At 73.4% G+C, this 114,907-nt stretch carries 95 protein-coding genes and 3 pseudogenes (1 of these 98 cut by a window edge); 36 read left to right on the top strand and 62 right to left on the bottom strand.

Going from position 1 to position 114,907, the window contains the following annotated elements; genetic code table 11:
• The 3 genes from AC069X_RS28270 to AC069X_RS28260 all read right to left on the bottom strand — a co-directional run.
• Nucleotides 1-311, bottom strand: the start of a protein-coding gene (locus AC069X_RS28270; protein ID WP_478732757.1) for an NDP-hexose 2,3-dehydratase family protein. Its footprint begins 1,042 nt before the window's first position; 311 of the gene's 1,353 nt are visible here — the first part of the coding sequence; it begins with the start codon at nt 309-311; its stop codon lies beyond the left edge, outside the window.
• Nucleotides 312-316: 5 nt separating this feature from the next.
• Nucleotides 317-1,429 carry a DegT/DnrJ/EryC1/StrS family aminotransferase gene (locus tag AC069X_RS28265; RefSeq protein ID WP_478732755.1) on the bottom strand — a complete coding sequence of 371 codons (1,113 nt, stop codon included), beginning with the start codon at nt 1,427-1,429 and terminating at the stop codon, nt 317-319.
• Between the two features lie 79 nt (nt 1,430-1,508).
• Entirely contained in the window at nt 1,509-2,042 is a 534-nt protein-coding gene (locus AC069X_RS28260; RefSeq protein WP_478732754.1) for a GNAT family N-acetyltransferase, read from the bottom strand.
• 424 nt (nt 2,043-2,466) lie between these two features.
• Between AC069X_RS28260 and AC069X_RS28255 the strand changes: the two genes are divergently transcribed.
• The 5 genes from AC069X_RS28255 (at nt 2,467) to AC069X_RS28235 (ending at nt 15,901) form a co-directional block, all read left to right on the top strand.
• Entirely contained in the window at nt 2,467-2,802 is a 336-nt protein-coding gene (locus AC069X_RS28255) for a hypothetical protein (protein WP_478732752.1), read from the top strand.
• On the top strand, nt 2,802-3,017 hold the full coding sequence (locus AC069X_RS28250) for an MbtH family protein (protein ID WP_478732750.1): 216 nt from the start codon (nt 2,802-2,804) through the stop codon (nt 3,015-3,017). The genes AC069X_RS28255 and AC069X_RS28250 overlap by 1 nt, the downstream gene beginning before the upstream one ends.
• Nucleotides 3,018-3,087: 70 nt before the next feature.
• The gene (locus tag AC069X_RS28245) at nt 3,088-8,238 is read left to right on the top strand and encodes an amino acid adenylation domain-containing protein (RefSeq protein WP_478732748.1); all 5,151 of its coding nucleotides are present in this window, start codon (nt 3,088-3,090) and stop codon (nt 8,236-8,238) included.
• Nucleotides 8,238-14,933 (top strand): amino acid adenylation domain-containing protein, encoded by a 6,696-nt coding sequence (locus AC069X_RS28240; protein WP_478732746.1) that lies wholly within the window; start codon nt 8,238-8,240, stop codon nt 14,931-14,933. The genes AC069X_RS28245 and AC069X_RS28240 overlap by 1 nt, the downstream gene beginning before the upstream one ends.
• A gap of 5 nt (nt 14,934-14,938) precedes the next feature.
• On the top strand, nt 14,939-15,901 hold the full coding sequence (locus AC069X_RS28235) for an ornithine carbamoyltransferase (RefSeq protein ID WP_478732744.1): 963 nt from the start codon (nt 14,939-14,941) through the stop codon (nt 15,899-15,901).
• A gap of 125 nt (nt 15,902-16,026) precedes the next feature.
• On the opposite strand, the gene AC069X_RS28230 is transcribed toward AC069X_RS28235, so the two are convergent.
• Complete coding sequence (locus AC069X_RS28230) at nt 16,027-17,013, bottom strand: TauD/TfdA family dioxygenase (RefSeq protein WP_478732743.1); 987 nt, start codon at nt 17,011-17,013, stop codon at nt 16,027-16,029.
• Between the two features lie 392 nt (nt 17,014-17,405).
• On the opposite strand from AC069X_RS28230, the gene AC069X_RS28225 reads away from it, so the two are divergent.
• The 11 genes and pseudogenes from AC069X_RS28225 to AC069X_RS28175 all read left to right on the top strand — a co-directional run bounded on the left by AC069X_RS28225 (nt 17,406) and on the right by AC069X_RS28175 (nt 29,315).
• Nucleotides 17,406-18,629 (top strand): methyltransferase domain-containing protein, encoded by a 1,224-nt coding sequence (locus AC069X_RS28225; protein WP_478732741.1) that lies wholly within the window; start codon nt 17,406-17,408, stop codon nt 18,627-18,629.
• 43 nt (nt 18,630-18,672) lie between these two features.
• Nucleotides 18,673-19,545 carry a glucose-1-phosphate thymidylyltransferase RfbA gene (gene rfbA, locus AC069X_RS28220; RefSeq protein WP_478732739.1) on the top strand — a complete coding sequence of 291 codons (873 nt, stop codon included), beginning with the start codon at nt 18,673-18,675 and terminating at the stop codon, nt 19,543-19,545.
• A 76-nt stretch (nt 19,546-19,621) separates the two neighbouring features.
• Nucleotides 19,622-20,761 (top strand): AMP-binding protein, encoded by a 1,140-nt coding sequence (locus AC069X_RS28215; protein WP_478732737.1) that lies wholly within the window; start codon nt 19,622-19,624, stop codon nt 20,759-20,761.
• Entirely contained in the window at nt 20,758-22,278 is a 1,521-nt protein-coding gene (locus tag AC069X_RS28210; protein WP_478732735.1) for an HAL/PAL/TAL family ammonia-lyase, read from the top strand. The genes AC069X_RS28215 and AC069X_RS28210 overlap by 4 nt, the downstream gene beginning before the upstream one ends.
• A gap of 293 nt (nt 22,279-22,571) precedes the next feature.
• Nucleotides 22,572-23,531, top strand: coding sequence for an LLM class F420-dependent oxidoreductase (locus tag AC069X_RS28205; protein WP_478732733.1), 960 nt, complete (start codon nt 22,572-22,574; stop codon nt 23,529-23,531).
• Nucleotides 23,532-23,534: 3 nt separating this feature from the next.
• Entirely contained in the window at nt 23,535-24,308 is a 774-nt protein-coding gene (locus AC069X_RS28200) for a 4'-phosphopantetheinyl transferase family protein (protein WP_478732731.1), read from the top strand.
• Nucleotides 24,305-25,291, top strand: a complete 987-nt coding sequence (gene rfbB, locus AC069X_RS28195; RefSeq protein ID WP_478732729.1) for a dTDP-glucose 4,6-dehydratase — start codon at nt 24,305-24,307, stop codon at nt 25,289-25,291. The genes AC069X_RS28200 and rfbB overlap by 4 nt, the downstream gene beginning before the upstream one ends.
• Nucleotides 25,288-26,259 carry a dTDP-4-dehydrorhamnose reductase gene (gene rfbD, locus AC069X_RS28190; protein ID WP_478732727.1) on the top strand — a complete coding sequence of 324 codons (972 nt, stop codon included), beginning with the start codon at nt 25,288-25,290 and terminating at the stop codon, nt 26,257-26,259. Before rfbB ends, rfbD begins: the two co-directional genes overlap by 4 nt.
• Nucleotides 26,241-26,708, top strand: a pseudogene (locus AC069X_RS28185) (dTDP-4-dehydrorhamnose 3,5-epimerase family protein); the annotation flags it as partial. The gene rfbD and the pseudogene AC069X_RS28185, both read left to right, overlap by 19 nt.
• A gap of 321 nt (nt 26,709-27,029) precedes the next feature.
• The gene (locus tag AC069X_RS28180) at nt 27,030-28,154 is read left to right on the top strand and encodes a macrolide family glycosyltransferase (protein WP_478732824.1); all 1,125 of its coding nucleotides are present in this window, start codon (nt 27,030-27,032) and stop codon (nt 28,152-28,154) included.
• A gap of 405 nt (nt 28,155-28,559) precedes the next feature.
• Nucleotides 28,560-29,315, top strand: a complete 756-nt coding sequence (locus AC069X_RS28175) for an AfsR/SARP family transcriptional regulator (protein ID WP_478732725.1) — start codon at nt 28,560-28,562, stop codon at nt 29,313-29,315.
• A gap of 51 nt (nt 29,316-29,366) precedes the next feature.
• Here the strand turns inward: AC069X_RS28175 and AC069X_RS28170 are convergent, their stop codons facing one another.
• A complete protein-coding gene (locus AC069X_RS28170; RefSeq protein WP_478732723.1) occupies nt 29,367-31,241 on the bottom strand; it encodes a phosphatidylglycerol lysyltransferase domain-containing protein in 1,875 nt (624 codons plus the stop codon).
• Nucleotides 31,242-31,581: 340 nt separating this feature from the next.
• On the opposite strand from AC069X_RS28170, the gene AC069X_RS28165 reads away from it, so the two are divergent.
• The 4 genes from AC069X_RS28165 to AC069X_RS28150 all read left to right on the top strand — a co-directional run bounded on the left by AC069X_RS28165 (nt 31,582) and on the right by AC069X_RS28150 (nt 38,399).
• Nucleotides 31,582-35,457 carry an amino acid adenylation domain-containing protein gene (locus tag AC069X_RS28165; RefSeq protein WP_478732721.1) on the top strand — a complete coding sequence of 1,292 codons (3,876 nt, stop codon included), beginning with the start codon at nt 31,582-31,584 and terminating at the stop codon, nt 35,455-35,457.
• 103 nt (nt 35,458-35,560) lie between these two features.
• A complete protein-coding gene (locus tag AC069X_RS28160) occupies nt 35,561-36,367 on the top strand; it encodes an SDR family NAD(P)-dependent oxidoreductase (RefSeq protein WP_478732719.1) in 807 nt (268 codons plus the stop codon).
• Between the two features lie 92 nt (nt 36,368-36,459).
• Nucleotides 36,460-37,272 carry a phytanoyl-CoA dioxygenase family protein gene (locus AC069X_RS28155; RefSeq protein ID WP_478732717.1) on the top strand — a complete coding sequence of 271 codons (813 nt, stop codon included), beginning with the start codon at nt 36,460-36,462 and terminating at the stop codon, nt 37,270-37,272.
• A complete protein-coding gene (locus AC069X_RS28150) occupies nt 37,269-38,399 on the top strand; it encodes a zinc-binding dehydrogenase (protein ID WP_478732715.1) in 1,131 nt (376 codons plus the stop codon). Before AC069X_RS28155 ends, AC069X_RS28150 begins: the two co-directional genes overlap by 4 nt.
• Here AC069X_RS28150 and AC069X_RS28145 read toward each other — a convergent pair.
• From AC069X_RS28145 to AC069X_RS28110, 8 genes are all read right to left on the bottom strand, one after another.
• Entirely contained in the window at nt 38,392-40,020 is a 1,629-nt protein-coding gene (locus AC069X_RS28145) for a class I adenylate-forming enzyme family protein (RefSeq protein ID WP_478732713.1), read from the bottom strand. The genes AC069X_RS28150 and AC069X_RS28145 overlap by 8 nt on opposite strands.
• Nucleotides 40,021-40,150: 130 nt before the next feature.
• The gene (locus tag AC069X_RS28140; RefSeq protein WP_478732711.1) at nt 40,151-41,938 is read right to left on the bottom strand and encodes a condensation domain-containing protein; all 1,788 of its coding nucleotides are present in this window, start codon (nt 41,936-41,938) and stop codon (nt 40,151-40,153) included.
• Complete coding sequence (locus tag AC069X_RS28135; RefSeq protein ID WP_478732709.1) at nt 41,935-42,903, bottom strand: aromatase/cyclase; 969 nt, start codon at nt 42,901-42,903, stop codon at nt 41,935-41,937. The genes AC069X_RS28140 and AC069X_RS28135 overlap by 4 nt, the downstream gene beginning before the upstream one ends.
• Before the next feature lie 121 nt (nt 42,904-43,024).
• A complete protein-coding gene (locus AC069X_RS28130; protein WP_478732707.1) occupies nt 43,025-44,650 on the bottom strand; it encodes a class I adenylate-forming enzyme family protein in 1,626 nt (541 codons plus the stop codon).
• Nucleotides 44,651-45,015: 365 nt separating this feature from the next.
• A complete protein-coding gene (locus AC069X_RS28125) occupies nt 45,016-45,918 on the bottom strand; it encodes an MBL fold metallo-hydrolase (RefSeq protein WP_478732822.1) in 903 nt (300 codons plus the stop codon).
• A gap of 31 nt (nt 45,919-45,949) precedes the next feature.
• Nucleotides 45,950-47,218 (bottom strand): ketosynthase chain-length factor, encoded by a 1,269-nt coding sequence (locus AC069X_RS28120; protein WP_478732705.1) that lies wholly within the window; start codon nt 47,216-47,218, stop codon nt 45,950-45,952.
• Nucleotides 47,215-48,486 carry a beta-ketoacyl-[acyl-carrier-protein] synthase family protein gene (locus AC069X_RS28115; RefSeq protein ID WP_478732703.1) on the bottom strand — a complete coding sequence of 424 codons (1,272 nt, stop codon included), beginning with the start codon at nt 48,484-48,486 and terminating at the stop codon, nt 47,215-47,217. The genes AC069X_RS28120 and AC069X_RS28115 overlap by 4 nt, the downstream gene beginning before the upstream one ends.
• Nucleotides 48,483-49,676, bottom strand: coding sequence for a DegT/DnrJ/EryC1/StrS family aminotransferase (locus tag AC069X_RS28110; protein ID WP_478732702.1), 1,194 nt, complete (start codon nt 49,674-49,676; stop codon nt 48,483-48,485). Before AC069X_RS28110 ends, AC069X_RS28115 begins: the two co-directional genes overlap by 4 nt.
• A 212-nt stretch (nt 49,677-49,888) precedes the next feature.
• Between AC069X_RS28110 and AC069X_RS28105 the strand changes: the two genes are divergently transcribed.
• The 3 genes from AC069X_RS28105 to AC069X_RS28095 are packed head-to-tail and all read left to right on the top strand — an operon-like array spanning nt 49,889 to nt 52,551.
• Nucleotides 49,889-50,686, top strand: coding sequence for an SDR family NAD(P)-dependent oxidoreductase (locus AC069X_RS28105; protein ID WP_478732700.1), 798 nt, complete (start codon nt 49,889-49,891; stop codon nt 50,684-50,686).
• A 45-nt stretch (nt 50,687-50,731) separates the two neighbouring features.
• Nucleotides 50,732-51,685 carry an aromatase/cyclase gene (locus tag AC069X_RS28100; protein WP_478732698.1) on the top strand — a complete coding sequence of 318 codons (954 nt, stop codon included), beginning with the start codon at nt 50,732-50,734 and terminating at the stop codon, nt 51,683-51,685.
• Entirely contained in the window at nt 51,682-52,551 is an 870-nt protein-coding gene (locus tag AC069X_RS28095) for an oxidoreductase (RefSeq protein WP_478732696.1), read from the top strand. The genes AC069X_RS28100 and AC069X_RS28095 overlap by 4 nt, the downstream gene beginning before the upstream one ends.
• A 61-nt stretch (nt 52,552-52,612) precedes the next feature.
• On the opposite strand, the gene metK is transcribed toward AC069X_RS28095, so the two are convergent.
• The 28 genes from metK to AC069X_RS27955 all read right to left on the bottom strand — a co-directional run bounded on the left by metK (nt 52,613) and on the right by AC069X_RS27955 (nt 82,443).
• Nucleotides 52,613-53,821 carry a methionine adenosyltransferase gene (metK, locus tag AC069X_RS28090; RefSeq protein ID WP_478732694.1) on the bottom strand — a complete coding sequence of 403 codons (1,209 nt, stop codon included), beginning with the start codon at nt 53,819-53,821 and terminating at the stop codon, nt 52,613-52,615.
• A 98-nt stretch (nt 53,822-53,919) separates the two neighbouring features.
• Nucleotides 53,920-54,711, bottom strand: coding sequence for an AfsR/SARP family transcriptional regulator (locus AC069X_RS28085; RefSeq protein ID WP_478732692.1), 792 nt, complete (start codon nt 54,709-54,711; stop codon nt 53,920-53,922).
• 261 nt (nt 54,712-54,972) lie between these two features.
• Nucleotides 54,973-58,824: an amino acid adenylation domain-containing protein gene (locus tag AC069X_RS28080; protein ID WP_478732690.1), complete on the bottom strand. Its 3,852-nt coding sequence runs from the start codon at nt 58,822-58,824 to the stop codon at nt 54,973-54,975.
• 315 nt (nt 58,825-59,139) lie between these two features.
• Nucleotides 59,140-60,081 (bottom strand): ribose-phosphate diphosphokinase, encoded by a 942-nt coding sequence (locus AC069X_RS28075; RefSeq protein ID WP_478732820.1) that lies wholly within the window; start codon nt 60,079-60,081, stop codon nt 59,140-59,142.
• Between the two features lie 14 nt (nt 60,082-60,095).
• A complete protein-coding gene (locus AC069X_RS28070) occupies nt 60,096-61,178 on the bottom strand; it encodes an alkene reductase (RefSeq protein WP_478732688.1) in 1,083 nt (360 codons plus the stop codon).
• A gap of 54 nt (nt 61,179-61,232) precedes the next feature.
• The gene (locus tag AC069X_RS28065) at nt 61,233-62,177 is read right to left on the bottom strand and encodes a pseudouridine-5'-phosphate glycosidase (protein WP_478732686.1); all 945 of its coding nucleotides are present in this window, start codon (nt 62,175-62,177) and stop codon (nt 61,233-61,235) included.
• Between the two features lie 11 nt (nt 62,178-62,188).
• A complete protein-coding gene (locus AC069X_RS28060) occupies nt 62,189-62,422 on the bottom strand; it encodes a tautomerase family protein (protein ID WP_478732684.1) in 234 nt (77 codons plus the stop codon).
• Nucleotides 62,423-62,561: 139 nt separating this feature from the next.
• Nucleotides 62,562-63,482 (bottom strand): EamA family transporter, encoded by a 921-nt coding sequence (locus AC069X_RS28055; RefSeq protein ID WP_478732682.1) that lies wholly within the window; start codon nt 63,480-63,482, stop codon nt 62,562-62,564.
• Nucleotides 63,482-64,147 carry a uracil phosphoribosyltransferase gene (gene upp / locus AC069X_RS28050; protein WP_478732680.1) on the bottom strand — a complete coding sequence of 222 codons (666 nt, stop codon included), beginning with the start codon at nt 64,145-64,147 and terminating at the stop codon, nt 63,482-63,484. The genes AC069X_RS28055 and upp overlap by 1 nt, the downstream gene beginning before the upstream one ends.
• Before the next feature lie 97 nt (nt 64,148-64,244).
• Nucleotides 64,245-64,934 (bottom strand): phosphoribosylanthranilate isomerase, encoded by a 690-nt coding sequence (locus AC069X_RS28045; protein ID WP_478732679.1) that lies wholly within the window; start codon nt 64,932-64,934, stop codon nt 64,245-64,247.
• 144 nt (nt 64,935-65,078) lie between these two features.
• The gene (locus AC069X_RS28040) at nt 65,079-66,017 is read right to left on the bottom strand and encodes an alpha/beta hydrolase (RefSeq protein WP_478732677.1); all 939 of its coding nucleotides are present in this window, start codon (nt 66,015-66,017) and stop codon (nt 65,079-65,081) included.
• 42 nt (nt 66,018-66,059) lie between these two features.
• The gene (locus AC069X_RS28035; RefSeq protein ID WP_478732675.1) at nt 66,060-66,278 is read right to left on the bottom strand and encodes a hypothetical protein; all 219 of its coding nucleotides are present in this window, start codon (nt 66,276-66,278) and stop codon (nt 66,060-66,062) included.
• A gap of 7 nt (nt 66,279-66,285) precedes the next feature.
• Nucleotides 66,286-66,783: a nuclear transport factor 2 family protein gene (locus AC069X_RS28030; RefSeq protein ID WP_478732673.1), complete on the bottom strand. Its 498-nt coding sequence runs from the start codon at nt 66,781-66,783 to the stop codon at nt 66,286-66,288.
• 115 nt (nt 66,784-66,898) lie between these two features.
• A complete protein-coding gene (locus AC069X_RS28025; protein WP_478732671.1) occupies nt 66,899-67,126 on the bottom strand; it encodes an acyl-CoA carboxylase subunit epsilon in 228 nt (75 codons plus the stop codon).
• Nucleotides 67,127-67,161: 35 nt separating this feature from the next.
• Nucleotides 67,162-68,724 (bottom strand): acyl-CoA carboxylase subunit beta, encoded by a 1,563-nt coding sequence (locus tag AC069X_RS28020; protein ID WP_478732669.1) that lies wholly within the window; start codon nt 68,722-68,724, stop codon nt 67,162-67,164.
• A 30-nt stretch (nt 68,725-68,754) separates the two neighbouring features.
• Nucleotides 68,755-69,702, bottom strand: coding sequence for an ACP S-malonyltransferase (locus AC069X_RS28015; protein ID WP_478732667.1), 948 nt, complete (start codon nt 69,700-69,702; stop codon nt 68,755-68,757).
• Nucleotides 69,703-69,725: 23 nt separating this feature from the next.
• Nucleotides 69,726-70,553 carry a 4'-phosphopantetheinyl transferase family protein gene (locus AC069X_RS28010; protein WP_478732665.1) on the bottom strand — a complete coding sequence of 276 codons (828 nt, stop codon included), beginning with the start codon at nt 70,551-70,553 and terminating at the stop codon, nt 69,726-69,728.
• Nucleotides 70,550-70,912 carry an acyl carrier protein gene (locus AC069X_RS28005; RefSeq protein WP_395511222.1) on the bottom strand — a complete coding sequence of 121 codons (363 nt, stop codon included), beginning with the start codon at nt 70,910-70,912 and terminating at the stop codon, nt 70,550-70,552. The genes AC069X_RS28010 and AC069X_RS28005 overlap by 4 nt, the downstream gene beginning before the upstream one ends.
• Before the next feature lie 11 nt (nt 70,913-70,923).
• Nucleotides 70,924-72,378 (bottom strand): MFS transporter, encoded by a 1,455-nt coding sequence (locus AC069X_RS28000; protein ID WP_478732663.1) that lies wholly within the window; start codon nt 72,376-72,378, stop codon nt 70,924-70,926.
• 153 nt (nt 72,379-72,531) lie between these two features.
• Nucleotides 72,532-74,922, bottom strand: coding sequence for an SDR family oxidoreductase (locus AC069X_RS27995; RefSeq protein ID WP_478732661.1), 2,391 nt, complete (start codon nt 74,920-74,922; stop codon nt 72,532-72,534).
• A 61-nt stretch (nt 74,923-74,983) separates the two neighbouring features.
• Nucleotides 74,984-75,253: an acyl carrier protein gene (locus AC069X_RS27990; RefSeq protein WP_478732659.1), complete on the bottom strand. Its 270-nt coding sequence runs from the start codon at nt 75,251-75,253 to the stop codon at nt 74,984-74,986.
• A 106-nt stretch (nt 75,254-75,359) separates the two neighbouring features.
• Entirely contained in the window at nt 75,360-76,577 is a 1,218-nt protein-coding gene (locus AC069X_RS27985; protein WP_478732657.1) for a ketosynthase chain-length factor, read from the bottom strand.
• Nucleotides 76,574-77,842, bottom strand: coding sequence for a beta-ketoacyl-[acyl-carrier-protein] synthase family protein (locus tag AC069X_RS27980; protein WP_478732655.1), 1,269 nt, complete (start codon nt 77,840-77,842; stop codon nt 76,574-76,576). Before AC069X_RS27980 ends, AC069X_RS27985 begins: the two co-directional genes overlap by 4 nt.
• Nucleotides 77,843-77,879: 37 nt before the next feature.
• The gene (locus AC069X_RS27975; RefSeq protein WP_478732653.1) at nt 77,880-78,212 is read right to left on the bottom strand and encodes a TcmI family type II polyketide cyclase; all 333 of its coding nucleotides are present in this window, start codon (nt 78,210-78,212) and stop codon (nt 77,880-77,882) included.
• A 37-nt stretch (nt 78,213-78,249) separates the two neighbouring features.
• The gene (locus tag AC069X_RS27970; protein WP_478732651.1) at nt 78,250-78,918 is read right to left on the bottom strand and encodes a TetR/AcrR family transcriptional regulator C-terminal domain-containing protein; all 669 of its coding nucleotides are present in this window, start codon (nt 78,916-78,918) and stop codon (nt 78,250-78,252) included.
• Between the two features lie 103 nt (nt 78,919-79,021).
• Entirely contained in the window at nt 79,022-80,497 is a 1,476-nt protein-coding gene (locus tag AC069X_RS27965; protein WP_478732649.1) for an FAD-dependent monooxygenase, read from the bottom strand.
• A gap of 256 nt (nt 80,498-80,753) precedes the next feature.
• Entirely contained in the window at nt 80,754-81,602 is an 849-nt protein-coding gene (locus tag AC069X_RS27960) for a hypothetical protein (RefSeq protein WP_478732646.1), read from the bottom strand.
• 67 nt (nt 81,603-81,669) lie between these two features.
• Nucleotides 81,670-82,443 (bottom strand): response regulator transcription factor, encoded by a 774-nt coding sequence (locus AC069X_RS27955; protein ID WP_478732644.1) that lies wholly within the window; start codon nt 82,441-82,443, stop codon nt 81,670-81,672.
• 231 nt (nt 82,444-82,674) lie between these two features.
• Here AC069X_RS27955 and AC069X_RS27950 point away from each other — a divergent pair, with 231 nt between their 5' ends.
• The gene (locus AC069X_RS27950; RefSeq protein ID WP_478732642.1) at nt 82,675-83,289 is read left to right on the top strand and encodes a ScbR family autoregulator-binding transcription factor; all 615 of its coding nucleotides are present in this window, start codon (nt 82,675-82,677) and stop codon (nt 83,287-83,289) included.
• 215 nt (nt 83,290-83,504) lie between these two features.
• Here the strand turns inward: AC069X_RS27950 and AC069X_RS27945 are convergent, their stop codons facing one another.
• The 4 genes from AC069X_RS27945 to AC069X_RS27930 form a co-directional block, all read right to left on the bottom strand.
• Nucleotides 83,505-84,470 carry an SRPBCC family protein gene (locus AC069X_RS27945; protein WP_478732640.1) on the bottom strand — a complete coding sequence of 322 codons (966 nt, stop codon included), beginning with the start codon at nt 84,468-84,470 and terminating at the stop codon, nt 83,505-83,507.
• A 95-nt stretch (nt 84,471-84,565) separates the two neighbouring features.
• On the bottom strand, nt 84,566-84,838 hold the full coding sequence (locus tag AC069X_RS27940; RefSeq protein WP_478732638.1) for a phosphopantetheine-binding protein: 273 nt from the start codon (nt 84,836-84,838) through the stop codon (nt 84,566-84,568).
• Nucleotides 84,839-84,989: 151 nt separating this feature from the next.
• Nucleotides 84,990-85,811: an AfsR/SARP family transcriptional regulator gene (locus tag AC069X_RS27935; RefSeq protein ID WP_361599270.1), complete on the bottom strand. Its 822-nt coding sequence runs from the start codon at nt 85,809-85,811 to the stop codon at nt 84,990-84,992.
• A 314-nt stretch (nt 85,812-86,125) separates the two neighbouring features.
• Nucleotides 86,126-86,950, bottom strand: coding sequence for an AfsR/SARP family transcriptional regulator (locus AC069X_RS27930; protein WP_478732818.1), 825 nt, complete (start codon nt 86,948-86,950; stop codon nt 86,126-86,128).
• A gap of 1,174 nt (nt 86,951-88,124) precedes the next feature.
• On the opposite strand from AC069X_RS27930, the gene AC069X_RS27925 reads away from it, so the two are divergent.
• Nucleotides 88,125-89,123 carry a ScbA/BarX family gamma-butyrolactone biosynthesis protein gene (locus tag AC069X_RS27925; protein ID WP_478732635.1) on the top strand — a complete coding sequence of 333 codons (999 nt, stop codon included), beginning with the start codon at nt 88,125-88,127 and terminating at the stop codon, nt 89,121-89,123.
• A gap of 13 nt (nt 89,124-89,136) precedes the next feature.
• Here the strand turns inward: AC069X_RS27925 and AC069X_RS27920 are convergent, their stop codons facing one another.
• Nucleotides 89,137-89,982, bottom strand: a complete 846-nt coding sequence (locus AC069X_RS27920) for an SDR family oxidoreductase (RefSeq protein ID WP_478732633.1) — start codon at nt 89,980-89,982, stop codon at nt 89,137-89,139.
• 141 nt (nt 89,983-90,123) lie between these two features.
• On the opposite strand from AC069X_RS27920, the gene AC069X_RS27915 reads away from it, so the two are divergent.
• Nucleotides 90,124-90,783: a ScbR family autoregulator-binding transcription factor gene (locus tag AC069X_RS27915; RefSeq protein ID WP_478732631.1), complete on the top strand. Its 660-nt coding sequence runs from the start codon at nt 90,124-90,126 to the stop codon at nt 90,781-90,783.
• Between the two features lie 269 nt (nt 90,784-91,052).
• Here AC069X_RS27915 and AC069X_RS27910 read toward each other — a convergent pair whose 3' ends face one another.
• The 4 genes from AC069X_RS27910 to AC069X_RS27895 all read right to left on the bottom strand — a co-directional run bounded on the left by AC069X_RS27910 (nt 91,053) and on the right by AC069X_RS27895 (nt 93,862).
• Nucleotides 91,053-92,045 (bottom strand): AraC family transcriptional regulator, encoded by a 993-nt coding sequence (locus tag AC069X_RS27910; RefSeq protein WP_478732629.1) that lies wholly within the window; start codon nt 92,043-92,045, stop codon nt 91,053-91,055.
• Nucleotides 92,046-92,049: 4 nt separating this feature from the next.
• The gene (locus AC069X_RS27905; protein WP_478732627.1) at nt 92,050-92,889 is read right to left on the bottom strand and encodes a Rossmann-fold NAD(P)-binding domain-containing protein; all 840 of its coding nucleotides are present in this window, start codon (nt 92,887-92,889) and stop codon (nt 92,050-92,052) included.
• A gap of 68 nt (nt 92,890-92,957) precedes the next feature.
• Nucleotides 92,958-93,164 carry a DUF4287 domain-containing protein gene (locus AC069X_RS27900; protein ID WP_478732625.1) on the bottom strand — a complete coding sequence of 69 codons (207 nt, stop codon included), beginning with the start codon at nt 93,162-93,164 and terminating at the stop codon, nt 92,958-92,960.
• 113 nt (nt 93,165-93,277) lie between these two features.
• Nucleotides 93,278-93,862, bottom strand: coding sequence for a dihydrofolate reductase family protein (locus AC069X_RS27895; protein WP_478732623.1), 585 nt, complete (start codon nt 93,860-93,862; stop codon nt 93,278-93,280).
• Nucleotides 93,863-94,103: 241 nt separating this feature from the next.
• Between AC069X_RS27895 and AC069X_RS27890 the strand changes: the two genes are divergently transcribed.
• Entirely contained in the window at nt 94,104-94,616 is a 513-nt protein-coding gene (locus tag AC069X_RS27890) for an FBP domain-containing protein (protein WP_478732620.1), read from the top strand.
• A 58-nt stretch (nt 94,617-94,674) separates the two neighbouring features.
• On the top strand, nt 94,675-95,220 hold the full coding sequence (locus tag AC069X_RS27885) for a flavoprotein (RefSeq protein WP_478732616.1): 546 nt from the start codon (nt 94,675-94,677) through the stop codon (nt 95,218-95,220).
• A gap of 24 nt (nt 95,221-95,244) precedes the next feature.
• On the opposite strand, the gene AC069X_RS27880 is transcribed toward AC069X_RS27885, so the two are convergent.
• The 9 genes from AC069X_RS27880 to AC069X_RS27840 all read right to left on the bottom strand — a co-directional run bounded on the left by AC069X_RS27880 (nt 95,245) and on the right by AC069X_RS27840 (nt 103,784).
• Entirely contained in the window at nt 95,245-95,751 is a 507-nt protein-coding gene (locus tag AC069X_RS27880) for a DinB family protein (protein ID WP_478732614.1), read from the bottom strand.
• A gap of 131 nt (nt 95,752-95,882) precedes the next feature.
• On the bottom strand, nt 95,883-97,079 hold the full coding sequence (locus AC069X_RS27875) for an epoxide hydrolase family protein (protein WP_478732612.1): 1,197 nt from the start codon (nt 97,077-97,079) through the stop codon (nt 95,883-95,885).
• A 12-nt stretch (nt 97,080-97,091) separates the two neighbouring features.
• Nucleotides 97,092-97,493: an SgcJ/EcaC family oxidoreductase gene (locus tag AC069X_RS27870; protein WP_478732610.1), complete on the bottom strand. Its 402-nt coding sequence runs from the start codon at nt 97,491-97,493 to the stop codon at nt 97,092-97,094.
• A 34-nt stretch (nt 97,494-97,527) separates the two neighbouring features.
• Nucleotides 97,528-98,349 (bottom strand): AfsR/SARP family transcriptional regulator, encoded by an 822-nt coding sequence (locus AC069X_RS27865; protein WP_478732608.1) that lies wholly within the window; start codon nt 98,347-98,349, stop codon nt 97,528-97,530.
• A gap of 327 nt (nt 98,350-98,676) precedes the next feature.
• On the bottom strand, nt 98,677-99,540 hold the full coding sequence (locus AC069X_RS27860) for a ScbR family autoregulator-binding transcription factor (protein ID WP_478732606.1): 864 nt from the start codon (nt 99,538-99,540) through the stop codon (nt 98,677-98,679).
• Nucleotides 99,541-99,618: 78 nt separating this feature from the next.
• Nucleotides 99,619-100,473: an AfsR/SARP family transcriptional regulator gene (locus AC069X_RS27855; RefSeq protein WP_478732604.1), complete on the bottom strand. Its 855-nt coding sequence runs from the start codon at nt 100,471-100,473 to the stop codon at nt 99,619-99,621.
• 237 nt (nt 100,474-100,710) lie between these two features.
• Nucleotides 100,711-101,325: a ScbR family autoregulator-binding transcription factor gene (locus AC069X_RS27850; protein ID WP_478732602.1), complete on the bottom strand. Its 615-nt coding sequence runs from the start codon at nt 101,323-101,325 to the stop codon at nt 100,711-100,713.
• 420 nt (nt 101,326-101,745) lie between these two features.
• Nucleotides 101,746-102,996, bottom strand: coding sequence for a cation:proton antiporter domain-containing protein (locus AC069X_RS27845; protein WP_478732600.1), 1,251 nt, complete (start codon nt 102,994-102,996; stop codon nt 101,746-101,748).
• A 50-nt stretch (nt 102,997-103,046) separates the two neighbouring features.
• Nucleotides 103,047-103,784, bottom strand: coding sequence for a TetR/AcrR family transcriptional regulator C-terminal domain-containing protein (locus tag AC069X_RS27840; RefSeq protein WP_478732598.1), 738 nt, complete (start codon nt 103,782-103,784; stop codon nt 103,047-103,049).
• A gap of 93 nt (nt 103,785-103,877) precedes the next feature.
• Between AC069X_RS27840 and AC069X_RS27835 the strand changes: the two genes are divergently transcribed.
• The 4 genes and pseudogenes from AC069X_RS27835 to AC069X_RS27820 form a co-directional block, all read left to right on the top strand.
• Nucleotides 103,878-104,915, top strand: a complete 1,038-nt coding sequence (locus AC069X_RS27835) for an FAD-dependent monooxygenase (RefSeq protein WP_478732596.1) — start codon at nt 103,878-103,880, stop codon at nt 104,913-104,915.
• Between the two features lie 204 nt (nt 104,916-105,119).
• Nucleotides 105,120-105,782: a ScbR family autoregulator-binding transcription factor gene (locus AC069X_RS27830; RefSeq protein WP_478732594.1), complete on the top strand. Its 663-nt coding sequence runs from the start codon at nt 105,120-105,122 to the stop codon at nt 105,780-105,782.
• A 169-nt stretch (nt 105,783-105,951) separates the two neighbouring features.
• Nucleotides 105,952-107,205, top strand: coding sequence for a ParA family protein (locus AC069X_RS27825; protein ID WP_478732592.1), 1,254 nt, complete (start codon nt 105,952-105,954; stop codon nt 107,203-107,205).
• A pseudogene (locus AC069X_RS27820) lies at nt 107,202-107,888 on the top strand (ParB/RepB/Spo0J family partition protein); the annotation flags it as partial. The gene AC069X_RS27825 and the pseudogene AC069X_RS27820, both read left to right, overlap by 4 nt.
• 119 nt (nt 107,889-108,007) lie before the next feature.
• Here the strand turns inward: AC069X_RS27820 and AC069X_RS27815 are convergent.
• Nucleotides 108,008-108,106 (bottom strand): annotated as a pseudogene (locus AC069X_RS27815) (hypothetical protein); the annotation flags it as partial.
• A 129-nt stretch (nt 108,107-108,235) separates the two neighbouring features.
• Between AC069X_RS27815 and tap the strand changes: the two are divergent.
• The 4 genes from tap to AC069X_RS27795 all read left to right on the top strand — a co-directional run bounded on the left by tap (nt 108,236) and on the right by AC069X_RS27795 (nt 112,077).
• Entirely contained in the window at nt 108,236-110,500 is a 2,265-nt protein-coding gene (tap, locus tag AC069X_RS27810) for a telomere-associated protein Tap (RefSeq protein WP_478732590.1), read from the top strand.
• Between the two features lie 3 nt (nt 110,501-110,503).
• Nucleotides 110,504-111,058: a telomere-protecting terminal protein Tpg gene (tpg, locus tag AC069X_RS27805; RefSeq protein WP_478732588.1), complete on the top strand. Its 555-nt coding sequence runs from the start codon at nt 110,504-110,506 to the stop codon at nt 111,056-111,058.
• A gap of 84 nt (nt 111,059-111,142) precedes the next feature.
• Complete coding sequence (locus AC069X_RS27800; protein WP_478732586.1) at nt 111,143-111,640, top strand: MarR family winged helix-turn-helix transcriptional regulator; 498 nt, start codon at nt 111,143-111,145, stop codon at nt 111,638-111,640.
• On the top strand, nt 111,637-112,077 hold the full coding sequence (locus tag AC069X_RS27795) for a MarR family winged helix-turn-helix transcriptional regulator (protein WP_478732584.1): 441 nt from the start codon (nt 111,637-111,639) through the stop codon (nt 112,075-112,077). The genes AC069X_RS27800 and AC069X_RS27795 overlap by 4 nt, the downstream gene beginning before the upstream one ends.
• A gap of 134 nt (nt 112,078-112,211) precedes the next feature.
• On the opposite strand, the gene AC069X_RS27790 is transcribed toward AC069X_RS27795, so the two are convergent.
• Nucleotides 112,212-112,685, bottom strand: a complete 474-nt coding sequence (locus AC069X_RS27790; protein ID WP_123996001.1) for a helix-turn-helix domain-containing protein — start codon at nt 112,683-112,685, stop codon at nt 112,212-112,214.
• Nucleotides 112,682-113,398, bottom strand: coding sequence for a hypothetical protein (locus AC069X_RS27785; protein ID WP_042811490.1), 717 nt, complete (start codon nt 113,396-113,398; stop codon nt 112,682-112,684). Before AC069X_RS27785 ends, AC069X_RS27790 begins: the two co-directional genes overlap by 4 nt.
• Nucleotides 113,399-114,907: the final 1,509 nt, after the last annotated feature.

Below are 114,907 nucleotides of genomic sequence, written 5' to 3'. Positions count from 1 at the left end.
GAGTTGCCCGGCTCCATCTTGGCCTGCATGAGGCAGTGCAGGACCCCGTCGAACTCCTTGACGAGGATGCCGAGGATGCCGATCTCGGGCTGGTGGATGACCGGCTGCGACCAGATCTCCTCGCCGCCCTGGCGGACCTGGAGTCCCTCGACGGTGAAGAACCGGCCGCTGGCGTGGCCGAGGTTGCCGGTCAGCGGGTCGAACCCCCAGGAGTCCAGGGCCTCGAAGGGGATGCGGCGGACCGAGAACTCACCGGCCTGGTGGCGTTCGGCCCACCAGGCGTGGAACTCGGCGGTGGACTTGAGGATCACCGGGCTCAGAGCCTTCCCAGGACGTCGAGCATGGCGTCGATGACCCGCTCCTGCTCCTCGTCGGAGAGGGAGGGGTACATGGGCAGGGAGAAGATCTCGTTGGCCACGCGGCTGGTGACCGGCAGCGCGTCCGGGGCGTAGCCGAGGTGGGCGAAGCCGGCCTGGGTGTGCACCGGCCAGGGGTAGCTGATGTTCAGCGCGATGTCGTGCGCCGTCCTGAGCTCCTCCATGATCTTGTCCCGGAGCGGGTGGCGGACCACGTAGACGTAGTAGACGTGCTCGTTGCCCGGCGCGGTCTTCGGGGTGATCAGGCCGGTGCCCTTGAAGGCCTCCTCGTACCGGTCCGCGATGGCCCTGCGGCGGGCCGTGTAGGCGTCGAGGCGGGTGAGCTTGCGGCGCAGGATCTCGGCCTGGACCTCGTCGAGGCGGCTGTTGTGGCCGGGGGTCTCGACGACGTAGTAGCGGTCCTCCATGCCGTAGAAGCGCAGCCGGCGCAGGCGGGCGTCCACCTCTGGGTCGTTGGTCGCGGTGGCGCCGGCGTCCCCGTAGGCCCCGAGGACCTTGGTCGGATAGAAGGAGAACGCGGCGGCGTCGCCCATCGTTCCCGCGAGCTCCCCGTGGTGCCGGGCGCCGTGCGCCTGCGCGCAGTCCTCCAGGACGAGCAGGCCGTGTTCCCGGGCCAGCTCCCGCAGGGGCGCCATGTCCACGCACTGGCCGTACAGGTGGACGGGGAGCAGGCAGCGGGTGCGCTCGGTGATGGCGCCGGCCACCTGGTCCACGTCCATCAGGTACGTGTCGGGGTCGATGTCGACGAAGACCGGCGTGGCGCCGACGGCGTCGATCGCGATGACGGTCGGGGCGGCGGTGTTCGACACCGTGATCACCTCGTCGCCGGGGCCGATGCCCAGGGCGCGCAGGCCGAGCACGATCGCGTTGGTTCCGTTGTCGACGCCGACGCAGTGGGCGAGGCCGTGGTAATCGGCGAACTCGCGCTCGAAGGCGCTGACGCTCTTCCCCAGCACCAGCTGCCCGGAGCGGAACACGGTGTCCACCGCGTCAAGGATGTCAGCGCGTTCTTCGTCGTACTCGGGCAAGTAACCCCACACATGCTGGGTCATCGCGGCACGTCACCTCCAACAGGGTTGTCGTCAGGATTGCAAGAGCCGGCCGTGGGAAACACCCCGGCCTCCGGTGTTTTCAGACGAGCTTCTCCAGAAGAGCCACGCCGTGCGTATTCCAATCGTCACGGTGAATGGCGAGGACGTGAACGTCCCACAGCCTTCCGTGGAAATACGTGTGCTCGGGCAGGATCGCCTCGGTTCGCACGATGGGATCGTGGTCGCCGCCGAATCCGATGGCGCTGGTGTCCGGCGACGTCCGGTGAATGTACACCTTGCGGGTGCGCCACATGGAGAACGCGAAGTTCGCGGTCAGCGCGTGGACGTCGCCGCTGATTTCCCCGGCCTTTTCGCCGGCGAGGTGGACCTCGATCCTCAGGTGTCCCGCCGGGTTGACCGCGGAGACGGTGCTGAGCCCGACGACCTCGTCGGTCTCCTTGTCCCGGACGAGGAAGCAGGCCGCGAGGCCCTCCCCGAAGGTCCGGGCGAAGACGTCCAGCACGGGCAGCGCGGTGGTCCCCAGCCGGAGCAGGACCTCGTACGCCGCGACGGCGTCCTCGGCGCCCGCGGGGCGGAGCACGACCCGCCGGGTCTCGGTGTGCGGAAAGAACATGGGGGCACTCGTCTCTTCTGCCGTGGTCACCGGCGGCCGGTGTCCGGCCGCGCGTCCCTCGATGTGGAGTACCGCCGGGGAATACGGCCGGCAATGCGGGCCCGAGGCGTCTCATCGGGCCGGGCGAGGGGAATCACCGGACCGTAGGCAGGCGCGGGGACGGCGGTCAAGACCTCTCCCGGTGACCCCGTCCGGAATCCGCCGCGGCGGACCCGGCCGGCGCGGCCCGGACACCGGGACGACCTGCGGTGTCTCGCCGGCGGGACGCCCGTGCGGGGAATCGGGGATGCGCGCATTGACCCTGTGACGGGCCCCGAACTACGGTCGGATCCGGTCAGCGGCAGCACTCGAATTCCGTCCGGAATATGCCCGACCGATCCCCGGACAGTTCATCCGCGTACACCATTGAGGAGCGTAAGCCAACATGATCCTGGGCAATGAGAGCGTCGCGGAGGAAACCCCGACCTTCATCGAGGAATTCACGGAACTGATTCGCCGGACGGCCTCCGTGATCTGTGCCGAACAGCCCGACGTCCCGGAGCCGGAGGAGCTCCGCGACCTCGACTCCTTCTCGATGGTCCAGGTCCTGCTCGACCTGGAGAACGAGCTCGACCTGAAGGTGCTGGAGGGGCTGGAGGGCTTCGACGGCCGGACCTTCCAGGAGATCGCGGAGCACATCGCCGGGATCGCCCATCAGGCGGGCACCTACCCCGAGTTCGAGGCGAACGTACGGCGCATCGTCAACGCGGACTCCGACTGATGGAGGACCGCGCCGACGACCACGCCTACCTCGTCGTCCACAACGACGAGCAGCAGTTCTCGATCTGGTGGGCCGACCGGCCGCTCCCGGCCGGCTGGTACGCCGAGGGGACGGAGGGCAGCCGGGAGGAGTGCCTGAGCCGCATCGAGGCGGTGTGGACGGACATGCGCCCGCTGAGCCTGCGCCGCCGGATGGAGCGGTCCGCCGCCGGCTGAACAGTCCGGCGGCCTTCCACCTGCCCGCCCCCGCCGGGGCGGTGACCTCGCCGAAGCCGAAGGAGCATCTGTGAACGACGGGACGTCGTCGGCCCCCGCGCACCGGTCGCCCGTGCGACCCGAGACGACGGGCGCGCCGCAACCGCTCCCGCTGCTCGCCGAGCTGGTCGTGGCCCGGGCCGCGGCCGCCCCCGACGCGCTCGCGGTCGACGGCACCGCCGCCGGCACGGGTTCCCTGACCTACCGGGAGCTGGGCCGGCGCTCCGCCCGGCTGGCGGGGCGGCTGTCCTCCCTCGGCATCGGCCCGGGAAGCCTGGTCGGGGTGTCCCTGCGCCGCGGCCCCGACCTGGTGGTGGCCCTGCTGGCGGTGTGGCGGGCGGGTGCGGGCTACGTGCCCATGGATCCGGACCATCCGGCCGAGCGCCTCGCCTGGACCCTCGCGGACACCGGGACCGCGCTCGTGCTGACCGAGCGCGCCGTCGCCGGGACCTTCCCCCGCCGCGAGGGGACCCGCCTGCTGGTGCTCGACGAGCCCGGTGAGGTGCCCGGCACGCTCGCGGACCCCGCGCCGGCGCTGCGCGCGCCCGCGGCCGGCGACCCGGCCTACGTGCTCCACACCTCGGGCTCCACCGGCCGCCCCAAGGGGGTCGTGGTGCCGCACGGGGGGATCGCGAACCGGGTGCGCCACCTGGTCTCCCGGCACGGTCTGGGCCCCTCGGACCGGATGCTGCTGAAGACCACGATCGGCTTCGACGCCGCGGGCCTGGAGCTGTTCGCCCCGCTCGTCGGCGGCGGCACCGTCGTCCTCGCGCCGCAGGGCGTCGAGCGCGACCCGGCCGCCATGCTCGGCGCGGTGGCCGCGGGCCGCGTCACGGTCCTCCAGGCCGTGCCGTCGGTGTGGAACGCCCTGGCCAACTCCCCTGGCTGGGAGGGCTGCCGCTCCCTCAGGCTGCTGTTCAGCGCCGGTGAGCCGCTCCACGCGGAGCTGTGCCACCGGCTGCTGGCGCGCGTGCCGGGGGCGGAGATCTGGAACACCTACGGGCCCACCGAGTGCTCGGTGGACATCACCGAGCACCGCTTCGACCCCGCCCGGACCGACGGCCCCGTGCCCATCGGGCGCCCCATCGAGGGGCTGCGCGCGCTGGTGCTGGACCCGGACGGCCGTCCCGTCGGGCCGGGCGGCACCGGGGAGCTGTACGCCGGCGGGGCAGGCGTCGCCACGGGCTACCTCGGGCGGCCCGCGCTGACCGCGGAGCGCTTCGTCCCGGACCCCTTCGGCCCGCCCGGGGCCCGGCTGTACCGCACCGGCGACCTCGTGCGCGGCTCGGCCGCGGGCGAGCTGGAGTACCTCGGCCGGCTGGACCGGCAGATCAAGGTCAACGGCGTGCGGATCGAGCCCGGCGAGGTCGAGGCCGCTCTCCTCGCCCACCCCGGCGTGGACGCGGCCGTGGTCGACGCGGTGGCGGACCGCGACGGCGGTCACCGGCTGGTGGCCTGGATCCAGCCGGGCGGCACCGCGCCCGAACCGGGCGAGCTGCGGGAGTTCGCCCGCCGCGAGCTTCCGGAACAGCTCGTTCCGCGCGCGTTCGTCACCGTGCCCGTCTTCCCCCGCACCGCCAGCGGCAAGACCGACCGGGCCGCCCTGCCCTCCCCCGACGCGGCCGGCGCCGCGCGGCCCCACGTACCGCCGCGCACCCCCGCCGAGCACACCGTCGCCAGGGTCTGGGCACAGACGCTGGACCGGCCCGCCGAGACGATCGGCGCCCACGACGACTTCTTCGGGATCGGCGGCTCCTCCCTGCTGCTGGGCCGGCTCGCGGGCCGGCTGACGCTCGCCTCCGGCCGGCGGATCGAGCTGCGCGCCCTCTTCTCCGCCGTCACCGTGGCGGAGCAGGCCGCCCTCCTCGACCGGGCCGCGGCATCCCCCGGCCCCGGCCCGGACGGCACCCCCGGCCAGGGGCCCGCCCCGGTGGAGCGGGACGCCGTACTGCCCGTCCCGCGCGACGGGGCGCTGCCCCTGTCGAGCGGTCAGCAGGGCCTGTGGCTGCTGGAGCGCATGCGGCCGGGCAGCCCCGAATGGGCCGACCTGGTGTGGATCCGGCTGCCCGGAGCGTGGACGGCGGGGACCGTCGCGACCGCCCTCGCCCGGCTGGCGGACCGGCACGAGATCCTGCGCACCCGCTACGCGCTGCGCGACGGGCACCCCGTACAGCTGGTGGACGGGCCCGGCCGGCCCGTGGAGCTGCGCACCGCCGAAGCGCCCGGCGCCGACGCCCTGCGCGGGCTCGCGGCCGCCGAACTGGAACGGGGCTTCGACCTGGAGCACGGGCCCGTGTGGCGGGCGCTGCTGGTGCGCACCGCCGACGGCGGGCAGGTGCTGCTGCTGGCCGTTCACCACATCGCCTGCGACGGCTGGTCCTCGGTGCTGCTGGAGCGCGACCTGCGCGCCCTGGGCGAAGCCGTGCACACCGGCCGGCGGCCCGGACTGCCCGAGGTCGCCGCGCAGTACGCGGACCACGCCGCCTGGCAGCGCCGCCGCCTCGCCGCGGCCGAGGCCTCCCCCGCCGACCCCGACCTCGCGTACTGGACGGCCGCCCTGGCCGGCGCGACGCCGTCGGAGCTGTCGGCGGACCGCCCGCGCCCCGCCGAGCGCGACGGGCGCGGGGCCCTGCGGACCTTCACGGTGCCGGCCGCCCTGACGGCGCGGCTCGCCGCCCTCGGCCGGGATGCGGGCGCCACCCTCCACCAGACGCTGCTGACCGGCTTCGCCGCCTTGCTGGCCCGGCTCACCGGCCGCGCGGAGGTCACCCTCGGCATGCCCGTCGCCGGGCGGGACCGGCCCGAAGTCTCCGACACCGTCGGCTACTTCCTCAACACCCTCGTACTGGCCTGCCGCATGGACGGCGGCCTGCCGGTGCGTGACGCGATCGCCTCGGTGCGCGAGACCGTACTCGACGCCCTCGCCCACCAGGGCCTGCCCTTCGAGCGGCTCGTGCGCGAGCTGCGGCCGCCGCGCGATCCGTCCCGTACTCCGCTGTACCAGGTGATGTTCGACTTCCACGAGGAGGGCCGCACAGGCACCGCCCTGAGCGGAGACGACCTGGACGCGTTCGCCTCCGCCTGGTGCTCCGCCCGCACCGACCTCACCTTCGTGGTGCAGCGGCAGGCGGACGGCACCCTGCTGGGCATGGTGGAGTACGCCACCTCCCTGTTCGACGCGGCCACCGTCGACCGCCTGGCGGCCTGCTGGGTCCGGCTCCTGGAGTCCCTCGCGGACTCCCCGTCGGCCCCCCTGGACGCCGCCGAGCTGCTGCCCGACGCCGAGCGCACCCGGCTGCTCGCGCTCGGGGCGGCCGATCCGGCGGCCGCCGCCGAACCCGACGGCTGCGTGTACGCCGCGTTCGCCGACCGGGCGCGCCGGTCCCCGGAGGCCACCGCCGTCGTGTGCGGCGACGAGCGGTGGTCCTACGCCCGGCTGCGGGAGCGGGCCGACTGGTTCGCCTCGCGGCTGCGCGCCCTGGGGGCCGGCCCGGAGAAGGCGGTGGCCGTGATGCTGCCGCGCACCCCCGACCTGATCGCCGCCCTGCTCGGGGTCTGGCGTACCGGGGCGGCGTACGTACCGCTGGACCGGACCGCTCCGGACGAGCGGCTGGCGTACGTGCTGGGCGACTCCGGGGCCGTCGCTCTGGTGTCGGACGAGGCCGGCCGGGCCCGCCTGGCCTCCCGGTACACGGGGGCGGTGCTCAGCGTGGACGGGCCCGGGGCCGCGGCCCTGCCCGGGGACGCAGGCGGTCCCGGTGAGGCCGGTGATGCCGGTGATGCCGGTGATCCGGCGCGCCTCGCCTACCTCGTCTACACCTCCGGCTCCACCGGCCGCCCCAAGGGCGTGGCCGTCGAACACCGGGCGCTGCTGCGGCTGCTGCGCGCCTCCGCCGCCCACCTGGACTTCGGCCGCGGTCCGGCCGACGCCTGGCTCGCGCTCGCCCCGGCCACCTTCGACATCTCCTTCACCGAGCTGGTGATGCCGCTGGTGGCGGGCGGCCGGGTGGTACTGGCCCGGGACGAGGAGGCCGACGACCACGCCGGACTGCCCGCGCTCATCGACCGCACCGGCGCCACCCACCTCCAGGCCGTGGCCCCGCAGTGGCGGATGCTCCTGGACGCCGGACTCGGCCACCGGCCGCTCGTCGGCCAGACCGGCGGCGAACCGTGCCCGCCGGAGCTCGCCCGGGAACTGTCCCGCCGGCTCAAGCGGTTCGTGAACGAGTACGGGCCGACCGAGACCACCATCGCGGCGACCCGCTGGGACATCCCCGAGGACGTGACGACCGTCGCCATCGGGCGGCCGTACCCGCACGCCGCCGCCCGCGTCCTGGACCCGCTGCTGCGCCCCGTGCCCCCGGGCACGACCGGCGAGCTGTGCGTCGGCGGCCTGTCCCTGGCCCGGGGGTACGCGGGCCGGCCGGGCCTCACCGCCGGGTGTTTCGTGCCCGATCCGTACGGCCCGCCGGGATCCCGGCTCTACCGCACCGGCGACCTGGCCCGCACGCTCGCCGACGGCACGATCGTCTTCGTCGGCCGCGCCGACGGCCAGGTCAGGATCCGGGGCCGCCGCGTGGAGACCGGCGAGGTCGGCTCGGTGCTCGCCGAACACCCCGCCGTGGCCCAGGCGGTGGTCGTCGCCCACGGCACCGGTGACGCGGCCCGGCTGGTCGCGTACTGCGTCCCCGCCGGCACGGCCCTGCCGGCCCGGGGCGAACTGCTGGAGCACTGCGCGCGCCACCTGCCCGCGTACATGCTGCCCACGCTCGTCGTGCCGCTCACGGCCCTGCCCCTGACCCGGCACCACAAGGTCGACCTCGCGGCGCTGCCCGCGCCCGACCTGAGCACGGCGGCCGGTGACGAGCCGTACACCGCCCCCGAGGGGCCGCTGGAGGAGGGCATCGCCGCGATCTGGCGCGCGGTGCTGGCCGGACCGGACGGGCGCGCGCCCCGGATCGGGACCCGGCACGGGTTCTTCGCGCTGGGCGGCGACTCCGTCCGCGCCGCCCGGGTCATGGCCCGGATCCAGGAGGAGTACGCGGTGACGCTGCCGCTGCGCACCCTCTTCGACCGGCCCACCGTCACCGGGCTGGCCGAGGCCGTCGAGGACGCCGTACGGCGCGAGATCGCGGAACTGAGCGATGCCGAGCTGGACGCCGCACACAGGGAGTACCACTGATGACCGAAGCCACCCCGCCCGCCGAGGCCGCCACGGACGCCGTGTCCGCGGCGGCCCTGCGCGAGGAGCTGCTGCGCCGCCGGCTGTCCGGTTCCGCTCCGCGCGTCCGCCCGGCCATCCCTCGGCTGCCCCGCGAGGAGCCGCTCGCCCTGTCCGCCGGCCAGCGGCAGATGTGGTTCCTGCACCAGCTCGACCCCACCGGGCCCGAGTACCTGCTCCCCCTGGCGTACCGGCTGCGCGGCCCGCTCCGCGCGGACGTGCTGCGCGAGGCCTTCGACCTGCTGTGCGAGCGCCACGAGATCCTGCGCACCCACTACGTCCTCGTCGGGTCGGAGCCCCGCCAGGTGGTCCGGGACCCCGGCCCGGCCGACTTCACCGAGGCCGCGCGCGGCGGGCTGTCCGGGGACGCACGCGACGCGGCGGTCCGGGAGATCGTGGAGGAGGAGTCGCTGCGGCCGTTCGACCTCGCCGCGCAGGCACCGCTGCGCGCGCGCCTGGTCCGCTTCGCCGAGGACGACCACCTGCTGGTCGTCGTCCTGCACCACATCGCCTGTGACGCCGCCACCCGCCCCCTGCTGCTCACGGAACTGTCCGAGCTGTACCGGGCGCGGGCCGGGGGGCGTGCCCCCGCCCTGGCACCGGAGCCCGTGCAGTACGCCGACTACGCCGGCTGGCTGGGCGCGCAGGAGGACGGCCCGGAGACCGGCCGCGCGCTCGACTGGTGGCGGGCCCAGCTCGCCGGACTGTCCCCCCTCGGCCTGCCCACCGACCGGCCGCGCCCGGCCGTGCGGTCCTGGGCGGGCGCGGTGGAGCCGTTCACGGTGCCCGCGCCGGTCGCCGGGCGGCTGGCCGCCCTGGCCGGCGACAGCGGCGCCTCCTCGTTCATGGTGCTGCTCACCGCCTTCCAGGTGCTGCTGTCCCGGTACACGGGGACGCGTGACGTCGCCGTCGGCACCTCGGTGTCCGCGCGGATCCGCCCCGAGCTCGCCTCGATGGCCGGCTACGCCTCCAACAGCCTGGTGATGCGGGCCCGTTGGGGGCGGGGCGAGCCCTTCCAGCGGGTGCTGGAGCGCAACCGGGACACCGTGCTGGCCGCCTTCGACCACCGCTCGGCCCCCTTCGACCGGCTGGCCGACGCCCTGGAGCCGGAGCGCGACCTGTCCGCCACCCCCGTCTTCCAGGTGATGTTCGACCTGACCCGGGCCGACGCCGCCGAACCCCTCGGCCTCCCCGGGGTGACGGCCCGGCCGGTGGAGGTGCCCGGCCGCATCTCCCGCTTCGACCTCACCGTCCACCTGGAGGAGCGGGCCGACGGCTCCCTCGCGGGCTCGCTGGAGTACGCCACCGCGCTCTTCGACCCGGCCACGGCCCGGCGGATCACCGGCCACTACGCGCGCCTGCTGGCCGCCGTCGCCGCGTCCCCGAGCACCCCGGTCGCGGAGCTGGACTTCTTCGACGCGGCCGAGCGCGCCCTGCTGCTGGACGGCCCTGCCGAACCCCTCGCCACGCGTACGCCGCCGGACCCCGCGACGCTGCGGCCGGTGCACGAGGCCATCGCCCGCCGGGCGGCGGCCGACCCCGGGGCGACCGCCGTCGTGCACGGCGGGCGCCGGGTGACCTACGGCGAGCTCGACGCGCTGGCCAACCGCATGGCCCGGCGGCTGCGCGGGCTCGGCGCCGGGCCGGAGAGCACCGTCGGGGTGCTCCTCGACCGCGGCCCCGAGCTGGTGGCCGCCCTGCTGGCCGTCTGGCGCACGGGCGCGGCGTACGTCCCCCTCGACCCCGGGTACCCGGACGAGCGGCTGGAGTTCATGCTCGCCGACACCGGCGCCCGGCTCGCCGTCACCGAGGACCGGTACGCGGCGCGGCTGGCGGGCACGGCCGCCCGGCTCGTGGTGCTCGACGCGGCCGCCGAGCGGGAGGCCGTCGACGGGCTCCCGGCCACCCCCGTGGAGCCGCCGGCCGGCGGGTACGACGTCGACCACCTCGCCTACGTGATCTACACCTCGGGCTCCACCGGCCGTCCCAAGGGCGTGCTGGTCACCCACCGGGGGCTCGCGAACTACCTGGGCTGGACCGTCGACGCGTACGCGAGCGCCGGCACGGGCGGGGCCGCGCTGTTCTCTTCCGTGGCCTTCGACCTGGGCATGCCCGACCTGTTCACCCCCCTGATGACCGGGCAGCCGGTCCACCTGATCGACCAGGACTTCGACGTCACCGAGCTGGGCCGGCTGCTGCTCGCGGAGGCCCCGTACGCGTTCGTCAAGCTCACCCCGGGCCATCTGGACCTGCTCGCACGGCAGTTGTCCCCGGAGGAGCGCCGGGACCTGGCCGGCCTGGTGATCGCCGCGGGTGACTCCTTCACCGGGCGGCTGGCCAACCGCTGGCTGGGCCCGGAGGGAACCGGCGGGCGGCGGCTGGCCGCCGAGTACGGGCCGACCGAGATCACGGTCGGCAACTCCGCGTACTTCATCGACGGCGGCGTGGACTCCGAGCTCGTCTCCATCGGCCGGGCCATCCCCAACACCACCATGCGGGTCCTGGACGCGGACCTGCGGCCGGTGCCGATTGGCAGCGTCGGGGAGGTGTGCGTCGGCGGCGTCGGCCTCGCCCGGGGCTACGCGAACCGGCCCGGCCTGACCGCCGAGCGCTTCCTGCCCGACCCGTACGGTCCGCCCGGGTCCCGGCTGTACCGCACCGGCGACCTCGCGCGCGTCATGCCGGACGGCGACCTCGACTTCGTCTCGCGCGCGGACCACCAGGTCAAGCTGCGCGGCTACCGGATCGAGCCGGGCGAGATCGAGACCGTGCTGACCTCGGACCCCGAGGTGGCCGAGGCCGTCGCCCTGGTCCGGGAGGACGCGCCGGGCGACAGGCGCCTGGTCGCCTATCTGGTGCCCGCGCCCGGCGCGGACCCCGCCGCGCTCGCCCCGGCCCGGCTGCGCGGGCTGCTGGGCAGCCGCCTGCCCGAGTACATGGTGCCGTCCGCGTTCGTCACGCTCGGCGCCCTGCCGCTGACCGCCAACGGCAAGCTCGACCGTACGGCCCTGCCCGCACCCGGGCGCGCCGCGACCGCCGTCGGCGAGCACGTCGCCCCGCGCGACGAGGACGAGCGGGTCATGGCCGGCGTGTGGTCCGGGGTGCTGGGCCTGGAGCGGATCGGCGTCCACGACAACTTCTTCGACCTGGGCGGCGACTCGCTGCGGGCCGTCGCCCTGGTGGGGGCGCTGCGCGAGTCGGGGCTGCGGGTGGCGGTCCGCGACGTCTTCGAGCACCGCACGGTGGCCCGGCTCTGCCGGGCGCTGCGGGAGGAGGCCGCGGCGGGCGCGCCGGCCGGGGAGGGGGCCTTCGAGCCGGTGGCCCCGTTCGCGCTGCTGTCGGCGGACGAGCGGGCCGCGCTGCCCGCCGACGCGGTCGACGCCTATCCGGTGTCGCTCACCCAGGCCGGGATGTTCGTCGAGCTGTTCAAGGACCCCGGGGTCAACCGGTACCACAACGTCACCTCGTTCCGGATCCGTGACGAGCGGCCCTTCGACCCCGCGGCCTTCCGTGCGGCGGCCGATCTGGTCGTCGCCCGGCACGAGGTGATGCGGACGTCCTTCGTGCTGGACGGCCCCGAGCGGCCGCTGCAGATCGTGCACGCGCGCGGGGAGATGCCGTATGTCCACGACGACCTGCGGCGGCTGCCGCGGGACGAGCGGTGGGCGGCGCTGACGGAGTACGCCCGCGCCGACCGCGCGCTGCTCTTCGACGTCACGCGCGCCCCGCTGATGCGGATGGCCACCCACCTGCTGGACGACGGGGGCTGGTGGCTGTCGATCACCGAGTGCCACCCGGTCATCGAGGGGTGGAGCTACCACTCGCAGCTGATGGAGATGCTGGACGCCTACCGGCGGCTGCGCGACGGGCTGGAGCCCGGCCCGGCGCCGGCGGCTCCGGCCGTCCGCTACGCCGACTTCATCGCCGCCGAACTGCGCTCCCTCGCCGGTGAGGAGGACCGGGTCTACTGGCACCGGCTCCTCGACGCGTACGAGAAGTTCGAGGTCCCGCCGGGCTGGGCGGGCGGCCGGGACGAGCCGGCCGAGCGGTACCGCCTGGACCTGCCGCTGCACGGCCTGCTGCCGGGGCTGCGGGCGCTCGCCTCGGAGACCGGCGTGCCGTACAAGAGCGTGCTGCACGCGGCGCACGCGAAGGTGCTGGGCCTGCTGACCCGGCAGGAGTCCTTCCGCGGGGGCATGGTGGCGGACGCCCGGCCCGAGGTCAGCGGGGCGGACCGGGTGTCCGGGATGTACCTCAACTCGGTGCCCTTCCCCTACGAGCGCGGCGCCCGGACCTGGGGCGAGCTGGCCCGGCGGACCTTCGCCGCCGAGATCTCGCTCTGGCCGCACCGCCGGTTCCCGATGCCCGCGATGCGCCGCCCCGGCGGCGACCCCCACCTGGTCGACGTGCTCTTCCACTACCTGGACTTCCACCAGGTGGACACCGATCTCGTCGACACGTCCGCCACGGTCGACGACAGCCCGAACGAGTTCCCGGTGGTGGTCGGCACCCCGCTGCGCGACCACCTCACCATCGCCTCGGACACCCGGACCCTGCGGCGCGACCGCGCCGAGCGGCTGGCCCGGCTCTACCTCGCGGTCCTCGCCGACATGGCGGCCGGCGGCGCCGACGGCGACGCCCGGCTGGGGTACCCGGAGGCTTCGGAACTCGAACCGGGCCGGCCGCTCCCCGGGCCGCCCGCCACGACGGAGCCCGCGGGTACGCACCTCCCCGCCGTCACGGAGCCCGCCGTCACGGAGCCCGCCGTCACCGAGCCCGCCGTCACGGAGCCGGCCATCACCGAGCCCGCCGGCCCGGGGTTCGAGCACACGCTCACCGCCTTCGAGGCGCAGGCCGCCCGCACCCCGGGGGCGACGGCCGTCGTCACCACCGGTGCCCGGCTGACCTACGCCGAGCTCGACGCGCGGGCCGAACGGCTGGCCCGCCGGCTGCGCGGGCTGGGCGTCGGCCCGGAGGACCGGGTGGGCGTGCTCCTCGACCGGGGCGCGGACCTCGTGGTGACGCTGCTGGCCGTCTGGAAGGCCGGGGCGGCCTACGTGCCGTTCGACCCCTGCACCCCGGACGCCCGCCTGCGGTCCCTGTTGACCGGGGCCGGCTGCCGGCTGGTCGTGACGGAGCCCGCCCACGCCCCGCGCACCGCCCCGTGCACCCCGGTGCTCGCGGCCGGGGCGGCCGGAGCCGGCGGAGCCGGCGGTGACGGCGGTGACGGCGGTGACGGCGGTGACGGCGGTGACGGTCCCCGTACGCCGGAGACGCCGCGTCCCGTCCCGGACCCGGGCGCCCTGGCCTACGTCCTGCACACCTCCGGCTCCACCGGCGCCCCCAAGGGCGTCGCGGTCGGCCACGGGGCCCTGGCGCACTACCTGCGCTGGGCGGCCGGCGCGTACGCGGGAACCGGGACGGGCGGCGCGCCCTTCTTCACCTCGGTCGGCGCGGACCTCGGCGTCCCCGCCCTGTTCGTCCCTCTGCTGACCGGCCGGACGGTGTACGTGCTGCCGCAGCGGTTCGAGCCGGACGAGTTCGCGAAGCTGCTGACGGCCTGGGCCCCGTACGCCTTCACCGGCATGACGCCCGGTCACCTCGCGCTGCTGGAGGCCGGGCTGGACGACGGGCAGCTCGGCTCGCTGGCCGGGCTGCTGGTCTGCGCGGGCGACGCCTACCCGGCCCGGCAGGCCGAGCGGGTCGCGGACCGGATCGCGGCGGCCGGCGGGACCATGCGCCTGGCGGCGGAGTACGGCCCGACCGAGGCGACCGTGGCCGCGTCCGCGTACCGCCTGACGGGGCCCGTCGGCCGGGCCCTGGTGCCGCTGGGCTCCGCCCTGCCGGGGACCACGCTGCGGCTGCTGGACGGGGACCTGCTCGCGGTGCCGGAGGGCGTCGTCGGCGAGGTGCACCTCGGCGGCCCGGGCCTGGCCCGGGGGTACGCGGACCGGCCCGGCCTGACCGCCGCGCGCTTCGTGCCCGACCCGTACGGTCCGCCGGGCGCCCGGCTGTACCGCACCGGCGACCTGGCCCGCGTACTGCCGGACGGGCGGCTGGAGTTCGCCGGCCGCGCCGACCGGCAGCTCAAGATCGGCGGCCACCGGGTCGAGCCCGCCGAGGTGGAGGCCGTGCTCGGCGCCGACCCCCGGGTGCGCGAGGTCCTCGTCGACGCCGTCCCCCTGCCCCCGGGCGGCCGGCGGCTCACCGCCTGGGTGGTCCCGGCCTTCGGGGCCGACCCGGCGCCGGCGGAGCTGCGCGCCCGGGCGGAGGCCGCCCTGCCGGCCCCCTTCGTCCCGGCCTCGTACCGGATCGTGGACGCCCTGCCCCTGACGGCGAACGGCAAGTACGACCGCGCCGCCGCCGCGGCGGCCGCGGCGCGGCGCGAGACCACGGTCGCCGGAGCCCCATACGCGGCGCCGCGCACCGCCACCGAGCGGCTGCTGGCCGGGGCGTGGCGGCGGGTCCTCGGGCTCGACCGGGTCGGCGTCCACGACCACTTCCGCGACCTCGGCGGTGACTCGCTCACCCTGCTGCGGATGCTGTCCGCGGCGCGGGCGGGCGGGCTCGTCGTCGATCCGGGCACCGCACTGCGCCATCCGACCATCGCCGAGCTGGCCCGTGCCCTCGGCCCCACCACGGAAGAAGAGGACTGATGTCCATGGACCGGCGACCCGTCCGCCACCTGATCTCCCTCGACGACCTCACCGACGCCGAACTGCGCCACCTCGTCGAGCGGGGTGCCGAGTTCTCCGCCGGCGGGGCGGCGGCCTCCGCCGCCCGCCCGATGGACGGGCTGGTCACGGGGATCTACTTCGCGAAGACGTCCACCCGTACCCGCACGGCGTTCTCGGCGGGGGCGCTGCGGCTCGGCTCCTCCCTCGTCACCTACGGTCCGGGCGACCTGCAGACCAACACCGGGGAGACGAGCGAGGACACGGGCCGGGTGCTCTCCCGGATGCTGGACGTGCTGGTGGCCCGGACGGCCGGGGACCCGGCGGAGATGCGGGCCTGGGCCTCCCAGCAGCGGATGTCCGTGGTCAACGCCATGAGCGCCGAGGAGCACCCCACCCAGGCGCTGACCGACCTGACCACGATGACGCGGCACTTCGGGCGCGTCGAGGGCCTGCGCGTCCTGTACCTCGGCGAGGGCAACAACACGGCGGCGGCGCTGGCCCTGGCGCTGACCCGCTACCCGGGGGTGGAGTTCGAGCTGCGCACTCCGCCGGGGTACGGGCTGGCCGGCCCGATCGCGCGGAAGGCGGCCCGGCAGGCGGAGGCGGCGGGCGCGGTCTTCCGCGAGCTGCACACCATGGAGGACCTGCCGGCGGACCTGGACGTCGTGTACACCGCGCGCTGGCAGACGACCGGCACGACGAAGGCGGACCCGGACTGGCGCGAGGTGTTCGCGCCCTTCCAGGTCCGTGAGGAGCTGTGGGAGAGCAGCCCGAAGGCGGTGTTCATGCACGACCTGCCGGCCCACCGGGGGGACGAGGTGACGGCGGAGGTCCTGGACGGGCCGATGAGCATCGCGTTCGACCAGGCCGAGAACAAGATGCACAGCGCGATGGCCGTCCTGGAGTGGTGCCGGGGGACGGGGCCGGCGCGCGGGGAGGGCGTCTGACCGGCAGGGCGCACGGCGGTCCCCGCGGAAGGCGGGGGCCGGGGACGGCGGGGGCCGGGGACGGCGGGGGCCGGGGACGGCGGGGGCCGGGGACGGCGGGGCCGCGGGGCCCCGCCGTCGCCGGTTCAGTCCAGTACGCTCCCGCCGCCCCTGCGGTCGGAGCGGGAGCGGCGGTGGTCCACGACGGCGTAGACGCGGTGCAGCCAGCGGTCCGTGCCGTCGTAGCGGGGGGTGAAGGCCGTACGGCCGTGCACGGCGAGGCGGTTGTCGACGACGGCCAGGTCGCCCGCGGTCAGGGCGAAGGCCTGCGCGGTCGCCTCGAAGGCGGTGCGCAGCTCCTCCAGGGCCCGCTTCGCCCCGTCGTCGAGGGGGTGGGTGCTGTTGAAGTCGACCACCACGTCGGGGTCCTCGGGGGCGCCCCGCAGTACCGGGTAGGGCGACGGCGGCAGGCCGCCGGCGCCGCCGAAGGACGGCGGTGCCTCGGTGACGAAGCGCTCCTGGGACAGCGTCTCCAGGGCTTCCCGCGAGAGCAGCGGCAGGGCCCGGCGGACGGAGGCGGTGCGCAGCCGGGCGTCACCGGTGGGGTCGGTGCGGACGCACAGCAGGCCGACGTAGTCCGGGCGGCTGTGGTGGAAGGCGTTCTCGGTGTGCATCTCCAGGAGGACCGAGCCGGCGTTGCTCTGCTGCCGTTCCCGGCCGGGGACCGGCACCACGTCCTGGACGAGGGCGCCGGACTTCTCGTTGCGGTAGGCGACCACCTCTCCGAGCTGGAGCATGACGGCGGCGATGGCGCCGGTGGCGGTGGTCGCGGTCCGCTGGACGGAGCCGGGGCGGGTGGGGGTGGCGGGGAGCCGGTCGGGGACGGGGAGGTTGCGGACCAGCAGGACCGCGTCGGGTCCGGCGTCGTGCCGGAACTCCCGTACGGCGGCCTGGAGCCGCCGGGGCAGGTGGGCGGAGGCGGCGCGGGCGGCGGCGAGCCACGCGGGGGCGTCGACGGCTCCGGAGGCGGCGAGGGCGAGTTCCCCGGCCGTCCTCGCGATGTCCTCGCGCTCACCATCGGTGAGCACCACGGCCGATCGGGCCGGGGCGGGCAGATATCGTGTTTCTGTCATTTGTCGCTTGCCTTCTCACTGAATCCGCGCGCGCGAGGACCTCCAGCGGCCGGCGCGGACTCCCTCGGGATTCGGCCCCGATCCGGCGATTTCCGCGGCTCTCCTCGTGGGGCCGCACGCACGGACGGGGGACGCAGCGAGGATATGCACGCGGGGCGCCCGTACGACAGGCCGTTCCGCGTTTTCCCGTACGGGCGGCGGCCGGTTTCCGGGCAATGCCGCGAAAGGCGGTGTTCCTGTCCCGCCAGCGAGACACGGGGCATCACCCGCGCTTCCGCCGCGGACTATTCCTGGTGCAGACTCACCGGGACCTCTTCGGACGGCGCACAGAGACCCGCTCCGAATCTTCTGCATTCCCGTGTCCGGCCGTCGGCCGACTTCCAGGAGCACGTATGCCGAGCAAGTTCCAATGCCGTATCTGTGCCGCTCCGGTGCAGAGTTTCTTCGACTTCGGGCGCCAGCCCCTGTCGGACGCCTTCCTCCCCGTGGACGCGGATCCCGCCCAGGAGTTCTTCTTCCGGCTGGACGTCGGCGTCTGCGAGTCCTGCACGATGGTGCAGCTGACGGAGGAGGTCCCGCGGGACCGGATGTTCCACGAGGCCTACCCGTACTACTCCTCGGGCTCCTCGTACATGCGGACCCACTTCGAGGACCTCGCCAAGCGCCTGCTGACCACCGAGCTGACGGGCGACGACCCGTTCGTCGTCGAGCTGGGCTGCAACGACGGCGTGATGCTCAAGGTGATGGCCGACGCCGGCGTCCGGCACCTGGGCGTGGAGCCCTCGGGCGGCGTCGCGGACGTCGCCGCGAGCAAGGGCGTCCGGGTCCGCAAGTCCTTCTTCGAGGAGTCCGCGGCGCAGGAGATCCTCGCCGAGGACGGCCAGGCGGACGTCATCTACGCCGCGAACACCCTGTGCCACATCCCGTACTCGGTGCTGCCGGGCGTGCGCGCGCTGCTGAAGCCGTCCGGGGTGTTCGTCTTCGAGGACCCGTACCTCGGGGACATCGTCGAGCGGACCTCCTTCGACCAGATCTACGACGAGCACTTCTACTTCTTCACCGCGCGTTCGGTGCAGGAGATGGCGCGCCGCAGCGACCTGGAGCTGGTGGACGTCGAGCGGCTCCCGGTGCACGGCGGCGAGGTGCGCTACTTCCTGGCGCCCGCCGGCCAGCGCGTGCCGTCCGAGGCGGTGGCCGCGCTCATCGCCGAGGAGGAGGAGCGCCGACTGTCCGACCCGGCCACGCTGCGCGCGTTCGGCGAGCGGGTCCTGAAGATCCGCGAGGACCTGGTGGCGCTGCTGGAGAAGCTGCGTGACGAGGGCAAGACGGTGGTCGGCTACGGTGCGACGGCCAAGAGCGCCACGGTGACGAACCTCTGCGGCATCGGCCCGGAGCTGGTCCCGTTCATCTGCGACACCACCCCCGCCAAGCAGGGCCGTCTCAGCCCCGGCACCCACATTCCGGTGAAGCCGCCGGCCGCCTTCTCGGAGTCCTATCCGGACTACGCGCTGCTCTTCGCGTGGAACCACGCCGACGAGATCATGGCGAAGGAGCAGGAGTTCCGGAACTCCGGGGGCAAATGGATCCTCTATGTGCCCGACGTGCACATCGTCTGATCCGGCATTCCGGATCGCCCGACCCTGACGAAAGGGAAGAGCTTTGAAGGGAATTCTTCTCGCGGGCGGCAACGGGACGCGCCTGTACCCCTCGACACTGGCGACTTCCAAGCAGCTGCTCTCGGTCTACGACAAGCCCATGATCTACCACCCCCTTTCCGTGCTGATGCTGGCCGGAATCCGGGAGATCCTGGTGATTTCGCAGCCGACCAGCATTCCGCAGCTGCGGGCCCTGCTGGGTGACGGCTCGCACCTGGGCCTCAGCATCACTTATGCGGAGCAGCCGGAACCGCGCGGTATCGCGGAGGCGCTGATCATCGGCGCGGACCATGTCGGGGACGATTCCTTCGCGCTGATCCTCGGGGACAACATCTTCCACGGCGCCGGATTCCCGCGGCTCCTGCGCGAGGCGCAGGAGAACCTCGACGGGTGCACCCTCTTCGGATATCCGGTCTCGGACCCCGAGCGGTACGGGATCGCCGAGACCGACGCCGAGGGGATGCTGGTGTCGCTGGAGGAGAAGCCGCTCAAGCCGATGTCCGACAACGCGGTCACCGGCCTGTACTTCTACTCCCCGGAGGCGGTGGAGATCGCGCGGGGGCTCACGCCGTCGGCCCGCGGCGAGCTGGAGATCACCGACGTCAACCGGGCGTTCCTGAAGGAGGGCCGGGCCCGGCTCATCCGGCTGGGGCGCGGCTTCACCTGGCTGGACGCCGGTACGCACGACTCGCTGCTGGCGGCCAGTCAGTACGTCCAGGTCATCGAGGCCCGTCAGGGCGTCAGGGTGGCGTGCATCGAGGAGATCGCCCTGCGCATGGGCTACATCGGCGCCGAGGACTGCCACCGTCTCGGCGTGCGGATGAAGAGCTCGCAGTACGGCCAGTACCTCATGCAGATAGCCGAGGTGGCCGCCTGACCGCGGCCCGGTTCCCGCCACCGCGTCCCGCCCGTGCGGCGGGACGCGGGCGGGGCCTCAGTACAGGGGAGTCCGTGTGGAGTATCAGAAGCTGACCCCGACGCGCCTGCTGTCCCTCGGGACGGGTGCGCCGGAGGTCACCGAACGCGCCTGGCGGGTCCGCTGGGACGAGGTGCCGGACGCCGCCGGCACGGTCCTCGGCGCGCTGCCGGAGGCGCTGGAGTTCCGCACGTCCGGGAGCACCGGCCCCAGCCGCGCCTGGCTGCGCACCCGAGGGGACGCGTGGAACGAGGCGGGGATGCTCGCGGAGTTCGTCCGGCCGGACGCGCCGGAGGCGGTGGTGTCGTTCGCCCCGCCGGTCCACGTCTACGGGGCGCTGGCGACCCTGCTGCTGCCGGCCCGGCTGGGCGTGCCGGTCTGGTACCGGCCCGGCTACATCGGCGGGCTGCCGGACACCGGCGCGCGGCGGATCGTGGTCGTGGCCACCCCGTGGATCTTCTCCCTGCTGCTGCGGCACATGGACCTGGTCCGGTCCCTGGAGCACGTCACCGTCCTGTACAGCAGCGCGATGCTGCCGGCCGACGCCGCCGTCTTCCTCCGGGAGGCGGGGCCCGGGCGGGCGTCGGTCGTGGAGCTGCTGGGGTCGACGGAGACCGGCGGTGTGGCCGTGCGCCGCTGGAGCGGGGGCGAGCCTCCCGCCTGGACCCTCTTCCCCGACGTCGCCTTCGCCGGAAGCCCGGACGGCCAGGGCCCGGACGGCCAGGGCCCGGACGGCGCCGCGGTCCCGCTGGTGATCCGCAGTCCCCGCCTCGCCCACCGGCCCGGTGAGCCCGCGCCGCGGGAGTGGGCGACGGGCGACCTCGTCGAGCCGGTGGACGGACGGACGTTCCGGCTGCTGGGCCGCACCGGACGGCTGGTCAAGATCAACGGGCAGCGGGTCAACCTCGACGAGGCGGAGCACACCCTGCGCGCCCGCCTCGGCTGCGCCGACCTGGCGCTCGTACCGGTCAACGACCCCATGATCGGCGAGCACGTCGACCTGTACGTGGTGCCCCGGCCCGGCGCCGGATCCGCCGGCACCGACCTCTCCGCGGTGCGCGCCGTCCTCGGCGCCCGCCCGCGCAAGACCCATGTGGTGCCCGCCCTCAGCCGGTCCGCGCTGGGCAAATTGCAGCACCTCACGACTTCACACTCACCGACAGGGACAGCAACGTGACTCAGACCCCCCTCCCGACCGACAGCGACGACCTCGCCATGCCGTCCCTGGACGCCATCGTCGAGGCCGCCTCCTGGAACGCGAAGCTCGGCCCCCTCACCGACGCGGACGTGGCCCGGATGCGGGAGAGCGGCGCCGTCGTCGACGGCTGCCTCGCCGAGGGCAAGCCCGTCTACGGGCTGACGCGGGGCTTCGGGCCGCTGGTGACGCACTCGGCCAAGTCGGAGATGGAGCAGGGCAACTCGCTCATCTCGCACCTGGGCACGGCGCAGGGCCGGCCCGTCGACCCGGACGCCTCGCGGCTGGTGTTCTGGCTGCGGCTGAACAGCATGCGCAAGGGCTTCTCCGCCGTCTCGCCCGAGTTCTGGCAGCAGCTGGCCGACCTGTGGAACGCGGGCTTCACCCCGGTGATCCCCCGCGACGGCACGGTGAGCGCCAGCGGTGACCTCCAGCCGCTGGCCCACGTGGCGCTGGCCTGTTCCGGGCACGGCGAGGCGTGGGTGCGCGACGAGCGGGGCGCCTGGACCGTACGGCCGGCCGCCGAGGCGCTCGCGGAGCTGAACACGCGGCCGCTGGACTGGCCCGTCCGCGAGGCCCTCGCCTTCGTCAACGGGACCGGTGTCGGCCTGGCCGTCTCCATCCTGAACCAGCGCTCGGCCCTGCGGCTCGTCCGGGCCGTCGCCGCCCTGACCGCGCGCCTGACGGTCCTGCTCGGGGGCAACTCCGAGCACTTCGAGGAGGGCGTCGGCGTGGCCCGCGGGCAGGCCGGGCAGCTGCGCGCGGCCCGCTGGATCCGCGCGGACCTCCCCGAGGACCACCGGCGCGACGAGCGCCGGCCGCTCCAGGAGCCGTACAGCCTGCGCTGTGCGCCGCAGGTGCTGGGCGCGGTGCTGGACCAGCTGGAGGTGGCCGGGGAGTTCCTGCTCCGCGAGGCCAACGGCGTCACCGACAACCCGATCACCTACGAGGGCCGGGTGCTGCACGCGGGCAACTTCCACGCCATGCCGGTGGGCTTCGCCTCGGAGCAGACCGGCCTGGCCATGCACATGGCCGCGTACCTGGCGGAGCGCCAGCTGGCCCTGCTGATCAGCCCCACCACCAACGGCGACCTGCCCATCATGCTGACGCCCCGCGCCGGCCGCGGCGCCGGACTGGCCGGCGTGCAGATCAGCGCCACCTCCTTCATCTCCCGAATCCGGCAGCTGGTGACCCCGGCATCGCTGACGACGCTGCCCACCAACGGCTGGAACCAGGACCACGTCCCCATGGCGCTGAACAGCGCGAACGGTGTGGGCGAGGCGCTGGAGCTGGGCTGGCTCGCCGTCGGCTCGCTCGCCCTCGGCGCGGCCCAGCTCGCGGTGATGACCGAGCGGGAGGCGCCGACGACCGGGGTGTGGGCCGAACTGGCCGGCATCTCCCCGGCGCTGGAGGCCGACCGCCCGATGGCCGGCGAGGTCCGCGCGGCCGCCGCCCTGCTGCGCGGCCACGCGGAGACCCTGCTGGGCGAGGCCGCCTGAGCACGGCCGGAGGGCGCCCCGGCGCCGTGCGCCCGGCGGGGCCGCGCGGGGCCGGGCGCGCCCGTCCGGCCGTCCGGCCGTTCCGCGAGCCGGCCCCGTAGGCCCGTTCCGGGGTGCCGTCCCGGCCCTCGGTCCGGCCGTCCGTCCCGCAGGCCCGTCCGTCCCGCAGGCCCGTCCCCCTGCGCGTCGGCCCGTCGCGCGTGGGCGCGTACCGCCTGCCCCCCGTCCGCTCCGCTCCGTCCGTTCCGTTCCGTTCCGCCGCACGCACCGCAATCGAGACTGGAGACCACCCGATGACCCGCTGGGGCATCACCCTCCCCCTGACCGGCGTGCCCCTGCCGGCGCACCGCGAGCTCGTCGAGCGGCTTCCGGACCTGGGCTACACCGACGTCTGGACGGCCGAGACGGCGGGCACCGACGCCTTCACCCCCCTGGTGCTGGCCTCGCAGTGGTCCTCGCGGCTGCGGCTGGGCACCGCCGTGGCCCCGGTGTTCACCCGGGGGCCGGCCCTGCTCGCGATGACCGCCGCCGCGCTCGCCGACTGCGCGCCCGGCCGGTTCTCCCTCGGCATCGGGGCGTCCTCGCCCGGCGTGGTGCGGGACTGGAACGGCCTGGAGCACACGCAGCCGTACGGCCGGACCCGCGACACCCTGCGGTTCCTGCGCTCGGCGTTCACCGGGAGACCGGTGACGGCCCAGTACCCGACCTTCTCGGTGCGCGGGTTCCGGCTGGACCGGCCGCCGGCCACTCCCCCGCCGGTGCTGCTGGCCGCGCTGCGTCCCGGCATGCTGCGGCTCGCCGCGTCCGAGGCGGACGGGGCGATCACCAACTGGCTGGCGCCGCACGACGTGCCGAAGGTACGGGCCGAGGTCGGGCCGGACACCGAGCTGGTCGCGCCGGTCTTCGTGTGCGTCACCGAGGACGCCCGCGAGGCCCGCCGACTGGGCCGCATGATGATCAGCAGCTATCTCACCGTGCCCGCCTACCGGGCGTTCCAGGACTGGCTCGGGCGGACGGAACCGCTCGCCGCGATGCACCGGGCCTGGGACGCGGGCGAGCGGTGGCGGGCGGTGATGGCCGTGCCGGACGAGGCGGTGGACGAGCTGATCGTGCACGGCAGCGCCGAGGAGTGCCGGGCGCGGATCCGCGCGTACGCGGAGCACGGCCTGGACACCCCCGTGATCGCGCTGCTGCCCTCCCAGGGGGGCGATCCCGTCGCGCAGGTCGAGGCGCTCGCCCCCGGGCTGGACTGACGCATGCTCCCACTGATCGTCCCGGCCGGTGTCGAGGCCGTCGAGCGCCACGGCGACGGGCCGTCCGCCCTGCTGTTCCCCGAGGAACGGGCGCTGGCCGCCCATATGCGCGCCGCCCGGCGGCGCGAGTTCGCCACCGTGCGGCACTGCGCCCGGCGCGCGGGCCTGCGCATCGGCCTCCCGCCCGCTCCGCTGCTCACCGGCCCGAGGGGCGCGCCCCGCTGGCCCGACGGCGTCGTCGGCAGCATGACGCACTGCCGCGGGTACCGCGCCGCGGCGCTCGCCCGCACCGACGACGCCCGGGCCATCGGCATCGACGCCGAACCGCACCGGGCGCTGCCCGACGGCATGCTGGCCCGGATCGCGCTCCCGGAGGAGCGTGCGGAGCAGCGCGAGCTGCGCGGCCTGGACGACGGGGTGTGCTGGGACCGCCTGCTGTTCTGCGCCAAGGAGGCCGTGTACAAGGTGTGGTCCCCGCTGACGCACGCCTGGCTGGGCTTTCACGAGGCCTCGGTCAGCATCGCGGCGGAGACCTGCTCCCCGGCGCCCGGCACGACGGCCGGGCGGTTCCGCGTACGTCTCCTCAAGGACCCGCCGGAGGGCGCGGCGGGCCGGGTCCCGCCCGTCCTCGACGGGCGCTGGATCGCCTCCGGGCAGCTGCTGGTCACCTCGATCGTGGTGCCGGCCCGTCCCGCTCCCGCCACCCCCGCCTCCCCTTCCACCCTTCCCGCCCATCGGCCCGCGCCGGTGCTCACGACAAGGTGCGCATTCCCATGACGACCCGGATTCTCGTGACCGGGGGAGCCGGATTCATCGGCTCCCACTACGTCCGCACGCTGCTCGGCCCGCAGGGGCCCGGCGACGTCACCGTGACCGTGCTCGACAAGCTCACCTACGCCGGCTGCGTGGCCAACCTGGACCCCGTACGCACGCACCCGCGCTACGAGTTCGTCCACGGCGACATCTGCGACAAGAAGCTCGTGCGGGACCTCATGGCGGAGCACGACCAGGTGGTGCACTTCGCCGCGGAGTCCCACGTCGACCGTTCCATAGACGGCGGTGACGAGTTCTTCCGTACGAACGTCCTGGGCACCCACACCCTCCTCTCCGCCGCGCACCAGGCGGGCGCCGGCACCTTCGTCCAGATCTCCACCGACGAGGTGTACGGCTCGATCGAGGAGGGGTCCTGGCCCGAGTCGCACCCGCTGCGGCCCAGTTCCCCGTATTCGGCGAGCAAGGCGGGCGGGGACCTGGTGGCGCTGTCGTACCACCGCACCCACGGCCTGGACGTGCGCCTGACGCGCTGCTCGAACAACTACGGGCACCACCACTTCCCCGAGAAGGTCATCCCCCTGTTCATCACCCGCCTCCTCGACGGCGGCACGGTCCCGCTGTACGGGGACGGCGGCAACGTCCGCGACTGGCTGCACATCGACGACCACGTCCAGGGCATCGAGCTCGTGCGGACCGGGGGGCGCGCCGGGGAGGTCTACAACATCGGGGGCGGCACCGAACTGTCCAACCGCGAGCTCACCGAGCTGCTCCTGGAGGCCACCGGCCGGGAGTGGGAGGAGGCCGTGGAACACGTCGAGGACCGCAAGGGGCACGACCGCCGCTACTCCGTGGACTGCACCAAGATCCGCGAGGAGCTGGGCTACGTGCCGCGCGTGCCGTTCGAGCAGGGCCTCGCCGACACCGTGCGCTGGTACCGCGAGAACCGCGCCTGGTGGGAGCCGTTGCAGGAGCGGGCGGCCCTGTGACGGCACGCGACGCGCGGCCCTGGCTGGTGACCGGCGCCGGGGGCATGCTCGGCCGGGAGCTGCTCGGCCGGCTGGCGGACGCCGGGATCGACGCCGTGGGCACCGGCCGTGAGGCCCTGGACGTCACCGGTGCGGACTCGGTGCGCGCGGCGTTCGCCGCCCACCGGCCCGCCCTGGTGGTCAACTGCGCCGCGCTGACCGCGGTGGACGCCATCGAGGAGAACGAGGCGCCGGCCCTCGCGGTCAACGGGACGGGCCCGCGCCTGCTGGCCGGGGCCTGCCGCGCCCGGGGGATCCCGCTGCTGCACGTCTCCACGGACTACGTCTTCGACGGGCTGCGCCGCGACCCGTACCCGGAGCACGCGGAGCCCGCCCCGCGCAGCGCGTACGGGCGCACCAAGCTGGCCGGCGAACGGGCGGTCCTGGAGCTGCTGCCGGACACCGGCTACGTGGTGCGGACCGCCTGGCTGTACGGCGCCGGCGGGAACAGCTTCGTGCGCACGGTGGCCGGGCTGGAGCGGGAGCGGCCCACGCTGGAGGTGGTCGAGGACCAGTGGGGGCAGCCGACCTGGACGGCCGACCTGGCGCGGCACCTGGTGGCGCTGGGCCGCCGCGCGCTGGCCGGGACCGCACCGGCGGGCGTCTACCACGGCAGCAGCGGCGGCGCCACGACGTGGTTCGCCTTCTGCCGGGAGATCTTCCGGCTGCTCGGCGCCGACCCGGAGCGGGTGCTGCCCACCACCGGCGACCGCTACGCGCGCCCGGCGCCCCGGCCGGCCTACAGCGTGCTCGGCCACCAGCGCTGGCACGCCGCGGGCATGGCGCCGATCCGGGACTGGCGGACGGCGCTGGCCGAGGCGCTGCCCGCGATGGGCCACGGCCCGGCAGTCCACCCCGTGACGACGGGCGCGCCAGACGGACGCGACGCGCTCGAGAAAGCCGAGATCAGATGCGACCCCTGCGCATAGAAGGTGCCTGGATCCACGAACCCGAGGTGTTCACCGACGAACGGGGCAGCTTCCACGAGTGGTTCAAGGGCGACGCCTTCCGTGCCGCCACCGGCCTGGACCTCCCGCTCGCCCAGGCGAACGTCTCCGTGTCGCGGCGCGGTGCGCTGCGCGGCATCCACTTCGCGGAGGTCCCGCCGGGGCAGGCGAAGTACATCACCTGTGTGCGCGGGGCGGTCCTCGACGTGATCGTCGACGTCCGCACGGGCTCCCCGACGTTCGGGCAGTGGGAGATGGCCCGGCTCGACGACACCGGCCGCCGGGCCGTCTACCTCTCGGCGGGGCTGGGGCACGCCTTCATCTCGCTGACGGACGACGCCACGGTGGTCTACCTGTGCTCCGAGGGCTACGCGCCCGGGCGCGAGCACGGCATCCACCCGCTGGACCCGGAGCTGGCCATCGACTGGCCGGCGGACCTGGTGCCCGTCCTGTCGGAGAAGGACGCGCGGGCCCCCTCGCTGGCCGAGGCGGGCCGGCGCGGGCTGCTGCCCGCCCACCGGCCGCTGCCCGCGCCGGCACCGGCACCGGCACCGGCACCGGCACCGGCACCGGCACCGGCACCACGGTCGGTACCTGCGGCGCCGTCGGCACCCGCGCCAAAGCCGGCGCCCACCCATCAGCCGCCGCCCGCACCCCAGTCGGTACCCGCGACGCGGCCGGCGCCCGCACCACGGCCCGTACCCGTGGCGCGGCCGGTTCCCGGGCCGGCGGAGCGGCCCGCGCACGTGGCCATGTTCAGCGTGGCCGCCCACGGCCACGTCAATCCCGGTCTGGAGGTGATCCGCGAGCTCGTCGCCCGCGGCCACCGCGTGACCTACGCCGTCCCCGAGGCCTTCGCCGACGTCGTCGCCGCGACGGGCGCCGAGCCGCGCACCTTCACCAGTACGCTGCCCGCGCCCGGCGCGGCGGACGCGTGGGAGGGCGGACTCGTCGACCACCTGCGGCTGTTCATGGCCGACGCCGGCCGGGCCCTGCCCCAGCTGCTGCGGCTGTACCAGGACGACCGGCCCGATCTGGTGCTGTACGACCCGATGGCGTACGCGGCCCGGGTGCTGGCCGACCGCTGGGGGATCCCGGCGGTCCAGCTGTCGCCGCACGCCGTCGCCTGGGAGGGCTACGAGGAGGACCTGGCGGCGGGCCGGGTGGGCCCGGCCCACACCTGGCTCGCCAACGACGGCGTGTCCATCGGCCCGGGGAAGGTGGCCCGCCGCCCCGAACGCTGCGTCGCCCTGGTCTCGGAGCTCCTCCAGCCGCACGCGGACCGGGTCGACCGCTCCGTCTACTCGTTCACGGGCCCCTGCCCGCCGGGCGGCGGGGCCGCGGACGGCTGGACGCGTCCGGCGCACGCCGAGAACGTCGCCCTGATCTCCCTCGGCACCCTGTTCACCCGGGCCGCCGGTTTCTACCGGGCGTGCGTCGCGGCCTTCGACGGCCTGCCGGGGTGGCACGTGGTCCTCCAGATCGGCTCCGGCACCGACCCGGCGGAGCTCGGGGAGGTCCCGCCGCACGTCGAGGTGCGCCGCTGGGTCCCCCAGGCGGCCGTGCTCGCGCGGGCCGACGTCTTCGTCACGCACGCGGGCGCCGGCAGCGCGCACGAGGGGCTCGTCCACGGGGTGCCGATGGTGGCCGTCCCCCGGGCGGCCGATCAGTTCGGCAACGCCGAGATGCTGGAGGCGCTGGGCGTCGCCCGGCGGCTGGACGCCGACGGCCTGACGCCGGAGGCGCTGCGCGCGACGGTCCTCGGCCTCCTCGCCGACCCCGGGCTGCCCGGGCGGTTCGCGGCGGTCCGGCGCCGGCTGGCCTCGGAGGGCGGTGCCTCCCGCGCGGCCGACCTGATCGAGGCCGAACTGGCCTGACCCGCCCGCCCCGCCTCCCCGCCTCCCCGTCCGGCCCCGCGCGGAGCCGCCGGCCGTTCCCGACACCCGTCCGGAGCGGCCGGCGGCCTGCCGCGTTTTCCATGCTTTTACCGGCTTGTCGGACAGTGATCCGCGGGTGCGTCGGTATAGTCGATCTTGCGTTCGAGGGGCGGCCCGGCAGACCACCGGCCGCCACAGGCCGAGCGCGACGAGCGGCTCCCGCCGCTCGGCACACGTTCCGCCCCGATCGCAGACCGGCCGGCGCAGGGTTCTCGCACCGGTCCGCACCATCGTCCGGGAACTGCGCGCGCCCGCGTCGAACCGCACGGTCCGCCGGTTCAGTTGCCCGGGCCCTTCGACCATGGGGGATGAAGAATGTTTTTTCGTGTACTCGGGACATTTACCGTGGAAACGGACGAAGGAACGCCGCGGACCCCGCAGGCGTTGAAGCTCCGGGCCCTGCTGGCCCTGCTGTGCCTGAACGAGGGGCGCCCGCTGTCCGTGCCCCAGCTCATCGAGGCCCTCTGGTCGGGTGAGCCGCCGCGCACCGCGTCCACCGCGCTGCAGGTGTACGTCTCACGGCTCCGCAAGCACCTGGCGGGTGCGGGCCTCGACGCGTCCGCGCTGCTCACCCGGCCGCCCGGCTACCTGCTGGAACTCACCCCGCTCGCCCTGGACCTGCACCGGTTCGAGTCGCTGTGCCTGCGGGCCGGGCACCTGCGCGGGGCGGGCCGGCTGGAGGAGGCGTCGTCGACGCTCTCCCAGGCGCTCGAACTGTGGACCGGCCCCGCCCTGGCGGACCTGCGCACGGTCCCGGCCCTGCACCGCCTGGGCCTCCAGCTGGACGAGAAGCGCTCGGCCGCCCTGGAGGAGCGGGCCGAGACGGAACTGCTCCTGGGGCGGCACAAGTCGCTGACCGGCGAGCTCTACGCGCTGATCGACGAGCAGCCGATGCGGGAGACCTTCCACGGGCTGCTGATGCTCGCGCTCTACCGCAGCGGCCGCCCCGCCGAAGCGCTGATGATCTACAACCGGGTCCGGCGGGTGCTCGTCGACGAGCTCGGCATCGAGCCGGGGCCCCGGCTGCGGCAGCTCCAGCAGTCGGTGCTGGCGCGGGACGTCAGCCTGGAGGAGCAGCCGCTGGCCCACCTCGCCTGCTGAGGGGGCCCGTTCCTCCCCGTGCCCCCTCCGGTCCCGTGGCGCGCGCCGCGCTCACGGGGCCGCGGGGGGCGCCGTCGCGGCGGCGGTCTCCCGGCGCGCCGGCCCGGGGCCCCGCTTGGGCCGGCCGAGGGTGACGAAGGCCTCCGCCTGCATCACCGCGAGCCCGATGCGCGGCAGGTCGCGGTGGTGCGGGAAGACCAGGAACCGCGGTACCCATTCCGGCTGGAACTTGGCGTTGAACTTGTACAGCGACTCGATCTGGAACCACCGCGAGAGCCAGACGAGCAGCCACCGCCAGGCCCGCAGCACCGGACCCGCCCCGAGCCGCTCGCCCCTGGCCAGGGCCGCGCGGAACATGGCGAAGTTGAGCGAGACCCGGCGGATCCCGAGCGCGGGCGCCGCCTGCAGGACGGCCACGATCAGCAGCTCGTTGAGGCCGGGGTCGGCCGCGCGGTCGCGGCGCATCAGCTCCAGTGAGATCCCCTCGGGGCCCCACGGCACGAAGTGCAGCACGGCCTTGAGGTCGTCGGCGTCCGGCGCCCCGTCGGTCCCCTCCGTCCCCTCCGTCCCGTCCGCCGCGCCGGGGCCGCCGTCCGGCGTCTGGTGCGCGGTGACCACCACGCAGCCGGTGTCGTCCGGGTCGCCGAAGCGGCCGAGGGCGGTGGAGAAGCCCCGCTCGATGTCGGTGCCGCGCCAGCGGGCGGCGGCGTCCGCGATCCGCGCCCGCTCCGCGTCGTCGAGGTCGCAGACCCGGCGGACCTTGCAGGAGTAGCCGTTGCGCTCCACGCGCTTGACCATCTGCCGTACGTTGCGCATGGCCCGGCCGCTCAGCGAGAACTCGTCGGTGTGCACGACCGCCTCGTCGCCCAGCTCCAGTGCGTCCAGCCCCGCTTCGCGGACCCACACCTCGCCGCCGGTCTCGCCGCAGCCGACGACGGCCGGCACCCAGGCGTGCCTCCTGGCCTCCTCCATGAACGCCTTGATCGCGCCGGGCCAGGCCTCGACGTCGCCGATGGGGTCGCCGGAGGCGAGCATCACCCCGGACTCGACGCGGTAGGCGATCGCGGCCTTGCCGGTCGGAGAGAACAGCACGCTCTTGTCGCGCCGCAGGGCGAAGTACCCCAGGGAATCGCGTTCACCGTGCCGGTCCAGCAGCCCGCGCACCCGCGCCTCGTCCGCCAGGGAGAGCTCGGCCAGCGGCTTCTCGGGCCGCAGGAACAGGTACGAGGTGGTCAGCAGGGTGATCAGGCCGAGCGCCGCGAGCGAGTAGCCGACCAGGTCGCCGACCCGTCCGGAGGTGTAGTGCACCGGCCCCTCGACGCCCACGAGCCCGTACACGGTGTGCCGCAGCCGCTCCTCCAGGGAGGGGGCGCCGGCCTCGGAGTCCGGGTGCACGCTGGTGATCAGCAGCCCCAGGAGGAGGGACACCCCGCCCACTCCGACGAGGTTCAGCAGGGCCCGCCAGCGGGTGCGCGGGTCGGAGCGCGCGTAGAACTCCCGGCGGTACAGCACCATCACCAGGAGCAGCGCGAACGAGAGCACCCCCGCGGCCGTGGTGTGCCAGCGCAGCAGCTGCAGCAGCCCGCCGATCGGCAGCAGCACCACCACCGCCCGCCACGCGCGGCGCTTGCGGCGGCGCAGCGCGTGCGCCAGCAGGACGAGCAGGACGCCGACCATCAGCGAGCCGACCGCGGCCGCCGTGGTGGTGACCCCGGGCAGCTGACCGGCCAGCAGGCGCACCCGGTTGTGGCGGAAGCCGGGGAAGACGGCGGCCGCGAGGTCGACCAGTCCGATCAGCAGGCAGGCGTACGCGGCGAGGGTGGGGACGCGCGGCCTGGGCGCCGGGGTCGCACGGTCGGTGAGGGCCCGCAGTCCCGGGCGGCGGCTCGTGGCCGGGTCCGGTCGCGGAGGCGCTGAAATGCTCATGAGGCGCAAATCTAAAGCCGGGCCGTGGAAATGGAGTCATCCTGCGGAAGGATATCTTCCCCGGTTTAGCGGCGGTTTAGCGAGATGAAATGTCAGTGGCGTGCATGCGTGCGTTTAGCGCCACCAACTAGCTTTCTTCACGCCAGGTTTTGGCAGGTGGAGGAGGTATGGGCCGGTCGGGAACGCGTCTGGAAACGGACGCTCGCCGGTTATCCGTACGCCCTCCGCATTTCCTGTCCGCCGCAAGTGAGAAGCATGTGGGAAGCCGCCTACCGGCGCGCCGATACGAGGGAGTGTGGAAGAAGTGTCAGGGTCCGGATCCGGCGGCATGCTCCTTCCCGTGTCGACGGCCCAGCGTGAGATGTGGCTGGCCGAACAGATGGATCCGGCCGCCCCGCAGCAGCGCATCGGCGAGTACCTCGAACTCGGGGGCCCCGTCGACCGGCGGGCCTTCGAGGCGGCGATGCGGCAGACCATCGCGGAGGCCGGCCAGATGAACGCCCGGTTCACCGAGGAGGACGGCGAGCCCCGCCAGCGCGTGGACCCGCTGCGCGACTGGGAGTTCCCGGTCCTCGACCTCGGCGGCGAACCGGACCCGGAGGCCGCCGCCCTGGCCTGGATGCGGGCCGACCTGGGCCGCCGCCTGGACCTCGCCGAAGGGCCGCTCTTCTCGTACGCCCTGCTCCTCCTCGGGCCGGACCGCGCCTTCTGGTACCTCAGCACCCACCACGCCGTGGCGGACGGACACACGGGCGCGCTCCTCGCCCAGCGGGTCTGCGAGCTCTACGCCGCCGTGACCGGGGGCCTCCCCCTGCCCGCCGGCCGGTTCGGGTCCGTGGCGGACATGCTGGCGGACGACGCGGCCTACCAGGCCTCCGAGCGGGCCGCGGCCGACCGGGCGTACTGGACGCGGCGGTTCGCGGACCGGCCGGACGTCGCCACCCTCGCCTCCCGCCCGGCCTCCGGACCCTCCGGCCTGCCGCCGGTCACCCACACGGGCAGCCTCTCCGCGGCGGAGTCCGAGGCGCTCAAGAGCGCCGCCCGGGCGCTGCGCACCCACTGGTCCGTCCTGGTGATCGCGGCGGCCGCCGCCCAGGTCCACCGGCTCACCGGCGAGCGGGACGTCATCCTGAGCCTGCCGATGGCCGCCCGTACCGACGCCGCGGCCCGTTCCACCCCGGGCATGTACTCCAACGCCCTGCCGCTGCGCGTCACGGTCCGCCCCGGCGCCACGGTGCGGGAACTCGTCCGCGAGGTCGCCGGCGCGTTCCGGGAGATGATCCGGCACCAGCGGCACCGGGGCGAGCACCTCGGGCGCGACCTCGGCCTTCCGGACACGGGGCGCTACCGGACCGCGCCGATGGTCAACGTCATGTCGTTCGACTACGACATCCGGTTCGCGGGGCGGCCCGCCACCGCCCACCACCTGACCCAGGGGACCGTCGAGGACCTGTCGTTCACGGTCTTCGACCGCGCCGACGGCCGGGGCCTGCGCATCGACCTCGTCGCCGACCCGGCCCGCTACGACGCCGGCGAACTGACCGGGCACCACGCCCGTTTCCTGCGCCTCCTGCACGCCTTCACCGCCGGCCCGGACACGGAGGTGGACTCCGTCGAGCTGCTCACCGACGGCGAACGGCTGCGGCTGCTCACCGAGCTCGGCGCCCCCGAACGCAAGGACCGGGAGACCGGCCTGCCCGAGCTGTTCGCCCGGCAGGCCGCGGCCACCCCGGACCGGCCGGCCGTCGTCTCCGAGGAGGCCACGCTCACCTACCGGGAGCTGGACGAGGCCTCGAACCGGCTGGCCCGGCTCCTGATCGCCCGGGGCGTCGGCCCCGAGCGGACCGTCGCCCTCGCCCTGCCCCGCTCGGCCGCCCTCGCCGTCGCGGTGCTCGCCGTCCTGAAGGCGGGCGGCTGCTACCTCCCCCTCGACCCCGGATACCCGCAGGACCGGCTGGCGTTCATGCTGGACGACACCGCGCCCGCCGTCGTGCTGACCACCTCGGACACGGCCCGGCTGCTGCCCCCGGCGGACGCCCCGCCGCTGCTCCTCGACGCGGCCGGCACCCTGGCCGAACTGCAACGGCTGCCCGCCACCGCGATCGGCGACGGGGAGCGGCCGCACCGGCTCGATCCGGAGCACCCCGTCTACGTCATCTACACCTCGGGCACCACCGGCCGCCCCAAGGGCGTGCTGATGCCCGGCCGGGCCCTGGTCAACCTGCTGCTGTGGCACGACGGGGCCTTCCCCCCGGCCCCCGGCACGCGGACCGCCCAGTTCACCGCGCTCAGCTTCGACGTGTCCGTGCAGGAGATCCTGTCCGCGCTGCTGTTCGGGAAGACCCTGGTGGTCCCGTCCGAGGAGGTCCGGCGCGATCCCGGGCTGCTCGCGGCCTGGCTCGACGAGGAGCGCGTCAACGAGCTCCACGCCCCGAACCTCGTCCTGGAGGCCGTCTGCGAGGCGGCCCTCGACCAGGGGCGGAGCATCCCGTCGCTGCGGGTCCTGGCCCAGGGCGGCGAGGCGCTCACCCCGAGCCGCACGGTACGGGAGTTCGTGCGCGGCGCCGCCGGGCGACGGCTGCACAACCACTACGGCCCGAGCGAGACCCACCTGGTGACGGCCCACACCCTGGCGGCGGACCCGGACACCTGGCCGGCCGCCGCCCCGATCGGCCGGCCCGTCCCCAACGTCCGGGCGTACGTCCTGGACTCCGGGCTGCGGCTGGTCCCGGAGGGCGTCCGGGGAGAGCTGTACCTCGCCGGGGAGGGGCTGGCCCGCGGCTACCTGAACCGCCCCGGGCTGACCGCCGACCGGTTCCTCCCCGACCCCCACGGGGCGCCGGGGAGCCGCATGTACCGCACCGGGGACGTGGTCCGCTGGCTGCCGGACGGGAACCTGGAGTACCACGGCCGCTCCGACGACCAGATCAAGGTCCGCGGCTTCCGGATCGAGCCCGGCGAGATCAAGGCGGTCCTGGCCGCCTGCCCCGGCATCGTCCACGCCGAGGTGGTGGCCCGGGAGGTCAGGCCCGGCGACCGGCAGCTCGTCGCGTACGTCGTCCCGCGCACTCCGGGCTGCGACACGACCGCGGTGCGCGCGTTCGTACGGGAACGGCTGCCCGCCCACATGGTGCCCTCGGCCGTCGTGGAGCTGGCGGAGCTGCCACTCACGCCGAACGGGAAGCTGGACCGCCGGGCGCTGCCCGAGCCCCGGCCCGCCGCCGCCGCGCCGGCCCGCGAACCGGCCACCGAGCACGAACGCGTGCTGTGCGGGCTCTTCGCGCAGGTGCTGGAGCTGCCGGCGGTCGGCGCCGACGAGAGCTTCTTCGAGCTCGGGGGCCACTCGCTGATCGCCGCCCGGCTCGTCTCGCGGATCCGCACCGCCCTCGGCCTGCCCCTGGAGGTGCACGACCTGTTCGCGGCGCCGACCCCGGCCGCGCTCGCGGGGCGGCTCGCCCGCCCGTCGTCCGCCGCCGCGCAGGGGTCGCCGCTGCCGCTGCGCGCGGAGGGCTCCCGGCCCCCGCTGTTCTGCGTCCATCCGGCCGCCGGGACGGGATGGCCGTACGCGGCGCTGCTGCCGCACCTCGGCCCCGACCAGCCCGTGTACGCCCTCCAGGCGCGCGGCCCCGGGATGGCCCCGGGCTTCCCGGCGACCGTCGAGGAGATGGCGGCCGACTACGTGGCGCAGATCCGCGCGGTGCGCCCGGAGGGGCCCTACCGGATCCTCGGCTGGTCCTTCGGCGGGCTGGTGGCCCACGCCATGGCCGCCCTCCTCGAACGCGACGGCGCTGAGGTCGACCTGCTCGTGCTGCTGGACTCGTATCCCGTGGACGACCGGCTCCGGAACGGCCTGCCCGGATTCAGCGAGGAGGAGTTCGAACGGGCCCTGCGCCAGTCGGCCGAGGACGGCTCCCTGCCGGGGGACGAGCGGGAGCTGACGGCGCTCCGCGAGGTCTACCGCGGCAACCTCGGCCTGATGGCGGGCTTCCGGCCCGGAAGGTTCCGGGGCGACCTGCTGTTCTTCCGGGCCGCGCGGACCGACCCCGGCGACCCGTACGAGGCGGGCCGCGGCACGGCGCGGTCCTGGGCGGACCACATCGGCGGGGCGGTGGAGTCCCACGACGTGGCCGCCACCCACCACCGGATGATGCGGCCGGCGGCCCTGGCCGAGATCGGGCCGGTCCTCGCCGCCCGGCTGCGCTCCGCCGGCGGGTGACGGCCCCGCCCGCGGCCCCGCCCGCATCCCAGCCCCTGGCAGGAATCCCCCGGCACGAGACCCCCGGCGCGCCCGCGCCCCGAGGACCAGGAGGTCCACCCGCATGACCGTCACCCCGTCCGCTCCCGAGGCCGCGCTCCTCGGCCGCCCGGCGCAGGCCCCCGCCGGCCCGGCCGGGTCCCTCGCCGTGGTCAGCGGCGGCACCCGGGGCATCGGCCTCGCCCTCAGCCTGCGGCTGGCGCGGCTCGGCCACCGGGTGGTCGCCCTCTACCGCGACGACCGGCGGGCCGCGCACGAGGCGGCCGGGCTCGGCGCCGGCCGGATCGAGGTCCGGCGGGTCGACATGACCAGCGCGGACCAGGTGCGGGAGGCGTCCGAGCGGCTGCTCGCCGAGTACGGCGCACCCGAGGTGCTGGTGAACAACGCCGGGATCAACCGCGACCGGCCGTTCCTGGAACTCAGCGACGAGGACTGGGACCAGGTCCTCGCGACCAACCTGTCCGGGCCGTTCCGCCTGACCCGGGCCCTCGCCCCGGCCATGCTGGCCGCGGGCCGCGGCTCGATCGTCAACATCGGCGCGACCACCGGCATCCGGCCCCGGGCCAACGGGGTCAACTACTGCGCCAGCAAGGCCGGTCTGCTGCACTTCACCCGGTGCCTCGCGCTGGAGCTCGCCCCGCACGTCCGGGTCAACTCGCTCGTGCCCGGGTTCACCGACACCCCGGAGGTGGTCGAACGGTACGGCCTGGAGGACCCGGAGCGGCGGGCCGAGGTCCTCGGGCGGATCCCGCTGGGCTCGCTCGGCACCGTCGAGGACATCGCGGACGCGCTGGAGTTCCTCGTCGGCCGGACGGGCCGCTACGTCACCGGGCAGCAACTGATCGTCGACGGCGGCAACTTCACCGGCTGAACCCCTGACCGGACCCGCCTCGTCCCCTCGCCTCCCCTTCCCCTCGCCTCCCCTCTCCTCCTCTCCACTCGACGCCACACGAAGGAACACCGATGCGCCTCACCGAAGAACAGATCGCCCGCTACCACGAGGACGGCTTCCTCCTCGTCGAGTCCGCGCTGGACGCCCACGAGGTCGAACGGCTGCGCGCCGCGTTCCTGCGCGACTGCGACGTCCCCGGCCCCCAGGTGATCAGGGAGGAGTCGCGCGACGAGGTCCGCGCGGTCTACGCCTCGCACCACCGGCAGCCCGAGTACGCCGGGCTGGTCCGGGACCCCCGGGTCCTCGGGCCGGTGCGGCAGCTGCTCACGGACGACGTGTACGTCTACCAGTTCAAGATCAACGCCAAGCCCGCCTTCGGCGGCGAGAAGTGGTCCTGGCACCAGGACTACACCGCCTGGCGCATCGCCGACCGGCTGCCCGCCCCGCTCCAGGTCAACGTCGGCGTCTTCCTCGACGCCGTCGACGAGTTCAACGGGCCCGTGATCTTCCTGCCGGGCTCGCACCGCTCCGGCCTGGTGCGCGACAGCCGCGCGGCCGAGGCCAGGTCCGCCCAGCACCTGGACCCGGACGACATCGCGCTGACCCCCGACCAGCTCTCCGCCCTGGTCGCCGAGCGCGGCATGGTCAGCCCCAAGGGACCGGCCGGCTCCCTCGTCTTCTTCTCGCCCGAGATCGTCCACGGCTCGGCGCCCAACATGTCGCCCTTCCCCCGCCGCCTGCTCATCACCACCTACAACGACGTCGCGAACCTGCCCGCGTGGCCCGGGGAACCGCGCCCCGACTACGTCGTGTGCCGGGACACCGAGCCCCTGCGGCCGCTCGACGCCCCCTTCCCCGGCGCCCTCGAAGGGGCCGCCGCGTGACCCGCGGGAAGGCCGTCGTCCTGGAGGAGTTCGGCCGGCCGCCCGTACTGCGGGAGTACGAGGTCCCGCCCGCCCCGGCCGGCGGCATGGTCGTCGCGCCCAGCCACGGCGGCATCTGCGGTACCGACCTGCACCTGTGCCAGGGCCACCTGCCGATCCCCGTCCCGCTCGTCCTCGGCCACGAAGGCCTCGGCACCGTCCACGAACTCGGTCCCGGCGCCCCGGCGCACGACGCCACCGGCGCCCCGCTGAAGGCGGGCGACACCGTGATGTGGGCCTCCTCGATCGCCTGCGGCTCCTGCGTGCCGTGCCGGCTGCACCGCGAGCCGACCCTGTGCGAGAACCGCCGGACGTACGGGGTGAACCGCTCCACCACCGACGGCCCCGAACTCTCGGGCGCCTGGGCCGAGTACATCGTGCTCCAGCCCGGCACCACCGTCGTGAAGACCGACGAGGGCGTGGACCCGCTCGCCGCCATGGCCCTGGCCTGCGCGGGGCCCACCGTCGTGCACGCCCTCCACGAGCGGCGGCCGGTGCGCCTCGGCGAGACGGTCGTGGTCCAGGGCAGCGGCCCGGTCGGCCTCGCGGCGGCGGCGTTCGCCCGGCTCTCCGGGGCCGCCAAGGTGATCCTCGTGGGCGGTCCCGGGAGCCGCCTGGCCCTCGCGGCCACCGCCAGCATCGGCGACGTCCACCTCGACGTCACCGGGCCCGGCGGCCCCGCCGCCGTCCAGGAGCGGGTCCTCGCGGAGACCGGGGGCCTCGGCGCCGATCTCGTCATCGAGTGCGCGGGCGTGCCCGCGGCCGTCGCCCAGGGCCTCACCCTCGCCCGCCGCGGCGGCTCGTACCTGGTCATCGGCCAGTACACCGACGCCGGCGACACCCTGCTCAACCCGCACCAGATCGTGTACCGGCAGCTCGACGTGGTCGGCTCCTGGGCGTTCACGGGCGCGCACCTCGTCGAGTACGTGCGCCTGCTGCCCGCCCTCACGGCCCGCTTCGGCCTGGCCGGCCTCGTGTCCCGCTACCCGCTGCACGAGCACGCGGCCGCGCTCGCGGCGGTGGCGGACGGCTCGGTGATGAAGGCCGTCCTCGTGAACCGCCGGACCCCGTGCGGGTCCGCTAGCTGAGGGCCGGGGCCGCTTCGGCGGCCGCCCGGGTGCGGACGGTGCGGCGCAGCTCGCCCCGGACCGGCTTGCCGACGGGGGTGCGCGGTACGGCGTCGATGGCCTCGACGCGGCGGATGTGCTCGAAGGGCGCCAGACGGGTGTTGGCACGGGCGGCGATCTCCTCCAGCACGGCGGGCGCGTCGGCGCCGCGGTCGCGGAGCACGATGCCCGCCCAGGTGACCGATCCGTGCACGGCGTCGGGCCAGCCGACGACCGCGCACTCGGCGACCCGGGGGTCGGAGCCGAGGACCCGCTCGACCGCGCTGGGCGAGACGAGTTCGCCGTCGTGGAGGAACACGTCACCGAGCCGGTCGACGAGGAACAGCTCCCCGTCCGGGCCGATCCGGCCGACGTCCCCGGTGGCGAACCAGCCGTCCTCCCCGGTGGGCGGCCCGCTCTCGTCGAGGTAGCCGGCCATCAGCTGGGGGCCGCGCACCTGCACCTCACCGGTCTCTCCGGGGCCCAGCGGCACCCCGGTCTCCGGGTGCACGAGGCGGCACTCGGTGCCGGCCACGGGCGTCCCCACCGAGCCGGGCACCGGCCGGTCCGGGCTCTGCGCGTGGGTGAGCGGGGACAGTTCGGCCAGCCCGTACCCCTGGAGGACGGGTACGCCGAGCCGCTCGCTCAGGATCCGGGCGGCGTCAGGGGACAGGGCGCTGCCGCCGGACAGCACGGCGGTCAGCCGCGGGCCCGCCGGGACGCCGGGGAGGGCGGCCGGACCGAGGAGCCGCTCGTCGGCGGCGAGCCGGTGCAGCCGGGCGGGCAGCCCGTAGTAGTGGGTGGCTCCGGCGGCCTCGGCGAGCGCGAGCGAGGCCGCCGGCTCCGGGTCGGGGCACAGCACCTGGCAGGCGCCCGCGTACACCGCCGAGTTGAGGTGCATCGGCAGGTACAGCGGCAGGTGGTTGAGGGTCACCGAGTCCGCGCCGAGCCGGTGGGCGGCCGCGGTCTGTGCCGCGTTCGCGACGAGGTTGCGGTGCGTGAGCCGGACGCCCTTGGGGCGGCCCGTGGTGCCCGTCGTGAACTGGACGCAGACCTCCGCGTCCGGGTCGAAGGCGGCGGGCTCGCCGGGCGTGGCGCAGCGGGCGGCCGCGGCGACGGCGTCCAGGACGAGGTCGACCGGGACGGTGTCCCCGGGGACCGGTTCGTCCCCGGCGCCGGTGACCAGGACGAGCGACATGCGCGGCGGCCGTCCGTCGGCGTCGGCGAGCAGTTCGGCGATGGCCCGGGGGACGATGGCCAGCTCCGCCCCCGCCGAGCCCAGCACCTTCACCAGCCGGGTCGGCGAGACCAGCGGGTTCAGCAGGACGACGGTGTTGCCGCTGCGGACGGTGCCGTAGTAGGCGGCGGCGAAGTCCGCGTCGAGGGTGTTCGCGACCCCGACGCGGGCCCCGCGCCGGCCGACGGAGCACTCCAGGAAGGAGGCGATCCGGTCGGCCCGGGCGTCGAGTTCGCCGAAGGTCAGCGTCCGCGCGCCCACCCGCAGCGCGGGGGCGTCGGGGGCGCGCTCGGCGGCCCGGCGGAGCAGCCCGTCGAGCGACAGGTGCGGGAAGTGCGGCGGTTCCGGATGGGCGAGGGCCGGCACGGCTCCGCTCCCCTCTGCGCTGGGCGCTCCCGGTGACAGGGCCCTCCCACGGTCCGCGCCCGGGCTTGAAAGACCTTCGAAGACCGCTCGAACCGCGCTGGAAGGTGTCCGGCGGGCCGGCGACCCTCTGCTACGGAAGCCCCGCCAGCGCCTTGGCGAGACCCCGGTCGGAGCCGGCCACCGCCACCGGCGGGCGGCCCCATCCGTACGCCTCGACCCGCTGCGCGGCATCGTGCGCGAGGGCCCGCGCGCCCGGGTACCCGCCGAGCGCGACGGGCTCCCCGGCGGCCAGGGCGGGTGCCAGCGCGGCCAGGGCGGCGGTGGCGTTCGGGGCGGTGGTCAGCAGGGCCCGCGCTCCCTGGTGGCGTGCCGCGAGACGGTCGTAGCAGTCCTCGGGGGCACCCGGCGGGGGGAGCAGGCACACCAGGCCGGCCCCGGGTGCGGCGGCCGGGCGCAGGGTCCTGGCCGCCGGGACGGGATCGGGCGCCACCCGGGGCAGCGGGGCCCCGTACAGCGGCACCAGCGCCTCGGCGACGGTCGTGGCGGGCCCGGCCTCCAGCGGCAGCCGGCGCAGCAGCAGGGCGGTCTGCCAGAGCAGCTCGGCGGCGTCCCCGTCGGCGAGCCGGGTCCGGTCGTGCACGGCGGTCAGCGTCAGCCCGCCGTCCCGGTCGTGCCGTGCGGTGACGGCGACGGGCGTCCCGGTGTAGGCGCTGTCCGGCCCCGGCGGTTCTGGCGGCGCGGCGGACGCGTCCGGCCGGCCGTCCCTCCCGCCGGTCTCCGGCGGGAGGAAGGCCAGCACCGATTCGGTGAGCGGCGCCCCGGGGGGCCGCCCGGCCCATGCGCCGATCCGGCCCGCCGAGACCCACTCGTACGCCGCGAGGTCGACCGCCCGGCCGGAGAGTCCGGCCAGCAGCTCCGACACCGTGGCCTCGGGGTGCACGTCCACGGCGACCGGCAGGGCGTTCCCGAGCGGCCCCGGCAGTTCCTCGACGCCCTCCAGCGGGATGCCCCGTCCGGAGACCGCCGCCGAGAAGGCCACCGGCACCGGCGCGTGCGCCGCCCCCGTCCCGTCGGCCCCGGCGCGGTACAGCAGCAGTGCCCAGGCGGCGTGGAGCGCGGTGCTCTCGGCCGCGCCCAGCAGCGCGGCCCACGCGCGCAGCCGGGCGGCCTCCGCCGGGCTGAGCCGCTGGCGGGTCCGGCCGTGCCCGCGCTGGTGGGTGGGCCCCCGGTCCAGGGCGGGCAGGGTCACGCTCCCGGCTGGCGGGGCGGCCCAGGACCAGAACGCGCGGGCCGGGTCCGGGTCGCGGGCGGCCACCCAGCGGAGGTGGTCGCGCAGGTCGGGCCGGCGTTCCCCGCCCCGGGGCCGGGCGTCGGCGGCGTGGGCCTCGTAGGCCCGGTGGAAGGAGCGCACCAGGTGGCGGACGCTCACCGGGTCCAGCAGTGCCCGGTGGTAGGTGAGCAGCACCCGGGTGCCGCCGTCCGGCTCGTCCAGCAGGGCGATCCGCAGCGGGCCGGGCCGGGTCAGGTCGAAGTCGCGCATCCGCTCGGCGGCGAGCAGGTCGTCCCGGGCCTCCGTGCCGGCCTGGTCGCCCTCGGCTCGGTGGCGGGTGATCCGCGGGGCGGCGTACGGGTGCACGGCGAGGCGCGGCGCGGCCCCGGGGAGGGGCTCGGCGAGCCCGGTCCGCAGGACGGCCTCCTGGTCGGTGACGGTCTGCCAGGCGCGGGCGAAGCGCTCGGTGTCGAGGGGGCCGTGCCAGCGCCAGTGCAGCTGTTCGGCGTGCAGGCCCCGGCCGGGGTGGGTGAGGCCGTCGAGCAGGACGTCGAGCTGGACGGGCGCGGCGGGGTGGGTCCACGGCCGGGGTGCGGCGGTGGCCCGTGCGCCGGAGCGCGGCGGGCGGTCGCCGGGGGCGGCGTTCATCGCTGCGGGATCAGGGTGCGGACGGCCGTTTCCGCGTGCCGCCGGGCCAGGTGCAGGACGCGGGTGCTCGCGCCGCCCAGGGTGCGGCGTACGTGGTCGCGGGCCTGGGCGAGGTCGGCGCCGGGGCCGAGGACGGCCTCGATCTCCTCCTCACGGAGCAGGACCTGGTGGGTGGCGACGGCGGTGACCCCGGTCTCGTCGGGGTCGACGGCCCACTCCCCGGTGTGTGCGGCCAGCAGCCGGGGGGTGCGGGTCTGCTTGAAGACGATCCGGCCGGCGTGCGGGAAGCAGACGCGGACCGCGTCGGCGGTCTCGGTGGTGCCGTCGGCGCCGCGTGTGTCCATGCTCAGCAGCTGGACGCCCTGCCGGTCCTCCACCACGTCGGCCCGGGTGATCTCGGGGAGGTGGACGGGCCAGTCCCCGGCGCGGTACAGGAAGTCGTAGACGAGCTCGGAGGGGCCGTGGACGCGTACCGAGTCCTCGAAGGTGAGCAGGAGGCCGTCGAGCTTCGCCCACAGTTCGGCGGTCTGCTTCAGCTGGTCCAGTTCGGCGTGGCTGTTGGAGTCGGTGGCCCGGGCGAGCCACTCCGCGCCGGCCGGGTCGTCGTCCCGGACCGCGAACCGGTGCAGCAGGTTCAGCCGGGAGCGGCCGGGGCCGAGCTCCTCGACGGTCCACCGGCCGCCCATGGAGGTGGCCGGGGGCGCCGGGACCTCCTGGTGGAAGTCGATGGTGCGCCGCCGGGGGTCCAGCGAGCGCTGGGAGACCCAGGAGTGGACCGTTCCGTTGGCGGTGGCCCACATGCCGAAGCGGTCCCGGGTCCCGTCGAAGTCCAGCCGCTCGACGTGGACGCTGGGCGGGACGAACAGCGGCCACTGGGTGGTGTCCGCGATCAGCGCGTAGACCACGCCCGCGGGGGCGGCCACGTCCACCGAGTACGACGTGTGCTGCACACGCTCACCTGACATCGGATCACACCTCTCTCAACCTCTGTCCCGACCATCGCGGGCGTCGGCGGAGGTGCGCTCGAAGGGTCCTGGACCCCGGGTGCACCGGTCGTCCACGCCCCCTCGTGAGGGGTGGCGCGGCTCAGACGGCGGCCTCGGCCGCCGCCCGGTGGCGCAGGCCGCGGCGCAGCGAGCGGCGCTCGGGCTTGCCCGCGGGGGTGCGCGGGACGGCCTCCAGGACCTCGACGCGGCGGATCCGCTCGTGCGGCGCGAGCCGGTCGTTGGCCGTCTCGACGATCGAGTCGAGCACGTCGAGCAGTCCGGGGGCGGTGGGGTCGGCGAGGACGATGCCCAGCCAGACGACGGCCCCGTGGACGGGATCGGGCCAGCCGACGACCACGCAGTCCTCGACCCGGGGGTCGTCGGCGAGGACGGCCTCGACGGCGGTGGGCGAGACGAGTTCGCTGTCGTACGAGAAGACGTCGTCGAGGCGGTCGGCGAGGAACAGCTCCCCGTCGGGGCCGATCCGGCCTGCGTCCCCGGTGGAGAACCAGCCGTCGGCGCCGGCCGGGGGCGCGTCCTCGCCGAGGTAGCCGGCCATCAGCTGGGGGCCGCGCACCTGCACCTCACCGGTCGCTCCGGGGGCCAGGGGCACCCCGGTCTCCGGGTGCGCGATGCGGCATTCGGTGCCGGGGACGGGCGCGCCGACGGTGCCGGTGCCGGTGGCGCCGCCGGGCCGCTGGGAGTGGGTGAGGGGGGAGAGTTCGACCATCCCGTAGCCCTGGAGGACGGGTACGCCGAGCCGTTCGGCCAGCAGCCGGGCGTCGGCGGGGGCGAGGGCGCTGCCGCCGGAGAGGACGACGCCCAGCCGGCCGGGCCGGCCGGGAACGGGGTCCGGGAGGCCGGCGCCGCGCGGGCTCTCGGCGAAGCGGATGTCGGCGGCGAGCTGGTGCAGCCGGGCGGGCAGTGTGTAGAAGTGGGTGGCTCCGGTGCGGTCGGCCAGTTCGAGGGCGGCGGCCGGGCGGGGGCAGGGGCACAGCACCTGGCAGGCGCCCGCGTAGACGGCCGAGTTGAGGTGCATCGGCTGGTAGAGCGGCAGGTTGTTCAGGGTGACGGAGTCCGCGTCGAGGTGGTGGGCGGAGGCGGTCTGGACGGCGTTGGCGACGAGGTTGCGGTGGGTCAGGCGGACGCCCTTGGGCCGGCCGGTGGTGCCGGTGGTGAACTGCACGCACGCTTCCGCGTCCGGGTCGAAGGCGACGGGGCCGGCCGCGGAGGCGGCGGGTACGGGGGCGGGGGCGGAGTCCAGGGCGACGGACAGCGGCAGGGCGTCGGCGGGCACGATCCCGTCGGGCGCGTCGGTGACGACGACGGCGCGCAGCAGGGGCAGCCGGTCGGCCGTCTTGACGAGCCGCTCGGCGGTGACGGTGGGGACGAAGGCGATCTCGACGCGGGCGTCCTCGCAGATGTGGCGCAGCCCGGCCGACCGGACCTGGGGGCCGAGCAGGACGACGGTGTTCCCGGCGCGCAGGGTGCCGTAGTAGGCGGCGGCGAAGTGCTCGTCGAGGGTGTTGGCGACGCCGACGCGGGCCCCGCGGCGGCCGCCCAGGGCGTGTTCCAGGTAGGCGGCGAAGCGGTCGGCGCGGGCGTCGAGCTCGGCGAAGGTCCGCAGGCCGTGCGCGGTACGGACGGCGCAGGCGGCGGGGTCGCGCTGCGCGGCCCGGCGCAGCAGCCCGTCGAGCGGCAGTTCCGGGTATCTGAAGATCGGCACGGCGCTGTCCTCCTGATCGGGCTGATCCCGGCGTACCACGGTCCTCACTCCCGGTTGAGGCGGCTTCGAAGAGCGCTGGATCCGGCCACGGCGTGGCGCGTCGCGGCGGGTTCCGACCCGCCGCGCGGCGGCGCCGGGCCGGGCCGAGGAGGCGGGCCGGGCCGACGGCTCCGGTGCCGGGCGGCGTCAACGGCGTTAACGCCGTTAACGGTGTCGGCGGCTTACGGCGTCAACGCCCGGCCGCGGTCAACCCCGTTCCGCGTTAACGCCGTTAACGCCGTTAACGGCCGGCCGCGTCAGCGCCGCTCCGTGTTGACGGCGTCAACGCCGTTAACGGTGTCAACGCCGTTGCCGCTCCGCCGCGTTCAGGCCGCGCAGGCGGGCAGGCCGCCGTGGAAGGCGACCATCTCGCAGAACATCCCCTCGACGTCGAGCGGCTGCCCCGGCGGCGCTCCCGCCGCCTCCGCGTAGGCGCGGTGCAGGTTGGGGACGAGGCGCTCGCTGTCGAGGAGCTCCGCGTACGGGCCGAGGTCGGCCTCGCGCGCGGTCTCCAGCGGGGTCAGCCCGGCCGCGATCCCCTCGGCGGCCAGCCGCTGGACGTGGCGCAGGTATCCGGCGGTGGTGTCGAGGAGCTCGGGGCCGCCGACCGGGCCGTGTCCGGCGACGACCGTGCGCGGGCCGAGGGCGCGCAGCTCCTCGATGGCGGCGAGCGAGCCGGAGACGGAACCGGTCAGGCAGAACGGCGTGGCCCCGGACATCACGACGTCTCCGGTGAACAGGACCCGCTGCGCGGGCAGCCACACCACGGTGTCGTTGGTGGTGTGGGCGGTGCCCGGGTGCAGCAGTTCGACGCGGGTCTCCCCCACGCACAGGGTGAGGGAGTCGCGGTAGGTCAGCCCGGGCAGTTCCACGCGGACCTCGCCCCAGGGGACGTCCGGCCACAGGCCGGTCAGGTGCAGCCCGGCGTGGGCCATCTCCTCCCGGGTGCCCTCGTGCGCGACGACCAGCGCCCGGTCGGTGAAGAACCGGTTGCCGAAGGTGTGGTCGCCGTGCGCGTGGGTGTTGACCACGAAGCGCGGGGCCTGCGCGGAGACCTCGGCGACGGCCTCTTTCAGGGTCTTCGACCGGGCCTCGGTGGCGGCCGTGTCGATCAGCGCGGGCCCGCCGCCCGCGCCGTGGCCGCCGCCCGTGACCAGGCCCGCGTTGTTGAGGCACCAGCCGCCGTCCGGCTGGACGTACGCGTACACGTGCTCGGCGACCTCCCGCATCCGCGGGGCCGCTCCGGGGCCGGTCACCGGTTCACCGGCCCCGCACCACCATGGCCGCGTTGAAGCCGCCGCGGCCGCGGGCCAGGACCAGGGCCGTGCGCAGCCGCTCGGGCGTGCGGACCTCGGTCACCAGGTCGATGGGGCAGTCCGCGGCGGGCGGGCCGGTGTTGACGGTCGGCGGGATCACCCCGTCCCGCAGGGAGAGCAGGGCGGCGGCCAGGTCGAGGGAGGAGCCGCCCGCGGCGAGCCGGCCCGTCATGGTCTTCGGTGCGGTCACCGGGACGGCGTGCTCCCCGAAGAGGCCGGCGATGGCGCGGGCCTCGTCCCGGTCGGCGTCGCGGCGTCCCGCGGCGTCGGCGAAGACCACGTCGACGTCGGCGGGGGTGAGCCCGGCCTCGCGCAGGGCCAGCGCGGCGGCGTCGCGCAGGCGCGGGGCGCCGCCGGAGCCGGGCGGCGGGTCGAAGGTGGCGGCGTACCCGGCGACGGTGCCGTAGACCTCGGCACCCCGCTCCCGGGCGGCGTCCGCGTCCTCCAGGATGAGCAGCGCGCCGCCCTCGCCGACGACGTGCCCGCCGGCGTCGGCGGAGAACGGCCGGTAGGCCCGCTCGGGGTCCTCGGCGGTGCTGAGCTCCCCGGTGGCGAGGTGGGCGGCCCAGCCCCAGGGGCAGAGCGAGGAGTCCATGCCGCCGGTGACGACGAGCCGGATGCCCTTGCGGATCTGGCGGCGGGCCTGGGCGACCGCGTCGAGCCCGCCGGCCTGCTCGCTGACGAGCACGCTGTTGGGGCCGCGCATCCCGTTCCGGATGGAGATCTGGCCGCTGTTGACGGCGTAGAACCAGGCGAAGGACTGGTACGCGCTGACGTACTGGCCGCCCTTGCTCCACAGGGCCTCCAGCTCGCGCTGGCCGAACTCGTAGCCGCCGGCGGAGCTGGCGGTGATCACGCCGGCCGCGTAGTCCGGCAGCAGGGCCGGGTCCACGTCGGCGTCGGCGAGGGCCTCGTCGGCGGCGGTGAGGGCGAGCCGGGTGACCTGGTCGGTCTGCGGCAGCAGCCGGCTGGGCAGGTGGTCGGCGGCGTTGAAGCCCGGCACCTCGCCGGCGAGCTTCGCCGGGTACTGGGCCGCGTCGAAGCGGGTGAGGGGGCGGATGCCGTTCTCGCCGCGCAGGACGGCGGCCCACCAGGCCTCGGTGCCCAGGCCGTTCGGGGCGGCGACGCCGATCCCGGTGACGACCGGGCCGGTGGTGACGGCCGCCGGCGCGGTGTCCTGCGGGGCGGGCGCGGTGGCGGTGGCGGCGCTCATGCGGCATCTCCCAGGCGCGGGCGGGTCAGGATCATGGCGCTCTGGAAGCCGCCGAAGCCGCTGCCGACGCTGAGCACGGTGTCGGTGCGGTGCTCGCGGGCGGTGAGCGGGATGTAGTCGAGGTCGCAGCCCGGGTCGGGGTTGCGCAGGTTGGCGGTCGGCGGGACGGTGTTGTGCTCGATGGCCAGGGCGCTGGCGGCGACCTCCAGGGAACCGATGGCGCCCAGGGAGTGGCCGATCATCGACTTGATGGAGCTGACCGGGACCTCGTAGGCGCGCTGTCCGAGGCTGCGCTTGAAGGCGGCGGTCTCGTGCCGGTCGTTCTGCTTGGTGCCGGAGCCGTGGGCGTTGACGTAGTCGACGGCCGTGGCGTCGAGGCGGGCCTCGTCGAGGGCGACGGTGATGGCCTCGGCCATCTCGCGGCCCTCGGCCTTCAGGCCGGTCATGTGGTACGCGTTGCCGCGGCTGGCGAAGCCGGCGATCTCGGCGTAGACGTGGGCGCCGCGCCGGCGGGCGCTCTCCAGCTCCTCCAGGACGAGGACCGCCGAGCCCTCGCCGAGGACGAAGCCGTTGCGGGTGGCGTCGAAGGGCCGGGAGGCGGTCTCCGGGTCGTCGTTGCGCGGCGAGGTGGCCTTGATGGCGTCGAAGCAGGCGACGGTGATGGGCGAGATGGGGGCCTCGGTGGCCCCGGTGACCATCACGTCGGCGCTGCCCTCGCGGATCAGCTCCACGGCGTGGCCGATGGAGTCGAGCCCGGAGGTGCAGCCGGTGGAGACCATGGAGACGGGCCCCTGGGCGCCGACGCGCCAGGCGACCTCGGCCGCCATCGAGCTGGGCACGAAGTAGTCGAACAGGTGCGGCACCGCGAGGGTGTGGTCGACCTGCCAGGTCGCGCCGCCGCCGCTCACCGCGTTGTACTCGGTGTCCAGGCCGGTGGTGCAGCCGACCGCGCTGCCGAGGGTGACGCCCGTGCGCGCCGGGTCCAGGGCGGCGGTGTCGAGGCCGCTGTCGCGGACCGCCTCGTCGGCGCTGACCAGGGCGAACTGGGCGGCCCGGTCCAGGCGGGCCACGTCCTCGGGGGTGAAGCCGTGGGCGAGCGGGTCGAAGTCCACCTCGGCCGCGATCCGTGAGCGGAAGCCGGTGGCGTCGAAGAGGCTGATGGCACGGGTCGCGGTCCGGCCGGAGGTGAGCCGGGCCCAGTACTCCTTGGTGCCCACTCCCCCGGGTGCGACCACGCCGATCCCGGTGATGACGACGCGTCGGTTCATGGGGTGTCCTTCACGGTGAGTCCTTCTTCTGGGCTGGCTTCGGCGAGCCGCGTGCGCACGGCCTTGCGCAGGGAGCCGATGACGGCGGCCACGTCCTCGTCGGTGAGGCCGGGGTGCAGGGGCAGGCGCACGGTGCGGTCGACGGCCCAGTCGCAGGAGGGCAGCCGGGCCGCGGGGGGCTCCCCGGGTACGTCCTGGACCCGGAACCGGTGCAGGGGGGCGTAGTGGGAGGTGGTGTAGATCTCCTCGGCGAGCAGGTCCGCGACGACCTTGTCCTTGATGGCGGGGTCCAGCTGCACCCAGTACAGGCAGTGGGTGGTCTCCTCGCCGTCGGGGAGCGGCGGGGGCGTCAGCAGCCCCTCGGTGCCGGCCAGCTCCCGGTCGTAGCGTTCGGCGATCCGCGTGCGCCGCTCCACCATCTCGGGGAGGCGGCGCAGCTGTACGTTGCCGATGGCGGCGGTCAGGTCGTTGCCGACGATGCCGCGCCCGTATTCGGGGAGGTCGGGCTCGCCCGGGCCGGAGTCCGCGGTGCCGTGGCCGAAGCTGGTGGCCCGTACGAGGCCGCGGTGGGCGAGGAGCCGGGTGCGGGCGGCGCGTGCGGGGTCCTTGGCGTACACCATGCCGCCGTCGCCGGTGACGATGACCCGGCCCGGGTCGAAGCTCCAGACGGCGAGGTCGCCGAAGGTGCCGGCGGGCACGCCGCCGACGCTGGAGGCGACGGAGCAGGCCCCGTCCTCGATCAGTACGACGCCCAGCTCGCGGCAGCGGGCGGCGATGCGGACGACGTCGCCGGTGCGGCCGCCGTAGTGCAGCAGGAGGACCGCCCGGGTGCGGTCGGTGAGGACGGCCTCGATGTCCTCCAGCGACGGGTTGAGCGTACGTCGGTCGACGTCGCAGAAGACCGGGCGGCCGCCGCGTCCGGCGACGGCCTCGGCGGTGGCGGGCAGGCCGATGGAGGGCAGCACGACCTCGTCCCCGTCCCGGAGGTCGAGGGTCTCGACGGCCAGGTGCAGGGCGGAAGTGCCGGAGCTGGTGAACACGACGTGCTCGGCGGGGATACCCAGGTGTTCGGCGAAGGCGGCCTCGAAGGCCCTGGTGCGCCGCCCGCTGCCGAGCCGGCGGTCGTGGAACACCCCGGCGACCGCGTCGAGTTCCTCCGCCCCGACCTGGGGCTGAAACAGGTTGATCATGGTCGCCTCTCACGTACGGGTGTCCGTCCGAGCCTGCGAACACCCGCTCGACGCCCGATGGAGGCCCGGTGGTCCCCGCCGCTGCCGCGCCCGCCGGCACCCGGCCGGGGAGGGTGCGGTTCGGCGCGGTCCGAGAGCCCTTCGAGTACCCCTCCATCGCGGTGCCGGATTCTCCGCGTGCGCCACCATTCGCGATTCGCCGAGGAGTTCACATGCCGGACCAGGACCAGGACCAGACCAAGCGTGTCGCCGTCGTCACGGGCGCGACCAGCGGCATCGGCCTGGAAGCGGCCCGCACGCTGGCCGCCTCGGGCCACCGGGTGTTCATCGGCGCCCGGGACGCGGACAACGTCGCCCGGACGGTGAAGGAGCTGACCTCCGAGGGCCTGGAGGTCGACGGCGCGAGCGTCGACGTCCGCAGCGGCGAGGGCGTCCGGGCCTGGGTCGAGGCCGCCGTGGAGCGGTTCGGCACCATCGACGTGCTGGTCAACAACGCGGGCCGCTCGGGCGGCGGCGTGACCGCCGACATCTCCGACGAGCTCTGGTACGACGTCATCGAGACCAACCTCAACAGCGTCTTCCGGGTCACCCGCGAGGTCCTGAACACCGGCGGCATGCGCGCCAAGAACCGCGGCCGCGTCATCAACATCGCCTCGACCGCGGGCAAGCAGGGCGTGGTGCTCGGCGCCCCCTACTCGGCGTCCAAGCACGGCGTGGTGGGCTTCACCAAGGCGCTGGGCAACGAGCTGGCCCCGACCGGCATCACCGTGAACGCCGTCTGCCCCGGCTACGTCGAGACCCCGATGGCCGAGCGCGTGCGCCAGGGCTACGCCGCCGCGTACGACACCACCGAGGAGGCCGTCCTGGAGAAGTTCCAGGCGAAGATCCCCCTCGGCCGCTACTCCACGCCGCAGGAGGTCGCCGGGCTCGTGGGGTACCTGGCCTCCGACACGGCCGCCTCGATCACCTCGCAGGCCCTCAACGTCTGCGGCGGCCTCGGGAACTTCTGAGCCCCCGCGTCCGATCACGACCCCCTGAACCCGAGGAGCAAGACCATGCCGCAGCCCGGCCTGCGCGAAGTGGAGCACGAGATCACCGTCTCGGCCCCGGCCTCCGCCGTGTACCGGTTGATCGCCGAGGTCCGGAACTGGCCGCGGATCTTCCCCCCGACCATCTACGTGGACCACGTCCCGCAGGGCGGGAACGAGGAGCGCATCCGGATCTGGGCCACCGCCAACGGCGAGCCCAAGAACTGGACCTCCCGGCGCACCCTGGACCCGGAGCGGCTCACCATCACCTTCCGCCAGGAGGTCCCCGCGCCGCCCGTGGCCGCCATGGGCGGCACCTGGATCATCGAACCGCTGTCGGATTCCGAGTCCCGGGTGCGGCTGCTGCACGACTACCGGGCCGTGGACGACGACCCGGCGAGCCTGGAGTGGATCGACCGGGCCGTCGACCGCAACTCGCGCTCGGAGCTCGCCGCGCTGAAGACGAACGTGGAGCACGCGCACGCCACCGAGGACCTGACGTTCTCCTTCGAGGACACGGTGCGCGTGGCCGGCTCCGCCAAGGACGTCTACGACTTCGTCAACGAGGCGGAGCTGTGGCCCGAGCGGCTGCCGCACGTGGCGGTCGTACGCCTCGCCGAGGAGACCCCCGGCCTCCAGGAGCTGGAGATGGACACCCGGGCCAAGGACGGCTCCGTCCACACCACCAAGTCCTACCGGGTGACCTTCCCCCACGAGAAGATCGCGTACAAGCAGACGACCCTGCCGGCGCTGATGAGCCTGCACACGGGCTACTGGACCTTCGCCGAGGACGGGGAGGGCGGCCTGTTCGCCTCCTCCCAGCACACGGTCACCCTGAACACCGCCAACATCGCCCGGATCCTCGGCCCGCAGGCCACGGTCGAGGACGCCAGGGAGTACGTGCGGACCGCGCTCAGCACCAACAGCACCGCCACCCTCAACCACGCCAAGGCCTTCGCCGAGCAGCGGGCCCGCGGATGACCGAGGGGACGCCTCGGGTCTGGCTCGTCACGGGCGCCTCCCGGGGCCTGGGGCGGGCCGTCGCCGAGGTCGTCCTCGAGGCCGGAGACACGGTGGTCGCGACGGCCCGCCGGGTCGGGACGCTCGACGGGCTCGTCGAGCGCTTCGGCGACCGGGTCCTCCCGATGACCCTGGACGTCACCGACCGCTCGGCGGTGTTCGCGACCGTCGCCGAGGCCGCGGAGCGGGCCGGGCGGATCGACGTCCTGCTGAACAACGCGGGCTACGGGCTGGCCGGCGCCGTGGAGGAGGTCGGCGAGCACCAGGTCCGCGACCAGTTCGAGGTGAACTTCTTCGGCGCGCTGTGGATGTCGCAGGCCGTGCTGCCGCTGATGCGCCGCCAGGGCAGCGGCCACCTGCTCCAGATGTCCAGCATCGCGGGCGTGACCACCTACCCCAACCTGGGCATGTACTGCGCCAGCAAATGGGCCCTGGAGGCGGTCGGGGAGACCCTCGCCCAGGAGGTCGCGGGCTTCGGGATCAAGGTCACCCTCATCGAGGCGGGCGAGTTCCGCACGGACTGGAGCGCGAGCTCCATGGTGCGGGCCGCCCCCATGACCGAGTACGACTCCGTGCTCGCCCGGCGCCGGCACGGCCTGTCGGGGGCCTACGCGCACCTGCTGCCCGGGGACCCGCGCCGGGCCGGCGTGGCGCTGCTGCGCCTGCTGGAGGCCGAGGAGCCGCCGCTGCGGGTGCTGCTGGGCACCGGCGCGGCCGACCGGGCGCCGGGCGTCCTGCGCGAGCGGCTCGCCGTGTGGGAGGAGTGGGACCCCCTGGCCCGGACCACGGACTTCCCGCCGCCGCCCGGGCCCGGGGAGACCCCGTAGGGGTGTCCGCGAAGCGGCGCAGTCCCGCCCGCCGGGGCGGGCGGGACTGCGCGGACGGCCCTCAGAGTCCGGCGGCGGCGCGCAGGGCGTCGACGCGGTCGGTGCGCTCCCAGGTGAAGTCGGGGAGTTCGCGGCCGAAGTGGCCGTAGGCGGCGGTCTGGGCGTAGATCGGGCGCAGGAGGTCGAGGTCGCGGATGATCGCGGCCGGGCGGAGGTCGAAGACCTGGGCGATGGCGTCCTCGATCTTCCGGACGTCGGCCTTGGCGGTGCCGAAGGTCTCGACGAAGAGGCCGACGGGCTCGGCCTTGCCGATGGCGTAGGCGACCTGGACCTCGCAGCGGGCGGCCAGGCCGGCGGCGACCACGTTCTTCGCGACCCAGCGCATCGCGTACGCGGCGGAGCGGTCGACCTTGGACGGGTCCTTGCCGGAGAAGGCGCCGCCGCCGTGGCGGGCCATGCCGCCGTACGTGTCGATGATGATCTTGCGGCCGGTCAGGCCCGCGTCACCCATCGGACCGCCGATCTCGAAGCGGCCGGTCGGGTTCACCAGGAGGCGGTAGCCCTCGGTGTCCAGCTTGATGCCGTCCTCGACGAGCTGCGCGAGCACGTGCTCGACGACGAACTCCCGGATGTCGGGTGCGAGGAGCGAGTCCAGGTCGATGTCCGCGGCGTGCTGGGTGGAAACCACCACCGTGTCCAGGCGGACCGCCTTGTCCCCGTCGTACTCGATGGTGACCTGCGTCTTCCCGTCGGGACGCAGGTAGGGGATCGTCGCGTTCTTGCGGACCTCCGACAGCCTCCTGGACAGCCGGTGCGCGATGTGGATCGGCAGCGGCATCAGCTCGGGCGTCTCGTCCGTCGCGTAGCCGAACATCAGGCCCTGGTCGCCGGCGCCCTGCTTGTCGAGCTCGTCCTCGTCGCCCTCGACCCGGGACTCGTAGGCGGTGTCGACGCCCTGCGCAATGTCCGGGGACTGCGCGCCGATGGACACCGACACGCCGCAGGAGGCGCCGTCGAAGCCCTTCTTGGACGAGTCGTAGCCGATTTCGAGGATCTTGTCGCGGACGAGCTGGGCGATCGGCGCGTACGCCTTGGTCGTCACCTCGCCCGCGATGTGCACGAGACCGGTCGTGATCAGGGTCTCGACGGCCACCCGGGAGGTCGGGTCCGCGCGCAGCAGCGCGTCGAGGATGGTGTCGCTGATCTGGTCGGCGATCTTGTCGGGGTGGCCCTCGGTCACGGACTCCGAGGTGAACAGGCGACGGGACATGTGCGGTTTCCTCCTGTGTACGGCCGGAATGCCGACCGTCCCCGACCCGCCTGGAGGCCTGCTCGAACCCCGTCCGCGCGGGGGGCGGCGGGCAGCCCTCAGACCCCGGCGCGCGCCGGGACCGGCTCCCTGCGGGAGGCCGGGCTGAGCAGGCCCACGTGGAGCTGCTTGAGCTCCGGGGAGGGCTCCAGGCCCAGTTCGTCGGCGAGCAGGCTGCGGACCTTCTGGTAGGCCTGGAGGGCCTCCGCGCGGCGGCCGGCGGCGCCGAGCGCCGCGATGAGCCGGCTGTGGAACCACTCGTTGAGCGGGTAGTCGTTGATGAGCTTGCGCAGCTCGGGGATGGACTCCCGGTGGCGGCCCAGGCGCTCCTGCGCCTCGATGCGGGTCTCGAAGGCCCTGATGCGCAGTTCCTCCAGGTGCACGATGTGTCCGGCGAGGACGTCGCCGGCGGGGAAGTTCGACAGGGCCGGGCCGCGCCACAGGTCGAGCGCCTGGCGGACGGTGCGCAGGGCCCGGGACGCCTCGTCCTCGGCGAGTTCGTGGCGGGCCCGGGTGACGAGCCGTTCGAAGACGCGGATGTCGACCTCGGACTCCTCGACCTGGATCACGTAGCCGGGCGGGCTGGTGACGATCAGGCAGCGGTCGGCGGGGGCCAGCCCTTCCTGGGTGAACATCCGGCGCGCGTGGTAGACGTACGTCTGGAGCGTGGTGACGGCGCTGCGCGGCGGGTTCTCGCCCCACAGCTCCCGGATGAGGGCCTCGGCCGTGACGATCTCGCCGGGCCGGGTGAGCAGCAGTGCGAGCGTCTGGCAGACCTTGGGGGTGCCGGGCTGGTAGGTCCTGCCGTCGTCGGTGACGATTTCGAAGGGGCCGATGAGATTGAAGCGCATGGAAGATGACTCCTCATCAGCGAATACCGCCGCGGTAACGGCGGCGACGGCGGCAACGGGGTGGGCGCCTGGAATTACCAAAAGTCTCTTGTGTGACGAATGCGCACGTCAACCGGCCGTATGTCAGAACGCGGTCAAACTGCGTCAGAATTGAGCCACCTACTGGCCGGTTCGTCTCCGAGGGGCCCGGAAACGCGAAAAGACGGCCGCTCCACCGGATTTCTCCGGTGGAGCGGCCGTCGTCATTCGACCGGCTCTCCGTTACTCGCCGAGCAGGTAGCGGATGTGCTTGACCAGCTCGCCGATGTCCTCGCGCAGCAGGCTGTAGTGGTCGGCGTCGAGGTCGACGACCGTCGGCGGCTCGGCCGAGTAGCCGCTGCTGTTCTCCAGGAACGAGTAGTCGTCGCCCTCGGCCTTGAAGATGCTGATCGGCGCCTGGAGGGTGCGCTCGGCCAGCTCGCGGAACGAGTACTCGAACTCGTAGGTCTGGCCCACGACCGAGATGATCCGCCGGGCGAGGTCCACGTCGATGCCCTTGAGCTCGCTGATGAACCCGGCGAAGGACTCCTCGTCCGTCACGGTCTCCAGGCACCGGTCGAGGTCCGGGCCGGAGATCGTGCCGGTGAACACCGAGAAGAGGATCGTGGTGTAGCCCCGGTTGGCGAAGGACGCCTCACGGCCCCACACCTTGCCGTTCTCGGCGCGCACCTTCGGCGAGCCCGGGGCGATCAGGAAGAGGTTGTCCACCTTCTCGCCGGCCTGCTCCAGCTGGTAGGCGGTCTCGAACGCCACGCGGGCGCCGAAGGAGTAGCCCCACAGGGTGTAGGGGCCGGTCGGCTGGAGCTCCTTGATGGCCTCGATGTCCTTCTTGGCCATCTCGGTGATGGTCTCGTACGGGGCCTCGCCCTCGTTGATGCCGTAGGACTGGACGCCGTAGAAGGAGCGGCCGAGGCCGATCTCGCCGGCCAGGTTCCGCAGGTTCATCGGGTAGCCGCCCAGGCCCGGCCAGCAGATCACGGGCTTGGCCTTGCCGGTCTCCGCGTGCAGGCGCACCAGGCGCGAGGACTCCTGGGCGACCTCGCGCTCCAGGCGGCGGGCCAGCTTCTCGATGGTCGGGGACTCCAGGACGCTCTGCAGCGGCAGGGAGACGCCCAGGCGCGAGTTGAGCTCGCGGACGAGGCCGACGGCGATGAGCGAGTTGCCGCCCGACTCGAAGAAGTCGTCCTGGACGGAGGCGTTCTCGCGGCGCAGGGCCTTCTCCCAGACGCCCGCGATCTCCTTCTCGGTCTCCGTGCGCGGGGCGACGAAGGGGCGCTCGACGAGCTCGGCGTTGACCTGGTCGGAGGCGGCGAGCGCCTTGACGTCGATCTTGCCGTTGGCGGACAGCGGCAGCCGCTCGAAGACCACGACCCGGTTGGGGATCATGTAGTCGGGCAGGAAGCTGACGAGGTCGTCGCGGATGAGCTCGGCGGGACCGCGCATGTGGACGCTGTCCTCGCGCATGCCCTCGTGGCCGGCCTGGTCCTCGCTGATGCGGCCGCCGACGAAGAAGTACATCGGACCGCCCTCGACGCCGTTCTCGGCGAGGACCGCGTCCATCCGGCGGGAGGCCGGCAGCGGGTTGCCGGTCTTGGAGCTGTAGCCGGAGGACATGAAGCCCAGGTTCAGCCCGTTCATCATCAGGTGCTGGAGCTTCTTGCCGAGGGTGACGTAGTGCAGCCACTCCTCGGGGGCCCGGCTGTACACGCTGATGCCGAAGCTGGCGGCCTGGTACACCGACTGGTTGATCGCGATGACGTGCTTCTTGAGGACGATGTCGTCCGAGAAGCGGGTCAGCTCGCCGTCCGCGTAGCGGTACTGGCCCTCGGGCAGGCCGGCGATCTTGCCGCCGTGCGTCTGGACGTAGACCTCGGCGTGGTCCTCGCGCGGGCCCGCGTGCGGGACGAGCTCGAAGGTGCCCAGGTAGTAGTCCTCGTCGGCGACGTCCAGCAGCTCGCGGACGGCCGGCTCGTAGGCGCGGTCGTGGATGTCGAGGCCGTAGGCCGGCAGGATCTGCTCGAAGAGGCCGACCATGTGCCCGGTCTCGATCTCCAGGACCTCGACGATGTTGTTCTTGTAGACCGGCTCGATGCCGCTCTTCTTGCCGATGAAGTGGATCTGCGCCGTGGGCTTGCCGGTGGCCTCGCGCTCGCTGATCAGGACGAGCTGGTGGCGGACCGGCTGGTAGTAGTAGTAGCCCGGCTTGAGACCGCCGACGCCCTCCAGCTCGAAGTACATCTGCGTCGCGTACAGCGCGCCCGGGGAGGCGTAGCCGTACTTCGGCAGGAGCCGCTCCTCGCTGACGTACTGGCCGAACCAGCGCAGGATCTGGCCCAGTTCGGACGGGGCCAGGTCGGCCGCCTTGCGGGAGTAGGCCGCGGGGACCTTCTCGCCGAGCAGCTTCAGCAGGTCGTCCTGGGTGACGGGGCCGCCCTCGTAGAAGCGGTACGTCTTGCGGGCGAAGACGCGGGCGCGCTGCTCGGGGGTGGGCTCAAAGCCCTCCAGGTCGAAGGCCGGACGGGCGGCCAGCTCGGCGTCGTCGCGCAGGCCCGGGTTGGACAGCTGCGCCTTGACCTGGAGCTTGCTCTTCTTCGACGCGTGGTGGGAGCCGTGGTTGCCCTGGTCCATCAGGGCGGCTTCCTTCTCGCTCAGCTCGATGCAGGCGATCAGGTTCTGGAAGCCGGTGCGGCCGTCGTTCTTGACGATGACGGCGGCGTTGCGGACCCAGTCGTGGTTCTCGATCGCCAGGGATATCTCGTCGAGCTCGACGCGGTAGCCGCGCAGCTTGACCTGGTTGTCGGCGCGGCCGGCGAACTGGACGGTGCCGTCCGCGTTCCACTGGCCGAGGTCGCCCGTCTTGTACAGGCGGACGGGCTCGGCGCCCTCCTCCAGCTCGATGTCGAGGAAGCGCTCGGCGGTCAGGTCGGGGCGGTGCAGGTAGCCGCGCGCCAGCTGGACGCCGCCGATGTACAGCTCGCCGATCTCGCCGACGCCGACCGGCTTGAGGGTCTCCTTGTCGAGGATGTGGTACGTGGTGCCGTGCACCGGGGAGCCGATGGAGATGGACTGCGGTCCCTCGTCCAGGCCGGCGGGGTCCACCACGAAGGAGGACGAGTTGATGGTGGTCTCGGTCGGGCCGTAGACGTTGATGAGCGCCCGGCCCGGCATCTCCTGCGTGGTCTGGATCGCGAGCAGGCGGGACAGGGCCTCGCCACCGCTGAAGATCTGCTGGAGGGAGACGCACTCGGGGAACTTCTCGGTGTCGAGCAGGCCCTGGAGCAGGGTGGGGACGCACTGGAGGGTGGTCACGCCGTGCTTGACGATGGTCTCGATGAGGCCCTCGGGGTCGGCGTACACGCCCGGGGCGCCCATGACGACGGTGGCGCCGTTGGCCGGGGAGAGGATCTCCCACTGGGCGGCGTCGAAGCTCATCGGGGTCTTCTGCAGGACGACCTTGCTGCGGTCGATCGCGTAGGTCTCGCGGAGCCAGCCGAGCTGGCTGACGATGCTGGCGTGCTCGATCATCACGCCCTTCGGCTTGCCCGTGCTGCCGGAGGTGTAGATGACGTACGCGAGGGTGTCCGGGCGGGCGCCGGCGCGGGCCGGGGCCGGCTCCTGGCCCTCGGGGCGGACGAAGGCCTCGGACTCGCGCAGGGTCACGATGGTGACGCCCTGCGGGGCGAGCTCGCGCAGGCGCGACACCAGGCGCTGCTGCGCCAGGATGATCTTCGCCTCGCTGTTCTCGATCATGTACCGCAGCCGGTCCTCGGGGTACTCCGGGGACAGCGGCAGGTAGGCCGCGCCGGCGTTGAGGATGCCCCAGGCTCCGACCATGAGGTCGATGGACGGCTCCACGAAGAGGCCGACGCAGTCGTCCGCGGAGACACCGAGGTGCTCCAGGTAGTCGGCCAGGGCCGAGCTTCTGGACGCCAGCTCACGGAAGGTGAGCTTCTCATCCCGGTAGGCCACGGCGATCGCGTCGGGGTGCTCCGCCACGCGCTCGGCGAGCAGGCCGGGCAACGTGTTGGTGCCGCGCAGGGTGGGCTCGAGCACGCTGGTCTCCTGAAGAGTCATTTCCCGCTTCCTTACGTTCCGATGTGAAGCAAAGACGGGCGCGGTCGAACGCCCCCGCAGACCGGGCCGCGACTGGCGGCGGGGCCCGGTGTGCGACGCCTCACCGCGAGCGTGGGGGTGGCGTCCGCACGGGGCGGACGCCGCGGAAGCGGTGGGGCGTCGTTGGCCGAGACGAATCGCCCGGCCGGATTACAACCGAAGAACTGAGGGGCGCAAGGGCAGAGCCTCACCACCCGGGAATACCGGAACGGCGCGGTGCGTGCGGCCGCCTCCCCCTACGGACGGACGGGCCTCGCGGCCCGTCCGTCCGGGCGATCACCGGCTTTGCAGGAGCCGGGTTACAGATCCGTTCTCGAACACCTCTCGCGAGGCCCCCGCGATGAGCGGAGCGATCGACAGGACGGTGACCTTGTCGATGCCGAGCGCTCCGGGCACCGGAAGGGTGTCCGTGAACACGAACTCGCTGACCCGCGAGTTCTTCAGGCGGTCCGCCGCGGGGCCGGAGAGCACCCCGTGCGTGGCCGCCACGATGACGTCCCGAGCACCCTGGGCGAACAGGGCGTCGGCGGCGGCGCAGATCGTGCCACCGGTGTCGATCATGTCGTCGACCAGGACGCAGACCCGGTCGCGGACCTCGCCGACCACCTCGTGGGCCGTGACCTGGTGGGCCACGTCCTTGTCGCGCCGCTTGTGGACGATGGCCAGCGGAGCGCCGAGGCGGTCGCACCAGCCGTCGGCCACGCGCACGCGGCCGGCGTCGGGCGAGACGACCGTGAGGTCGTCCCGGTCCACCTTGGAGCCGATGTAGTCCGCGAGGACCGGCATGGCGAACAGGTGGTCCACCGGGCCGTCGAAGAAGCCCTGGATCTGGTCGGCGTGCAGGTCGACCGTCAGGATCCGGTCCGCACCCGCGGTCTTGAGCAGGTCCGCCACCAGACGGGCCGAGATGGGTTCCCGGCCGCTGTGCTTGCGGTCCTGGCGCGCGTATCCGTAGAAGGGCAGGATCACCGTGATGCTGCGGGCCGAGGCCCGCTTCAACGCGTCGATCATGATGAGGTGTTCCATGATCGACTTGTTGATCGGGGCCGTGTGGCTCTGGACCACGAAGCAGTCCGCGCCGCGCACGGAGGCGTGGTAGCGGATGTAGATCTCGCCGTTGGCGAAGTCGATCGCCTTCGTCGGGACCAGCGTCGTGCCCAGCTCGGCCGCGATGGCCTCGGCCAGCTCGGGGTGTGCGCGCCCCGAGAAGAGCAGCATCTGTCCGGGCTCGCTCACGCGGCGCCGGCCTCTTCGAGCGTCGGGTAGTCGGTGTAGCCGGTGTGGTCGCCGCCGTAGAGCTTGGTCTGGTCGGCCTCGGCGAGCGCGGCACCCGTACGGATGCGCTCCGGCAGGTCCGGGTTGGCGATGAAGGCGGCACCGAAGGCGACGGCGCAGGCCACGCCGGCCTCCAGGGCCTCGGTGGCGATGGCGGCGTTGGTGACGACGCCGTTCTCCGGGTGGGGGCACAGGATGATCGTGCCGGTCCACTGCGCGCGCAGGGCCGCGATGTGGTCGCGGTTGCCGCCCTCGAGGATGTGCAGGAACGCGATGGGCGGCAGGGCCGCGACGAGCGCCTCGTAGATGGCGTGGGTGTCGCCCTCGACGATGTCGTTGTACGGGTTCGACGGCGAGATGCGGACGCCGACGCGGTCGGCGCCGATGCGCTCGGAGACCGCCTGGATCACCTCGATCGCGAAGCGGACGCGGTTCTCGACGGAGCCGCCGTACTCGTCGGTGCGCTGGTTGGTGTTCTCCGCCAGGAACTGGTGGAGCAGGAAGCCGTTGCCCGCGTGGATCTCCACGCCGTCGAAGCCGGCCTCGATCGCGAGCTCGGCGGAGTCCGCGAACTCCTTGACGATCTCGGCGATCTCCTCGACCGTCAGGGCGCGCGGCTCCGGGTAGTCCAGCGGGCCCTGGGGGCCGTAGGCCTGGCCGGCCGCGGTGATCGCGGACGGGGCGACCGACTGGTGGCCGCTCGGGTACAGGTCGGGGTGGCCGATGCGGCCGCAGTGCATGAGCTGCGCGACGATCAGACCGCCGCGGGCGTGCACGGCCTCGGTGACCGGCTTCCAGGAAGCGGCCTGCTCCTGCGAGTGCAGACCCGGGCTGTTGCCGAAGCCCTGGCCGGTCACCGACGGCTGGATGCCCTCGGTGATGATCAGGCCGGCACCGGCGCGCTGACCGTAGTAGGTGGCCATCAGGTCGGTGGCCAGGCCCTCGGCGGTGGCCCGGTTGCGGGACATGGGCGCCATGACCACTCGGTTGCTCAGGGCCAGCTTCCCCAGAGTGACCGGCTCGAACAGCTTCTCGGACATGTGACTTTCTCCAGACTGAGGTCAGCGCGTGGTGCGGTGGTGGTTCGTATGGGCTCAGCGGCCCGCGAGCTCCGCGAGGTGCTCCGAGTGGGCGACGGCCAGGCGGCCGGCGGCCTCGGCGCAGGAGGCGAGGACCGCCATGTTGGCCTTGGCGGAACGGCCGTCGGTCGCGGCGTCGACGGCCCGCATCAGGTACTTGGTGATGGCCTGGCCGGAGACCCCGTCACGGGCGGCCTCGGCGACGGCGGCACGGATGGCCGTGTCCACCTCGACGGAGTCGATGGCGTCCTCCTCCCTGACCGGGGTGGTGATCAGGAAGGAGCTGTTGTTGCCGAGGGCCCAGTGGGCCTCGATCGCGCGGGCGATGACCTGCTCGTCGTCCAGGCGGTGGGGCGCCTTGTGGCCGCTCGTACGGCAGTAGAACGCGGGGAAGTCGTCCGAGCGGTAGGCGACGACGGGGACGCACTGCGTCTCCAGGTACTCCAGGGTCAGACCCAGGTCGAGGATCATCTTCGCGCCCGCGCAGACGACGGCGACCTTGGAGCGGGTGAACTGGATCAGGTCCGAGGACACGTCCCAGGTCTCCTGGGCGCCCCGGTGCACGCCGCCGATGCCGGCGGACGAGAAGAACGGGATCCCCGCGAGCTCGGCCGCGACGACCGAGGAGGCCACGGTGGTGGCTCCCAGGCCGCCCTGCGCCAGGACGACGGGCAGGTCCCGGCTGGACACCTTGGGGATGCCCGGCAGGGAGGCGAAGCGCTCGATGTCGGCGTCCGACATGCCGACGCGGATCTCGCCGGCCTCGATGCAGATCGTCGCGGGCACGGCACCGCCGGACCGTACGGCGTCCTCCACCTTGCGGGCGGTGGCGGCGTTGTCCGGGTAGGGCAGGCCGTGCGTGATGACGTTGCTCTCGAGGGCGACGACGGCCTTGCCCTCGTGGAGGGCCTCTCGGACCTCCTCGGTGTAGACGACGGGGATGCCGCTGCTTGCGCTCATCGGGGTGTCTCTCAACTCTCGTTCCAGTAGCCCGGCCTCTTGACCAGCTGGTCCGGGCGGGCCGCTATCTCGGTGAGGACCTGGGCTTCCCAGTCCTCCGGTGTGACCGGCTCAAGGGAGATCGAGACGGTTTCCTCGCCGGTGGCGAAGGTCCGCGTCACGGCGGCGGTGACCGCCTCGTCGATCGCCCTCAGCTGCTCGGCCGTGAAGTCCCGCGGGTAGTGCCTGACGTGGATGTGGGGCACGGACTCGGTCCTTTCACGGTGTGGGGCGGGGGGTGGGCGGCACACCGCGGACGGGGGAGGCCGCGGTGTGCCACCACCGCTCCCCGCCCTGCTCAGGGGGCAGGGCCGGGCGGGGAGTCGTGGGCGGGGATCCGTCGCGTCACGCCTTGACGGATTCCCGCGAGGTTTCGGGGACCGGGTCCGGCTCGGGCTTCTTCGCGCCGCCGGCTCTCGGCTGGGCCAGGATCACGGAGGCGACCACGGTCAGCGCTCCGAGGATCTGGATCGGCGAGAGCGACTGGTCGAGGACGAAGTAGCCGAGCAGGGTGGCCGCGAGGGGCGAGGCGAAGCTCAGGAACGACACCGCCAGCGCGGGCAGCCGGGCCACGCCGCGGAACCAGATCGCGTAGGCGAACAGGGCCCCGATGATGCCGAGGTAGGCGAAGCCCCAGAGGTTCTTGGCGGTGATCTCGGCGGGCAGGCCCTCGCCGATCAGCGCGATCGGCAGCAGGACCAGACCGCCGACGGTGAGCTGCCAGCCCGTGAAGGGCAGCAGGCCCACCCCTTCGGGGCGTCCCCAGCGCTTGGTCAGCACGATGCCGGAGGCCATGCTGAGCGCGCCCAGCAGACCGGCGATGACACCGGTGGCGTTGAGCCCGGCGTTCGGCTGGAGGACGAGCAGGGCCACGCCGGCCGCGCCGAGGGCGCAGGCGGCCATGTGGATCCGCTTGATCTTGTCCCTGAGCAGCACGGCCCCGAGCAGCAGCACGATCATCGGCTGGATGGACATCACCAGCGCCGCGACGCCGCCCGGGAGGTGGTACGCGGCCACGAAGAGCAGGTAGAAGAAGGCGCCGATGTTCAGCACGCCGAGCACCAGGGCGCGCCACCACCAGATGCCCTTGGGCAGCGTCCGGCCGATGATCACGAGGATCAGGCCGGCGGGCAGCGCACGGAGCAGCGAGGCGAGCAGTGGCCTGCCCTCCGGCAGCAGCTCCGTGGTGACCAGGTACGTGGACCCCCAGATCGCCGGGGCGAGCGCGGTGAGCGCGGAGTCCGCGAGCGTACGGCTGCCCTTCATCAGGCCACTGCCGAGTCGGTGGTCCCGAAGTAGCGGTCACCGAAGTCGCCGATGCCCGGGATCATGAACGCGTTCTCGTTGAGGCGCTGCTCGATCGACGTGGTGACGATCCTGACGGCCGGGTACTTGGCGTGGACCGCCTCGATGCCCTCGGGGGCGGCGAGGAAGTTGACGAAGAGGATGTTCTCCTCGCGCACTCCGGCCTCAAGGAGGACCTCGATGGCCGCCTTGGCGCTGCCGCCGGTGGCGAGCATCGGCTCCAGGAGGAGGATGTGCCGGTCGGCGATGTCCTCGGGGAAGTTGCTGTAGTAGAGGTGCGGCAGCTTGGTGGTCTTGTTCCGCTGGATGAGCAGCTTGCCGACGGTGATGTCAGGGATGACCTGACGCAGCTCGTCGAGCATCGAGTCACCGGCCCGGATCACGGGGACGGCACACAGTTTGGGACCGAGCCGCAGCCCCTCGTACGTCTCCCCGACCGGCGTGATGGCGTCGTGCTCGTCGAACGGCAGCTGGTCGAGCGCCGATTCGAGCAGGAGGCGGATGATGCGCCGGGAGTAGAACACGAAGTCCGCGCGGGAGGCTCTGCGGTCACGGATGATCGTGTGCATGGCGCGGAGCTGGTTGGTCTGCGGCAGCTGGTGGACGTTGTGGTGGCCGGTCGCCATGAGAAACCTGCTTTGCGTCGGTCGTGGAGACGGGCTGCGGCCGGGCCCGGGGCCCTGGGGGCCCCGGGGGCCGCAACCGTTTGGTCGGGTGCCCAGATCAGGAGTTGGCGATCTCGGCGAAGGCCTTGCGCGACTCGGCCACGAACTTCGCCACCTTCGCGCGGTCCTTGCGGCGGTCCTCGCCCTCCAGGAGGCTGTGGGCGTCGACGGCGGCGGGCTTGACGAAGCGGATCGCGTCGGCGACGTTCTCCGGGCTCAGACCGCCGGCCATCATGAGGGGCTTCGGCGAACGGCGCACGAGCTCGGCGCTGACGTTCCAGTCGTGGGTCAGGCCGGTGGCGCCCTTGGCGCCGGTGGCCGGGTTGAAGGTGTCGGTGATGAACATGTCCACCACGTCCGCGACCTCGTCGACGAGCTGGAGGAGCTCCTCGGCGTTGTCCTCCTTCACGACCAGGCTCTTGAGCACGTACAGGTCGGGGCGGTTGGCCTTCAGCTTGCGCAGCTGCTCCGGCTCGACGTCGCCGTGGAGCTGGACGGCCTTGACACCGAGCTGCGTGGTGAACGCGCTGATCTCGTCGGCGTCGGTCATGTAGCTGATGAGGACGCCCTCCTGAGGAGCCTTCAGGCCGGCGATGATCTCCGTGGCCGCGGCCTCGGAGATGTCGTCCTTGCCCGACGGGAGGCGGAGCGGGAAGCCGAACCAGTCCACGCCTTCCTCGGCCAGCAGCTGGGCCTCCTCGGCGTCGATGATTCCGGCGACCTGCACCAGGTCCTTCACGTCACTCATGTGTGTTCCTTTACGGGATGAATCAGATGAATCAAACAGATAGAGGGAGACCGAGGTGACGTGTCCCGGTATGACGGATTTCGTTACACGTCTCGGGATGCTCACCAAAAGCCTCGTTGGTACACATCCGTGGGTCAACGGGATCTATGTCAGATCCGCGTCAACCTTCTTCATGTCTCTGTCAGAGCCCGCCACAACCCGGCCAACGCCCGCGTCGCGGGCGAGCAGGCACTCCTCCAGGAAGGACAGGACCCTCAGGTGGTAGGTACGGGCGGCCCAGCCGAGGCTGATGTTGTGTCCAGCATGCGGCTGCCGGGCCACCTCTGTGGAGGCCCCCATCAGCGGAGTCAGCAGTTCCTCCAGCGCCTCCCCGTCGTGCCTCCACCAGAGCTCCTGTTCGGCGAACGTGAAGCGCACGGGGACCCGTACCCCGGCCGCTACGGCGGGGTACATTTCCGGCCACCGCAGCGTCTCCCGCATCTCCGCGGACGGGACCGGCCGCAGCAGCCGCTGGCCGAGCCGGAAGGCATCCGGCGGGTAGAACCGCAGCGCCCCCCAGTGCCGGCGCCACTCGCCCGGCAGATCGGGGCCGGGCAGCCGCCAGGGCTCGACGGCGAACCGCCGCCCCAGGCCCGACAGGTCCACCCCGAGCGGTACGAGCGGCCCCCGGGCGGCGGCCGCCGCCGCGAGCGCGACGCGGCCACCGCCCGAGTGGGCCACGAGGAAGACCCCGGCGCCCAGTTCACGGCCCTCGGCGAAGCCCTCCAGGGCCGCGAGCACCGCGGCGGCCTGCCCCGCCAGCTCCTGCCCCTCGGGCAGCGCCCCGGCCGAGGCCCCGTACCCGGGCCGGTCCAGGGCGAGTACGGCGTACCCCAGGCCGGCGCCGAGCTCCAGCAGCGAGAGCCCGGGCCGGGCCCGGCTGTCGAAGTAGCCCGCGCTCATCCCCGAGCCGTGCAGGGCCACCACCAGCGCCCGGGGTACGGGCTGCGCGGGCAGGGCCAGCAGCCCGGACAGCGGGATCCCGTCGGCGTCGAGGGTGACGGACCGGACCGGGGGCGCGCCGGCGGGCGGCACAGGGGCCATGGGGGGTGTCTCCAGGAGGGTCGGGGGTGAGGTGTCGGAGGGTCAGGAGGCCCGGGCGGCCGTGGTGCGCCGCGCCCGGGTGCGGGTGCGGGCCAGCCCCCAGGCGGCCCGGCGGCGCAGCAGCGTCGTCAGCGGCGGCGCGGGGAGCGGCCCTGGGGGGCGCGCGGGTCCGCGTACGGATCCGCGCGCGGGTTCCCGTACGGGCTCTCGCGCGGGCTCCCGTGCGGGGACCCAGTAGCCGGCGATCTGCACGGCGTTCATCCGGTTCTCACAGCCGGACTCCGGCGAGTTCGGGCAGGCGCACGCCGGAGTCCCACACGACGTGGTAGGCGACGTGGCTGAGCCGCCAGCCGGCCGGGGTGCGCACCGCGCGCGCCTCCGCGTGGCCGCCGACCTCGAAGTGGGCCGCGGGCCCGTCGGCGGCGTGGTGGACGTGCGTGGTGAGCTGCTGGGCCCGCAGGGTGGCCCGGTCCCCGTCGAGGACGACCGAGTGGTTGGAACTGGAGTGGTGGGTGCGCGCCCATCGCTCCCGGGCCTCGCGCTGGAAGGCGGCGAAGGCCTCGATCCCCGCGCACACGCCGATCGGGAAGACGAAGGTGGCGTCCTCGGTGAACAGCGAGGCGTACCAGGACTCCTCCGGTCCGCTGCCGTCACGGGTGTCGAGCGCGGTCACGTAGCGGTCGAACAGCTCGCGCAGTTCGGCGCGGTCGCGCAGGGCCCGTATCTGTTCGCGCAGTTCCGCGATGTCGTCGTGGGTCGATGGCATGGCCTCTCCAGTTGGCGGACTTCGGGCAGGTGCCCGCGGTCAGGAGCGTCCGCCCGCGAACTCCTTGACCGGGGCGACGGCGTGGTCGGACGGGGCGCGCGGGCGGGGGCCGGACTCAGGCCGAGCGGGCCTCGCGCCAGGTGCGGGGGCCGTGGAAGCCGCGCCTCTGCTGGGGACAGCGCCAGCCGGCGAGGGTGGGCCCGCCGCCGCAGGTGCCGCCGTGCTGGCCCTCGTACGCCGCCGCCCGCGCGAGCACGACGGCGGTCAGCGCCGCCAGTTCCTCGGTGTCGGGACGCCCCTTCACCACACGGATGAGTTGGCCGGGCTCGACTGTCGTCTCCACAGACTGCTCCTCGTCTCGTGATCTCCCGCCGGCGGTCACTGCGGCGGGTTTCCGTGCTTGCGGGCGGGGATGTCGGCGTCCTTGGCGCGCAGCATCTCCAGGGAACGGATCAGTACCCGACGGGTCTCGCGCGGATCTATGACGTCGTCGACGAGGCCGCGCTCGGCCGCGTAGTACGGGTGCATCAGCTGGTCCTTGTACTCGGCGATCCGCTGCGCGCGGACCGCCTCCGGGTCCTCGGCGGCGGCGATCTCCCGCCGGAAGACCACGTTGGCGGCGCCCTCGGCACCCATCACCGCGATCTCGTTGGTGGGCCAGGCCAGGGCCAGGTCCGCGCCGATCGAGCGGGAGTCCATGACGATGTACGCGCCGCCGTAGGCCTTGCGCAGGACCAGCGAGATGCGCGGCACGGTCGCGTTGCAGTACGCGTACAGCAGTTTGGCGCCGCGCCGGATGATGCCGTTGTGCTCCTGGTCGACGCCCGGCAGGAAGCCGGGTACGTCGACCAGGGTGACCAGCGGGATGCTGAAGGCGTCGCAGAACTGCACGAACCGCGCGCCCTTCTCGGAGGCCTCGATGTCCAGCACCCCCGCGCAGGTCATGGGGTTGTTGGCGACGATGCCGACCACGTGCCCGTCGAGCCGGGCCAGGGCGCAGACCAGGTTGGCCGCCCAGGCCGGGTGCACCTCGAAGTACTCGCCGTCGTCGACGACCTCCTCGATGACCGCGCGGACGTCGTACGCCTGTCCGGGCTGCACCGGGACCAGGTCCAGCAGCGCCTCGCAGGCGCGGTCGGCCGGGTCGGCGGAGCGCTCGACGGGCGCCAGCTCGCGGTTGTTGGAGGGCAGCAGCCCGAGCAGGTAGCGGACCTCGGCGATGCAGGTCTCCTCGTCGTCGTACGCGAAGTGCGCGACGCCCGAGGTCTCGGCGTGCACGTCGGCGCCGCCGAGGCCGTTCTGGGTGATCTCCTCACCGGTGACGGCGCGCACGACGTCGGGGCCGGTGATGAACATCTGCGAGGTGTCCCGGACCATGAAGACGAAGTCCGTCAGGGCCGGGGAGTACGCGGCGCCGCCGGCGCACGGGCCCAGCATCACCGAGATCTGCGGGATGACGCCCGAGGCCCGGGTGTTGCGCTGGAAGATGCCGCCGTAGCCCGCGAGGGCGGAGACGCCCTCCTGGATGCGGGCGCCGGCCCCGTCGTTGAGGGAGACCAGCGGGGCACCCGCCGCGATGGCCATGTCCATGATCTTGTGGATCTTGGCGGCGTGGGCCTCGCCCAGGGCACCGCCGAAGATCCGGAAGTCGTGCGCGTAGACGAAGACCGTGCGGCCCTCGACCGTGCCCCAGCCGGTGATCACACCGTCGGTGTGGGGCTTCTTCGCCTCCAGCCCGAAACCGGTCGCCCGGTGCCGGCGGAGCTGCTCGACCTCGGTGAAGGAACCCTTGTCGAGCAGCAGCGCGATCCGCTCGTCGGCGGTCAGCTTGCCCTTGGCGCGCTGCGCCCCGGTCGCCGCCGCGTCACCGCTGCGCGCGGCGTCCTTGATCCTGTTGAGCTCTTCGGTCCGGGACCGGAGCGTGTCGTCCGCTGTCGGCATGCTGTGTTCCACCCTGTCCGTGGTCGTTGGTCACACTGCGGTGGCGGTGAGCTCGTCCACGGCCAGCGCCAGCCGGTCGGGCGTGTGCGTGCTGTGGACCCGGGCGCCCGGCAGGATGCGCCGGACCAGCCCGCCGAGCACCCGGCCCGGTCCCACCTCCACGAACCGGTCGGTGCCCGAGGCGGCGAGGGTCCCGACCGCCTCGGTCCACCGCACGGGACTGGTGAGCTGGCCGCGCAGGGCGACGACGGCGTCCGCGGCCGTCGTCACCCAGCCGCCCGTCACACCGGACACCAGCGGCACGGCCGGGTCGCGGAACTCCGTCGCGATCAGCGTCTCGGTGAACTCCGCCTCGGCCTCGCCCAGCAGGCTGGAGTGGAACGGGCCGCCGGTACGCAGCCACTCCACCCGGGCCCCCGCCGCCCGGGCCGCGTCGGTGGCGTGGGCCACCGCCTCGGCCTGCCCGGACACCACCGTCTGGCGGGGTTCGTTGTCCCCCGCCACCTCCACCACCTGGCCGGTCGCCGCCCGGGCCTCGGCGCACATCCGCCCCAGGTCCGTACGGCGCAGGCCGATGACCGCCGCCGTGGAGCTGCCCACCCGGTCCCCGACGGTGGCGACCAGTTCGCTGCGCAGCCGGACCAGCCACAGGGCTTCGGTCCATTCCAGGACGCCCGCGGCCACCAGGGCCGCGTACTCGCCCAGGCTGTGCCCGGCCACGGCATCGGGCCGCAGGCCCTCGCCGCGCAGCACCTCCAGTACGGCCAGGCTCGTCAGGAAGATCGCCGGCTGCGCCACCGCCGGGTCCTCCAGGTCCCGGGGCGACCCGTCCAGGCAGACCCGGGTCAGCGGGAACCCGAGCAGGTCGTCGGCGGTGCGGTAGTGGGAGTCGGCGAGGTCGGGCCGCAGGGCGAGCAACTCCTTGCCCATGCCGGCGCATTCGGAACCCTGGCCAGGGAAGACGAAGGCGGTGGTCATCCGGTCACGTCCTTACTTGCGGTTCAGCTGGCGAGGACCGTGTGCTGCGGTCCGGGGGCGGCGGCGCCGCACACGGTGTTGCCTGCGGACAGCCAGGTGTCGGGCACCCACCTGACGTCGACCACCTTGGGAGCCGGCCCCGCCACCGCCACGGCGGCGGCGTGGGTGGTGTCGGCGGGGACGCCGACCATGGTCCAGCCGTCCGGGTGGCGGCCGTGGTCGGTGCCCAGGTAGTCCTCGGCGGGCGAGCGGCTCAACCCTGTCCCAAGCCCCTTGAGAAACGCTTCCTTGCGCGTCCAGATCTGGCCGAACAGCTGACGGCGGTCCTCGCCGGCGGCGGCGTCGGCGATCTCCAGCTGCTCGTCGGGGTGCAGCGCCTTGGAGCAGATGTCCACCGTCTCGGCGCCGGGGAGTTTCTCCACGTCAACGCCGAGCGGCGCGGTGCCGACGCCGACCATGGCCACGCCCCCGCTGTGCGAGAGGGAGTAGTGCAGCGGCGGAGGCGGCGGGGACAGCGCGGGACGGCCGTGCGGCTCCCCGCAGCCCGGGCAGGGCTCGCGCATGAAGCGGACGTCCTGGGGCAGGGTGGCCGTGTAGCGTCCGAGCAGCCGGCGCACCGCCACGTGGGCGGCGGCGTACAGCAGGCCGTCGGACTGGCGGATGAAGGAGTCGGTGCGCTTGCGCTCCTCCGCGTCGAGCTCGCCGATCGCCAGCGCTTCGGCGTCCGCACCGGTGGGGCGGCGGATCAGCCAGAGGTCGACCCGGTCGGCGGAGAGGGTGAAGTCCGGCCGGTCCAGGTCCTGGTGGTTGACCACCGGGCTGGCGGCGGGCAGCAGGGTCGTAGTGGTCATGCCGGCACCGCTGCACCGTGCAGGTGGGCCTCGGGGCCGAGCTGGCCGGCCAGGCAGTCGATGAGCTCCTGGGCGCTGTTGGCGAGCAGCAGCCGCTGGAGGTTCACGTCGACGCCGAGCGTGGCCTCCATCCGGTACTGGAGCTCGATACCGGAGATCGAGCCGATGCCCAGGCAGCCCATGGGGCGGCCCGTGGTGTCCACGAGGTGGGGCTCGATGCCGAGGATGCGGCCGAGTTCCTCGCGCACGTACTGCTCGAGGATCCGGGTGCGCTCGCGCAGCCCGGCGGTGGCCAGGACCGCCATGTCGGGCCGGGTCATGTGGACCAGGCCGGTGTCTGTTTCGTATGTCTGCGACATGTGGAGTGTGTTCATGATGCTTCCCGGGTCGAGGCGGACGGGCGACCCCGTCCGTCCGTGGGCGGAGCCGCCGGGTGGGAGAGGGCTCCGGCGGTTTCGAGCGGTGGGTCGAAGGGGTGGAACAGGCCGCGCAGGGCCACGCACGCGCCGGCCAGGCCGACGGCGGTGACCAGCCAGAGCGCCGTGCCCCGGCCCGCGGCCGCGTACAGCGCGGACACCGGCGCGGTGGTCAGCGCCGCGCCCAGCTGTACGCAGGTCTGGTAGAGCCCGCCGGCCTCCGGCTGGAGGGCGGGCGGGACCGTGCCGGTGGCCTGGAGGTGCAGGGCGGTGAAGGCCAGCACGAAGGCGATGCCGACGAATGACATGGCGGGCAGCAGCCCGGCGGGATCCACCGGCCCCGCGCCGCCGCGCGGGTAGAGGGCGTAGCCGAGCGGGGCGGCGGCCGCCCCGGCGGCGACGGCCCGCGCGGGTCCCAGCCGGGCGGCGATCCGCCCCGAGTGCAGGGCGCTCAGCGCGAGCGGGAGGCTGGCCGGCAGGAAGGCGAGGGCCGTCTGCCAGGGGCTCCAGCCGGCTTCCCGCAGGTGCAGGGCCGCCACCAGCAGGAAGCTCACGTACGAGCCGTTGAGGGCGGCGGCGCCGAGCGCGGAGCGCAGCAGCGGCGGGTGCCGCAGCAGCCGGGTGTTCAGCAGCGGGCGCGGCGCGGTGCGTTCGGCCCGTACGAGTACGGCGGCGGACAGCAGCGCTCCCGCGAGGGCCGCTGCGGCGTACCACCGCTGCCCGCCGGGAGCGGCGGCGCGGGAGAGCGCGTACACGAGGAGCAGGACCGTCCCGGTCAGGGCGGCGCCCGCCACCAGGGGGTGCCGGCCGAGCCGGGGGCGAGGCCCGCCCGCGTCGCGCGGGATCAGCCGGGTCCCGGCGGCGAGCAGCAGCAGGGCCACGGGCGCCGGGAAGGCGACGGTCCAGCGCCAGCCGGCCCCGGTGAGCAGGCCGGAGACCAGCAGCCCCGAGCAGAAGCCGGCGGCGCCGAAGAAGGAGTAGACGGACACCGCCCGGCGGCGTTCGGCTCCTTCGGGGACGGCGGAGAGGATGATGGCGAGGCCCGTGGGCGCGGTCAGCGCGACACAGAATCCTTTCAGCACGCGGGTGGCCGTCAGCAGCGGCGCGCTGTCCGTCAGCGCGCCCGCCAGCGAGGCGGCGGCGAAGGCCAGCAGCGCCGCGAGGAAGACGCGGCGCCGGCCCAGCCGCTCGACCAGCCGGCCGCCGAGCAGCAGCAGCCCGCCGAAACCGGCGGCGAAGCCGCTGACGAGCCACTGGACCCCGGTCGCGGACAGCCCCAGCCCGCTGCCGGCGGACGGCAGGGCCACGAGGGTCGCGGACACCTCCAGGGCGTCCACCAGCATGTTGGCGGCGAGTACGGACACCAGGGCCCAGCGGGCCCGGGCCCGGCCGCCGGACGGGATGTTCATCGGTGTGCACGCTCGCGTTCCGGTGGAGGAAGAGGGGACGGAGAAGCAGGGGGGGAAGGGGGCGGGCGGCCCGGGGAGGGATCCCCGGGCCGCCCGCCCGCCGCCGGCGCGGCGCGTGGGTTTTCGCGCCGGCGGGGTCGTGGCGGCGGCGCCTCAGCCGAGGAGGGTGCCGCCGGTGGCGTCGACGAAGGAGCCGGTGATCCAGCGCGCCTCGTCGGTGGCGAGGAAGGCGACCACGTCGGCGACGTCCTCCGGTTCGCCGACCCGGTTGAAGGCGGACAGGCCCGCCATGTGCTCGACGGCCTCGGGGATGTCGAACACCGGGTTCCCGTTGCGGGTGATGCCGGGCGCGACCGAGTTGATGGTGATGCCCCGGGGGCCGAGCGCCTTCGCGAAGTGCAGGGCGAGCTGTTCGAGCGCGCCCTTGCTCATCGCGTAGGCGATCTCGTCCGGGTTCGCGAACCGGGTCAGGCCGGAGGAGATGTTGATGATCCGGCCGCCGTCGGGCATGTTCCGCAGCGCCCGCTGGATCAGGAAGAACGGCGCCTTGGCGTTGACCGCGAAGATCCGGTCGAACTGCTCGGGGGTGACCTCGTCCGCCGGGACCCCGCCCATCACCCCGGCGTTGTTCACCAGGACGTGCAGGTCGGTGGAGCCGGTACGGTCCAGGAGTTCCTGTTCAAGTGCCGTGAAGAGGGTCTCGACGTCCCCGTCGACGCCCAGTTCGGTGCGCAGGGCGAAGGCGCGGCCGCCGTCCTTCTCGACGGAGGCGACGACCTCGTGGGCGGCCGCCGCGTCCTGGTTGTAGTGGACGGCGACGAGCGCGCCCTCCTCCGCCAGCCGCATCGCCGCCGCCCGGCCCATGCCCCGGCTCGACCCGGTGACCAGCGCGGTCCGGCCGCTGAGCCGCTCCGCGCCGCCCCCGCGCCGGCCCGCCGCAGCCTGCGCCGTGACCACGGTGGCCGGGGCGCCGGCGGTGGCCGGTGCCGTCGGCCGGGCGGTGGGGCGCCCGGCCCGTTCGGGCCCGAACCAGCGGCCCAGGGCCCCGGTGAGCGGGCCCGCGTCCGGACCGTCGGCCCAGACCACGTGCCCGTCGGGGCGTACGAGGACGGCGGCGGTCGCCCCGTCGGCGGAGGCCGCGGAGCCCCCCGCCACCGAGGCGGCGGCGACGGTGCGGACCCGGCCGGCCCAGGGCGCGGCCGCCTCGGCGAGTTCGGCCCGGCGGGCCTCCTCGCCGGGCGGGAGCAGCAGCAGGCCCCGTCCCGGGCGCAGCAGTTCGAAGGTGCTGGTGGTGCCCTCGGCGGTGGTGACCTCCCAGTGCGGCACCCGCAGCCCGAGCGGCCCGGAGCGCGGGCCGCCGTCCTCGGGGCCGCCGTCCTCGGACGCGCCGCCGACGGGGTGACGTACCGAGAGGCCGGAGATCAGCCCGGCGAGGTGGGTCCGTACGTTCTCCCCGGCGGTCAGCTCGGCGAACACCTCCCGGACCGCGTCCACCTCGGCGCCGCCGAGCAGCAGCAGCGCCTGGGTGCGGACGTTGCCCTGGACGGCCTTGCCGACGGGGTGGCGTTCGTCGTGGTAGCTGTCGAGGAGTTCCTCGGTGCCGTGCCCGGCGATCCGGGCGCCCAGCTTCCAGCCGAGGTTGAAGGCGTCCTGGAGCCCGAGGTTGAGGGACTGGCCGCCGATCGGCATCTGCTGGTGCGCCGCGTCCCCGGCGAGCAGGAGCGGGCCCCGCCGGTACCGGTCGGCCTGGCGCGAGGCGTCGTCGAAGGAGTTCACCCACACCGGGGTGCCCTCGCCGATGTCCTCGCCGGTGATGCGCTTCCAGGCGTCGGCGACCTCCTCGAAGGTGGTCCGGTGCCCGGGCCGGGAGCGCGCCCCGTACTCGTGCACCATCACCCGGGTCACCCCGTCGGGGCGGCGGGCCGCGACGACCATGCCGCCCTCAAGCCGCTGGAAGCGGCGGCCGGGAACGTCGATGCCCGCCACGTCGGCGCGCAGCAGCTCGCGTTCGGCGTCGGTGCCGGGGAAGCCGAAGCCGCCCAGGCGCCGCACGGTGCTGTTCTCGCCGTCGCAGCCGACGAGGTACGCGGCCCGGAAGGCCGCCTCCCCGCCGCCCTCGGTCCGTACCGTGGCCCGTACGCCGTCCGCCGCCTCGGTCAGCCCGGTCAGCTCGTGGCCGCGCCGGATGTCCGCGCCCAGGTCGGCCGCCCAGTCCCCGAGGACCTCCTCCAGGCGGGTCTGCGCGACCTTCCACTGGCCCGGGTAGGGGCCGGGCAGGGCGAGGTCGAGGGGGATGCCCCCGAAGTGTCCGGCGTTCTCGCGCGGGACGTCGCCGAGGCGTTCCAGCAGGCCCCGGCTGTCGAGGATCTCGATGGTGCGGGCGTGCAGGGTCGACGCCCGTGATTCGGTGGTCGGCGCGGTGAGCGTGTCGAGCACCACCACGTCCGCGCCCGCCAGCCGGAGTTCTCCGGCGAGCAGCAGTCCGACGGGGCCCGCGCCGACCACGAGCACCTGGGTCTCGGTGAAGTCCTGATCGATGGCCATGGGCGTACTCCCTTTCTGTGGGCGGGGGTGGGGGCGGAGTGGTGGCGTCCTGCGGAGCCGGTCAGGCGTTGACGGTGACCTTGAGGCTCGCGTTGATGGCCTCGACGAGGGAGCGCGGGGTCGAGTGGTCGGCGAAGATGTCGTCGTCGAGCGTGATGCCGAACTCGCGCTCGATGCGGCCTCCGGTCTCCAGGAGCGCCAGCGACTCGTAGCCCAGGGACTCGAAGTCGGTGTCGAGGATGTCGCCGTCGAGGTCGACCTCCTCGTCGGCGCCGGCGCCCTCCAGGAGGATGCGCTTGAGGTCGTCGAAGGTGAATTCCTGCTTGGACACGTGGGGTCCCTTCATCGGTCTTTCCGCGGCCGGCGGTCCGGCAGCGGGGGTTCCTGTGGGCCCGGCGCGGCCGGGGACGCGGGGGTCCCGGGCGCGCCGGCGCCGCTCAGTCGACGGCGCGCACCACGACGGCGGAGTTGAAGCCGCCGCGGCCGCGGGCGAGGACGAGCGCGGTGTGCACCGAGGCGGTGCGGGGCCGCACGGCCACCAGGTCGATGTCGTGGGCCGGGGAGAGCTCCACGTTGGTGGTCGGCGGGATCAGTCCCTCGCGCATGGCGAGGACGGCGGAGACCACGTCGATGGGCGCGGCACCCGCGGTGATCCGTCCGGTCATGGTCTTGGGGGCGGTGACGGGCACCCCGCGCGGGCCGAAGACGGCGGTGATGGCCTCGGCCTCCTCGCGGTCGAGCCGCGGGACGCCCGCGCCGTCCGCGAAGACCACGTCCACCTCGGCCGGGTGGCACCCGGCGTCGGCGAGGGCCGCCTCGACGGCCCGGCGCAGGCCGGGTTCCCGTCCGCTGCCCGGGCGGGGGTCGAGGGTGGCCCCGTATCCGGCGAACTCGGCGTAGACGTTGCGCGCGCCCCGGGCGCGGGCGCTGTCCTCGTCCTCCAGGATGATCATGGCGCCGCCCTCGCCCGGGACGTAGCCGGAGGCGGCCTCGTCGAAGGGCAGGTAGGCGCGCTCGGGTTCGTCGCTGGTGGACATGGAGCCGCCGGCCAGGTGCGCGGCCCAGCCCAGGGAGCAGATGGAGGCGTCGAAGCCGCCGGTGGCGATCAGCCGGCTGCCCTTGCGGAGCCGTCGCCGGGCGTGCGCGAGGGCGTCGAGGCCGCCCGCCTGGTCGCCGACGACGACCCCGGTGGGGCCGCGCAGATCGTTGCGGACGGAGATCTGCCCGCTGTTGGCGGCGTAGAACCAGGCGAAGGACTGGTACGCGCTGACGTGCTTGGCGCCCTGGCTCCAGAGCTTGCGCAGCTCCCTCTCGCCGAACTCCAGGCCCCCGGATCCGGCGGCGGTGACCACTCCCATGTCGCAGGGGTGGATGTCGCCGGGGGCGATGCCCGCGTCCTCGAAGGCGCAGTCGGCGGCGACCAGCGCGAGCTGGGTCACCCGGTCGGTCTGCGGTACGAGCCGGCCGGGCAGGTGGTCCCTCGGGTCGAAGCCGTGGATCTCCCCGGCCAGCCGGGCCGGGTAGGAGGAGGCGTCGAAGCGGGTGACGGGCCCGATCGCGTTCTTGCCGATGCGGGTCGCCGCCCAGAAGTCCTCCACCCCGAGCCCGCTGGGGGCGGCCACGCCGATGCCGGTGACCAGGGTCCGGGCGCTCATGCGGTCCTCCTGTCGGGCCGGGCCAGCACCATCGCGCTCTGGAACCCGCCGAATCCGCTGCCCACGGTGAGGACGGCGTCCGTGCGGTGCTCCCGCGCGACGAGCGGGACGTAGTCGAGGTCGCAGTCGGGGTCGCGGGTGCGCAGGTTCGCGGTGGGCGGCACCAGGTGGTGCTCCATCGCGAGGACCGACGCGGCGATCTCCATGGAGCCGACCGAGCCCAGCGAGTGCCCGATCATCGACTTTATCGAGCTCACGGGGGTCCGGTAGGCGTGCGGGCCCAGGGCCAGGCGGTACGCGGCCGTCTCGTGGGTGTCGTTCTGCCGGGTACCGGAGCCGTGGGCGTTGACGTAGTCGATGTCGGCGGGGCCGAGGTGGGCCTCGTCGAGGGCGACCGTGATGGCCTCCGCCAGCTCGCGGCCGTCGGGGCGCAGTCCCGTCATGTGGAAGGCGCTGGACCGGGAGGCGTAACCGGCCACCTCCGCGTAGACGTGCGCGCCCCGGGCGCGGGCGCGCTCCAGCTCCTCCAGGACGAACACGGCGGCCCCTTCGCCCAGGACGAATCCCTTGCGGGTGGCGTCGAAGGGCCTGGAGGCGCGCTGCGGGTCGTCGTTGAGGGTGGTCGTCGCCTTGATCGCGTCGAAGCACGCCAGGGTGAGCGGCGTGATCGGCGCGTCGGTGGCGCCGGTGACCATGACGTCGGCGCCGCCCTCGCGGATGAGGTCGACGGCGTGCGCGACCGAGTCGATCCCGGAGGTGCAGCCGGAGGAGACCACCGTGGCCGGCCCTTCCGCGCCGACGGCCCAGGCCACCTCGGTGGCGAAGGAACCGGGCACGAAGTGGTCGTACAGGTGCTCCGGCGCCCGCGTGTGGTCGACGGCCGCGAGCCGGCCGTCGAGGCTGGCCGCGCGGTACGCCTTGTCGAGGCTGCTGACGGCCCCCACCCCGGTGCCGATGCTGACGCCCGTGCGGTACGGGTCCAGGGCGGCGAAGTCGAGCCCGCTGTCCTCGACCGCCTCGCGGGCCGCGACCACCCCGAACTGGGCGGCGCGGTCCATGCGCCGGATCTCCTCCTGCGTCAGCCCGTGCAGCTCGGGCAGGAAGTCGGCCTCGGCCGCCACCCGGGAGCGGAAGGGGGAGGCGTCGAAGTGGGTGATCTCCCGTGTCGCCGTGCGTCCCGAGCTCAGCAGTTCCCAGAACTCCCGGACACCGATGCCTCCCGGCGCCAGCACCCCGATGCCCGTGATGACTACCCGGCGGGCCACGACCCGTGTCCTCCCGTCATCTCTGCTCCGGCGGACATCACTCCGTCGCCGCCGTCCAGTCGTAGAAGCGCGTGGCCATCGCGTCGGCCGGGGAGCGCCAGGTCTCCGGGTCGTACGGCTGGATGAAGGGCTGGAGCTCGTAGCTGATCCGCATGAAGCGCGGATCGTTGCGGGACTCCTGGATGCGCTCGCCGCCGTCGTCCTCGGCGAAGTCCTGGAGGTGGAAGTAGAGCCCGTTGTACGAGAAGAGGCGCCGGCGCAGCGTGCCCATGCGCTGTGGCATGTCGGTCTTGTCGAACTCGGCGAAGAGCTTGGCCACCTCGGCGCTCGAGCGGACGTCCATCCGCGCCACGATCAGGTTGCTGTGCATTTTCTCTACTCTCTCCGGGGATCCGGGGATCGGGGGGTCAGCGGGAGGTGGCCGGGCCGTACAGCCGGATGAAGTCGTCGACTCCGTCGGCGATGAGCGCGTCCTCCTCGCGGCGCCCGAGCGGCAGCGCGCCGTGGAAGGAGCGCTGCACGACGGACGAGGGGACCAGCAGGATGAAGCGTTCGGCCGCCTGGTCGGCGTCGGTGATGTCGAGCAGGCCGCGGTCGGCGACCTGGCGCAGCCGGCGGGCCAGTTCGCGGCGGGCCTGGCGGGGGCCGGTGGCCTGCCACTTGTCGACGGCCTCGGTGGGCAGGGTGGTGACCTCGGCGCTGATGTGGCGGACGATCGCGAAGTGCTCGCGGAAGGCCTCCAGCGGCGCCAGCCAGGCCCGGCCCAGCTCGATCAGGTCGGTGCGCAGGTCGGTTATCTCCGCGAGGTAGGTCTCGGCCACGGCCGCGAGGCAGGCCGCGACGGAGGCGGAGCTGTCCAGCAGCACGCCCAGCAGCAGCTGTTCGTGGTCCGGGAAGTGCCGTCCGACGGCGTCCGGCTCCACTCCGGCCTCTGCGGCCGTGGCCTCGGCGGTGCAGCGCCTCCAGCCCTCGCGGGCCAGGACGCTCCGGGCCGCCCGTACGATGTCGCGGCGTTCCCCCTCCGGGCCGGTCAGCCCGAGGGGGACCCGCTCGATCGTTGCTTGCGGCGTTGCCATGTGTGGTTCCTCCGATTGACGTTCTCGTCCGGCCGCCGGGTGCGGCGGCCGTCAGGGGGCGCGCCGGCCGTGAGGGGACCCTCGGGCAGGGGGAGCCCGTGACTCAGGGGGTCCCGAACCAGCGTTCGAGCGCCATCGGCAGGTCGTGGTGGCTGCCGGGCGCGGCCCATGCCACGTATCCGTCGGGCCGGATCAGCAGGGCGGTGGTGTCGTGCAGTCCGTCGGCCCCGGCCGGGGCCTCGCGGGGGCGGGCGGTGACGGTGTCGACCCGCTCCGCCCAGGCCGCGGCGCGCTGGCGCAGCCGGGGGTTGTCCGTCAGGTCGAGGAGCACCCCGCGGGCGGGGTGCAGCAGTTCGGTGCTGGAGGCGGGGCCGGCCGCGCCGGCGAGCTCCAGCTTCAGGTCCGGCATGCGCCGGCCGAGCAGGGGGTGGTTCCCCCGGCCCACGTCGTAGGTGATCTCCAGGCCGGTCACCATGGCGGCGAGGTGCCGGGCGACGTCCTCGTACGCCATGAGTTCGCGCAGGGAGTCGCGCAGCGGCTGCACCTCGGCGCCGCTGAGGAAGAGCAGTCCCTGGGCGCGGGTGTTCATCAGGAGCCGCCGGCCGACGGGGTGGCGCTCGGAGTGGTAGGTGTCGAGCAGGCTCAGCGGGGCCCGGCCGAGGACGACCGAGGCGAGCTTCCAGCCGAGGTTGACGGCGTCCTGGATCCCGGTGTTCATGCCCTGGCCGCCGGCGGGCAGGTGGATGTGCGCGGCGTCGCCGGCGAGCAGCACCCGGCCGCGCCGGTACTCGGTGACCTGGCGTGCCGCGTCGCCGAAGGCGCTGACCCACACCGGTTCGGCGGCGGAGATGTCCTCGCCGGTCAGCCGCTGCCAGGCGGCCGCGACCTCCTCGAAGGACGGCGGGCTCTCGCGCCGGCGCGGCGGGGTGCCGCGTTCGCAGACGACGATGCGGGTGGTGCCGCCGGGCAGCGGGCCCACCATGACCATGCCGCCGGGCAGGGTCTCGCCGATCATGCGGGGCTTGAGCTCGATGCCCTTGATGTCGGCGAGGTACATCTCCATGGTGGCCGCCGAGCCGGGGAAGTCGAAGCCGGCGGCCTTGCGGACGGTGCTGCGGCCGCCGTCGCAGCCGACGAGCCAGGCGGCGCGCAGGGTGTGCGTGCCGTCCGGTCCGCGGACCTCGACGTCGACGCCGTCGCCGTCGTCGCGTACGGAGAGCACCTCGTGGCCGCGCCGGATGTCGGCGCCGAGCGAGGCGGCCCATTCCTCCAGGTGCGTCTCGGTGACGGACTGCGGCACGGTCTTGGCGGCCTGGCAGGCGCCGTCGAGCACGCCGAAGTCGAGCGGCAGGCCGCCGAAGTGGCCCAGCGTGCTCCGCTCGATCTCGCCGAAGCGGCTCAGCAGGCCGCGCTGGTCGAAGGTCTCCAGCGTGCGTGTGGTGAAGCCGAGCCCGCGGGATTCGCCTGTACGCCGTTCAAGGCGTTCCAGGACGACGACGGCGACTCCCGCCAGCCGCAGTTCCCCGGCGAGCATCATGCCCGCGGGACCCGCGCCGACGACGATCACTGGGGCGTCCATCACGTCTCCTTGAATTCGCCTCCGGAGACAGTGCACCGGATCTTGACTACAAGGTTCTTCGGACGCGAGCGGCCGTTCAATGGCGCTGGATTCAGGAGTAGGTCAGGTTCCACAAGGCCCGGTCCGGTGCGTCGGAGGGCGGAAAAGGGAATGTCAAAGACCGGTCAGACGGCTGGATCCGGGTCCTACCGGATGCCGTGCCGACCGGTGCGCGGGTGCCGATCGTCCTTCTGTCGCGGGTGCGGTGACGGGGGGTTCAGGTACGCGCCGCCGCCCGCCGGGCGAAGCAGTCCCGGACGTCGCTCTCGTTGTAGTACGTGCGCCCCGCGCGGTTGCGGCGCCGCCAGCGCTCCTCGCTCGCCAGCCGGTACACGGTGCCCGTGGGCGTGTGCCAGAGCTGGGCGATGTCGGCGGCGGTCAGCCACCGTTCGGTGGCCGGGGCGGCCGCGGCGCCGGGCTCCCGGGCGGAGTCCATGGAGCGGCTGAGCCCGCTCCACTGGTCGCTGGTCCAGCGGTGCTCCGGGTCGGCCGCGCAGACGATCGCCGGGCCGTCGCTCCGGGCCCCGGCCCGTACGGCCAGGGTGAGGGCTCCCGGGCAGCCGGGTTCGGGGCAGTCGCCGAGGCGGATGCTGCGGGCCGGGTCGGGGAAGGCGGCGCGGCGGCCGGCCCGTACCAGCCGGGCGATCTCCTCGGTGGCCTCGCCTGCGGCGGAGTGGGTGGCGAGCCAGTCGGCGTTGCGCAGCAGGAAGGCGGTGAGGGCGGCGGCGGTGCGCGGCGGCGAGGCGAATCCGCGCTGCTCGGCGACGAGCCCGCTCCAGGAGCCGAGTACGGAGACCATCCTGGCCCGGACGTCGGCGGCGGCCCCGTTGAAGGGCAGCCCGGGCAGGTCGCCGCCGGTGGTGCGCTCGCGCAGGCTGCCGGGGGCCGCGCCGCCGAGCACCCGCCCGCACTCCTCGTACAGGTGCGCCAGCTCCGCCAGGCCGGCGGCGAAGTGGTCGCGGCAGGAACGGCACAGCAGGCTGCCGTCGGCCGTACGCCTGCGGGCCCGTCCGCCCGCGCCGCCGGTGCGGCAGCCCTCCCCCTGGCACAGCGCCGTCACTGCCATGCTCGTTCCCCCTCGGCTCACGTCGTGCTCGGCGGTCGTCCTCCCGCGGCGCCGCGCGGGGACGGGTTCAGGCCCCCTGGCCGAACCGGAAACCGACGCCCCGGATCGTGATGATCCAGCCGGCGCCGATCTTGTTGCGGAGCGTGCTCACGTGCGTGTCCACGGTCCGGCGGGACCAGGAGTCGCCCCAGACCTGCTGCATCAGCATCTTGCGCGGGATGACGGTGTCGGGATGGGACGCGAGGAGGTAGAGCATGTCGAACTCCTTGCGCGTGGTCTCGACGGGCTGCCCGTTCAGGGTCACCTCGCGCGTGCCCGCGTCGATCCGCAGCGGACCGCAGGTGATGGTGGCCGCGACGGGCCGGGTCGGCCGCGCCCGGCGCATGACCGCTTCCATCCGCGCCATCAGCTCGCGGAACCCGTAGGGCTTGACCAGGTAGTCGTCGGCGCCCGCCTGGAGGCCGAGCACCCGGTCCAGTTCGCTGCCCCGGGCGGTGACCGCGATCACCGGGATCTCGTGGGCCGCGCGGATCCCCCGGCACACCTCCAGACCGTCCAGGTCGGGGAGTTCCAGGTCCAGCAGGACCAGGTCGGCGTCGGCGTAGCTGCGCATGGCCTCGCTCCCGGTCCCGACGATGTCGACCTCGTGCCCGTGGCGGCGCAGGCCCCGCGCGAGGGTCTCCGCGTCGATCGTGTTGCTCTCCACGATGAGGATCCGCCACAGGGCCGACTGGGCCGGCGCGTGCTGTGGCGTTCTGAGTCCCTCGGCCGGCAGGAACCCCCCGTTCACTCCCCCGGTGGCTGTGTGAGGTTCCAGTACAGCGATGGTCCGCTGGTTCATCCGCCCCCCTCCCTCAAGCTCGGCTGAGCTAACGTCAACGAAGATACAAACCGCTTCGTCGGTTTGTCAAAGCCCGCACATCCCGGCAAGGTAAGCGATAAAAGGACTAAATCGGGCCACCGGAAGGCAAGACTCGCCGCCAAACAGGCCAAGAACGGGCACCTCAGAGCCATTCCCATACCAACGGCGCGGTTTAATAATGGAAGGAAACTGATACAGGAGCTATGCGTGATGAAACAAGAACGCGCCGTCCGAACCCGTCATGCACTGATTGAGTCAGCCGCGACCGTGTTCGGACGGCGCGGCTACGCAGAGGCGACGCTGAGCATGATCAGCGTCGGGGCAGGAGTGAGCCCGGGCGCGCTGCACTTCCACTTCGAGAACAAGGCGGCCGTCGCCGAGGCCGTGGAGGCCGCCGGCGCCAAGGCCCTGCGCACGGTCGCCCGGGACGTGTACGCGCGGCGCACCTCCGCCCTCCAGGCCCTGGCCGACAGCTCCCAGGCACTGGCCGGGCTGCTCCTGACGGACCCGGTGGCCCGGGCGGGTTTCCGGCTCAACCGGGAGCCGGCGTACGCCTCGGCCTACGCCCTGCCCAGGGAGTGGCACGAGTACGTGCACCGGCTGCTGGCGGAGGCCTCCGAGGAGGGCACCCTGCTGCCCGGCCTCAACCACCGCAGCGTCGCGGCGACGGTGGTGGCGGCCACCCTCGGCTTCGAGGCGCTGGGCCGCGACGACCCGCAGTGGCTCGCGCCGCGCACGCTGGCCGGGTTCTGGCGGGTGGTCATGCCCTGTCTGGCCGCTCCCGCCACCCTGCGCAGGCTCGACACCGCGGGACGCGGGAGCTGAACGCGCGGCGGCCCGCCACCGCGGGGGGACACGGTGACGGGCCGCCGCCGGGGGGAGGCCGGACCGGGAAGCCCGGGCGGAGGGCTGCCGGCCGTCTGCGGATCATCAGGGGCGGGTCGAGGGAGCAGGCCGAGAAGGCGGGCCGAAGAGAGCACAGGTCGAAGCAGGCAGGTCACATCAACAGCAGGTCCCGTCAACAGCAGGTCAACGGGGCGTCACACCGAGCGCAGGGTCCTCACCGGGTCCCCCGCGTACCGCGTCGCCGGCTCCAGCGCGGCCCGGCTCTCGCGGCCGAGCACCTCGCGCACGTACCGGCGGGCCCGGGCCGGTTCCGCGTCCGGGCCCAGGATCCGCTCGACCGCCCGCTCGTCCAGCAGCACGTCGTGCCGGGAGGACACGGTGACCCCCGACACGTCCGGGTCCACGGACCACTCGCCGGTGTGCGTCGCCAGCAGCGGGTGCGGCCGGGTCCGCTTGAACACGATCCGCCCGGCCGCCGGGAAGCACACCCGCACCGCCTCGGTGCGGTAGACGGAGCCGTCGTCGGCCAGGTTGAGCAGCCGGGTGCGCTGGACCCCGGGCCGGTCCTCGGTGACCTCGGCCTCCACGACGTGCGCGACCCGGCCGGGCCAGGAGCCCACCCCGTACAGGAACTCGTACACCGGCTCCGCCGGTCCCTCGATCCGTACGGACTCCTCGAAGGACAGCACCAGTTCGTCCAGCCGCCGCCAGCGCTCGGCGGCCGTCCGCAGGCCCACCAGCGCGGCCCGCGCGGACTCCTCCGCCGCCGCGACGGCCCGTCCGGCCTCCTCGGGCCGGCCGCCGCCCAGGGTGACCTCGCGCTCCAGGGCCAGCCGCGCCCAGCCGGGCGCCAGTTCCTCCACGGTCCAGCTGCCGCGCGAGGCGGTGACGGGCGCGTCGGGCCGCTCCTCGGCGAAGTCGACGCGGCGCGCGCCCGCGTCCAGCGTCCGCCGCACGAGCGAGCGCCGCACTTCCCCGCCGGCGTCGGCCCACCGGACGTACCGGTCCTGGACGCCGTCGAAGTCCAGCCGCTCCACGTGGACGGTGTCCGGCAGGAACAGCGGCCACTGGGTGACGTCGGCCACCAGGGTGTACAGGGCTCCGGCGGGCGCGGCCGCGTCGGCCGCGCATGACATCCGGTGCACTCGCTCGACAGACATCGGACACCTCTCTCAACGCTTGGCACAGAGCCTGTCGGCGTCCGCCGGATTCCGCGTCGAGTACCGCTGGAGTCCGCCGGCCCCCCAACCGGACCTCAGACTGCGGCGCGGCTGCCCAGTACGTCGTTGACCAGTTCCAGGAAGAGCCGCGGGGTGTCGGCCGTTTCGAGGACCTCCCCGTCGAGGAGGATGTCGAACTTCCGCTCGATCGACCCTATGGTCTGCAGGATCGAGAGGCTGTCGTAGCCGAGTTCCATCCAGTACAGGTCCTGGAGTTCCTCGGTCAGCTCGACGCAGTCCTCCTCGCCGCCCCACACCCGCAGGATCCGGGTGAGGTCGGCGAGTTCCAGCCGGACTGTGGCTTGCATGGTTTGCCTCTCTCCTGGTCCGCCGGCGCAGCGGCTCATACCGGTTCGCCAGGAGCCTGACCGCCCTCCCTGGAGAACCCCTCACGCCGGGAACGAGCCCCGCTGGAGCCGCCGCGCCCTCCCGCCCGGGCCTGCTAGTGCTGTGACAGCACTAGGCCGCGTACAGGTCGAAGGTGGAGCTGCGGCGCGGTCCCGCGACCACGTCCAGCGCCGGGTCCACCCGCAGCATCGCCTGGTGCAGGCGCTGCAGCTGCTGCGAGGGCTCGACGCCGAGCTCCCCGATCAGCCGCGCCCGGAGCCTGCGGTAGACGTCGAGGGCGGTGGCCTGCCGGCCCGAACGGTACAGCGCGACCATGGCCTGCGAGTGCAGGCCCTCGTGCTGCGGGTTGCGGGCCATCAGCTCGGTGAGCTCGGCGAGCAGTTCGGTGTGCCGGCCCAGCCGGAGGTCGACGTCGATGCGCCGCTCGGTGGTCACCAGCCGGCTCTCCGCCAGCCGCAGCACCTCGATCTCCAGGATCGGCCCGACGCGTACGTCGACCAGCGCGGGTCCCTGCCACAGGTCGAGGGCCTTGCGCAGCAGGTCCGCGGCGCGCTCGTCGTCACCGTCGTCGAAGGCGTTCTGGCCGGCGGCGACGAGGGCCTCGTACTCGTGGACGTCCACCGACTCCTGCGGGATCTGGAGCAGGTAGCCGCCGTGCCGGGTGGCGAGCACGTCCTTGGCGGTGCCGGGGGCGCCCGGGCCCATGGCCGTGCCGAGCCGGCGGCGCAGCTGGAGGATGTACGTCTGCAGGGTGGTGAGCGCGCTTTCGGGCAGCTTCGTCCCCCAGATCTCCTCCATGAGGGTCGGTACGGGCATCACCCGGCCCGGGTAGAGCGCGAGAAGCGCCAGGATCTGACGCGGCTTGCCCGCCGTAGGAACGATCGATGCCCCGTTGACCTCGGCACTCAACGGACCCAGAACCTGAATCTTCACGGTCTCCCGTCTCCCCTCCATATTTCGTCGAGATACTCTCGGTTTTCAGTATTCGACCCGACGACGGTAAGGCAGCCCAGGGCAACATCACCGGGCGCTCAAGCCGACGTCGAGCGGACCTCCGAAACAGGCGAACAGACGGCGGATTCGAAAGACAGGATTCCGATTGGGCGCCAAACCCCATGCTCAGCCCGCTGATCGGGCTCGTCGTCTTTGTTCCGATTCCTGTTGATGCAAATTGACTCTCAGGTTTTTCCCAGCGCTTTCTTAAATCCCCGGACGCTATTCATCGGATGATCACCCGAATGCCTGGTTCAGCCGACCCGGGCGAGGCGCTTGCGGGCGGTCTCGGGGGATTCGGCGGGGGTGGTCTCGGGGCCGCTCATGAGGATCGAGCGCTGGAGGCTGCGCAGGGCGGCCGAAGGCTCGATGCCGAGCTCGCGCACCAGCGTGGCGCGCAGCCGCTGGTAGACGCTGAGCGCCTCGCCGCGCCGCCCGGAGCGGTGCAGGGCGAGCATGAACTGTCCGTGCAGGTTCTCGTGGATGCGGTAGCGGCTGGCCAGGACGGTCAGTTCCGCGAGCAACTCCCGGTGCCGGCCGAGCCGCAGATCGGCCTCGATGCGCTGGTCGAGCGCGCACAGCCGGGTCTCCTCCAGGCGGCGGGTCTCCATGTCCAGCTGCACGCCGCCGTCGACGTCGGCGAAGGCCGGCCCCGACCAGAGGGCGAGCGCCTCGCGCAGCAGCCGCGCGGCGTTCGGGAAGTCCCCGGCGTCCATGGCCCGGTAGCCCATGCCGGCCAGCCGGTCGAACTCCCGCACGTCGCTGGTCCCGCCGGCGCTGTTCAGCATGTACCCGCCGGGCAGCGTCGCGAGCACGTCCTTGGGCGTACGCGTCCCGTCCGTCCCCTCCAGCGCGGTGGCGATGAGCCCGCGCAGCTGGAGCACGTACGTCTGGAGCGTGGTCCGCGCACTGCGCGGCGGCTCGTCCCCCCACAGCTCCTCTATCAGCGCGGCCACGGGCACCACCTGGTCGGCGTGCAGCGCGAGCAGCGCCAGCACCTGCCGGGGCTTGGCCGCGGTCGGCGTGATGGAGACCCCGTTCTCCCGCACGGTCAGTGCGCCCAGTACATCGATGTCCACGCCGTACTCCCCTGCTTCGTCCATGGATGAGCCCTCGACTTTCGCTGGAACGAGCAAAAAACAGACGAGCCGGTTTGTCAATACCAAACCGGCTGTACCGTTTTTAGCCTGTCGCGCCTCCTTCGAGCTCTTCCAGAACGTCATTGACCTGCGCCTTCACAGACCGGAGAGCGACTGGAGGGGCTCTCCAGGGACCGCCGGACGGAGGGAGAACCCTCCTCGAACCCACCAGATGACGCCAACAAAGGGCTGAAAACAAACCCTGGAGTCCACGCCTGGCACCCATCGGCCGGGGGTGACGCGACAAGAGGGCTGCACACAGACCCACCGACCCGCTTGCGAGGCCTCGCCTGCCCGCCCTTACAAACCGCTTTAGCGGTTTGCTCGCCAACCTTCACACTCAGCAAACAACGGAGCCGCGTCGGAGCCGTACTCGAACGTCCCTCAAGATGAAGCCGAGCCCCCCTGTCCGCACTGCGGACACCAGGGGCGTTCGGGCCACGACCGACCCGTGAGCAGCCCGCGGCGACCTCCGGCCGTGTCGCAGGCGGGGACGGGCCCCTCGGGTGAACCAATGGCCGGTTCCTCCGGGAGCCCGCCACCCGGCGGCCCTCGGCGCACCGGCGAATCCTCGCCTGGCGTTCACGCGGGCAAACCGGGCCCACGGCTCGCGGCGGAGTCCCGCCGCGGCCGCACGGGCCGGGTGCGAGCACGGGGCGCCGGCCGCCCATCGGCGAGGAGGCCGACGCCATACAGCCCCGTGGACTGCACGAGCCGTCACTGCGAGCCGTCCGCGGGCTTCCGCGGCGTTCTCCGGGCCGGCTGACGACCGGCCGGATGGAGGCGACCGACAGGGGTCCACTCCGCCCGGGACGCAACATGAGCCACCTGATGCAAATTGGCCATACCACGCCTCCGTGGCCACATCCGCTTCCAGGGGGCGGCTAAAGGACCGCTCTCGGGCCGGTTGAGACACTGTGGGTCGAGTGGCGGAGATTCGACGGCTGCCGACCACCGAGGACCTGCGGAAAGGCTCGGATGCCGGTTGGCCGGAATCGATTCCTCCGCATATTTACGGAGCGAAGGTACGGCTCCCCCTGGATAAAAAACCGGTTGGTATATATTTTTCTCGCAGGTCACACCTGTAACTCGCCAGCGCTGTCTAGGGGGAACAATGAGCGCGAGCACGTTTCATGTCGAGCGCACTCCGACCTACGACCCGGCGTTGCGGGCTGCGCTCTCACCACTTGAACAGCGTGGTTACCGCTTCCCGTCGTTCACAGCCACTGTCCCGAAGGAACTGGTGCACCGCGCGTCCGTCGCCGAGGTCTTCCTGACCGACTGGCAGCGCCTTGACGACGCCCGCTTCTCCGTCACCGCACAGTGGCCGCGCAGCCACAGCTTCTTCACCCAGGTCGCCGGCGACCACCACGACCCGCTCATGTGCATCGAAACGATCCGGCAGATCGGAAGTCTGCTGGGGCACGCCGAGTTCGGCGTGCCCTTCGGCCACCAGTACCTGCTGTGGAACCTCAGCGTCACCGTCAACCCGGAGCACCTCAAGGTCCAGCGGACCCCTGCCTCGCTCGACATCGACGTCACCTGCCCCGAGATCAGGCGACGGGCCGGCAAGCTGACCGGACTCACCTACGAGGCGGTCGTCCGCCGCGAGGGAGAGGTCGTCGCGACGGGGCGGGTCTCCTTCACCTGCACCAGCCCGGCGGTCTACGAACGGGTACGCCCCCGGCGCACCCTTCAGGCCGACCACCGCGCGCTGCCGCTGACGGCGCCCGCCGCGCCGCAGAGCGTGGGCCGGCTGTCGCCGACGGACGTGGTCCTGTCCCCCATAGGTGAGCCGAACCGCTGGCAGCTGCGGGTCGACACGCTGCACCCCGTCCTCTTCGACCACCCGGTCGACCACGTACCGGGCATGGTGCTCCTGGAATCCGCACGGCAGGCCGCCGCGTCCACCCTGGGACGTTCTTCCTTCCTGCCGCTCGGCATAACCAGCGACTTCAAGCGGTACGTCGAACTGGACCAGCCCTGTGTGATCCAGGCCGAACGCCTGTACGGGGACGAGCCGGGGGCCGATGAAGCCGTCCGCGTGACGGGCCACCAGGACGGCGCGCTCGTGTTCAGCGCTACCGTGACGGCCGCCTCCTACAGGGGCTGATCACGCCACGGCTTCAGTTCGGCATGAATGCCGCGAGGTGGTCGCCGGCCCACGTACGGAACGTCCGCGCGGGCTTCCCGGACACCTCACCGACGGTATCCCCCACTCCGGCCTTGGCCCCGTCGCGCTGCCGTCCGGCGCTCCGGAGCAGCGCCTCGACCACGGGCTCGGGATACCGTGCGCTCCACAGGACCCGAGCCTGATCCGGCTCGAGTTCCTCGAACCGCAGCCGGCGGCCCAGCACTTCGGAGAGCTGGGCCGTCTGTTCGGCTGCCGTGAGCGCCTCCGGCCCCGTCAGCGTGTACGCCCGGCCGGTGTGCCCCGGCTCGGTCAGTGTGCGCACGGCCACGTCCGCGATGTCGCGCGGATCCACGCAGGAGTTGGCCGACTCCCCGTACAGGGCCCGTACGACACCCTCCGAACGGACGGACGGCGCCCAGGACAGCGTGTTGGACATGAACGAGCGCGGGCGCAGCAGCGTCCACTCCATACCGGAACCGCGCAGGAGGTCCTCGTTCCCCCGCTGCCACCGGGTGATCGCGTCGTCCGCCCGGCTGTCCTCGACGGCGGCGGCCGAGATCTTCACCACATGCCGGACCCCGGCGGCCCGCGCCGCCCGGAGGATGCCGGAATCGTCACGGCCGACACGATTGGTGACGAGGAAGACGCTGTCGACACCCTGCAACGCCCGGGCCAGAGATTCCGGATCGTCGTAGTCGCCCTGCACGATTTCGGCCGTTCCCACGGCTCCGGTCACGCCCGCGGGCTGCCTGGCCATGGCCCGCACCTCACCGTTGGGCGCAAGGCGTCGCAGCACCTCACGCCCGACCGTGCCGGTGACGCCCGTCACGAGAATCATCGTCGGTTTCTCCTCATCATCCGGCTGGTCGGCGGGTTGTCAGGGTTGGCGTCGGAGTTACCCGCTGTAAGATACGTACGGGACGGACGGTTTGCGGCAAGGCTTCCGACGCTCCGAGAATCCGTGGAGAAAGGAGCCAACGTGGCTGAGCAAGTCCGCGCCATCCGCACGCGCCAGGCGATCCTGAGCGCAGCGGCCAAGATCTTCGAGGAGCGGGGCTACCAGGCGTCCACGATCTCCGAGATCCTCACCGTCGCGGGGGTGACCAAGGGCGCCCTCTACTTCCACTTCCAGTCGAAGGACGATCTGGCCCAGGGCGTCCTCAACGCGCAGAACCAGAACCTCGTGCTGCCCGAGCGCGCGGCCAAGCTTCAGGAAATCGTGGACATCGTCATGCTCCACACCCATCGGCTGCAGACCGATCCCATGGTCCGGGCAGGTGTACGGCTGACCATGGACCAGCTCGCCGGCGAGCTCGACCGCAGCGGGCCCTTCCGCAACTGGGCCGTTCCCGTCCGTGAGCGGCTGGAGAAGGCGCAGGCCCAGGGCGAGCTGCTCCCCCATGTCGTCCCGGCGGAGACCGCCGACGTCATCGTGGGCACCTACGCCGGCATCCAGTCCATGTCCCAGGCGCTCACCGACTACGAGGACCTCACCGTCAGGGCCAGTGCCCTGCTGCGCCACCTGATGCCCAGCATCGCGCAGCCCTCGGTGCTCGCCTCCCTGCACATGGGTGAGGGCCGGGCGGCCGAGGTCTTCCACGAAGCCACGAGGGCGGGCGACGAGGCCGGAGCGGCGTAGCCGCCGGCCGGAACCGTGCGGGGATCGCGGTCCGCGGGACACCCGCCGGCGCGCGGTTCCCCGCACGGGACCGGCCGGACTCCTTGCCTGTCGCAACCTGTACCCCTCCCCCTGGCCACAGGCATAAAGATACCGCACGTCCCGTTCTTTTCAACTGTCTCCGAGGATCTTCGAGCTTCGGAAACGATCTGGATACGGCCCCTCCACATCGCCGCCGAGCACCAGGACAAGGGGTGGGGACGTGCCGCCGTGGAGGGCGACGGCGGCTGCTACCCGAGGACCACCGTGCCGGGTACCCCCGCCACCGTCCCCGCGCCCCCCTCCGAGCCCTCCCCGGCCCGGAACTGCTGCGGGCTCATCCCCCGCACCCGCTTGAAGGCCGCCGACAGCGCGAACGCGCTCCCGTACCCGACCCGGCGGGCCACCGTCGCCACCGTGGCGTCCGGCTCGCGCAGCAGGTCGGCGGCCAGGGCGATCCGCCAGCCCGTCAGGTAGGCGACCGGCGGCTCCCCGACCAGCTCGGTGAAGCGCCGCGCCAGCGCGGCCCGCGACACCCCGGCCCGGCGCGCCAGTTCCTCCACGGTCCAGCCGTGCGCGGGGTCCTCGTGCAGCAGCCGCAGCGCCGCCCCGACGACCGGGTCGCCCTGGGCCCGGTGCCAGGCCGGCGCCCCGGAGCCGGGAGTGGCGAGCCAGGCCCGCAGCACCCCGATCAGCAGCAGGTCCAGCAGCCGGTCGAGCACCAGCTCCTGCCCGGGCTCGTCCCGCGCCACCTCCGCCGCCAGCAACGTGATCAGGGTGGCGTCGGACGCCCGCACCGGCCGTACCAGCACCGCCGGCAGCGCCCCCAGCAGCCGCCGCCCGATCTCGCTCGGCGCCTGGTAGGTCCCGCTGAGCAGCACCACCGATCCGGCGCCCTCCCGCGACGGGCCCCAGGTCCGCACCCCGAGCGAGAACCGCTCGGTGACGTCCTCGCCCTGCGCACTGCACCGCTGGTCGGGACCGATCCTGACGCTGGGCGGGGTGTCCGCCCCGTCGGCGAGCGTGTACGGCACGGGTCCCCGTACGACGGCGACGTCGCCCGGCCCGATCCGCACGGGCTCGCCCCCGTCGGGCAGCAGCCAGGCGGAGCCGCGCACCAGCGTCATCACCGACAGCGGGGCCCGGTCCTCGACCCGCATGGCCCAGGGCGGGTCGAAGACGGACTTCATCAGGAAGGCACCGCGGGCCCTGGGCCCGTCGAGGAGACCGGTCAGCGTGTCCATGACCTCATCCTCGGACGTCCCAGACCCCGCTCGCCGCCGCTTCGCGCACGTAGTCGGCGAAGTCCCGGGCCGGACGGCCCAGCGCCTCCTCCACCCCGTGGACCACGTGCGCGTTCCGCCCGTCCGAGATCAGGGTGAACAGGTCGGCGAACTCCTCCGGGAGGCCGTTCTCCCGCAGCACCGCCCGGTACTGCGCGTCCGTGACGGGGACGTACGCGATCTCGCGCCCGGTCGCCTTCGACAGCTCGGCGGCCACCTCCGCGAAGCCGAGCAGCCGCGGCCCGGACAGCTCGTACGTCCTGCCGATGTGCCGGTCGTCGGTGAGCGCGGCCACCACCACGTCGGCGATGTCCCCGGCGTCCACGAAGGCCTCCACCGCGTCGCCGACCGGCAGGGCGATCTCCCCGGCCAGGACGGGCTCCAGGAAGAAGTACTCGTCGAAGTTCTGGTTGAACCAGCTGGCGCGTACGACGGTCCAGTCGGCCCCCGAGTCCTTCAGCCGGTCCTCGGCGACCCGGGCCGCCTCCTCCCCGCGCCCGGACAGCAGCACCAGGCGGCCCGCCCCGGCGGCCACGGCGGCCTCGGCGAAGGCGCCGATCCGGTCGGCTGCCCCGGGGAAGGCCAGGTCGGGGAAGTAGGTCACGTACACCCGGTCCACGCCCTCCAGCGCCGGACCCCAGGTCTCGGGCCGGTCCCAGTCGAAGGCGGGGTCTCCGGTGCGGGAGCCGATCCGCACCGCGTGCCCCTGGGCCTCCAGCCGCTCGGCGACCCGCCGGCCCGTCTTGCCGTTGCCCCCGATGACGAGGGTGGTCTTGCTCTGCGTCTCGTTCGTGTTCTTCGTCATGACACCCAGTCAAGCCGGGTCCGGCGAGACAGGACATGGCCCAGACGCTCGCCCGCATAAGCGAGCGTCTAGTGCTCCGTGAGGGTGTGCTTGACCAGGGCGTTGGCGTGGCCGTGGCCGATCCCGTGCTCGCTCTTCAGCCAGGAGACGAGCTCCATGTGCTTCCTCAGCGGGGAGGCCCGGATGAGGTCCACCCACTCGGCCACGGGACGGCCGTACTTCTTCTCGATCGAGGGGAAGTAGCTCGCGGGGCCCTTCACCGGCTGCTCGCTCATGTCGTGGATCTCCTTCTGACGTCTGACGATGCGGATGTGCGGAAACGGTCTGCGGATTCGGCCTGAGGATCCGGCCTGTGGAATCGGCGGCCGGACCGAACGGCCGCCGAACCTCAGCCGGCGTCGGCACCACCCGCCGCACCACCCCCGGCGACGGGCACGTACGCGTGCACCCGCGCCCCGCTGTCACCCAGCACGGTGGTGCCCACCGGCCGCAGGGTCCGCACCGGCGAGTCCTCGTCGAACAGCTTCCGCCCCTTGCCCTGCACCACCGGCAGGGTCCACAGCCGCAGTTCGTCGAGCAGGCCGTGCTCCAGCAGGGAGTTGACGAGCCGCCCGCTGCCGTAGACGAGCAGGTCGCCGCCGTCGCCCTGCTTGAGCGCGGCGACCTCGGCGGCGAGGTCGCCCGTCAGGAAGGTGGCGTTCCACCCGGGGGCGGCGGAGCCGGTGCCGGAGCCGGCGACGAATTTCGGCATCGCGTTCATCCGCTCCGTCCCCGCGTCGGCGCCCTCGGCGCGCGCCATCCAGGCCGGGGCCATGGCCTCGTAGGTCACCCGGCCCAGCAGCAGCGCGTCGGCGGCGGCGAGCTGCTCGCCGGCGAACCGCTCCGCCTCGGCGTTCCAGAACGGCATGGACCAGCTCGGGTCCTCGAAGACGCCGTCGACGGAGACGAAGACGGAGGCGATGACCTTGCGCACGATGTTCCCCTGACTATGTGTACGGCGTCCACATCCGGACGCTCCGCAGCCTACCCACCAAAGTGAACGGTGTCCACATCTGGTCGGCGACCCGGCTCCCGCTCTTTCACAGGGGTAGACCGACGCCGTCCCCGAAACTCATCGCCACCCTCGCGAAAATTTCCGGAACCCCCTCCCCCACCGCCCCCACCTGCGTAAAGAGGGTGCGGAAGGCCCTCCGCGCCCCGTAGGGTCGACGCCCGTGGAACCGCTGACCGAAAAACAGATCCGCTCGTCCTTCGTGAACTGCACCAAGGGCGAGGCGACCCGCCTGCGCCTGCCGCTCGACTTCGCCGAACTGCCCTGGCAGGACCTGGACTTCCTCGGCTGGGTCGACCCGGGCGCCCCGCTGCGCGCCCATCTCGTCGTCCCCCGCCCCGAGGGCCCGGTCGGCATCACCCTGCGCGTCCCCGCCGCGACCCGCACCAGCGCGGTGAAGTCCAGCCTGTGCCAGATCTGCCTGACGGGACACGCCTCCTCCGGGGTCACCCTGCTCGCCGCCCCGCTGGCGGGCGCCCGCGGCCGCGAGGGGAACACGGTCGGCACGTACATCTGCGCCGACCTCGCCTGCTCCCTGTACGTACGCGGCAAGCGGCAGCCGAAGCTGCGCGCCGGCCGCCACGAGGAGTCGCTGACGGTGGACGAACGCCTCGCGCGGATGGGCGCCAACCTGGACTCGTTCACCGCCAGGATCACGGCCGGCGTCGCCGCCTGAGCCGCCTCACCCACCCCTGGAGGAGAGTTGAGGGTCAGGAATGTGATCACATAACCGCATGACGAGGACTCTCTACCTGTTCTGCTCCGCCGCCCCGCCCGTCTTCGACGTGGCCCATGTGATCGAGGACGCCCAGTCGCGCGGCTGGGACGTGTGCCTGGGCCTCACCCCGACGGCGGCGCAGTGGGTGTCGGAAAGCCTCGACGGTCTCGCCGCCCTGACCGGCAACCCGGTGCGCTGGCAGTACAAGCTCCCCGGGGAGCCCGACGTGTGGCCCGCCGCCGACGCCGTCCTCTTCGCCCCGGCCACCTTCAACTCGGTCAACGCCTGGGCCCTCGGCCTCACCGACCGGTTCACCGTCGGCGTGGCCGCCGAGGCCCTCGGCAAGGGCACCCCGGTGGTCGCCATGCCCTGTACGAACGCCGCCCTGGCGGCGCACCCCCAGTTCGAGCAGTCGCTGGCGGTCCTGCGCGGCGCCGGCGCCGAACTGCTCTTCGGCGAGGGCGGCTTCCTGCCCGGCCCGGCCGGCCCCGACGCCCCGCCGCACTTCCCCTGGCAGGTCGCCCTCGACGCCGTGGACCGGACCGGCGCGGTCTCCCTGTAGCCCCCGGCCCCGCCCGGCGTCCCGCTACTCCCCCGTGACCCCGTCGATCGCCTCGCGCAGCAGGTCGGCGTGCCCGTTGTGCCGTGCGTACTCCTCGATCATGTGGGCCAGGACGTAGTGCAGCGAGTACGCCTCGTCGCCGAAGTACCCCCGTACGTCGAGGGACTCGGCGGCCGCCACGACGGCCCGCGAACGCTCGCACGTCTCCTCCCAGATCCGGAACGACTCGGCGGGGTCCGCGTCCTCGACGTCGAACTCCGTCCGCTCGCCGGCGGCGTTCTTCGGGAAGTAGCCGCGTACGTCCTCACCGTTCAGGACGTTGCGGAACCAGCCACGCTCCACCTCGGCCAGGTGCCGGACCAGCCCCAGCAGGCTCAGTGCGGACGGCGGGACGGCCCTGCGCCGCAGCTGCTCGTCCGTGAGGCCCGCGCACTTCATCCGCAGGGTGTCGCGCTGCCACTGGAGCACGCTGGTCAGGGTGGAGCGTTCGTCGCCGGTCAGTACGGGCGGGGTGCGCCGTTCGAGGTCCATGGGCCGATGATCACAGCGGTACGGGGCCCCCGCCGACCGTTTCACATCCCGGACACCCGCTCCGCCCGGCCGCCGCCGGCGCGCTCGCGCCCGCCGGCAGCACCGACATCCCGGCCTCCTCGGTCGTGTTCTCACGCAGGGGACAGACGGGCCCTGCCGGATGTGACACCTTCCCGGAAGAAGCTCCTGACGTCTTCCACGAGCAGCTCCGGCACCTCCATCGCCGGGAAGTGCCCTCCCCTGTCGTACGAGGTCCACCGCACGATCCGGTCGGTGCGCTCGGCGACGTGCCGCAGCGGGATGAAGTTGTCCCGGGGGAAGTCGGCGAGCGCCGTCGGGGTGTCCGACCGCTCCGGCGGCCGGCCGTGGTAGTCGGCGTGGGCGCGCTCGTAGTAGATGCGGGCGGCCGAACCGGCCGTGCCGGTCAGCCAGTACAGCATGACGTTGGTCAGCATCTGGTCCCGGTCGACGGGGGTCCGCGGGTCGCTCCACTCGGTGAACTTCTCCGCGATCCAGGCGAGCAGCCCGGCCGGCGAATCGTTCAGCCCGTACGCGAGGGTCTGCGGCCGGGTCGCCTGGATGTCCGCGTACCCCTGCCGCTCGCGCGCCCACACCCGGTACCGCTCCCAGGAGGCCAGCGTCCGCTCGCGCTCGGCCGGTTCGAGCGCCGCCAGCTCCGCCTCCCCGGGCTCGGCGGTGGCCCCCGCCCCGGGCAGCAGGTTCAGGTGCACCCCCACCACGTCGCCGGGCCGGATCCGCCCCAGCTCCCGCGAGACGGCCGCACCCCAGTCACCGCCCTGCACCCCGTACGCCCGGTACCCGAGCCGCTCCATGAGCGTCCCGAAGGCACGGGCGACCCGCTTGAACTCCCACCCGGTGTCGGTGGTCGGGCCGGACGGCCCGAAGCCGGGGATGCTCGGCAGGACCAGGTGGAAGGCGTCGGCGGGATCCCCGCCGTGCGCCCGCGGGTCGGTCAGCGGCCCGGCCACCTTCTGGAACTCCACGAACGACCCGGGCCAGCCGTGCGTCATCATCAGCGGCAGGGCGTCCGGCTCGGGCGAGCGGAGGTGCGCGAAGTGCACCCGCGCCCCGTCGATGACGGTGGTGTACTGCGGCCATGCGTTCAGCCGTGCCTCGGCGGCCCGCCAGTCGTACACCTCGCGCCAGTACCGTACGAGTTCCCGCGTCTCCCCGAGCGGCATCCCGTACGCCCGCCCGGCGCCGTCGAGCTCGTCGGGCCACCGCGTCCGCCGCAGCCGCCCGTCGAGGTCGTCCAGCTCGTCCTGGGGCACGTCGAACCGAAACGGCCTCACTTCAAGATCGTCCATGCCCCCACGATGTCACCCCTGGACCTGGGTGTTCTGGCAGGCGGTCAGCAGCCAGCGCCCGTCGTCCTGCCGGGAGACCACGTACAGCGGGGCGCCCTCGGCCGTGTCGTCGGCTCCGGGGTAGCGCTGGCGCACCTTGACGGCCGCGACGTCGTCCCGGATGAAGAGCACGTGCATCCGCTCGTAGCTGACCTTTCCGTCCCACTGCGCGGCGGGCAGCACCCGGCGGGTGAACCCGGCGATCTCGTCGAAGCCGATGAGGACCTTGCCGTGGGCGGTGGTCCAGATCGCGTCGGGGTGGAAGAGCCCGAGGAACTCCTCGGCGTCCTTGTTCTGCTGCGAGCGCTCTACGGTGGCGATGAGCCGGTCGATCGCCTCGATGTCCGCGGCGCGGGGCGTGGTGTCGTTGTCCATGCGCCCCACTCTCACACCTCAACCGCGGCTGAGGTCAAGCCGCGTAGAGATCGAAAGTGGATCCCCGCTTGGGGCCGGCCGCCACGTCCAGGGCGGGGTCGACCGTCAGCATCGCCTGGTGCAGCCGCTGCAACTGCGGCGACGGCTCGACGCCCAGTTCCCCGATGAGCCGCCCGCGCAGCCGCCGGTACACGTCCAGGGCGGCGCCCTGCCGCCCGGACCGGTACAGCGCGACCATCAGCTGGGAGTGCAGCCCCTCGTGCTGCGCGTGGCGGGCGGTCAGCTCGGTGAGTTCGGCGAGGAGTTCGGTGTGCCGGCCGAGCCGCAGGTCGACGTCGATCCGCCGCTCCACCGTGACCAGCCGGCTCTCCTCCAGCCGCATCACCTCGATCGCGAGGACCGGACCCACCCGTACGTCGACCAGCGCGGGCCCCTGCCACTGCGCGAGCCCTGCCCGCAGCAGGGCGGCGGCGCCCTCGTCGTCGCCGCCTTCGAAGGCGGTGAGGCCCCGCGCGACGAGGTCCTCGTACGCGTGGACGTCGACGGACTCCGGCGGCACCTGCAGCAGGTACCCGCCGTGCCGTGTCGTGAGGACCTCCTTCGCGGCCCCCGGCCGGCCCGGCCCCATGGCCGTGCCCAGTCGGCGGCGGAGCTGGAGGATGTACGTCTGGAGGGTGGTCAGCGCGCTGTTGGGCAGCTCGTGGCCCCAGATCTCCTCCATGAGGGTGGGCACCGGCATCACCTGCCCGGGATGCAGGGCAAGCAGCGACAGGATCTGCCGCGGTTTGGCCGCGGTCGGCACGATCGACTCCCCGTCGACCTCGGCACTGAGCGGCCCCAGAATCTGAATCCTCACGGTCTCCCCCTCCGCAGTTCCGTCGATTCGCCTCGATGGCACCGGGCTCCGGGCCCGGCCACCGCACTCACGTTTCCGCCGGGCCCCGGGCACCGGAACCAAGCGCCGGACACGGGCGGCGTCCCCGGGCCGTACCCACCGGCGACAGCGCCCCGGCCCCAGCCGGAGCCGCCACCGCACCGCACCACCGCCGAAGTCACCGGCCGGCGCGGAACCGCACCCCAGCGCACGGCACCGCACCCCAGCGCACCGAACCGCACCACACCGCACCGCCGGGACCTCCGACGACGGAGCGGTCCCGGCCGGCGACGGTCCCGAGAACGCTCCTCAGACGGCGCTCCCGAGGAACTCGTAGCTCCGCTCCCCGCCCGCCTGCCGCGCGGCAGCACCACCGGCGGCGGCCACACCGGCCGCACCGGAACCGGCGGCGACGGAGCCGACGGACTGCGTCCGGTACTCCCGCACCCGCTCCGCGCCCACGAGGCTCGGCAGCAGCAGCCCCCACAGGGCGGCCACCTTCCGCTGGAGCTCGGCGTACGTCAGCCCGGTCCCGGCCAGCACCTCGATACCGCAGACCGCGGCGGCCACCAACGCCTCCGCGCTCTCCCACCGGTCGGCTGCCGAAGCCGCGTCACCGGCCGCACCGCCGCCCCCACCGGAAGCCGCACCGGCACCGGCACCACCTTCACCGCCGTCACCGCCGTCACCGCCGTCACCGCCGTCACCGCCCGCGTCGGGAACTCCCCCGACCGGCCGGTCCAGCGGCAGCTCCCCCACGTCCCGCGCCATCCGCAGCAGCTCGCACACCGCCGACAGCCACGCCCCGTGGAAGTCGACCGCGGCCGGCTGCTGTCCGGCGCACTCCTTGGTGATCCGGAAACTCGCGGGAATCGCGGGGTCCTCGTGCAGCGTCCGCGCCAGCCAGTGCGTCGTGTCGATCAGCGCCTGCAAGGGCGAGGCTCCGCCCTCCCGCAGTCCCTTGACCGCCTCGTGCAGCAGGCCGCAACCGCGCTGCTGCACGGCGTCCGCGAGTTCGTCCTTCGAGGCGAAGTGAAAGTACAACGCCCCCTTCGTCACCCCCGCCGCACCGGCGATCTCACCAAGTGTCGCGTTGGCGTATCCGTTGCGGTGGAACAACTCGGCCCCGGCGAAGACCAACCGCCTGCGGGTCCGCTCCGACCTCTCCTGCACCGCTCCGTCTCCCTTTCGCCCCCGCTCCGTCCCTGTACCTACCGCTGACCGCCGCGCCCGGCGCCGGCCGCGTGCGGGTCAGGCCCGTACGAGCCGGTCGGCCCGCGGGCCCGTCCCGGCGACCGCACCGGCCACCGCCGGCGCCGGCGCCTTGCCCACGCCCTCCGGACCGGCCATCAGGATCGAGCGCTGCAGCCTGCGCAGCGAGGTCGACGGCTCCAGGCCCAGGTCCCGTACGAGCGTGGCGCGCAGCCGCTGGTACACGTCCAGCGCCTCGCCGCGGCGGCCCGAGCGGTGCAGGGCGAGCATGAACTGCCCGTGCAGGTTCTCGTGGGTGCGGTACCGGCTGACCAGCACCGTCAGCTCCGCCAGCAGCTCGCGGTGGCGGCCCAGCTTCAGGTCGGCCTCGATGCGCTGGTCGAGCGCGCACAGCCGGGTCTCCTCCAGGCGGCGCGTCTCCATGTCCAGCTGTACGCCGCCCTGCACGTCGGCGAAGGCGGGGCCCGACCAGAGGGCGAGGGCCTCGCGCAGCCGCTGCGCGGCGACGGGGTAGTCGCCGGCGTCGATCGCCCGGTAGCCCATGCCTGCCAGCCGGTCGAACTCCCGGACGTCGCTGGTGCCGCCGTCGCTGTTCAGCAGGTAGCCGCCGGGCAGCGTCACGAGCACGTCCTTCGCCGTCCGTTCCTCGTCGCCGTTGCCCTCCAGGGCGGTGGCGATGAGGGCGCGCAGCTGGAGCACGTACGTCTGGAGGGTGGTACGGGCGCTGCGCGGCGGCATGGACCCCCACAGCTCCTCGATCAGCGCCGAGACCGGCACGACCTGATCGGCGTGGAGGGCCAGGAGCGCCAGGACCTGCCGGGGCTTGGGAGCGGTGGGCGTGATGGAGATCCCGTTCTCCCGCACGGCGAGTGCGCCCAGTACATCGATGTCCACGTCGTACTCCCCTGTCTTTGGATGAGTCGCAAGAGTCAGTAGAAAACAGGCCGGACGGTTTGTCAACAGGAAACCGGTCAGGCAGTTTTCAGTCCGGCGAAATCTCGGCGTCACCCAGAAATCTCCTCTGACCTGGGGTTTTGCCAAAAGCTCACGCACCCACGACAGCCTGGAGTCCTTCAGCCGCCTCACTACGGAGGTCATATAACACCCATCTGACCCCGGAAATCAAACCATTCAGTCTGTTTCTTGCTCCGCAGCCGCCGCACCCTCGGGAGCGATCCCCGGCAGCACCACTGCCCAGATCCGGGTCAGCGCCTGCCTCGGCGTCCACTCCGGTTCCACGGACCGCATGGCCCTCAGCCCGGTCGTGACGGCGACCACCACCCGCGTCGCGTCCTGCGGTGAAACCCCCTCGGCGAGGAGCCCGGCCCGCTCCGCGGAGACCATCAACTCCTCCGCCCACAGCAGGCACTGTCCCCTCAGGTCCACCCGGCTGCGGTGCGCGGCATCGGAGCCCAGCGCGAACCCGGCCCGTACGACGACGTCCCGGGCCAGCAGTTCCAGCAGCGCGTACGTGGCGTCGACGAGCACCTTCAGCGGGGCGCCGGCCCGTTCCCCTTCGGCTTCCGCTTCGGCGATCCGCCGCAGCGCCCGCGCGGCCCGGGCCTCCACGGCACGGGCCAGGGCGGGCTTCCCGTCGAAGTGGAACTGGACGGCGCCGGAGGTCACCCCGGCCCGCTCGCTGATCGCGGCGATCGACGCGGCGGTGAAACCCTCCTCGGCGAACACCTCCGCTGCCGCGAGTACGAGAGATTCGCGCGTGCGTGCCGCACGCTCCTGCTTGACCATGAGGGGCTCCACACCGCAATCGCCGCGTCCGCGGTTCGCCCCACGCCAAGGGGGTACGAGATCCTGGGCCACAGTCGACGCCCCCGCCGGAGCCGGGCCGGACTCCCGCCAGAGCCCCCGGCCACCGTTAACGCCGTTAACACCGACGGCGCGACGACCTCCCTCGTCAGGGCCCCGCGCGCACGCCCCGCCCCTCCCCGAAATCCGCTTGCGCCCACCCCGCCGGCCCGGCAGCGAATCCCTCGGAACGCCCCCCATCCCGGCCGACCGTTAACGGCGTTAACGCCAACGGCGCAACGGCCTCCCCGTCAGGGCCTCCGCGCACGCCGACGCCCATCCACCGGCCCACACGGTCACCGCACCGGACGCGAACCCCCGGAGCCCTCTCCACCCCAGCCACCGCCGTCGGCGTTAACGGCGTTAACGCCGACCCCGCACCACCCGCACCCGCTCCCCCGCCCCCAGCGCCCGCACCACCGGCCCCGTCGCCGCCGTCGTCACCAGGGCCATCAGCACCAGGGCGGTGAACAGCTCCGCCCCGATCACCCCCAGCCCGAGCCCCACGTTCAGCACCACCAGCTCCGTCACGCCCCGGCAGTTCATCAGCGCCCCCACCAGCACCGCGTCCCTCCCCCGCACCCCCGCCGCCCGCGCCGCCACCGTCCCCGCACCCCACTTCGCCGCGACGGCCACCCCCAGCACCGCCGCCGCCCACAGCCAGGCCCCGACACCGTCCAGCGCGCCCACGTCGGTCCGCAGCCCGCTCCCCACGAAGAACAGCGGCAACAGCACCGGCACCGCGAAGTCCCGCATCCGCCGCGCCGCCGACTCCACCGCCTTCACCCCCCGGGGCACCACCGCCCCGAAGACGAACGCCCCGAACAGCGCGTGCAGCCCCAGAGCCTGCGTCGCGTACGCGGCCAGGCAGACCCCACCGAACAGCGCCGCCACACCGCCGCCCCGCACCGGCGCCGACCCCGGCCCGTCCGTCCCCCACCGCTGCGCCGCCCGGGCGAGCAGCGGCCGCACCCCCCACCACATCCCCGCGACGAAGACCCCGGCCAGGGCCGCCCGCCACAGCCCGGCCCCCGCCCCGCCGCCCCCGGCGACGGCCACCACCACCGCCAGCAGGCACCAGGCGACCACGTCCACCACCGCCGCGCAGGCCATGGCCAGCGCCCCCACCGGCGTCCCGTACAGCCCCTGCTCGACGAGGATCCGGGCCAGCACGGGAAAGGCGGTGACGCTCAGCGCCACCGCCACGAACAGCACGAACTCCCCCCGCCCCACACCCTCCGGAGCGAAGGACCCGTACAACCCGAGCGCCAGCAGCCCCCCGATCCCCAGCGGCACCCACACGCTCGCCTGGCTCACCACCACCACGGCCCGCCCGAGCCCCCGCAGCATCCCCACATCGAGTTCCAGCCCGACCAGGAACATGAAGACGACCAGCCCGAGGCCCCCCAGCTCGCCCAGGACGGGGACCACCTCACCCGGCAGCAGCCACCGCTGCCCCTCCGGCCACACCCGCCCCAGGAACGTCGGCCCGAGCAGGATCCCCACGGCGATCTCCCCGACCACCGCCGGCTGCCCGACCCCACGCGCCAGCACCCCACCCGCCCCGCACGCGAGGACCACCACGGCCACGGCGACCAGCACTCCACCCGCCACGGCCCTGTCCTGCCCCGGCCCCCACGCACGGGAACAAGACGGCCCCGACTTCAGGAGGTCGCCCGCCGCTCCACGAGCAGCCCGAGCCCGTCGAGGATCCGCTCCAGCCCGAACTCCAGCGCCTGGTCCTGCCCCCCGTGTTCGGCGACGGAGGCCAGCGCGTCCGCCAGCGCCGGATAGTCCTCGCCCCGCATCCGCAGGACCTCCCCGAACACGGCCCCGAGCTCCGCGTCCGGCCCCCCGCCACCACCCGCGGCCCGCTCCTGCTCGGCGATCCCCCGCACGTGCCCGGTCACCAGCACCACCGCGTCCATCGCCTCGGCCCCGCTCAGCCCGCACCCCTCCAGCGCGGCCAGTGCCCGCTCCAGCCAGCCGACCTCACGCGGCCCCACCGCCCGCGCCCCCACGGTCGCGTCCAGCAGCCACGGATGCCCCCGGAACGCGCCCAGCAGCTGCCGCGCCCACACCCGGAGCCGCTCCCGCCACCCGCCTCCGGCCACCGCCAGCGCGGCGTCCAGCGCCCCGGCCGGATCCGGCATAGCGGCCTCCGCCATCAGCGCGACCAGCTCCGCCTTCCCCGGCACGTACCGGTAGAGGGCCATCTTGGTGACCCCCAACTCCCCGGCCACCCGCTGCATCGACACCCCGCCGAGCCCCTCGCCGGCGGCGATGCCCACCCCGGCCGCCGCGATCTGTTCCAGGGTCAGCCCCCGCCGCGGCCCCCGAGCCGGCGTCACCGGCGGCCCCCACAACAACCGCACCGCCGCGCCCCACTGCTCGTCCGCCACCGGATCCCCTTGCCCTCGCGCCAAAACAGCGTCTACCGTACACACGAAAAACAGCATCCCCCGGACACAATAAATCCCGCCGACGGAGAACCCGTGCCCCTCACCAGAACGGTCCTCATCTCCGGCGCGAGCGTCGCCGGACCCGCCCTCGCCCACTGGCTCGTCCGGCACGGCTTCCGCCCCACCGTCGTCGAGATCGCCCCCGCCCCGCGCACCGGCGGCCAAGCCGTCGACTTCCGCGGCGAAACCCACCTCCGCGTCCTCGACCGGATGGGGATCCTCGACGAGCTCCGCCGCGTCCGGACCGGCGGCACACCGATGACGTTCGTGGACGCCGACGAGCGGGAACTCCTCCGCCTCCCCGCCGCCTTGGCCGGCGGCGACGTGGAAGTCCCGCGAGGCGACCTCGCCCGCATCCTTCACGCGTCCTCCCTGCCCGGCACGGAGTACCTCTTCGGCGATTCGGTCACCGCCCTCACCGAGACCGCCACCGGGGTGGACGTCACCTTCCGGCACGCGCCTGCCCGCTCCTTCGACCTCGTCATCGGCGCCGACGGCCTGCACTCCACGGTCCGCCGCCTCGCCTTCGGACCCGAGCAGCGGTACGTCTCCCACCTCGGCTACTACGCCGCCACCTGGAGCCTGCCGGGCGACCAGCACCCCGCCCGCCCCGGCTCCACCGGCTTCAACGCCCCCGGCCGCCTCGCCTCCGTCGTCTCCTCCCCCACCGCTCCCGGCCGGACGAGCGCGTTCTTCCTCTTCGCCTCGCCCGAGCTGCCGTACGACCGCCACGACCCGGGGGCCCACAAGGCGCTCATCACCCGGGCCTTCGCGGGCCTGCCCTGGCGGGTGAGCCACCTCCTCGACTCCCTCGCCGCCGCCGATGACCTCTACTTCGACTCGATCAGCCGGTCCGACGCCGGCACCTGGTCCACGGGCCGTACGGCCCTCATCGGGGACGCCGCCTGCGGCCGCGGCGGCAAGTACACCGGCCCCTTCCTCGCCCCCACCACCGCCCTGGGCCTCCGCCTGCGCAACACCCTCCTGAACCGCCCCGGCTGCCTGGCCCGGCTCCTGAAGACGTCCCGCACGACCGCCACCCTCCCCCTGCCAGCCCACCCCACCCGTTAACGCCGTTAACACCCCCACCTCACCCACCCGTTAACGCCGTTAACGCCTCACCCCAGCAATAAGTAACATCCCAAACCGCCCCCACCCACCCCAAATCCCCATCCCCCAGGGCCATAAAAGTACTGGTCGACTGGTTTTCTTTTGGCTACTCCCACTAGATTGACCTTCCTTACAGCGGACGTAACCGGCAATCAGGAGACACACGTGGCGAGGGTCAGGCAGGAACGGGCCGAGATCACCCGGCAGGCCATCCTCGACGGGGCGGCCATCGCCTTCGACCGCGCCGGCTTCGGCGGCACCAGCCTCAGCGACGTCGTCAAACACGCCGGGGTCACGAAGGGCGCCCTCTACTTCCACTTCCCGTCCAAGGAGGCCCTGGCCCGCACCCTGGTGGACGAGCAGTTCCAGGTGTCCAAGGACGTCCCCGCCCTCGCGGACCCCGGACTCCAGACCGTCATCGACCTCACCCACCAGATGGCCTTCGGCCTGCGCACGAACGTCCGCATCCGCGCCGGGATCCGCCTGGTCATCGAGTTCGGCTCGTTCACCAGCCCGGACCCGTCCCCGTACAACGCCTGGATCGAGACCTGCCGCAGCTGTCTGACACCGGCCCAGGAACGCGGCGACGTCCTCGCCTCGCTCGACGTGGGTGACCTGTCCACGTTCCTCGTCGGCTCCTTCACCGGCGTCCAGGTGACCTCGCACGTCCGCGCCGGCCGCAAGGACCTGCACGCCCGGATCGTCGACCTGTGGGAGTACCTCCTCCCGGGCATCGTTCCCGCCCCCCGCATCCCCCTCTTCGACCCGGCGGGCTCACCCGCGTGCCGCGCCGAACTCGGCCTGCCGGCACCCGTCCCGGTCGGCTGACGATCCGTCCAGGGCGGCCTCGCACACGCCGTGGTGAACCACGGGGGTGCTCGCTACGGCGTGCGCGAGGCCGCCCTGTCGCGTACCCGGGCACCCCACCACCCATTTCGTTAGCAAAACCCAAGCGTGGCGCCCACGCGCACCCGAGAACGTTAGTAAAGTCCCTCTCATGACTTCGCCCTCGTCCCAGAACGACCGAGAGAAGGTCGTCTCCAAGCTCCCCCCGTGGCTCCGCCAGGAGTTGAAGATCCGCACCGCCCAGCTGCGGGTCGACATCCAGGACGCCGTCCACCAGGGCATCGCCCACTGGAGCGCCCTCGCCTCCGCCCCCTCCCCCGTCGACACTTCCGGCGCCGAATCGTTCTCCACCTGGCTGCCCGCCGGCCAGTGGGAGTCCTTCCGGACCGACTCCAGGGACCGCGGCGTCTCCCTCATCCAGGGTCTCGCCCAAGCGGTGCACCTCTGGCTGGAGATGAACCCGGCACCCACCGTCAAGCGCCCCTCCGTCGTACGCCGCATCGTCGTGTGCAACCAGAAGGGCGGCGTCGGCAAGACCGCCGTCACCGCCGGCACCGCCGAGGCCCTCGCCGAGGACCCCTCGACCCTGCACCCGGTCCGGGTGGCCCGCCAACTGGCGCGCCTCGCGCCCCCCGAAGAGGGCGACCACCCGCACACCACCGCTCTGGACCTCGAAGACCTCCCGGGTCTGGGCATGCGCGTCCTGCTCGTCGACTTCGACCCCCAGGGCCACCTCACCAAGCAGCTCGGCCAGCAGCCGCTCCCCATCGGCGGCGACAGCCTCACCTGCCACATGGCCGGCGAGGCCAAGGGCCCCCTCCAGGACCTCATCGCCCCCATCGAGCACGACCGGTTCGGCGACCGCCTCCACCTCCTGCCGGCGTGCACGGACGCCTTCCTCCTCGACGTCCGCCTCTCCACCGTCCGCGCCCGCGAGGCCGCCCTCGAACGCGCCCTCGCCCCCGTCGAGTCCGACTACGACGTCATCCTGATCGACTGCCCGCCCAGCCTCGGCCTGAGCATGGACGCGGCGATCTACTACGGCCGCCGACGCGACACCGAACAGCCGGGCGCCTCCGGCGCGCTGATCGTCGTCCAGGCGGAGGACTCCTCCGCCGACGCCTACGACCTCCTCACCTCCCAGATCAACGATCTGCGCGACGACCTCAGCCTGGACATCGACTACCTCGGCCTCGTCGTGAACCTCTACGACGGCCGCCGCGGCTACATCGCGACGTCCTCGCTCCAGGCGTGGATGGACATAAAGGACCCCCGGGTCGTGGCGATCGTCCCCGACCTCAAGGAACAGCGCGAGTCCGTCCGCCTCAAGCAGCCCCTCTTCGTCTACGCCCCCAACGGCGACCAGGCGGTCGCCCTGCGCGCCCTCGCCCGGGAGATCTCATGAGCAGCAAGGCCGACAAGCTCGGAGTCTCGGCTTCCTTCGCACGGGCCCAGCCCGTCGGCGTCAGCTCCCGCCGCGCCGCCATCGCCGAGGCCACGGGCGCCCCCACCTCAGGGGTCGTCCCGCCGTCCGAGGTGCCCATCGAGGCGCTCGCCCACAACCCGTTCAACCTCCGCGAGGACCTCACCGACCTCGACGAGCTGGCCCAGTCCCTCATCGTGCGCGGCCAGCTCCAGCCCCTCGCGGTCGCGACCCGGCTGGCCTTCATGGAGGCCCACCCGGGCCAGACCGACGGCCTGGGCCGCGCGCCGTACGTGGTCATCGACGGCAACCGCCGCCTCGCGGCCGCCCAGCTGGCCGGGCTCAAGACGATGCACATCCACGTCAACGACGCCCTGTCCGCCTCGGCCGCCGACATCCTGGAATCGGCGCTCATCGCGAACGTCCACCGCGTCGACGTCGCGCCCATGGACCAGGCCCGCGCCCTCCAGGAACTCGTGGACGTCCACGGCTCCCAGGCCCAGGTCGCCAAGCGCATCGGGAAGACGCCGGCCTGGGTCTCCCAGCGCCTGACCCTCCTCAACCTGACGCCCGACCTCCAGGAGAAGGTGGAGACGGGCGAGCTGAAGGTCGAGCCGGCCCGCCGCATCGGGCGCCTCCCCCAGGAGGAACAGACGGCGGCCGCCGCCGAGAGCATCAACGCCGTCAACCCCCCGCGCCAGCGCACCCGCCCGGCACCCCAGACCGTTAACGGCGTTAACGCCGTCAACGCCCCGGCCCCCACCCCCGCCCCCGCTCCCACCCCCCGCATCACGATCTCGACCCACTCCCCCGAGACCATCGCGGACGCCCTCACCGCCCACCTCACCCCGGACGACCTGAAGGCCGTCACGGAACTCCTCATGCAGCGCATCTGAGGCTGCCGCACCCACGCCGGGGGCGCTGACGGCGTTAACGCCGTTAACGCCCCCACGTGCGTTCCATGTGCGTTCAACCGTGCGATTCACATAGGGTGCTCCTGGAGGTAGTACCAATGAGCGAGACGAACGAACAGACCACTCTCTTCGCAGCGGTCGACGCCCTGCTCGAAGAAGCCGCCGCCCAGGACGGTCTCCCCCACCCCGAGGAACGCAAGCGGCTGCGCGAGGCCGCAGGCCTCAGCCAGGACCAGATCGCGAAGGCCCTCTCCGTCCGCCGCGAGACGGTCACCTCCTGGGAGACCGGCCGCACCGCTCCCCGTCCGCCGAAGCGCGCCGCGTACGCCCGCCTCCTCGAAGGCCTCGCCGCCCTCCACCCCGCGACCCCCGTCACCGGCGTCAACGCCGAGCCCCCGGCCGCCGAACCCCCCGCGGCCCCGACCGTTAACGCCGTTAACACCACGCCCGCCACCGCTCCCACCGTTAACGCCGTTAACGCCGAACCGGCCCCGCCCGCCGAGCCCACGCCCGCCCCCACCGTTAACGCCGTTAACACCCCCACCCCCGAGCCCCCCACCCCCGTTAACGCCGTTAACGCCGTTAACGCCCCAGCCCCCACCCGCACCCAACCCACCCACACCGGCCGCCCACCCCAACGCCCCACCCAACCCACCCACCCCGCCAAGCCCACCCCCACCCCGGCCCCCGTCGAAGGCCACGGCCCCCTGGCCGTCCTCGACGGCACCGGCCACGCCCACGCCGCCGGCGGCCTCCTCCTCCCCCACCCCACCTCCGACCTCCCCGCCCTCGTCGCCTGGGCCCTCGGCCCCGACGCCGACCTTCGCGCCCCCCGCCTCCACCGCAACGGCCGCGACGGCGACCCCCTCCTCGTCCTCACCGCCCCCGCCGCCGAACACCTCGGCCTCCCCCTCGCCCTCGAAGACCGCCGCGCCCTGCGCCTCCCGGACAACCACCCCGTCATCAAGCAGCTCACCAAGGCCAAGTGGCAGCTCACCCGCCGCGGCTTCGGCCCCTGGGCCCGCATCTACCGCCCGGCCTCCCCCACCACCGGCCGCCAGTGCGTCCAGCTCGCGGTCCTCCCCTGGGGCGCCCTCGACTCCCGCGCCTGGGGCGAGGACACCGCCGGCCTCTCCGCCCCCGAGCTCGCCGAGCTGCTCACCACCTACGCCGCCCGCGTCCTCACTCCCCGCGGCTCCACCGCCGTCACGGGCCTGGAGCTCATGACGGCCCTGCGTCCGCCCACCCGCGCCGCCCGCAACCCGCAGACCAACGCCTGGGAGTCGGCCCCCGTCCCCGGCTCCCTCACCCGCCCCGTCGACCCGGCCCCGCCGGAGGCCCCCGACGAGCACCCGGTGGTCGCCGCCCTCTACCCCCGCGCCCACCAGCGGACCCCGGACGAGGTCCTCGACGAGGAGGCGTACGACTGGATCCGCGACCCCGAGCTCCTCACCGACGCCGAGTGCGCCCGCACCCACGCCGTCGGCATCGACGTGAACATGGCCTTCGCCGCCGCCGCGAACCGCCTCACCGTCGGCCTCGGCCCCGCCGTGCACACCGCCTCCCCCCGCTTCGACCCCAAGCTCCCCGGCTGCTGGCTCGCGGACCTCTCCTCCCTCTCCCTCGACCCGCGCCTCCCGAGCCCCTTCACCCCCCACGGCAAGCCCCCCACCGGCCCCGCCTGGTACGCGACCCCCACGCTCGCCTACGCCCAGGAGCTCGGCCACGAGGTCCGGCCCACCGAGGCCTGGGTCCGCCCGGACAACGGCCCGTACCTCGACGCCTGGTACACCCGCCTCCGCGACGCCTACATGGCCACCATGGCCGACCTCGGCATCACCCCGTCCCTCACGGAGTCCGAGTTCCTCTCCGCCATGACGACCTACAAGGAGAACGCCCCGCACACCTCGACGGCGGTACTGTCCGCCATCAAGTCCACGGTCAAGGGCGGCATCGGCAAGCTCCGCGAGCGCCCCCAGGGCGCCGCCTACCGCCCGGGCGAGGCCTGGCCCGCCCTGGAACGCCCCACCTGGCGCCCCGACATCCGCGCCGCCGTGATCTCCACGGCCCGGGTCAACATGCACCGCAAGATGCGCAAGCTCGCCACCGAGGCCGGACTGCACCCGATCGCGGTCCTCTCCGACTGCGCGGTCTACCTCTCCGACGGCCCCAGCCCCCTGGACTTCCTCCCCCACACCCCCGAGGGCAAGCCCCTCCCGGGCGGCTTCCGCCTCGGCGTCAGCCCCGGCATGGTCAAGCACGAGGGCACCCAGCCCCTCCTGTGGGCCGTCCAGCTCCTCGACCAGCACCTCAACCCGGCCCGCCACATCAAGGGCCACGACGCAGCAGCAGACGGCGAGTAACCGATGTCCGACATCTCCGACAGCCTCACCAAAGCGGACGAACTCCACTTCACCCGCCCCATCCCCAAGTCCGCGGGCGCCCAGATGCGCTTCCTCCTCAAGCAGCTGAAGACCACGAGGGCCGTGGCCGCGACCCTCGGCATCTCCCAGCGCACCGTCGAGCGCTACGTGAAGAACGAGATCAAGCAGCCCAAGCCGGCCCTCGCCGCCCGCCTGGAAGCCGAGGTACGCCGCCGCTGGCAGCCCCTGGTCCGCAAGCGCGCCCGCGAACAGGCCGCCCGCACCACCGGCCTCGTCATCGAGACCCGCGCCCGGTTCGGTTTCACCGCGGCCCCGGGCACCACCGACGACGGCCGTATGCGACGCATCACCCAGCACCTGCCCCCGGAGTACGCGCAGCGCCTCTTCGCGGCCCAGGAGACCGGAGCCACCGAGGCCCAGCTCCGCCACATCACGGCCGAGGCGCTCCAGGAGATCTACTTCAAGGACAACGGCGCCCGCGCGACGTCCCTCCTCGTCGAGTTCACCGACATCGACTACGTGGACTTCGCCTTCTGACACGGCCCCGGCCGCCGAGGGCGGCCGGGGCGACGGCCACCAAAATACTAGCCATGTACATAGTAGCCATGTACGGTATTGCCCATGAGCTCAGCAGCCGAGAGCGCCACCGCCGGATTCCTGGTCTGGCGCCTGTCGATGAAATGGCGGGTCGCCGTCGACCGCGCCGTCGCCCCCCTGGGCATGACGCACGCCCAGTACGCCCTGATGGCCTCGCTGTACGGCATGTCCCGCTCCGGTACGCGCCCCAGCCAGCGTCGGCTCGCCGACCACACCGGCCTCGAACCGCTGTACGTCTCCAAGCTCGCCCGGGCCCTGGAGACCTCCGGCCTCGTCGCCCGCACCCGGGACCCGGACGACCCGCGCGCCATGCAGCTGTCGCTCACCGAGCACGGCCACGACGTCACCCGGCAGGCCATCAAGGCGGTCCAGGGCCTCCTGGACCAGCTCCTGGAACCGCTCGGCGGCCGCCACGGTTCCCGCGCACGGCAGTTCACCCTCGACCTGGCGGCCCTGCTCGACACACCGCTTGATCCCACAGCTCCGCATCCACGGCCCGAGAACGAGAAGGAGCAGTCATGACCACCACCACCGCCCCCACCCTCAACGCCCGTGTCATCGCTCTCGCCCACCACGCCGCCCGCACCCTCGCGGAGGGCGCCCTCGCCCGCCACGGCGTCACGTTCCACCAGAGCGTGACCCTGCGCGCCGTCACCGTCGCCGGCGGCTCCATCACCCACGGCGAACTCGTCGCCGAGATCGGCGATTCCCTGAAGGCCACCGACGCCCTCGTCGTCGAGGTCATCGAGGAACTGACGGCCTCGAAGCTCCTCTCCCGGGAGGACGCCCACCTCCGCCTGACCGACGCCGGCCGGGAACTGTACGAGGCCACCGCCGCCGAGACGGCCCAGATCGCCGCCCGCCTCTACTCCGGCATCCCTGCCGAGGACCTGGCGGTGGCGGGCCGCGTACTGACCCTGATCACGGACCGCGCGAACACCGAACTCGCCGTCGGCTGACCCCTGTCCACGCGAGGCCACAGAAGCCCACCCAAGCCCCTGAAACCCTTTGAGGGCCCCGGGATACCCCGGGGCCCTCAAAGGCTCTTGAATCACCCTCAGAGGCCCTTCACGGGCCCCTTCCTCAAGAACTGTCACCCAACAGCGTGCAACGTCCGCCGCCGCTTCGACTCAGCGGCCTTCTTCGCCGCGGCCTGCGCCGCACGCTTCTTCCGCTGCTCCGCCAGCTGGTCCTGATACTCCGCCACCGCCTGGTGGTAGCTGGCGACGTACCCACGGGCGTCCAGCCGCTCGTCGGCCGCCATCTCGTTCACGGCGGCGACGGCGTCCTCGAAGGAGTTGTACCCGGCCAGCATCGGGTTGATCTGGTACACCCCGTTCCTGACCTTCCGCACGAGCTTGGCGAGCTCCAGGCTGCGCAGAGCGGCGTTGACGCTCGGCCTGCTCAGCTCCAGCAGCCCGCCGATCGTGGCCTGGTCGATGAGGATCCGTCCGCCGGGCTCGCTCAGCGAACGCAGCTTCAGCAGCACACGGTAGGCGGCAGGCGGAAGGTCCAGGTCGGAGAGAAGCCCGTCGGCGTTGACCGCAGCGAATCGCAAGGTGCTCACTGAGCTGTCCCTTCTTCCTTGCGCTGCGCCCGGCTCAGCCGGCGCGCAGCGCGCTCTTTGGACCGTTCGGCCCGCAGTTCCTCGATTGCCTGCCGCATGTGGTCCAGCGACGGGAACCGCACCAGGTCCGGCAGGCTCGTGTCGCTGCGAATCTGCGAGATGGTGCTGTGCTGCTCCACCTTCACGAACTCACCCGCCGTCTCCGTCCCCGGGATGAACTCGGCCACCCGGTAACTGTAGGGCGGGTTGAACTGGTACACACCCCGCCGCACCTTGAAGACGATCCCATGAGACATCACGGTGTGCAGTGCCTCCGACGTCTTTGTCCGGCTGACGTCCAGGATGGTAGCCATCTCCTCCTGGGTAAGTGGAATCCGCCCTCCCGCTCGCTGGCACGCGATCAGCAGCAGGATGAGCCTCAGGGGCAAGGCTTCCCTGAAGTACTGGGCGATCACCAGGAAGAACTCGAGGCTGTCCATCGAGAACGCATTTGGCTGACTCTGCGTCCCGTAGAACTCCAGCGGCTTGCGCTCACCGTCCAGCGTGAGCTTCCGGCTGGGGTACCGCTTGGCCAGGCTGTCCAGATCCTTGACCGGAGCCAGCGGCTGACTCCACGCCGAGATCGCGTCATCAACGGGGAGATCAGGACGCGGCGCGCGCGACGGACTCTGCCGGCGGCGCTGTGCTTCTGATGACACGAGGATGCTCTCCACTTCGTTGATCTGGAGAGAGAGTATGTCAACAAGGGTGACACTAATGTCACGCTCGTTGACGTTCGGCGTGTCTTGTGTCCCCCCAGGAGGGACACATCTCGGCCACGGCCTCCCTCGAGCCTCCCTCGAGCCCCCTCGCCCAACCCCTCCCCGCCCTCACGCAGTTCGCCGACGTATCTCCGCAAGAATGTCAGCCTCCCCGACGTTTTGGCCCAAAAAGCGTCAGCCTCACTGACGTTTTGCAGGAGTTGTGTCCCCCTACCAGCGACACATCCCCCGAGTTATGTCCCTTCTGAGGGGACATAACTTTCCCCCCGCACCCCCTCTGACCTGCGGCAACGCATATCCGTACCCTCTATAGGCCGTCCCCTGCCGCGCTGCGCGCACTTAAGGCCTCGTCGAAGCCTTCTGTCGGCACTGGTTCCTGACGTCGCAACACCTCGGCCAACGAACCGACGGCCCCCGGACACCGTGTCCATAACCACGCAGAATCTGACCGATTCCCATCTCTATCCCCACATCACTTTGAATCACGACCTCACCGACCATTAACGCCGTTAACGCCCTGGCCCTGATTCCCAGCACCACTCAACCGGCCCTCAAGGAGTCCTCTCCCTGGTCAGGGGAAAGGTCACCTCCAAAAACGGGTGCCCTCTTTCCCTTGCGATCCGTCCGGGAGCAGGACACCAACGCACCTGAGCTCTGTACCGAACACCCACAGCAGTACGAGCAGACAACCAGCGAGACCAAAGAGGCAGGCACTACTCACCCTCTGCACAAGCGGGAGCAAGACCGACCTGGCACTTCGGAACACCCGACAGTGGGTCACCCAACCAATCACCCGAGAGAAACCCGACCACCCTCGCAGAAACGACCCCGACTAATCAGCCGCCGAGCGAAGCGAGGCGGCTTCCCTTCACCCTCGGTCCGAAGCGAAGCGGAGGACTCAGGACTGCGAAGCGGTCGGCCATGCTGCAAGAACTACGTGGGCGCCTCCTTCTAGACGCGGAGCCCCTCGAAGCTTCTGCGCCTGGCGCGAAGCGCCAAATCGGAACCCGACCTGTCCGCAGCGAAGCGAAGGACCCCCTGCCCGAAGGGCCGGCCATGCGCCCAGCGAAGCCGGGCACCGCCAAGCGCAGCAAGGCGGTTCAGCGGCCCTCCGAGCGCAGCCAGGAGGGCCTTGCCCCGGAGCGAAGCGGAGGGGGCAGGTCCCGAAGGGGCCTGGGCCGAGCGGAGCGAGGCGGGCGAGCGGAGCGAGCCGGTTGTTACCCCGGAGCGAAGCGGAGGGGCCTTGGCCGAGCGCAGCGAGCCCGTTTTTACCCCGGAGCGAAGCGGAGGGGAGGTCCCGAAGGGACCTCGGCCGAGCGCAGCGAGGCGGGTCTCTCCTGAGCGCGCAGCGCTCAGGGACCCGAGGCGAAGCGGAGGGTCCTGCCGCCGAAGGCGGCACCGCTGAGCGCAGCGAAGCGGTTCTCTCCCAGGCGCGCAGCGCCTGGGGACCCGCTCCGCGGG

The organism is Streptomyces sp. NPDC043896 (genome assembly GCF_056435605.1).
The sequence above is the reverse complement of the archived record's forward strand: the minus strand, read 5'-3'. Positions and strand labels throughout refer to the sequence as shown.

What these genes read in the sequence shown, in the direction of transcription:
- AC069X_RS28135 (WP_478732709.1), bottom strand. Translation starts at nt 42,903, where the DNA reads ATGTCAGGTGAGCGTGTGCAGCACACGTCGTACTCGGTGGACGTGGCC.
- AC069X_RS27800 (WP_478732586.1), top strand. Translation starts at nt 111,143, where the DNA reads ATGAGCTCAGCAGCCGAGAGCGCCACCGCCGGATTCCTGGTCTGGCGC.
- AC069X_RS28235 (WP_478732744.1), top strand. Translation starts at nt 14,939, where the DNA reads ATGGACCGGCGACCCGTCCGCCACCTGATCTCCCTCGACGACCTCACC.
- AC069X_RS27945 (WP_478732640.1), bottom strand. Translation starts at nt 84,470, where the DNA reads ATGTCTGTCGAGCGAGTGCACCGGATGTCATGCGCGGCCGACGCGGCC.
- AC069X_RS28030 (WP_478732673.1), bottom strand. Translation starts at nt 66,783, where the DNA reads ATGCCATCGACCCACGACGACATCGCGGAACTGCGCGAACAGATACGG.
- AC069X_RS28260 (WP_478732754.1), bottom strand. Translation starts at nt 2,042, where the DNA reads ATGTTCTTTCCGCACACCGAGACCCGGCGGGTCGTGCTCCGCCCCGCG.
- AC069X_RS28110 (WP_478732702.1), bottom strand. Translation starts at nt 49,676, where the DNA reads ATGATCAACCTGTTTCAGCCCCAGGTCGGGGCGGAGGAACTCGACGCG.
- upp (WP_478732680.1), bottom strand. Translation starts at nt 64,147, where the DNA reads ATGGCGACCGGCCACCACAACGTCCACCAGCTGCCGCAGACCAACCAG.
- AC069X_RS28200 (WP_478732731.1), top strand. Translation starts at nt 23,535, where the DNA reads ATGCTCCCACTGATCGTCCCGGCCGGTGTCGAGGCCGTCGAGCGCCAC.
- AC069X_RS27940 (WP_478732638.1), bottom strand. Translation starts at nt 84,838, where the DNA reads ATGCAAGCCACAGTCCGGCTGGAACTCGCCGACCTCACCCGGATCCTG.
- AC069X_RS28095 (WP_478732696.1), top strand. Translation starts at nt 51,682, where the DNA reads ATGACCGAGGGGACGCCTCGGGTCTGGCTCGTCACGGGCGCCTCCCGG.
- AC069X_RS27950 (WP_478732642.1), top strand. Translation starts at nt 82,675, where the DNA reads ATGAAACAAGAACGCGCCGTCCGAACCCGTCATGCACTGATTGAGTCA.
- AC069X_RS28180 (WP_478732824.1), top strand. Translation starts at nt 27,030, where the DNA reads ATGTTCAGCGTGGCCGCCCACGGCCACGTCAATCCCGGTCTGGAGGTG.
- AC069X_RS28005 (WP_395511222.1), bottom strand. Translation starts at nt 70,912, where the DNA reads ATGTCGCAGACATACGAAACAGACACCGGCCTGGTCCACATGACCCGG.
- AC069X_RS28160 (WP_478732719.1), top strand. Translation starts at nt 35,561, where the DNA reads ATGACCGTCACCCCGTCCGCTCCCGAGGCCGCGCTCCTCGGCCGCCCG.
- AC069X_RS27870 (WP_478732610.1), bottom strand. Translation starts at nt 97,493, where the DNA reads ATGGACAACGACACCACGCCCCGCGCCGCGGACATCGAGGCGATCGAC.
- tpg (WP_478732588.1), top strand. Translation starts at nt 110,504, where the DNA reads ATGTCCGACATCTCCGACAGCCTCACCAAAGCGGACGAACTCCACTTC.
- AC069X_RS27970 (WP_478732651.1), bottom strand. Translation starts at nt 78,918, where the DNA reads ATGGCAACGCCGCAAGCAACGATCGAGCGGGTCCCCCTCGGGCTGACC.
- AC069X_RS28105 (WP_478732700.1), top strand. Translation starts at nt 49,889, where the DNA reads ATGCCGGACCAGGACCAGGACCAGACCAAGCGTGTCGCCGTCGTCACG.
- AC069X_RS28225 (WP_478732741.1), top strand. Translation starts at nt 17,406, where the DNA reads ATGCCGAGCAAGTTCCAATGCCGTATCTGTGCCGCTCCGGTGCAGAGT.
- AC069X_RS28075 (WP_478732820.1), bottom strand. Translation starts at nt 60,081, where the DNA reads ATGCTGCTCTTCTCGGGGCGCGCACACCCCGAGCTGGCCGAGGCCATC.
- AC069X_RS27960 (WP_478732646.1), bottom strand. Translation starts at nt 81,602, where the DNA reads ATGGCAGTGACGGCGCTGTGCCAGGGGGAGGGCTGCCGCACCGGCGGC.
- AC069X_RS28020 (WP_478732669.1), bottom strand. Translation starts at nt 68,724, where the DNA reads ATGCCGACAGCGGACGACACGCTCCGGTCCCGGACCGAAGAGCTCAAC.
- AC069X_RS27955 (WP_478732644.1), bottom strand. Translation starts at nt 82,443, where the DNA reads ATGAACCAGCGGACCATCGCTGTACTGGAACCTCACACAGCCACCGGG.
- AC069X_RS28065 (WP_478732686.1), bottom strand. Translation starts at nt 62,177, where the DNA reads ATGAGCGCAAGCAGCGGCATCCCCGTCGTCTACACCGAGGAGGTCCGA.
- AC069X_RS28035 (WP_478732675.1), bottom strand. Translation starts at nt 66,278, where the DNA reads ATGAACGCCGTGCAGATCGCCGGCTACTGGGTCCCCGCACGGGAGCCC.
- AC069X_RS28055 (WP_478732682.1), bottom strand. Translation starts at nt 63,482, where the DNA reads ATGAAGGGCAGCCGTACGCTCGCGGACTCCGCGCTCACCGCGCTCGCC.
- AC069X_RS28155 (WP_478732717.1), top strand. Translation starts at nt 36,460, where the DNA reads ATGCGCCTCACCGAAGAACAGATCGCCCGCTACCACGAGGACGGCTTC.
- AC069X_RS28120 (WP_478732705.1), bottom strand. Translation starts at nt 47,218, where the DNA reads ATGAGCGCCGCCACCGCCACCGCGCCCGCCCCGCAGGACACCGCGCCG.
- AC069X_RS28125 (WP_478732822.1), bottom strand. Translation starts at nt 45,918, where the DNA reads ATGCGGGAGGTCGCCGAGCACGTGTACGCGTACGTCCAGCCGGACGGC.
- rfbB (WP_478732729.1), top strand. Translation starts at nt 24,305, where the DNA reads ATGACGACCCGGATTCTCGTGACCGGGGGAGCCGGATTCATCGGCTCC.
- AC069X_RS28015 (WP_478732667.1), bottom strand. Translation starts at nt 69,702, where the DNA reads ATGACCACCGCCTTCGTCTTCCCTGGCCAGGGTTCCGAATGCGCCGGC.
- AC069X_RS28045 (WP_478732679.1), bottom strand. Translation starts at nt 64,934, where the DNA reads ATGAGTGACGTGAAGGACCTGGTGCAGGTCGCCGGAATCATCGACGCC.
- AC069X_RS28205 (WP_478732733.1), top strand. Translation starts at nt 22,572, where the DNA reads ATGACCCGCTGGGGCATCACCCTCCCCCTGACCGGCGTGCCCCTGCCG.
- AC069X_RS28265 (WP_478732755.1), bottom strand. Translation starts at nt 1,429, where the DNA reads ATGACCCAGCATGTGTGGGGTTACTTGCCCGAGTACGACGAAGAACGC.
- AC069X_RS27910 (WP_478732629.1), bottom strand. Translation starts at nt 92,045, where the DNA reads ATGGACACGCTGACCGGTCTCCTCGACGGGCCCAGGGCCCGCGGTGCC.
- AC069X_RS28085 (WP_478732692.1), bottom strand. Translation starts at nt 54,711, where the DNA reads ATGCGCTTCAATCTCATCGGCCCCTTCGAAATCGTCACCGACGACGGC.
- AC069X_RS28100 (WP_478732698.1), top strand. Translation starts at nt 50,732, where the DNA reads ATGCCGCAGCCCGGCCTGCGCGAAGTGGAGCACGAGATCACCGTCTCG.
- AC069X_RS27825 (WP_478732592.1), top strand. Translation starts at nt 105,952, where the DNA reads ATGACTTCGCCCTCGTCCCAGAACGACCGAGAGAAGGTCGTCTCCAAG.
- AC069X_RS28070 (WP_478732688.1), bottom strand. Translation starts at nt 61,178, where the DNA reads ATGTCCGAGAAGCTGTTCGAGCCGGTCACTCTGGGGAAGCTGGCCCTG.
- AC069X_RS27965 (WP_478732649.1), bottom strand. Translation starts at nt 80,497, where the DNA reads ATGGACGCCCCAGTGATCGTCGTCGGCGCGGGTCCCGCGGGCATGATG.
- AC069X_RS28250 (WP_478732750.1), top strand. Translation starts at nt 2,802, where the DNA reads ATGGAGGACCGCGCCGACGACCACGCCTACCTCGTCGTCCACAACGAC.
- AC069X_RS27925 (WP_478732635.1), top strand. Translation starts at nt 88,125, where the DNA reads ATGAGCGCGAGCACGTTTCATGTCGAGCGCACTCCGACCTACGACCCG.
- AC069X_RS27985 (WP_478732657.1), bottom strand. Translation starts at nt 76,577, where the DNA reads ATGAGCGCCCGGACCCTGGTCACCGGCATCGGCGTGGCCGCCCCCAGC.
- AC069X_RS27900 (WP_478732625.1), bottom strand. Translation starts at nt 93,164, where the DNA reads ATGAGCGAGCAGCCGGTGAAGGGCCCCGCGAGCTACTTCCCCTCGATC.
- AC069X_RS28040 (WP_478732677.1), bottom strand. Translation starts at nt 66,017, where the DNA reads ATGGCCCCTGTGCCGCCCGCCGGCGCGCCCCCGGTCCGGTCCGTCACC.
- AC069X_RS27885 (WP_478732616.1), top strand. Translation starts at nt 94,675, where the DNA reads ATGACGAGGACTCTCTACCTGTTCTGCTCCGCCGCCCCGCCCGTCTTC.
- AC069X_RS28240 (WP_478732746.1), top strand. Translation starts at nt 8,238, where the DNA reads ATGACCGAAGCCACCCCGCCCGCCGAGGCCGCCACGGACGCCGTGTCC.
- AC069X_RS27995 (WP_478732661.1), bottom strand. Translation starts at nt 74,922, where the DNA reads ATGGCCATCGATCAGGACTTCACCGAGACCCAGGTGCTCGTGGTCGGC.
- AC069X_RS27920 (WP_478732633.1), bottom strand. Translation starts at nt 89,982, where the DNA reads ATGATTCTCGTGACGGGCGTCACCGGCACGGTCGGGCGTGAGGTGCTG.
- AC069X_RS28255 (WP_478732752.1), top strand. Translation starts at nt 2,467, where the DNA reads ATGATCCTGGGCAATGAGAGCGTCGCGGAGGAAACCCCGACCTTCATC.
- AC069X_RS27795 (WP_478732584.1), top strand. Translation starts at nt 111,637, where the DNA reads ATGACCACCACCACCGCCCCCACCCTCAACGCCCGTGTCATCGCTCTC.
- AC069X_RS28080 (WP_478732690.1), bottom strand. Translation starts at nt 58,824, where the DNA reads ATGACTCTTCAGGAGACCAGCGTGCTCGAGCCCACCCTGCGCGGCACC.
- AC069X_RS28000 (WP_478732663.1), bottom strand. Translation starts at nt 72,378, where the DNA reads ATGAACATCCCGTCCGGCGGCCGGGCCCGGGCCCGCTGGGCCCTGGTG.
- AC069X_RS27880 (WP_478732614.1), bottom strand. Translation starts at nt 95,751, where the DNA reads ATGGACCTCGAACGGCGCACCCCGCCCGTACTGACCGGCGACGAACGC.
- metK (WP_478732694.1), bottom strand. Translation starts at nt 53,821, where the DNA reads ATGTCCCGTCGCCTGTTCACCTCGGAGTCCGTGACCGAGGGCCACCCC.
- AC069X_RS28170 (WP_478732723.1), bottom strand. Translation starts at nt 31,241, where the DNA reads ATGAGCATTTCAGCGCCTCCGCGACCGGACCCGGCCACGAGCCGCCGC.
- AC069X_RS28115 (WP_478732703.1), bottom strand. Translation starts at nt 48,486, where the DNA reads ATGAACCGACGCGTCGTCATCACCGGGATCGGCGTGGTCGCACCCGGG.
- AC069X_RS27875 (WP_478732612.1), bottom strand. Translation starts at nt 97,079, where the DNA reads ATGGACGATCTTGAAGTGAGGCCGTTTCGGTTCGACGTGCCCCAGGAC.
- AC069X_RS27905 (WP_478732627.1), bottom strand. Translation starts at nt 92,889, where the DNA reads ATGACGAAGAACACGAACGAGACGCAGAGCAAGACCACCCTCGTCATC.
- AC069X_RS27850 (WP_478732602.1), bottom strand. Translation starts at nt 101,325, where the DNA reads ATGGTCAAGCAGGAGCGTGCGGCACGCACGCGCGAATCTCTCGTACTC.
- AC069X_RS28230 (WP_478732743.1), bottom strand. Translation starts at nt 17,013, where the DNA reads ATGACAGAAACACGATATCTGCCCGCCCCGGCCCGATCGGCCGTGGTG.
- tap (WP_478732590.1), top strand. Translation starts at nt 108,236, where the DNA reads ATGAGCGAGACGAACGAACAGACCACTCTCTTCGCAGCGGTCGACGCC.
- AC069X_RS28140 (WP_478732711.1), bottom strand. Translation starts at nt 41,938, where the DNA reads ATGAACGCCGCCCCCGGCGACCGCCCGCCGCGCTCCGGCGCACGGGCC.
- AC069X_RS27975 (WP_478732653.1), bottom strand. Translation starts at nt 78,212, where the DNA reads ATGCACAGCAACCTGATCGTGGCGCGGATGGACGTCCGCTCGAGCGCC.
- AC069X_RS28010 (WP_478732665.1), bottom strand. Translation starts at nt 70,553, where the DNA reads ATGACCACTACGACCCTGCTGCCCGCCGCCAGCCCGGTGGTCAACCAC.